98 protein-coding genes, 2 tRNA genes and 2 pseudogenes (2 of these 102 only partly in view) are annotated in these 115343 nt (G+C 56.9%); 50 read left to right on the forward strand and 52 right to left on the reverse strand.

Features of this window, described 5'->3' with window-relative positions; genetic code table 11:
- Window positions 1-1372, reverse strand: the 5' portion of a protein-coding gene (locus H6F59_RS01835) for a cation-translocating P-type ATPase (protein ID WP_190694674.1). The gene continues 1031 nt to the left of window position 1, outside the view; the window shows 1372 of its 2403 coding nt (coding positions 1-1372); the start codon lies at window positions 1370-1372; the stop codon falls past the left edge of the window.
- A 449-nt stretch (window positions 1373-1821) separates the two neighbouring features.
- Between H6F59_RS01835 and H6F59_RS01840 the strand changes: the two genes are divergently transcribed.
- On the forward strand, window positions 1822-3489 hold the full coding sequence (locus H6F59_RS01840; protein WP_190694902.1) for a glycerol-3-phosphate dehydrogenase/oxidase: 1668 nt from the start codon (window positions 1822-1824) through the stop codon (window positions 3487-3489).
- A gap of 107 nt (window positions 3490-3596) precedes the next feature.
- Window positions 3597-4586, forward strand: a complete 990-nt coding sequence (locus H6F59_RS01845) for an NAD(P)H-dependent glycerol-3-phosphate dehydrogenase (RefSeq protein ID WP_190694676.1) — start codon at window positions 3597-3599, stop codon at window positions 4584-4586.
- A 165-nt stretch (window positions 4587-4751) separates the two neighbouring features.
- Here the strand turns inward: H6F59_RS01845 and H6F59_RS01850 are convergent, their stop codons facing one another.
- Window positions 4752-5774 (reverse strand): hypothetical protein, encoded by a 1023-nt coding sequence (locus H6F59_RS01850; RefSeq protein ID WP_190694678.1) that lies wholly within the window; start codon window positions 5772-5774, stop codon window positions 4752-4754.
- Window positions 5775-6757: 983 nt separating this feature from the next.
- Here H6F59_RS01850 and H6F59_RS26200 point away from each other — a divergent pair.
- A complete protein-coding gene (locus H6F59_RS26200; RefSeq protein ID WP_242021212.1) occupies window positions 6758-7315 on the forward strand; it encodes a rhodanese-like domain-containing protein in 558 nt (185 codons plus the stop codon).
- A 326-nt stretch (window positions 7316-7641) separates the two neighbouring features.
- Entirely contained in the window at window positions 7642-8286 is a 645-nt protein-coding gene (locus H6F59_RS01860) for an HAD family hydrolase (protein WP_190694680.1), read from the forward strand.
- A gap of 106 nt (window positions 8287-8392) precedes the next feature.
- On the opposite strand, the gene H6F59_RS01865 is transcribed toward H6F59_RS01860, so the two are convergent.
- Complete coding sequence (locus H6F59_RS01865) at window positions 8393-8950, reverse strand: DUF2267 domain-containing protein (RefSeq protein WP_190694682.1); 558 nt, start codon at window positions 8948-8950, stop codon at window positions 8393-8395.
- Window positions 8951-9333: 383 nt separating this feature from the next.
- Here H6F59_RS01865 and H6F59_RS01870 point away from each other — a divergent pair, with 383 nt between their 5' ends.
- A complete protein-coding gene (locus H6F59_RS01870) occupies window positions 9334-10680 on the forward strand; it encodes a hypothetical protein (RefSeq protein WP_242021213.1) in 1347 nt (448 codons plus the stop codon).
- Here H6F59_RS01870 and prmC read toward each other — a convergent pair.
- Both prmC and H6F59_RS01880 read right to left on the reverse strand, forming a co-directional pair.
- Complete coding sequence (prmC, locus tag H6F59_RS01875) at window positions 10677-11597, reverse strand: peptide chain release factor N(5)-glutamine methyltransferase (RefSeq protein WP_397192715.1); 921 nt, start codon at window positions 11595-11597, stop codon at window positions 10677-10679. The genes H6F59_RS01870 and prmC overlap by 4 nt on opposite strands.
- A 170-nt stretch (window positions 11598-11767) precedes the next feature.
- On the reverse strand, window positions 11768-13429 hold the full coding sequence (locus H6F59_RS01880) for a D-Ala-D-Ala carboxypeptidase family metallohydrolase (RefSeq protein WP_190694685.1): 1662 nt from the start codon (window positions 13427-13429) through the stop codon (window positions 11768-11770).
- A gap of 54 nt (window positions 13430-13483) precedes the next feature.
- Here H6F59_RS01880 and H6F59_RS01885 point away from each other — a divergent pair, with 54 nt between their 5' ends.
- The 7 genes from H6F59_RS01885 (at window position 13484) to H6F59_RS01915 (ending at window position 20509) form a co-directional block, all read left to right on the forward strand.
- Entirely contained in the window at window positions 13484-14251 is a 768-nt protein-coding gene (locus H6F59_RS01885; protein ID WP_190694687.1) for an HAD family hydrolase, read from the forward strand.
- A gap of 601 nt (window positions 14252-14852) precedes the next feature.
- Complete coding sequence (gene pntA / locus H6F59_RS01890) at window positions 14853-16466, forward strand: Re/Si-specific NAD(P)(+) transhydrogenase subunit alpha (RefSeq protein ID WP_190694689.1); 1614 nt, start codon at window positions 14853-14855, stop codon at window positions 16464-16466.
- 72 nt (window positions 16467-16538) lie between these two features.
- Window positions 16539-17963, forward strand: coding sequence for an NAD(P)(+) transhydrogenase (Re/Si-specific) subunit beta (locus H6F59_RS01895; protein WP_190694692.1), 1425 nt, complete (start codon window positions 16539-16541; stop codon window positions 17961-17963).
- Between the two features lie 154 nt (window positions 17964-18117).
- A complete protein-coding gene (locus tag H6F59_RS01900) occupies window positions 18118-18864 on the forward strand; it encodes a hypothetical protein (protein ID WP_190694694.1) in 747 nt (248 codons plus the stop codon).
- A gap of 195 nt (window positions 18865-19059) precedes the next feature.
- Window positions 19060-19914: a formyltetrahydrofolate deformylase gene (gene purU / locus H6F59_RS01905; RefSeq protein ID WP_190694696.1), complete on the forward strand. Its 855-nt coding sequence runs from the start codon at window positions 19060-19062 to the stop codon at window positions 19912-19914.
- An 81-nt stretch (window positions 19915-19995) separates the two neighbouring features.
- Window positions 19996-20232, forward strand: a complete 237-nt coding sequence (locus tag H6F59_RS01910; RefSeq protein WP_190694698.1) for a DUF4160 domain-containing protein — start codon at window positions 19996-19998, stop codon at window positions 20230-20232.
- Window positions 20213-20509, forward strand: a complete 297-nt coding sequence (locus H6F59_RS01915; protein WP_190694700.1) for a DUF2442 domain-containing protein — start codon at window positions 20213-20215, stop codon at window positions 20507-20509. The genes H6F59_RS01910 and H6F59_RS01915 overlap by 20 nt, the downstream gene beginning before the upstream one ends.
- Before the next feature lie 22 nt (window positions 20510-20531).
- On the opposite strand, the gene H6F59_RS01920 is transcribed toward H6F59_RS01915, so the two are convergent.
- Window positions 20532-20729, reverse strand: a complete 198-nt coding sequence (locus H6F59_RS01920) for a hypothetical protein (protein ID WP_190694702.1) — start codon at window positions 20727-20729, stop codon at window positions 20532-20534.
- A 10-nt stretch (window positions 20730-20739) separates the two neighbouring features.
- Window positions 20740-21933, reverse strand: coding sequence for a 1-deoxy-D-xylulose-5-phosphate reductoisomerase (gene dxr, locus H6F59_RS01925; RefSeq protein WP_190694704.1), 1194 nt, complete (start codon window positions 21931-21933; stop codon window positions 20740-20742).
- Window positions 21934-22162: 229 nt separating this feature from the next.
- Here dxr and H6F59_RS01930 point away from each other — a divergent pair, with 229 nt between their 5' ends.
- The gene (locus tag H6F59_RS01930) at window positions 22163-22516 is read left to right on the forward strand and encodes a helix-turn-helix transcriptional regulator (RefSeq protein ID WP_190515292.1); all 354 of its coding nucleotides are present in this window, start codon (window positions 22163-22165) and stop codon (window positions 22514-22516) included.
- Here the strand turns inward: H6F59_RS01930 and mrdA are convergent.
- Complete coding sequence (gene mrdA / locus H6F59_RS01935; protein ID WP_190694706.1) at window positions 22513-24312, reverse strand: penicillin-binding protein 2; 1800 nt, start codon at window positions 24310-24312, stop codon at window positions 22513-22515. The two genes, H6F59_RS01930 and mrdA, sit on opposite strands and share 4 nt — an antisense overlap.
- 130 nt (window positions 24313-24442) lie before the next feature.
- Here mrdA and H6F59_RS01940 point away from each other — a divergent pair, with 130 nt between their 5' ends.
- On the forward strand, window positions 24443-25681 hold the full coding sequence (locus tag H6F59_RS01940; protein ID WP_190694708.1) for a TAXI family TRAP transporter solute-binding subunit: 1239 nt from the start codon (window positions 24443-24445) through the stop codon (window positions 25679-25681).
- Here the strand turns inward: H6F59_RS01940 and H6F59_RS01945 are convergent.
- From H6F59_RS01945 to H6F59_RS01960, 4 genes are all read right to left on the reverse strand, one after another.
- Window positions 25678-27897, reverse strand: a complete 2220-nt coding sequence (locus tag H6F59_RS01945) for a hypothetical protein (protein ID WP_190694710.1) — start codon at window positions 27895-27897, stop codon at window positions 25678-25680. The genes H6F59_RS01940 and H6F59_RS01945 overlap by 4 nt on opposite strands.
- A gap of 203 nt (window positions 27898-28100) precedes the next feature.
- Window positions 28101-28316, reverse strand: coding sequence for a DUF2839 domain-containing protein (locus tag H6F59_RS01950; protein WP_190515303.1), 216 nt, complete (start codon window positions 28314-28316; stop codon window positions 28101-28103).
- Window positions 28317-28415: 99 nt separating this feature from the next.
- A complete protein-coding gene (locus H6F59_RS01955) occupies window positions 28416-28958 on the reverse strand; it encodes a GNAT family N-acetyltransferase (RefSeq protein WP_190694713.1) in 543 nt (180 codons plus the stop codon).
- A 120-nt stretch (window positions 28959-29078) separates the two neighbouring features.
- On the reverse strand, window positions 29079-30611 hold the full coding sequence (locus tag H6F59_RS01960; protein ID WP_190694716.1) for an ATP-dependent DNA helicase: 1533 nt from the start codon (window positions 30609-30611) through the stop codon (window positions 29079-29081).
- Between the two features lie 178 nt (window positions 30612-30789).
- On the opposite strand from H6F59_RS01960, the gene H6F59_RS01965 reads away from it, so the two are divergent.
- Entirely contained in the window at window positions 30790-31644 is an 855-nt protein-coding gene (locus H6F59_RS01965) for a prephenate/arogenate dehydrogenase (protein WP_190694718.1), read from the forward strand.
- A gap of 87 nt (window positions 31645-31731) precedes the next feature.
- Here H6F59_RS01965 and H6F59_RS01970 read toward each other — a convergent pair whose 3' ends face one another.
- Window positions 31732-33570, reverse strand: a complete 1839-nt coding sequence (locus H6F59_RS01970; RefSeq protein ID WP_242021214.1) for an ATP-binding protein — start codon at window positions 33568-33570, stop codon at window positions 31732-31734.
- A gap of 130 nt (window positions 33571-33700) precedes the next feature.
- Window positions 33701-33934 (reverse strand): hypothetical protein, encoded by a 234-nt coding sequence (locus tag H6F59_RS01975; RefSeq protein WP_190694720.1) that lies wholly within the window; start codon window positions 33932-33934, stop codon window positions 33701-33703.
- Between the two features lie 271 nt (window positions 33935-34205).
- On the opposite strand from H6F59_RS01975, the gene lepA reads away from it, so the two are divergent.
- From lepA to H6F59_RS01995, 4 genes are all read left to right on the forward strand, one after another.
- Window positions 34206-36011, forward strand: a complete 1806-nt coding sequence (gene lepA / locus H6F59_RS01980) for a translation elongation factor 4 (protein ID WP_190694723.1) — start codon at window positions 34206-34208, stop codon at window positions 36009-36011.
- Between the two features lie 1049 nt (window positions 36012-37060).
- Window positions 37061-38107 (forward strand): hemerythrin domain-containing protein, encoded by a 1047-nt coding sequence (locus tag H6F59_RS01985; RefSeq protein WP_190694724.1) that lies wholly within the window; start codon window positions 37061-37063, stop codon window positions 38105-38107.
- Window positions 38108-38440: 333 nt separating this feature from the next.
- Window positions 38441-39382, forward strand: a complete 942-nt coding sequence (locus tag H6F59_RS01990) for a glycosyltransferase family 2 protein (protein ID WP_190694725.1) — start codon at window positions 38441-38443, stop codon at window positions 39380-39382.
- Between the two features lie 84 nt (window positions 39383-39466).
- On the forward strand, window positions 39467-39757 hold the full coding sequence (locus H6F59_RS01995) for a hypothetical protein (protein WP_199325512.1): 291 nt from the start codon (window positions 39467-39469) through the stop codon (window positions 39755-39757).
- Between the two features lie 25 nt (window positions 39758-39782).
- Here H6F59_RS01995 and H6F59_RS02000 read toward each other — a convergent pair whose 3' ends face one another.
- Window positions 39783-42923 carry an alpha-mannosidase gene (locus tag H6F59_RS02000; RefSeq protein WP_190694726.1) on the reverse strand — a complete coding sequence of 1047 codons (3141 nt, stop codon included), beginning with the start codon at window positions 42921-42923 and terminating at the stop codon, window positions 39783-39785.
- 45 nt (window positions 42924-42968) lie between these two features.
- Here H6F59_RS02000 and H6F59_RS02005 point away from each other — a divergent pair, with 45 nt between their 5' ends.
- The 6 genes from H6F59_RS02005 (at window position 42969) to H6F59_RS02030 (ending at window position 49609) form a co-directional block, all read left to right on the forward strand.
- On the forward strand, window positions 42969-44234 hold the full coding sequence (locus H6F59_RS02005; RefSeq protein ID WP_190694727.1) for a hypothetical protein: 1266 nt from the start codon (window positions 42969-42971) through the stop codon (window positions 44232-44234).
- Between the two features lie 148 nt (window positions 44235-44382).
- Window positions 44383-44499 carry a photosystem II reaction center protein I gene (locus tag H6F59_RS02010; protein WP_073607192.1) on the forward strand — a complete coding sequence of 39 codons (117 nt, stop codon included), beginning with the start codon at window positions 44383-44385 and terminating at the stop codon, window positions 44497-44499.
- Window positions 44500-44742: 243 nt separating this feature from the next.
- On the forward strand, window positions 44743-46998 hold the full coding sequence (locus H6F59_RS02015; RefSeq protein ID WP_190694728.1) for a DUF3769 domain-containing protein: 2256 nt from the start codon (window positions 44743-44745) through the stop codon (window positions 46996-46998).
- A gap of 127 nt (window positions 46999-47125) precedes the next feature.
- Window positions 47126-47818 (forward strand): hypothetical protein, encoded by a 693-nt coding sequence (locus tag H6F59_RS02020; RefSeq protein WP_190694729.1) that lies wholly within the window; start codon window positions 47126-47128, stop codon window positions 47816-47818.
- A 58-nt stretch (window positions 47819-47876) separates the two neighbouring features.
- Entirely contained in the window at window positions 47877-48353 is a 477-nt protein-coding gene (locus H6F59_RS02025) for a hypothetical protein (protein ID WP_190694732.1), read from the forward strand.
- Window positions 48354-48562: 209 nt separating this feature from the next.
- A complete protein-coding gene (locus tag H6F59_RS02030; RefSeq protein ID WP_190694734.1) occupies window positions 48563-49609 on the forward strand; it encodes a PEP-CTERM sorting domain-containing protein in 1047 nt (348 codons plus the stop codon).
- Between the two features lie 25 nt (window positions 49610-49634).
- Here H6F59_RS02030 and H6F59_RS02035 read toward each other — a convergent pair whose 3' ends face one another.
- Both H6F59_RS02035 and H6F59_RS02040 read right to left on the reverse strand, forming a co-directional pair.
- Window positions 49635-50963, reverse strand: a complete 1329-nt coding sequence (locus H6F59_RS02035) for a glutamate-5-semialdehyde dehydrogenase (RefSeq protein WP_190694736.1) — start codon at window positions 50961-50963, stop codon at window positions 49635-49637.
- Between the two features lie 126 nt (window positions 50964-51089).
- On the reverse strand, window positions 51090-51494 hold the full coding sequence (locus H6F59_RS02040) for a helix-turn-helix transcriptional regulator (RefSeq protein ID WP_242021215.1): 405 nt from the start codon (window positions 51492-51494) through the stop codon (window positions 51090-51092).
- Between the two features lie 136 nt (window positions 51495-51630).
- Here H6F59_RS02040 and H6F59_RS02045 point away from each other — a divergent pair, with 136 nt between their 5' ends.
- Both H6F59_RS02045 and H6F59_RS02050 read left to right on the forward strand, forming a co-directional pair.
- Window positions 51631-51801 (forward strand): metallothionein, encoded by a 171-nt coding sequence (locus H6F59_RS02045; protein WP_190515347.1) that lies wholly within the window; start codon window positions 51631-51633, stop codon window positions 51799-51801.
- Window positions 51802-51921: 120 nt separating this feature from the next.
- Entirely contained in the window at window positions 51922-52602 is a 681-nt protein-coding gene (locus H6F59_RS02050; RefSeq protein ID WP_190694741.1) for a cofactor assembly of complex C subunit B, read from the forward strand.
- 25 nt (window positions 52603-52627) lie between these two features.
- Here the strand turns inward: H6F59_RS02050 and H6F59_RS02055 are convergent, their stop codons facing one another.
- On the reverse strand, window positions 52628-53101 hold the full coding sequence (locus H6F59_RS02055; RefSeq protein WP_190694743.1) for a hypothetical protein: 474 nt from the start codon (window positions 53099-53101) through the stop codon (window positions 52628-52630).
- A 186-nt stretch (window positions 53102-53287) separates the two neighbouring features.
- Window positions 53288-54412 carry a class I SAM-dependent RNA methyltransferase gene (locus H6F59_RS02060; protein WP_190694745.1) on the reverse strand — a complete coding sequence of 375 codons (1125 nt, stop codon included), beginning with the start codon at window positions 54410-54412 and terminating at the stop codon, window positions 53288-53290.
- 274 nt (window positions 54413-54686) lie between these two features.
- On the opposite strand from H6F59_RS02060, the gene infC reads away from it, so the two are divergent.
- A complete protein-coding gene (gene infC / locus H6F59_RS02065; RefSeq protein ID WP_073607200.1) occupies window positions 54687-55157 on the forward strand; it encodes a translation initiation factor IF-3 in 471 nt (156 codons plus the stop codon).
- A gap of 80 nt (window positions 55158-55237) precedes the next feature.
- Here the strand turns inward: infC and H6F59_RS02070 are convergent, their stop codons facing one another.
- The 4 genes and pseudogenes from H6F59_RS02070 to H6F59_RS02090 form a co-directional block, all read right to left on the reverse strand.
- Window positions 55238-55615: a response regulator gene (locus tag H6F59_RS02070; RefSeq protein WP_190694746.1), complete on the reverse strand. Its 378-nt coding sequence runs from the start codon at window positions 55613-55615 to the stop codon at window positions 55238-55240.
- Window positions 55612-58433: pseudogene (locus tag H6F59_RS25915) on the reverse strand (ATP-binding protein). The gene H6F59_RS02070 and the pseudogene H6F59_RS25915 overlap by 4 nt, the downstream one beginning before the upstream one ends.
- 17 nt (window positions 58434-58450) lie before the next feature.
- Complete coding sequence (locus H6F59_RS02085; protein WP_190694749.1) at window positions 58451-60937, reverse strand: response regulator; 2487 nt, start codon at window positions 60935-60937, stop codon at window positions 58451-58453.
- A gap of 238 nt (window positions 60938-61175) precedes the next feature.
- Window positions 61176-62351 (reverse strand): site-specific integrase, encoded by a 1176-nt coding sequence (locus H6F59_RS02090; RefSeq protein WP_190694750.1) that lies wholly within the window; start codon window positions 62349-62351, stop codon window positions 61176-61178.
- 75 nt (window positions 62352-62426) lie between these two features.
- Between H6F59_RS02090 and hemH the strand changes: the two genes are divergently transcribed.
- Entirely contained in the window at window positions 62427-63590 is a 1164-nt protein-coding gene (hemH, locus tag H6F59_RS02095; protein ID WP_190694751.1) for a ferrochelatase, read from the forward strand.
- Here the strand turns inward: hemH and H6F59_RS02100 are convergent.
- From H6F59_RS02100 to H6F59_RS02115, 4 genes are all read right to left on the reverse strand, one after another.
- Entirely contained in the window at window positions 63587-64144 is a 558-nt protein-coding gene (locus tag H6F59_RS02100; protein ID WP_190694752.1) for a DUF4126 domain-containing protein, read from the reverse strand. The two genes, hemH and H6F59_RS02100, sit on opposite strands and share 4 nt — an antisense overlap.
- Before the next feature lie 39 nt (window positions 64145-64183).
- Window positions 64184-65281, reverse strand: coding sequence for a heat-inducible transcriptional repressor HrcA (gene hrcA, locus H6F59_RS02105; protein WP_190694753.1), 1098 nt, complete (start codon window positions 65279-65281; stop codon window positions 64184-64186).
- Between the two features lie 93 nt (window positions 65282-65374).
- The gene (locus tag H6F59_RS02110; RefSeq protein ID WP_190694754.1) at window positions 65375-65860 is read right to left on the reverse strand and encodes a 2Fe-2S iron-sulfur cluster-binding protein; all 486 of its coding nucleotides are present in this window, start codon (window positions 65858-65860) and stop codon (window positions 65375-65377) included.
- A 93-nt stretch (window positions 65861-65953) separates the two neighbouring features.
- Window positions 65954-66742 carry a hypothetical protein gene (locus H6F59_RS02115; RefSeq protein WP_190694756.1) on the reverse strand — a complete coding sequence of 263 codons (789 nt, stop codon included), beginning with the start codon at window positions 66740-66742 and terminating at the stop codon, window positions 65954-65956.
- 213 nt (window positions 66743-66955) lie between these two features.
- Here H6F59_RS02115 and H6F59_RS02120 point away from each other — a divergent pair, with 213 nt between their 5' ends.
- Entirely contained in the window at window positions 66956-67978 is a 1023-nt protein-coding gene (locus H6F59_RS02120) for a LysR family transcriptional regulator (RefSeq protein ID WP_190515377.1), read from the forward strand.
- 30 nt (window positions 67979-68008) lie between these two features.
- Here H6F59_RS02120 and H6F59_RS02125 read toward each other — a convergent pair whose 3' ends face one another.
- From H6F59_RS02125 to H6F59_RS02140, 4 genes are all read right to left on the reverse strand, one after another.
- On the reverse strand, window positions 68009-68827 hold the full coding sequence (locus tag H6F59_RS02125; RefSeq protein ID WP_397192718.1) for a Crp/Fnr family transcriptional regulator: 819 nt from the start codon (window positions 68825-68827) through the stop codon (window positions 68009-68011).
- A 583-nt stretch (window positions 68828-69410) separates the two neighbouring features.
- On the reverse strand, window positions 69411-70355 hold the full coding sequence (locus H6F59_RS02130) for an alpha/beta fold hydrolase (protein ID WP_190694760.1): 945 nt from the start codon (window positions 70353-70355) through the stop codon (window positions 69411-69413).
- Between the two features lie 40 nt (window positions 70356-70395).
- A complete protein-coding gene (locus tag H6F59_RS02135) occupies window positions 70396-71112 on the reverse strand; it encodes a hypothetical protein (protein WP_190515384.1) in 717 nt (238 codons plus the stop codon).
- Window positions 71113-71197: 85 nt separating this feature from the next.
- Window positions 71198-71374, reverse strand: coding sequence for a hypothetical protein (locus tag H6F59_RS02140; protein WP_190694762.1), 177 nt, complete (start codon window positions 71372-71374; stop codon window positions 71198-71200).
- A gap of 143 nt (window positions 71375-71517) precedes the next feature.
- Between H6F59_RS02140 and H6F59_RS02145 the strand changes: the two genes are divergently transcribed.
- Window positions 71518-72039 carry a GNAT family N-acetyltransferase gene (locus H6F59_RS02145; protein ID WP_190515386.1) on the forward strand — a complete coding sequence of 174 codons (522 nt, stop codon included), beginning with the start codon at window positions 71518-71520 and terminating at the stop codon, window positions 72037-72039.
- A 111-nt stretch (window positions 72040-72150) separates the two neighbouring features.
- Here H6F59_RS02145 and H6F59_RS02150 read toward each other — a convergent pair whose 3' ends face one another.
- Entirely contained in the window at window positions 72151-72564 is a 414-nt protein-coding gene (locus H6F59_RS02150; RefSeq protein WP_190694764.1) for a DUF4332 domain-containing protein, read from the reverse strand.
- 94 nt (window positions 72565-72658) lie between these two features.
- On the opposite strand from H6F59_RS02150, the gene H6F59_RS02155 reads away from it, so the two are divergent.
- Together H6F59_RS02155 and H6F59_RS02160 are read left to right on the forward strand one after the other, a co-directional pair.
- Window positions 72659-72732 (forward strand) — tRNA-Pro (locus H6F59_RS02155).
- A gap of 146 nt (window positions 72733-72878) precedes the next feature.
- Window positions 72879-73634 (forward strand): Tic22 family protein, encoded by a 756-nt coding sequence (locus H6F59_RS02160; protein ID WP_190694766.1) that lies wholly within the window; start codon window positions 72879-72881, stop codon window positions 73632-73634.
- A 214-nt stretch (window positions 73635-73848) separates the two neighbouring features.
- Here H6F59_RS02160 and H6F59_RS02165 read toward each other — a convergent pair whose 3' ends face one another.
- The 3 genes from H6F59_RS02165 to H6F59_RS02175 all read right to left on the reverse strand — a co-directional run bounded on the left by H6F59_RS02165 (window position 73849) and on the right by H6F59_RS02175 (window position 77172).
- A complete protein-coding gene (locus H6F59_RS02165) occupies window positions 73849-76053 on the reverse strand; it encodes a phosphoketolase (RefSeq protein WP_190694768.1) in 2205 nt (734 codons plus the stop codon).
- A gap of 220 nt (window positions 76054-76273) precedes the next feature.
- Window positions 76274-76813: a hypothetical protein gene (locus H6F59_RS02170; protein WP_190694770.1), complete on the reverse strand. Its 540-nt coding sequence runs from the start codon at window positions 76811-76813 to the stop codon at window positions 76274-76276.
- Window positions 76768-77172 carry an NIL domain-containing protein gene (locus H6F59_RS02175; protein ID WP_073607218.1) on the reverse strand — a complete coding sequence of 135 codons (405 nt, stop codon included), beginning with the start codon at window positions 77170-77172 and terminating at the stop codon, window positions 76768-76770. The genes H6F59_RS02170 and H6F59_RS02175 overlap by 46 nt, the downstream gene beginning before the upstream one ends.
- A 112-nt stretch (window positions 77173-77284) precedes the next feature.
- Between H6F59_RS02175 and H6F59_RS02180 the strand changes: the two genes are divergently transcribed.
- Window positions 77285-77866: a thioredoxin family protein gene (locus tag H6F59_RS02180; protein WP_190694772.1), complete on the forward strand. Its 582-nt coding sequence runs from the start codon at window positions 77285-77287 to the stop codon at window positions 77864-77866.
- Window positions 77867-77874: 8 nt separating this feature from the next.
- On the opposite strand, the gene ald is transcribed toward H6F59_RS02180, so the two are convergent.
- From ald to H6F59_RS25920, 4 genes are all read right to left on the reverse strand, one after another.
- A complete protein-coding gene (gene ald, locus H6F59_RS02185) occupies window positions 77875-78990 on the reverse strand; it encodes an alanine dehydrogenase (protein ID WP_190694774.1) in 1116 nt (371 codons plus the stop codon).
- Between the two features lie 86 nt (window positions 78991-79076).
- The gene (locus H6F59_RS02190) at window positions 79077-80315 is read right to left on the reverse strand and encodes a hybrid sensor histidine kinase/response regulator (RefSeq protein ID WP_190694775.1); all 1239 of its coding nucleotides are present in this window, start codon (window positions 80313-80315) and stop codon (window positions 79077-79079) included.
- A gap of 192 nt (window positions 80316-80507) precedes the next feature.
- Window positions 80508-81749 (reverse strand): adenylate/guanylate cyclase domain-containing protein, encoded by a 1242-nt coding sequence (locus H6F59_RS02195; protein ID WP_190694776.1) that lies wholly within the window; start codon window positions 81747-81749, stop codon window positions 80508-80510.
- A gap of 255 nt (window positions 81750-82004) precedes the next feature.
- A complete protein-coding gene (locus H6F59_RS25920) occupies window positions 82005-82538 on the reverse strand; it encodes a peptidoglycan-binding protein (protein WP_199325516.1) in 534 nt (177 codons plus the stop codon).
- A gap of 364 nt (window positions 82539-82902) precedes the next feature.
- Between H6F59_RS25920 and H6F59_RS02205 the strand changes: the two genes are divergently transcribed.
- Both H6F59_RS02205 and H6F59_RS02210 read left to right on the forward strand, forming a co-directional pair.
- Window positions 82903-83562, forward strand: a complete 660-nt coding sequence (locus H6F59_RS02205) for an RNA polymerase sigma factor (RefSeq protein ID WP_190515408.1) — start codon at window positions 82903-82905, stop codon at window positions 83560-83562.
- Between the two features lie 82 nt (window positions 83563-83644).
- Window positions 83645-84367 carry a thioredoxin domain-containing protein gene (locus H6F59_RS02210; protein WP_242021216.1) on the forward strand — a complete coding sequence of 241 codons (723 nt, stop codon included), beginning with the start codon at window positions 83645-83647 and terminating at the stop codon, window positions 84365-84367.
- A 74-nt stretch (window positions 84368-84441) separates the two neighbouring features.
- Here H6F59_RS02210 and H6F59_RS02215 read toward each other — a convergent pair whose 3' ends face one another.
- Window positions 84442-88188, reverse strand: coding sequence for an EAL domain-containing protein (locus tag H6F59_RS02215; RefSeq protein WP_190694777.1), 3747 nt, complete (start codon window positions 88186-88188; stop codon window positions 84442-84444).
- Window positions 88189-89138: 950 nt separating this feature from the next.
- Here H6F59_RS02215 and H6F59_RS02220 point away from each other — a divergent pair.
- On the forward strand, window positions 89139-89618 hold the full coding sequence (locus H6F59_RS02220; RefSeq protein ID WP_242021217.1) for a hypothetical protein: 480 nt from the start codon (window positions 89139-89141) through the stop codon (window positions 89616-89618).
- A 316-nt stretch (window positions 89619-89934) separates the two neighbouring features.
- Here the strand turns inward: H6F59_RS02220 and H6F59_RS02225 are convergent, their stop codons facing one another.
- Together H6F59_RS02225 and H6F59_RS02230 are read right to left on the reverse strand one after the other, a co-directional pair.
- Window positions 89935-90978: an S-layer homology domain-containing protein gene (locus H6F59_RS02225; RefSeq protein ID WP_190694779.1), complete on the reverse strand. Its 1044-nt coding sequence runs from the start codon at window positions 90976-90978 to the stop codon at window positions 89935-89937.
- Between the two features lie 428 nt (window positions 90979-91406).
- Window positions 91407-91479: transfer RNA gene (locus H6F59_RS02230), tRNA-Ala, on the reverse strand.
- Window positions 91480-91639: 160 nt separating this feature from the next.
- Here H6F59_RS02230 and H6F59_RS02235 point away from each other — a divergent pair.
- The 5 genes and pseudogenes from H6F59_RS02235 to H6F59_RS02255 all read left to right on the forward strand — a co-directional run bounded on the left by H6F59_RS02235 (window position 91640) and on the right by H6F59_RS02255 (window position 97763).
- Entirely contained in the window at window positions 91640-92716 is a 1077-nt protein-coding gene (locus H6F59_RS02235; RefSeq protein ID WP_190694912.1) for a RuBisCO accumulation factor 1, read from the forward strand.
- A 9-nt stretch (window positions 92717-92725) separates the two neighbouring features.
- Window positions 92726-92935: a hypothetical protein gene (locus tag H6F59_RS02240; RefSeq protein ID WP_190694781.1), complete on the forward strand. Its 210-nt coding sequence runs from the start codon at window positions 92726-92728 to the stop codon at window positions 92933-92935.
- 217 nt (window positions 92936-93152) lie between these two features.
- Window positions 93153-94881: pseudogene (locus H6F59_RS02245) on the forward strand (potassium channel family protein).
- Window positions 94882-95066: 185 nt separating this feature from the next.
- Window positions 95067-96560: a DEAD/DEAH box helicase gene (locus H6F59_RS02250; protein WP_190694783.1), complete on the forward strand. Its 1494-nt coding sequence runs from the start codon at window positions 95067-95069 to the stop codon at window positions 96558-96560.
- Window positions 96561-97022: 462 nt separating this feature from the next.
- The gene (locus H6F59_RS02255) at window positions 97023-97763 is read left to right on the forward strand and encodes a hypothetical protein (RefSeq protein WP_190694786.1); all 741 of its coding nucleotides are present in this window, start codon (window positions 97023-97025) and stop codon (window positions 97761-97763) included.
- 235 nt (window positions 97764-97998) lie between these two features.
- Here the strand turns inward: H6F59_RS02255 and secG are convergent, their stop codons facing one another.
- The 4 genes from secG to H6F59_RS02275 all read right to left on the reverse strand — a co-directional run bounded on the left by secG (window position 97999) and on the right by H6F59_RS02275 (window position 102573).
- Complete coding sequence (gene secG, locus H6F59_RS02260; RefSeq protein WP_190515466.1) at window positions 97999-98253, reverse strand: preprotein translocase subunit SecG; 255 nt, start codon at window positions 98251-98253, stop codon at window positions 97999-98001.
- A gap of 90 nt (window positions 98254-98343) precedes the next feature.
- A complete protein-coding gene (gene gpmI, locus H6F59_RS02265) occupies window positions 98344-99942 on the reverse strand; it encodes a 2,3-bisphosphoglycerate-independent phosphoglycerate mutase (RefSeq protein WP_190694788.1) in 1599 nt (532 codons plus the stop codon).
- Window positions 99943-100230: 288 nt separating this feature from the next.
- Window positions 100231-101940, reverse strand: a complete 1710-nt coding sequence (locus tag H6F59_RS02270) for an ABC-F family ATP-binding cassette domain-containing protein (protein WP_190694790.1) — start codon at window positions 101938-101940, stop codon at window positions 100231-100233.
- 210 nt (window positions 101941-102150) lie between these two features.
- Window positions 102151-102573 carry a hypothetical protein gene (locus H6F59_RS02275; protein ID WP_190694792.1) on the reverse strand — a complete coding sequence of 141 codons (423 nt, stop codon included), beginning with the start codon at window positions 102571-102573 and terminating at the stop codon, window positions 102151-102153.
- Window positions 102574-102870: 297 nt separating this feature from the next.
- Here H6F59_RS02275 and hisIE point away from each other — a divergent pair, with 297 nt between their 5' ends.
- Window positions 102871-103521, forward strand: a complete 651-nt coding sequence (gene hisIE / locus H6F59_RS02280) for a bifunctional phosphoribosyl-AMP cyclohydrolase/phosphoribosyl-ATP diphosphatase HisIE (RefSeq protein WP_190694794.1) — start codon at window positions 102871-102873, stop codon at window positions 103519-103521.
- A 107-nt stretch (window positions 103522-103628) separates the two neighbouring features.
- Here hisIE and rsmG read toward each other — a convergent pair whose 3' ends face one another.
- Together rsmG and H6F59_RS02290 are read right to left on the reverse strand one after the other, a co-directional pair.
- Entirely contained in the window at window positions 103629-104363 is a 735-nt protein-coding gene (gene rsmG / locus H6F59_RS02285; protein ID WP_190694796.1) for a 16S rRNA (guanine(527)-N(7))-methyltransferase RsmG, read from the reverse strand.
- 15 nt (window positions 104364-104378) lie between these two features.
- Entirely contained in the window at window positions 104379-105035 is a 657-nt protein-coding gene (locus H6F59_RS02290; protein WP_190515480.1) for an ABC transporter ATP-binding protein, read from the reverse strand.
- A gap of 300 nt (window positions 105036-105335) precedes the next feature.
- On the opposite strand from H6F59_RS02290, the gene H6F59_RS02295 reads away from it, so the two are divergent.
- Together H6F59_RS02295 and H6F59_RS02300 are read left to right on the forward strand one after the other, a co-directional pair.
- The gene (locus H6F59_RS02295) at window positions 105336-106271 is read left to right on the forward strand and encodes a Sll0314/Alr1548 family TPR repeat-containing protein (RefSeq protein WP_242021220.1); all 936 of its coding nucleotides are present in this window, start codon (window positions 105336-105338) and stop codon (window positions 106269-106271) included.
- A 59-nt stretch (window positions 106272-106330) separates the two neighbouring features.
- Entirely contained in the window at window positions 106331-106783 is a 453-nt protein-coding gene (locus H6F59_RS02300; RefSeq protein WP_073607252.1) for a DUF3531 family protein, read from the forward strand.
- A gap of 174 nt (window positions 106784-106957) precedes the next feature.
- Here the strand turns inward: H6F59_RS02300 and H6F59_RS02305 are convergent, their stop codons facing one another.
- Complete coding sequence (locus H6F59_RS02305; protein ID WP_171972968.1) at window positions 106958-107929, reverse strand: ribose-phosphate pyrophosphokinase; 972 nt, start codon at window positions 107927-107929, stop codon at window positions 106958-106960.
- Between the two features lie 204 nt (window positions 107930-108133).
- On the opposite strand from H6F59_RS02305, the gene H6F59_RS02310 reads away from it, so the two are divergent.
- Window positions 108134-108523 carry a VOC family protein gene (locus H6F59_RS02310; RefSeq protein WP_190694798.1) on the forward strand — a complete coding sequence of 130 codons (390 nt, stop codon included), beginning with the start codon at window positions 108134-108136 and terminating at the stop codon, window positions 108521-108523.
- Here the strand turns inward: H6F59_RS02310 and H6F59_RS02315 are convergent, their stop codons facing one another.
- Together H6F59_RS02315 and H6F59_RS02320 are read right to left on the reverse strand one after the other, a co-directional pair.
- A complete protein-coding gene (locus tag H6F59_RS02315; RefSeq protein WP_190694800.1) occupies window positions 108524-108841 on the reverse strand; it encodes a DUF3067 family protein in 318 nt (105 codons plus the stop codon).
- An 89-nt stretch (window positions 108842-108930) separates the two neighbouring features.
- Window positions 108931-109164 carry a hypothetical protein gene (locus tag H6F59_RS02320; protein ID WP_190694802.1) on the reverse strand — a complete coding sequence of 78 codons (234 nt, stop codon included), beginning with the start codon at window positions 109162-109164 and terminating at the stop codon, window positions 108931-108933.
- Between the two features lie 141 nt (window positions 109165-109305).
- Between H6F59_RS02320 and petC the strand changes: the two genes are divergently transcribed.
- The 4 genes from petC (at window position 109306) to H6F59_RS02340 (ending at window position 114371) form a co-directional block, all read left to right on the forward strand.
- The gene (petC, locus tag H6F59_RS02325; RefSeq protein WP_190694804.1) at window positions 109306-109848 is read left to right on the forward strand and encodes a cytochrome b6-f complex iron-sulfur subunit; all 543 of its coding nucleotides are present in this window, start codon (window positions 109306-109308) and stop codon (window positions 109846-109848) included.
- 74 nt (window positions 109849-109922) lie between these two features.
- On the forward strand, window positions 109923-110888 hold the full coding sequence (gene petA / locus H6F59_RS02330) for a cytochrome f (RefSeq protein ID WP_190694806.1): 966 nt from the start codon (window positions 109923-109925) through the stop codon (window positions 110886-110888).
- Between the two features lie 241 nt (window positions 110889-111129).
- Window positions 111130-112920: a translational GTPase TypA gene (gene typA / locus H6F59_RS02335; protein ID WP_190694807.1), complete on the forward strand. Its 1791-nt coding sequence runs from the start codon at window positions 111130-111132 to the stop codon at window positions 112918-112920.
- Window positions 112921-113156: 236 nt separating this feature from the next.
- Window positions 113157-114371, forward strand: coding sequence for a DUF58 domain-containing protein (locus tag H6F59_RS02340; protein ID WP_199325518.1), 1215 nt, complete (start codon window positions 113157-113159; stop codon window positions 114369-114371).
- A 161-nt stretch (window positions 114372-114532) separates the two neighbouring features.
- Here H6F59_RS02340 and gatB read toward each other — a convergent pair whose 3' ends face one another.
- A protein-coding gene (gatB, locus tag H6F59_RS02345; RefSeq protein WP_190515500.1) for an Asp-tRNA(Asn)/Glu-tRNA(Gln) amidotransferase subunit GatB crosses the window boundary here: on the reverse strand, window positions 114533-115343 show its 3' portion. Its footprint extends 692 nt past the window's final position; 811 of the gene's 1503 nt are visible here — the last part of the coding sequence; the start codon falls outside the window, past its right edge — the gene reads right to left on this strand; it ends in the stop codon at window positions 114533-114535.

Here is a 115343-nt window from a genome sequence, read left to right on the forward strand (position 1 = left end):
CGCGAATTAGCAGACCGCGCTCAGCCCCCAGGCCAGAGCCGACCAGAATGGCGGTAGGGGTGGCCAGGCCCAGGGCGCAGGGGCAGGCGACGACCATAACCGCGATCGCCAGCTTCAGACTCACCAGCAGGGTCGAGGAGGTGTAGGTCATGGTATGACCCATGTGGGCCATGCCCAGGGCCGAGTGCATCACCTGGGGCCAGTGGTGCAGGCCGATGAAGTACCAAAACAGGAACGTGAGCGTAGCCAGAGACATCACCCCGTAGGTGAAGTAGCCCGAGATCAGGTCGGCCAGCCGCTGAATTGGGGCCTTGCGGCTCTGGGCCGTTTCTACCAGGCGAATCATTTGGGCCAGCACGGTGTCTTGACCGGTGCTGGTGACCTGGAGGGCGATCGCGCCGCTTTGGTTCACCGTGCCCGCCGTTACTCCATCGCCGGGCTGCTTCAGCACCGGCATCGATTCGCCGGTCAGCATTGCCTCATCCACGGTGGTTTGGCCTGAGACTACCGTGCCATCGGCGGAGATCTTTTCGCCGGGCAGCACCTGCACCCACTCGCCTACCTGCACGCAGCGGGCGGGCACCTCGACGCCGGTTTGGGCGACGCCAGCGGTGGCGGGGTTGGAGATCAGCCGGGCCACAGCGGGCTGGAGTTCGACCAGCGATCGCAGCGCATCTGCCGCCCGATATCTGGCCCGCTGCTCAAGGGTGCGGCCCAGCAAAATAAACGCCAGCAGCATCACCGGCTCTTCAAAAAAGCACTCCCAGCCCAAGCCAGGGAACACCAACGCCACCACGCTAGCTAGGTAGGCGCTCACGCTGCCCAAGGCCACCAGCGTATTCATGTTGGGAGCCAGCCGCCGCAGCCCAGCCCAGCCGTCCACAAGAATTTCCCGCGCCGGAAACGCCAGCGTCACCGTAGCCAAGATCGCGTGAAACCACAGGTCGCTGAGCACAGGAATAGTCAGCCAGCCGAAGTGATTGAGGTGGCCAATGGTGGAGAGAATGAGCAGGGCGATCGCTACCCCCAGCCGCTGCCCCTGCTGCTGTTGCTCTGCTCGCTTGGCTTCTACCCAAGCGGTGAGGTCGTCACCGTCACCATCGGTGGTGCGAGGCGTCGCCGCAAAGCCCGCCTGTGTCACCTGGTCTGCCAGCTGGTCGGCACTCACTACGCCAGCGTCAGTTTCGACCACCGCTACCTCGGTCACCAGGTTCACCGTGGCCGATCGCACCCCATCCACCTGAGCCAAGCGATTCTCAACGGCCCGCACACACCCGGCGCATTTCATGCCGCTGACGTTGAGCACCACGGTCTGCCGAGATGGCTCTAAACCCGGTTCCGAGGCAGAGGTCTGAGGAGAAAGAACTTGCATGGGCGAAAAGCTAGGAGCGGTAGTGGATCTAGCCTACCAAGCCCCTTCTCTTCTGCGTATCTCCCCGCTTGGCGAAAAATCGCATCTTTGCTCTCCATCTGCTCAAGCTTTGGGAGGGCCAGAACCCCGCTAGCCCCTATTCGATAGGGGTTAAGGGAATTAATTGACCAAGGGTGCTAATCCGTAAGCCGCTGCTGATTGACCAATTGGCGTCTTCAAACGTCAGAGCAATACTCACAAAGATCATAGAATCCCACCCTGCATCTTTCCCTAGATATAGGCCTATGCCCCTGGGCAGTTGTTGGCTTATGGCCAAATATCTAGACTGGCTACATTCACAGCCGGCCGGCCTGAGTGGCTGTATAGCCGATGCAGAAATCCTTTACCGCCAAAAGCTCAAGCTAGAAAAACAGTCAGCCGCGATCGCAAACCCCACCGCCCCAGAGTTCATGCGCGACCTGCAAACCCTCACCAATCAGCCCTTCGACTTAATCGTGATTGGCGGCGGCATCAACGGTGCAGCCACGGCACGCGATGCTTCCCTGCGCGGGTTGCGCACCATCCTGCTTGAGAAAGGCGACTTTGGCGGCGGCACCACTAGCTGGTCGAGCCGCCTCATCCACGGCGGGCTGCGATATTTGGAATACTTTGAGTTCAACCTGGTACGTGAGTCGCTCCACGAGCGCGAGGTGCTGCTGCGCAATGCCCCTCACCTGGTCAAACCGTTGCCGTTGACGATTCCCATTTATCGCAGCGGCTCGCGCAGCTACCGCATTGTTCAAGCAGGGATGGTGTTCTACGACCTGCTCAGCTACGACAAGTCGCTGCCCAACCACCGCATGCTGTCGCGCAGCAGCACCCAGCAGCTCTTTCGCGCCATCGATGCAGATGGGCTGGCGGGGGCGGCCCAGTATTACGACGGCCAGGCCGAGCATGCTGAGCGGCTGTGCTTAGAAAATATTCTCGACGCCGAGCAGGCCGGAGCCACGGTGCTCAACTATGCCCAGGTCGAAGACATTCACCTCAGCAAGCAGCGGATTACCAGTCTGACCTGCCGCGATCTGCTCAGCGGTCAACCCTTTGAGGTAACGACCCACGATCGCACGGTGGTCATCAACACCTCTGGCCCCTGGGTGGACGAGGTGTGCGGCCTCAGCCAGTCGCCGGTCAGTCAGAATCGCAAGATTGGCGGCACCAAGGGTAGCCACATTATTGTCGATGCCTTCCCCGGCGCGCCCGATGCGGCCCTTTATGTAGAAGCCAAGTCTGACGGACGGCCCTTTTTCATTCTGCCCTGGCTGGGCCAGTACCTGATTGGCACCACCGATGAGCACTATGCGGGCTCCCTCAACCAGGTCAAGGCCGACGATGCCGAGATCGACTACCTGCTAAAGGAAACTAACGCCGTGCTGCCCGCCGCCCACCTAACTCGGGAAGATGTGCGCTTTACCTACGCCGGGGTACGGCCTTTACCCTACGCCGAGGGCAAAAAGACCGGCAGCATTACCCGCGCCCACATTTTGCATGACCATGGCCAGGAGGGGGCGAAGAACCTAATTTCGCTGATTGGCGGCAAGCTCACCACCCATCGCCAGGTGGGCGAAGAGCTAGTGGATGCCGCCTTTCGCCAACGAGGTGAGACGCGGCCCGCCTGCCCGACCCACGATCGCCCCTTACCCGGAGCTATGCAGCTCGACGACCCCAGGTTGGGCGAGTGGCGCGATCGCTACCACCACCGCATCCCCAACCTCAACCACCTGATCAACATCTACGGCGCTCGCACGGGTGACCTGCTCGCTCTAGTCGATCGCCACCCGACCCTAGCCCAGCCCATCGTCGACTACTCCTCCGACATTCAAGCTCAGATTGTGTTTGCGGTACAGGCCGAGATGGCCCACACCTTCATGGATATTTTGCGCCGCCGCACCACCGTGGCCATGCACCACAACTATGGCTTTGCGGCGTTGCCCGTGGTGGCCCAGGTGCTACAGGAGTATTGTGGGTGGAGCGAAGACCTGTGCGATCGCGACATTCGCGCCTACCACCAGTTCATGGCCGCCAACTGCATTCCCGACTATGCGCTGGGTGAGGAGAGGGCGTCGCTGCAAACCGCATAATCAGAGTTGGGGAGTGATGGGCTAGGGGAGCGAGGGAGTGAATCTATTCCACCCATCCCATTACTCCACCACTCCATCACCCCACCACTCCATCACCCCCACTCCCCATGCTCGTCGCCCCAGCCTCCCAGCAAATTATTGCTACCTACAAAAACCGCCCGGTCACCCTCGCCATTTTGGGATCCGGCGCCTGGGGCAGTGCGCTGGCTCACATTGCCGCCACCAACCACCACACCGTGCGCCTTTGGTCGCGATCGGGCAGCGTTTCTCTAAGAAATGCCGTCGTTGGGGCAGATGTAATTTTGTCGGCCATCTCCATGAAGGGAGTGCTAGACCTGGTCACTCAGCTCAAATCGCTGGCTATTCCTGAAACCACAGTGCTGATGACGGCTACCAAGGGCTTTGACCCGGAAACTACCTTGACGCCATCGGTAATTTTTCAGCAGGCGTTTCCCAACCACGCGGTGGCCGTGCTCTCTGGTCCTAACCTTTCTAAGGAGATTGAGGCCGGGCTGCCTGCTGCCACGGTGATTGCCTGTGTCAACGAAACCGCCGCCGAGGCCGTACAGCATGTGTTTGCCTCAGACCACTTTCGCACCTACACCAGCACCGACCCTCTGGGAGCTGAATTGGGCGGCACGCTAAAGAATGTGGTGGCGATCGCAGTCGGTGTCTGCGAAGGGCTCAATCTGGGCTCTAACGCGCGATCGGCCCTGATCACCCGCGCCCTGCCCGAGGTCATGCGCATTGGCACCCACCTGGGCGGACATCCCGAAACCTTTTTGGGTCTCTCGGGCTTGGGGGACATGCTGGCCACCTGCACCAGCGCCCTCAGCCGCAACTACCGGGTGGGCTACGGCCTCGCCCAGGGGAAATCTTTAGAGCAAGTTTTAGAAGAGTTGGGCAGCACCGCCGAGGGCGTCAACACCGCCTACGTGCTCCACGACATTGCCCAGCGAGAACAGCTCTCAGCGCCGATTTCCCAGCAGGTGTACTTGCTGCTCAAGGGTGACATCTCAGCCACAGAGGCCGTCGCCGCCCTGATGGAACGCAAGCTCAAAGCCGAGGACTACCAAGAGGTCTTGCAGTGCGAATGACTTGCAGGCATTACTGAAGGACAGTATGAATCCTGTAGGAACGCACGCTGTACGCCCCTACAGGGTCATCCCCCAGCAGGTGGGATCTAGGTTAGGCGGCTCAAAACGCCAGATCCAGTCCGGCCTTCTATCTTTGTTCTTTAGCCGTATTTCCGCTGCGTTCCCCTAGGCGGGTTCTGGAAAGGTTGAGGGCGAAAACATCTTGAGCATGGCGGTGTAGTGGGGCTCATAGTATTTGACATTGATCGACCCCACACAGGCCGAAAGCTCTTGGTCAAGCAGGTTGACCATCAGCCGCACCAGGCCCCAATTTACCTTTAGCCTGGGATACAGCATGACGCAGAGCGGGAACAGCTCTTGGGCGATCGCTGAGATGTTGTTCTCTAGCATGCAGGTCCAGAGATAAATCTGAAACATCTCCACATCGCGAATGCTGGAGGTGCGCACTGCGGCCGCACTGAGGGGGCCGGTATAGGTCGCATAATCAGGGCACAGCGTAATCACTTGATTCACAATGCTCTTGGCAATGCGGTTGGTGGCCGGCAGCGCCAGCCGCACCGTCTCTAAACGCGGGTGATGGTAGTCGTAGTTGGCGGCAGCGGCGTAGGCCCGGTGCAGCGGCATATACAACAGATCGTCAACCACTTTGAAGTAGCTTTGCAGGGTCGACTGCTCGGCCTCGGGGGCTTCCGCCGAAAGCATTTGACCGCAGTAGTGAAACTGCATGCTGACAAACCCAATCACCCTAGGGTCTACCGCCGTATGGGTTTGGCGAATAGCGCCCAACTGCTTAGAGGCCGCAACCGAAAATCGCTGGGGCGTCACGCCCTTGGCGTAGGCCGCCAGAGCCTCTTCGTAGACCGAATGCACATCTTTGGAAATGGTCCAGGGGTCAATTAAGCTAGGGCTAATTTGGTGGCGACGAACTTCGCGAGACAGCAGCGTTTCCGTTTTGTTCCAGGCTCGGGCACTGACAGAGCGCAGGATATCGACGAGTTTTTGAGCGACATCCGGTCTAGATTGGGACTTATCTAAGTTCAGGAGCACCTGATCCTGACGATGCAGGTCTTTGACATACTTCTTTGCCCAAACCTCAGACAGGGAGAGCACTTCGGCCTTATCGGGAGCGCCAATTTTGTCTAGACGGCCAACTTTCAGGCTGGTCGATACCGAGCAGTCTGTCACCATAGGAACACAACCACGCTTTAGGGAAACTGGAACGACGGAAAGAAAGATTTAAAAGCCATAGTAAGCCCAGGCTGGTCAGCAGAGTTAAGAAGATCCCGGAAAGCGGTAAGCCAAATTTATTAAACTTTATTCTTCGCAATGGTTCGCAAAGATAAATAATTTTTCGATGGATTTTACAGGATTTTGGCGGCTTTAAAGGTTGCGGCAACTTCGACTGGGCAACAATTTACCGGAATGTGAGGACACCCAGTTCACGAAATAGCGACGCAGACCGTGGATCCTCTCGCATCCCTGCGCCCTTCCAAGGGAGGTAGGAAAGAGCGCTTGAGAACATCCCTGTGTGGCTCGCTTTTCGGCAAATTGGTATAGACGGGCTGAACCTCGTCCGCTTAAAGCTGGAGTTCCCCTCGCTCTCTGGCGATCCTACAAGTAGTCTACGAAGGGTTCAAGGAAGTGACTAGTCTCTTGGATACCTACCTTGGGCGATGGCGATCGCCTTAGCGCGTCATTAAAACAATGGCATAGCCTGCAATCAATCCTTGGAGAGCACCTACCCTTTGCTCCCAACCTCTAGGAAACAGCAGGCCCATAAAGCGGCACCAGACGTTACTCGTTCGTTCTAGAAAACAACCTCTTCCACAGTTTAAGATCACAGCCCTATGGCGCTTCAAAACTCTCTCCTAGGCAAGATATCGAAGCAAGTCTTCTACTTCGTTAGGCACAGAAAATTCACTAACGTCTAGAGCAAGAGCACAAGCAATTTTAGATTTATTGTGGTAGTTGGAACATAGACAACAGCCTCTCTGACAACGAATCCAAGAGAGCTATTCCGACCATAATTTCGCCTTGATCTGATTTTTTATTTAGAAAAGAATAGACATCTGTCGGTAGTTATGGCCCTTTGCTGGATTATGCCCGCTGATGGATGAGATTTTGATGCCCAGCTAGTAAATTAAGGCCATTGATGCTGATAGAGGTAATCTATGACTAATTTTCCTGAGCAAGTCGATAATGTCACTAATCAGGCCGCCGAGCAGGCTCAAAACTTGACTGAGCCAGCAGGGAATGTCGTTAGCCAAGTTCCTGAGCGAACCGAAGAATTTGCTCGCAAAGCTGATGATGCGTCCCACCAAGTTTCTGACCAAGTTGAATCGGCAAAGGCTACAGTGACCAAGCCTTTGCCCAAGCCCCCCGCTATGTCGGCCAACCAAGCACCTGCCGAAGAACTGCTCAAGCGTCTACAGTGGGGCGAGCCAGCGCTGACTATTATTGACGTGCGCAGTCGCGAAGACTTCAACAACGAGCGGATTACTGGCGCTGTGCCCATGCCCATCGACCATGTTTTAGATAATGCTGAGAATGCCCTAGAGCATAAGCGCGATATCTATGTCTATGGCGATAGCGCTGACGATGCTGCTAGCCAGCTCCGTCAGGCAGGCTACGCCAGTGTAGCTGTGCTACAGGGTGGACTTTCGGCATGGAAGGCCGTTGGTGGCCCTACCGAAGGCGTCTATGCTTTTTCATCACCGCTCAAGGATTAAGCGCCTTTAGCATCAACATTGAACAGTAGAAACCTGATTTAAGAAAGCTGAAAGGGTGCTCTTAGGAGACTCCGCGATCGCCCTCACACTCAAGCCTACAAATCAGGAATGTTCAAATCAGTTCTGATACAGAACAAAGATAGGCTAGCCAATAGCCTTAGTTAATCGGTTCCCCTCGTACTTTCCTTAATGGATAAAAGTATGGGGGGAAATCGGTGTTTGTCTAAGGCAGTTTAAGTTTAGCTAATGCCAAGATGCGTTCCCTCGACCACCCAAGGCTTAACTTTGGAAAACTACAATGGCCATAGCGTTTATGCCACCCAACGATGGACTTTCTCTGCCAGGCGATTATCTTTGACGTCGATGGGGTGCTGATTAACTCAGACCCAGTAGCAGAGCGCCACTGGCAGGCCTGGGCCGATCGCCACGGGGTTGATTTTGAGGCGATCCTCCGCATTCACCACGGTCGCCCTACGATAGCAACTATTCGCCAGGTTGCGCCCCATGTGGATGCTGCTAAGGAAGCCCACATTAAGGAAACCGCTGAGGCGGACGACACCAATGGGCTGATCCTCTACCCAGGCGCAAAAGAGCTTTTAGCTGAGCTGCCGCGCGATCGCTGGGGAGTCGCCACCAGCGGCACCCGCCGCACCGTATCCCTGCGCTTTCCCTATCTGGGCCTGCCAGAGCCCTCGGTAATGGTAACCGCCGACGATGTACAGCGGGGAAAGCCTGCACCCGATCCCTATTTATTAGCGGCTGAGCGATTGGGCGTTGCCCCAACAAATTGCCTGGTGATTGAAGATGCCCCCGCTGGGGTAGAGGCGGCCAGAGCGGCCGGGATTAGAGTAATTGCGGTGACGACAACAAACCGAGCCGAAGATTTGGGGTTGGCCGATGCGATCGCTCCCGCCCTAGCTGCTATTCAGATTAACGTTGTCTCTGATGGTCTAGTGGTGCGAATCGACTAGGAAAGATGACAGCCTTGGCTAGGCTGTGTGTTAAGGGGACGATCGCAAGAAAGGTGCGCCATTGCCTCTGCAACACCGCACCTCAAGGTCATATTTCGGATAATTTTTACGCTTGCTCCCAGAGTTCTCTAACGCCATTTTCAGGTAGCCAGGTGGCAATTTCCTGAATGCGCTCTTCGGATAGCTCTCTCTTAGTGGCGGTAAAAACGGCTTTCACAGCCTTCTTACGCTCGGCGTCTTTGTTAGTAGGGTCGCGTCGCAAACCACCTTCATTCGCTACCCGGAAGAAGAAGCGATCGGAGTCAATTTTGAAAATTCCTGGCCCCTGCCAAGGCGGACGCACCCGGCTCAAAAATCCGACGAGGGGGTTGCTGTCTTTCCAGAGGTCAGTTACCTCCATTTGCAACGCTTTTTCAGCGGTTGGCATGGCTTCTTCATGCAGTTCGTCGGCAACCCGATCGGCTGATTCGGTAGTCATTAGATCGCGCATGACGCGAAAAACAACTTCAGTAAAGTCTCTAGCATCGTAGGGCTCAGCAAAGCCCCCTTCAACCATCACATACTCTAAAAAAGACCGATCTTTATCGGCGATCGCCAACCTAGAATCTTCTGTTTCAGTCGGGTCAAGCCCTTGAATTTCTCTCTCTGTAGTTTTATCTACCATGCTTACTTCCTCTATTGATTTACATCAATCTTTCTTTCAGTAAAGGTTAAGCAACTTAAAACTATTGCACTTCCCTCAGGGGTTCAAGTTTGATTAGGTCATCAGATAGATATCGTGAGCAATGTTGGGCGATCGCCACGGGAGTCTCCCTGTTGGGAGACAAAGGGAGGACAGTAGGATGGTTGGAGAAAGATCCTCGCGCTTTGGAATAGCGTTTGGCGAGGGTGAATGAGTTGCAGCAGGCGGCAGTTTCAGTTTTTGTAACCATCCTGAGCTAGCCACCGCCGTCGCGTAGGTTAGGGGCATAGCTTTGCGAGGGCCTGAGGATGGAACACCGCTGGAATGTTTGGTTACTGGGCGCAATTGCGGCAGGAGCTTTGCCCATGGCCCTTGCCGACCCAACTCAGGCCTGGGATCCGATTGCCCCCAACCCCAATGCCAATTCCGACGCCAGCCCCAACGCCACCCCTACAGAAAGTTCTATGCCACCGATCGTGCAGCGCCAGGCCTATGACCGCTACCTCCAGGTAATCGAGCGCACTCAGGCGATGGTAAGCGACCCCGTCGCTCGCCAGCTGGCCGAAGCGCTCAACCTAAACGTTCTCAATGTCACCTGGGAAGACACCGGGCGCTTTTACGGCTCCTCCGTTGGCCCCAATATCAGCGACATGACCATTCAGGTGCAGCAGGATCCCGTTAGCGGGCAGCACCAGCTGCACCTGATGCCGGTGATTCGCCATCCCAACTTTGCAGATATCAGCGCCGACATTCCCCTAGAGAGCTTCTTTCTACAGGTGGGCAACGAGAACGGCGAAGACCTGCGTCGGGTGGCACTGAGCGAGGTACTCGGCGATCTGCGGAGCTATCTCAGCACTCCAGATTCTTGGAGCGGGCGAGGGCGATCGCTCCTTGCCCCTAGGCGTGATAGCCATGTGCTGGTCAGTGCCCAGGCCTGTTTTTTGCCGATTCCCCAAGAGGGTATGGCCACATTTAACCCGGTGCTGTTTAACTATCAGTCGCGCCCCGGCGACCCGGCGGTGCTAACCATTCTCGCCACCCGCGAAGGCACCAGCGTCACCGTGATCGACAACCAGCGCGATGGCTTTGAGGCTGGGCAGACGTGGGGTCAGCGCCTCTTTTTCAACAAAAATGGCGAACGGGCTAGCTTTACGGGGCAACGCCTGAGCGATTTTCAAGCAGTGGAGAATCCAGACGGGCGACCTGGAGAAGTCGCTGAGGATGATACCGAGGGGCTAAATATGGTGCTGCTGATTCAGGTACCACTCAAACAGCGGGCACCAATGAGGCAATCATCCTTTGACAGTATGGCCCCCGCCCCTATGGCCGCCGCCCCCCTGATGGAATCCCGTGGCCCCAGCGATGTAGAAGCCGCCGTCATCGGCCATGGCGCGGTGGAAGGGCCGTTTACCGAGATTGACAACCTCGCCATTGAGCGCGACCCAGACTACCCGATTCGGGTCACGGTGCAGTTCTACAAAGCCACCAGCAACGGCGTGGTGTCGGAGGCTGACATGGCCGAAATTCGCGAGCAGATCGACCGCGTCTATGCCGAAGCCGACTACGTAGGCAGTCTGGTGGTGGATGGCCCCAGCGATGGTCAAGGACCGGCCAGAGGCCAACGCCCCACCGAGCACGACGGCCCCAAAGATGAGCCTGCCGACTGGTGGCAGCGCTTCTGGGAATACCAGCGCAACTTCCTCAATCGCTAGAGTTTGGGGGCGTAGATCGCCTGCACAAAGCGATCGCGCCCCGCCAAATCCAGACATATTTGAATGTCGCGGTAGCCTCCCTGCGCTTCTAGCAAGGAGGCTACAGCCTCTCCCTGCCCCGTCATCATTTCTACTAGCCAAAGCCCCCCCGGCACCAAATATTTGGGAGCCTGGGCGGCAAGCAGGCGGAGATCATCCAGGCCATCATCGCCGCCATCCAAGGCACTGGCGGGTTCGTGGTTGATCACCTCGGGTTGAAGCGTCGGCAGCAGCGCCGAGGGAATATAGGGCGGGTTAGACACAATAGCGCTGAGCTGGCCTCGGTAGGACGTTAACGGTTCAAACCAAGATCCGTTGTAGAACGCGATGCAATTCTGTAAGCCTGCGCGGTCTGCGTTGCCCTGAGCGATCGCCAGCGCTTCAGCACTAAAATCTACCGCCAAGATGCGAGCCGACGGAAAGGTTTGGGCGAGACCCAAAGCAATCGCACCACTGCCGGTTCCCATATCGACCCAAATGCCTTGGGCCAGCTGATCTCTGAGGGGGCTACGGGCAATCGCAGCCTCGGCCAGATCAATTATTAGCTCGGTCTCAGGGCGAGGGATAAGCACCGCCGGAGACACGGTCAACATTAGGTCGCGCCAGGGAGTTTCGCCCACCAGGTATTGCACGGGGGTTCGCTCCGTAAGGCGCTGCTGCCAGCGACGCTCCAATTCGGCTAGAGAATAGCGGAGAGTGATCTGCGATCGCTGGTGCACCGTGCCCAACCGCAGCGACAGCCGCTCCACATCCGCCACCGCCATCAGCAGCCAGTCCACTTCGTCAGCGTCAACTCCCGCCGCCTGAGCCTCTGCCAACGCCTTTTCGCGCCAGGCCCACAATTCCGCTCCCGTCGCAGCGCGATCGCTAGCTGTCATAGCCGCCATCTTCCCTAAACCGTGGGTCACACAAATCTCCTTGCACTAGCCCAGGTAAATTTTGAAGCCCCACGCTACCTTGCCAAAATCGCCGATCTAAAATTCTTGAAAGCAAAGCGAGTCTGCCCCTACAACCCATCCACCCCCTACCCCCTCACCCATCCACTCCCCTAACGCGTCCACCGCACCTTAGACCCGCGCGCATCCAAATGCACCAGCGCCGGGAACTGGCTGTAACGCCCCAGCCCCCCTGGCCACCAAGGATCCAGCGCCCAATAGATCTGGTTGCCCGTGAGCCCCATGCAATAGAAGTCGATGGCGTCGCCCACGATGTGGCGACTGTCGGAGGCACCACCTACCCGACTGTCGATCTCAGCGGGGCGATACCAGCTGGTAATTAAGAAGGGGCGGCCAATGCGATCGCGGGCCTGCTGGGCCAGAACGGCGATACGCACGATGGCCTCTACCGTGGCCTGGTTAGAAGGCATGCGGACACCGCCACGGGTGGCTTCCGACCAGGTAAAGTTGCCGTTAGGCACAATGCTGGCGTCCAGCTGAATATTGTTGGGCGTCCACTGAGCAGGGCGCGGTGGCGGCGGGGCAGGCACCGGGGCGGGCATGGCCTCGGGTGACGAGGGGGCGGCGCGCTCCAGCCGCCGCAGATCCTCAAACAGCGACTGAATCGCGGGAATCCGCCCCTCTAGCCGCCGCCACAGCTGTACTAGACGAATTAACGCCTCCCGCTGGTCTTCGGTGGGGGTGTAGGTGGTGGGGATATTGGCCGCAAAGTCGAGCAGGGCGCGATCGAGGGTGCGGGCGGTCGTGACCAGGGCCGCTGGGTTGTCGGTGTTTTGCGCCAGGTCATCGGGATTGACTCCCAGCTGCTGAATAGCGGTGGTACGTGAGTCGAGGTTAAACCAGCGGCGATAGCCGTCGGTTAGCGCAAAACGCAGATCGCCTTGACCGTTGTAGAGACTGGGTATTTTTTGCACAAAGGCGAGCAGCGCTGAGTCAAGGGTCTCTAGGTTCGTTTCATGGGCAAAGGGATCGTTGGTGAGCAGCCAGGCGATCGCCTCTTCCCGCGCATCCATCGCCCGCCACAGCTGCACCAGGCGAATCAGTGCCTCGCGCTGGTTGGGATAGCCCGCGTAGTAGCGGCCCACCGACTGCATAAAGGCCACCAGCGCATTGTCCAAAGCCGCTTCATCGGGCACCTGGCCAACTACCGGCACGTTCAACACGTCGTACACCGCCGCCGCCGTGTTGAGCTGTCGCCACAGCCGCACCGCCTCAACCATGGCCTGCCGCTGAAAGTCGAGCCGTCCATAGTTGGGCGGCACCCGTTCAGCAAAGGCCAGCAGGGCCGAGTCGAGCTGGCTCACATTCTGGGGCAGCTGCGCCCCGCTGTAGCCGGTGCTGATGTCTTCGAGGTAAGCCTGGAGCAGGGCGGCGGCATCGCTGGGCTCAAGCTGGGCGGCATCGCGATCGCCCTCTGCTGGCGTAAAGCCGTTCGCTACCGCTTGCAGAAAGCGATCGCTGTAGCGCCCCACGCTGACATCCCAAATGTCGGCCCCGCTCCAGCCCTGCTCAATGAGGCCGTTGGTAAGACTGCGCAAGGTATTGGCCGCGTAATGGACCTGGGCTGCGAAGGTATCGACCTCACCCATGTCCACCTGGTTCACCGGAGCAATGCCCAGGCCGGTTTCGCCGTCGGTGAGCTGGGGCTGATTGTGCACGGCGTAGAGGGCAGCCAAAATGGGCTTGTGCACCCCCGCTCGCTCCCCTTCCAATAGATAGTAATAGTTGCGCTGATCGGGTGCTAACGTGCTCATAGCGTGCATTAAGCCACAATGACCTGTCCACAGTAACCACAAAGTGTAAACTCGATGGGCGAAGTTCAACCATTACCCAGCCACGGGTTTTCACCCCGACCCCAGCTGCTAGCCACCGACATGGATGGCACCCTCACCCGCCAGGGCAAGTTTACCCCCGCCCTACTACAAGGGCTAGAACAGCTCCAGGGTTTAGGTCTGCCGGTGATGATTGTCACCGGGCGATCGGCAGGATGGGTGAATGGCCTCGCCCACTATCTCCCCGTAGTTGGGGCCATGGCCGAAAACGGCGGCATCTACTTTCCTCACAACGGTCCGCCAGAGCCATTAGTTGAAATTCCCAACCTGGTTGCCCACCGCCAGCTGCTGCAAAAGGCCTTTACTCAACTGCAGTGGCGGTGGCCTAAGCTGCGCGAGTCAGACGACAATCGCTTTCGTCTCACCGACTGGACGTTTGACATTGAGGGCCTAACCCAGGCCGATTTAGATGAAATGGCAGAGCTGTGCCAATCGCTGGCCTGGGGGTTTACCTACAGCACCGTGCAGTGCCACCTGTTTACGCTGGGCCAGTCTAAGGCGGCGGGCTTGCAACGGGTGCTTGAGCGCTACTTCGCACCGATCGCCGCCGCTGAGGTCTTGACCGTGGGCGACAGTCCCAACGACGAGAGCATGTTTAACCCAGCCCTGTTTCCCCAGTCGGTGGGGGTGGCCAATGTGGTCGAATACTGGCCTCGGCTTACCTATCACCCCGCCTACGTCACCCAAGCCACCGAGGTGGCCGGGTTTTTAGAACTCGTAGAAGCTTTAGTGCAGAATTTTTAGAATTGGTTTGGAACGACCAGTTTTGTAACAAAAAAAGACGTTGTTTTCTATTGCTGACAACCAGCTCCCATAACATTGTCAGACATAAAATATTTTTGAAGTTTTAACCCTAAGGGCAGGCAGTACTTTTACCATGCCAGACAATGGGCCGAGTATTCTGCCAGCTACTCTGCTCTACTTAGCCAAGGCACTCTGCCCTAAAGTGTTTCATTTTGTTGAAATCAAAAAACAATCTGAATATCTAGACCATCTAGGACAGTAGGGGAGATTGTAGTAGTCGGCAGGATAGGGCAATTTTGTAGAAAATATAGGTAGAACCAGGCCGTTTAGACTAAATTGACGCTCCTTGTAATTCCTTTGAAGCTGGGGGTTATGTCACGGAACTGCCCCTTTGCTACTACCTAGAGCCTGTTTACATCGACTGCGCGCTTGCCCCTCCGAGGAACAACTTCATCGCCTCGCGCTCTCTGAGCCTGACGCAAAATTTGACTACCTCTGATCCCGTTTCACTAGCGCTAGGGTTGGGATCTTTTTTTATCGTCATTCTCCCGTTTCCTGCCTGCGTTTTTGTTGTTTAAGGCCATTCCCCTCGTAACTCCCTATGACCATTGCAGCACCCAAAGACAATTCTGTAGCCGCTCCCTTAGATGCTGCCCCTCTAGGGCTTAAGGTAGGCATTCCGAAGGAGGTGTTTGCGGGCGAACAGCGGGTCGCCGCCACCCCCGAAACCGCTAAAAAACTGCAAAAGCTAGGCTTTGAGGTCTTGGTTGAAACCCAGGCCGGAGCCGGGGCCAGCTTTACTGACAGCGCCTACGAAGCCGCTGGCTGCACGGTAGTGGCCGATGCCATCAGCCTGTGGGAAGCCGCCGATGTCGTGCTGAAGGTGCGATCGCCCCAGCACCATCCCGCCCTCGATCGCCACGAGGCCACCCTGCTCAAGCCCGAGCAAACCCTAGTCAGCTTTATCTGGCCCGCCCAAAACCCCGAGCTGCTGACCCAGCTAGCCGACCAGGGCGGCACTGTCCTAGCGATGGATTCGGTCCCCCGCATTTCTCGAGCCCAAAAGCTCGATGCCCTCAGCTCGATGGCCAACATCGGCGGCTACCGAGCGGTGATCGAGGCCGCCAGCCACTTTGGCCGCTGCTTTACCGGCCAGATCACCGCCGCGGGCAAAATGCCCCCGGCCAAGGTGATGGTGATTGGGGTTGGCGTGGCTGGGCTGGCCGCGATCGGGGCTGCCAAGAGTTTGGGGGCGATCGTTAAAGCCTTTGACACCCGCCTGGTGGTCAAAGAGCAGGTGCAAAGCCTGGGCGCAGAGTTTCTCGAGCTGCACTTCGAAGAAGACGGCAGCGGCGAGGGCGGCTACGCCAAGGTGATGAGCCCAGCCTTTATCGCCGCCGAAATGGCCCTGTTTGCTCAACAGGCCAAAGATGTCGACATCATCATCACCACGGCGCTGATCCCCGGCAAACCAGCGCCGCTGCTGATCACCCAGGAGATGGTCGAGAGCATGAAGCCCGGCTCGGTAGTCGTAGACCTAGCTGCCGAGCAGGGGGGCAACTGCGAAGTCACCGAGCCCGGCCAGGTGATTACCCACAACGGCGTCACCATCATTGGCCTGACCGACCTGCCCAGCCGCATGGCCTCCCAGGCCAGCCAGCTCTACGGCAATAACCTGGTGCACCTGCTCAGCGACTTGGGCGGAGCCGAAAATTTCACCGTCAACATGGAAGACCAGGTGATTCGCGCCACCACCGTGATTCACAACGGCCAAGTGACCTGGCCCCCTCCCAAGGTAGAAGCCCCCGCTCCCAGCGTCTCCCCCACCTCCCCGACCTCCCCCACCGCTGAGGAAATTCCCGCTGCTAAGTCCTGGTTTAGTCAGCTGCTCTGGCCCGTGCTAATTGGCCTGGCCTGTGTGGCTATCGGCCTTTGGGCTCCCGCCTCGTTTATGACCCACCTGACGGTCTTTGTCCTCGCCAGCTTCCTTGGGTGGAAAGTGATTTGGGACGTGTCGCCCAGCCTACATACTCCCCTGATGAGCGTCACCAACGCCATCAGCGGCATCATCATCATCGGCGGCATGCTGCAAATTTCTAATAACATCGCCTCACCAATGACGATATTAGGGGCGATCGCCCTCTTCCTTGGCACCGTTAACATCGCCGGGGGCTTTATGGTGTCGCAGCGCATGCTGAACATGTTTCACAAGTAATTCTTTTTGAACTTTGCTTTTGAACTTTGAATTCAAAAGGCAAAATTGCCTACCCACGCATTCCCAAAGGATATGGAAAACAACCTCGTAACCACTGCTTACATCGTCGCCAGCGCTCTCTTCATCCTCAGTCTGGCGGGGCTGTCGCAGCCAGAAACCGCTAAGCGGGGCAACCTGCTGGGCATTCTCGGCATGGCGATCGCCTTTGGGGCCACGGCGCTGATTTGCCAGGGCTACCCCGTCCAGATTGGCTCCATCGGCCTCGGTGTGCTGGTGGGTGTGCTAGCCGCTGCCCGCGTAGCGATGACCGATATGCCCGAAATGGTGGCGCTGCTCAACAGCTTTGTGGGCCTGGCCGCTGTTCTAGTCGGCTTTGCCGAATACCTCCAGCCCAGTGCCGCGCTCACGGGCACGGATATTACCGTTCACCGGGTGGAAATCTATATTGGCGTGTTCATTGGCATCGTCACCTTTACCGGGTCGATGATTGCGGTGGCTAAGCTGCGAGGCTGGGTGCCCAGCCGGGCGGTGCTGCTGCCCGCGCGCCACGTATTCACGCTGGGAATGCTGGGGGCGATCGCAGTCCTCGTCGCACCCTTTCTCACCGCTACCGGCAGCCCAGGAATGTGGATTTTAGCGGCGATGACGGCGATTGCAGGCATCTTTGGCATCGTAATCGTGATGGCGATCGGCGGGGCCGATATGGCGGTAGTGATTTCACTGCTCAACAGCTATTCGGGTCTGGCCTCAGCGGCAGCGGGCTTTATGCTCAACAATGACCTGCTGATCATTACTGGGGCGCTGGTCGGCAGCAGCGGCGCCATTCTCAGCTACATCATGTGCAAAGGCATGAACCGCTCCTTCGTCAACGTGCTGCTGGGCGGCTTTGGAGAAACCGCTAGCTCCGGCAAGGCGGCTGCCCTAGAGGGCAGTGCCACTAGCACCACCACCGGCGAAGTCGTCGAACTGCTGGCCAACGCCCAGAGCGTAGTCATTGTCCCCGGCTACGGCATGGCCGTGGCCCAAGCCCAGCACCCCGTGGCGGAGATCACCCGCCTGCTCCGCGCCCAGGGCAAACAGGTGCGGTTCGGCATCCACCCCGTGGCGGGCCGCATGCCCGGCCACATGAACGTACTACTGGCCGAGGCCAACGTGCCCTACGATATCGTGCTGGAGATGGACGAAATCAATGACGACTTGTCCCACACCGATGTGGTGCTGGTGGTCGGTGCCAACGACACCGTTAACCCCAGCGCCAAAAATGACCCCAATAGCCCGATCGCCGGCATGCCCGTGATGGAAGTTTGGGAAGCCGATACCGTAGTAGTGCTCAAGCGCGGCATGTCGTCGGGCTATGCCGGAGTCGAGAATCCGCTGTTCTTTAACGACAACACGCTGATGCTGTTTGGCGATGCCAAAACCAACGTCAACGGCATTTTGGCTCAGCTCTCCACCTCAACAGCTCCCGCCCCGGCCCCTGCCCTCGCCGCAGCCTAAATCATGTTGGATGTGCTCGGTTTGCAGAGCGCGCATCCAATATGAACAACGTGGGCTAGTGACAGATAACCTCAATACAACCAGCACCCCAGGTCGTAGGATGGATCAGCACAGCAGGATCTATCCTATGACCTGGGAGTTTTGGTGAGTGGGTATGAAGTTTAAGCGCAGTACGGTAATACTGGTAGGGGTGGCCTTTCTGCTGGGGGCAGGGGTGCTGATTGCTGAGTCCCAGCGATCGCAGTCCCCCGACTCCACAGCCCAAACCGAGTCCACCGCGCCCATTCTCACCTTTGAAGAAGCCGACGTCGCCACCCTCACCGTCGATCGCGGCAATGAAACCCTGGTCTTTGAGCAGGGCGACGACGAGACCTGGCAGATGACAGCGCCCGACCAGGCTCTGGCTGAACCGGGGGCGATCGCTTTCCTCCTCAGCCGCCTGAATACCGACTCGCCCCTGCAAACCGTTACTATGCGAGCCGACCAGGCCACCGACTTTGGCTTTAACGCTCCCCTAGGCGTCGTCACCGTCACTCTCAAAGACGGCACCGAGCACGAGCTGATTTTGGGTGGCCCAGACTTCAGTGGCAGCGCCAACTATGCAGTAGTAGACCCCGATCCCTGGCCCCCCGCCGGGGAGTCAGAATACTCCGTGCTCGTCGTCACTCGCGATGTGGCCAACGGCATCAATCGCCCCCTGGCGGAGTGGAAGATGCCGGGAGAAACCCCAACTCCAAATCCGGGGGCCAGTTCAACCCCAGAGAGCAGCACACCAGCGGCAGCCCCGGCGCCCGCTCCAGCCCCCACTCCGACACCTGCGCCAACCCCCACTCCAGCACCCTCGACAAACGAGACTGCGCCTGCGCCAACTGGCAGCCCTGCGCCTGAAGCTACTAACTGATTGGCATTACGGGTGCTAGGCTAAGCCCACCGTTGCTTTCGCGCGGTCGATCAAGCGTTGAATCGCGTTGACTTAATGCTGCTGGGCAGTGCCCACGCTACGCCTGCCCCACAAACTTCCCAAAGCAACACACCCACTGACCTTGGGCTTCCATAACCTAACTACCCATCCACCCGCCCACTCATCCACCCCTCAATGTCTTCTCCCACCGCTATTTTGCTGTTTTCTTGCCCAGACCAAAAGGGTTTAGTGGCTAAGATTGCTAACTTCATCTACGCCAATGGCGGCAACATTCTCCACGCCGACCAGCACCGCGACCCTGAGGCGGGGTTGTTTTTGTCGCGCCTAGAGTGGGAGCTAGAGGGGTTTAATCTGCCGAGGGAAATCATTGGGGCAGCGTTTGGGGCGATCGCCCAACCCCTCGGCGCTACTTGGCAGCTCCACTTCTCCGACGCCGTGCCCCGTCTGTCGATTTGGGTCAGCCACCAAGATCACTGCCTGCTCGACCTGCTCTGGCGACACAAAGCTGGCGAGTTCAAGGCCGAAATTCCGCTGATCGTCAGCAATCATCCCCACCTCAAACCCGTCGCCGACCAGTTTGGCATTGCCTTTGAGCACTTGCCCATGACCAAAGACACCAAGGCTGAGCAAGAACAGCGCCAGCTAGAACTGCTCAAGGAATACAACATTGACCTAGTGGTGCTGGCCAAATACATGCAGGTGCTCAGCTCCGATTTCCTCAACCAGTACGATCGCGTCATCAACATTCACCACTCGTTTTTGCCCGCCTTTATGGGAGCCAACCCTTACCAACGCGCCTTTCGGCGGGGGGTGAAAATCATCGGAGCCACTGCCCACTACGTCACCTCCGACCTCGACGAAGGCCCGATCATCGAGCAAGATGTGGTGCGCATCAGCCACCGCGACGATGTGAAGGAGCTAATTCGCAAGGGCAAAGATGTGGAGCGCATTGTGCTGGCCCGCGCCGTGCGGCTGCACCTGCAAAACCGCACTCTGGTCTACGGCAACCGCACTGTAGTGTTTGCTTAATCGCGCCCTGTTGACTACTTAGGCTTCCTAAACTAGGGTTTTGCCTAGCTTTAGAAATCTCTCTCAGCCAAAGTATTGCCGATGCCTACCGTGCTTCAGGTCGGGCCTTACAGCTTTATCTTCTTCAGTTCCGATCGAGGTGAACCTGCTCACATCCACGTTAAGCGCGATCGCCAAATCGCCAAGTTTTGGCTAAGCCCAGTTACATTAGAGAAAAATCGTGGTTTCAAAGACTACGAACTCAACAAGATTGCCGAAATTGTCGAGGAAAACCAAGACATTCTTCTAGAGGCATGGCATGACTACTTTAGTTCTTGAAACTGAACCACTGGCTACTGCCGTAGTCATAGACCATGAAAAACTGGTGGTTGAGTTGGCCGATGGTCGCAGCCTAGCGATTCCCCTAGACTGGTACCCTCGGTTGCTGCATGGGTCTTCCCAAGAAAGAAACGACTGGCAACTGCTAGGTGATGGCTATGCCATTGAATGGCCGCAGCTAGATGAACATATTGGTACCGAGGGATTGCTGGCTGGAAGGCGCAGTAGCGAAAGTCAGCGATCGCTAGCCCGGTGGTTAGCAGCTCGCCAAGCTTGAATTGCTTGACTGGCCTGTCCTATCAATCTCGGCCGCCACTGAGCCAGAGTTGAATCTGATTCCAAATGGCATCGGGGCCGATGCCAAACAGGAAGTAGAGAGCCAGCAGCAAAAAGGCCACCAGCAGCACTGTTTGAATGGTGTTTTTGATCAGCTTAAACACCCAGCCAAACACCACGATCGCAATTACGATCGCCCCCAGTACAATCAGCAGCTCCACGGGTGCCCTCCTATCCCATCGAAACGACAGTGGCTGAGGTCAACGACTCGCTGACGCTGGTGGCCTCGGCCCTGGCCCACTGGTCGGCGGCGAGAATGTCGGCCAGCACCGGCTGAGTCACATTGTGAGAACGGTGGCGATCGCACACCCCCTCGATCACCTTGGGAATTTCTAAGAAGTGAATCTTCTCGTCTAAAAATAGCGCCACCGCCTGCTCGTTGGCGGCGTTGAGCACAGCGGTCATCGTCCCGCCCGCGCGCCCAGCGGCGTAGGCCAAATCCATACAGGGGTATTTGGCGTGGTCAGGCTCACGGAAGGTGAGGTCGCCCGCTTTGACTAGATCAAGCGGTTCCCAGTCGGTGTAGATGCGATCGGGCCAGGAGAGGGCATAGAGCAGCGGCAGACGCATATCGGGCCAGCCCAGCTGAGCCAGCACCGACGTATCTTGCAGCTCAATCAGCGAGTGAATAATGCTTTGGGGATGGATGACGATGTCGATGCGATCGTAGTCCATACCGAACAAATAGTGGGCCTCGATCACCTCTAAACCCTTGTTCATCAGCGTGGCAGAATCCACCGTGATCTTGCGGCCCATCGACCAGTTGGGGTGCTTGAGGGCATCGGCCACCGTCACCTGGGCCAGCTTCTCCACTGGCCAGTCGCGAAAGGCACCACCAGAAGCCGTGAGCAAGATCCGCCGCAGGCCATCCTTGGGCACCCCCTGAAGGCATTGGAAAATCGCAGAGTGCTCGGAGTCGGCGGGTAACAGCTTGACGCCATGCTTTTCCACCAGGGGCAACACAGCGGGGCCACCGGCAATCAGGGTTTCTTTGTTGGCCAGGGCGATGTCTTTGCCCGCCTCGATCGCCGCCAGGGTCGGCAGCAGCCCGGCACAGCCAACAATGCCAGTCACTACAGCCTCCGCGTCACCGTAGCGGGCCACTTCCACAATGCCGTCATCGCCCGCAAGCAGCTGAGGCATAGGATCGAGACCAGCTAGGGCGTCGCGCAGTTCACCCAGCTTGTCGGGATTGCAGATGGCGACGATCTCGGGCTTAAACTGGCGCACCTGTTGGGCCAGCAGCTCCACATTGTTCCCTGCGGCAATACCCACTAGGCGGAACTGGTCGGGGTGGTGCTCCAAAATATCGAGGGTCTGGGTACCGATAGACCCAGTTGATCCAAGCAGGGTGATGGCTTTCACAGCAATCCTCAGGGTGGGTGAACGCTATCTTTAAGAATCCCACGACGGGGGCCATGGCCCAAGGTCTTAGCAGAATCTCGTTTTCTAAGATTTAATTAAACCCCACGGGGATCATGGCTAAGCAATTGACAAGATTTGATGACTGTATCGCTATGGATAACTGTAAAAATACAATAGTTGTTAAAATTACTGGGAATCGTTCGCGCACACCCGAGCCTACCCCTAAACCATGGACTCTGTAGAACCGGTTTCAGTTGAAGTTGTGCAGCAAGTAGCGGATTATTTCAGCGTACTCAGTGAGCCGATGCGGCTACGAATTCTTAACTTCCTGCGTGAGGGTGAAAAATGCGTGCAGGAGCTAGTCGAGGCCACCCAAACCAGCCAGGCTAACGTCTCCAAGCACCTTAAGGTGATGCTCCAGGCGGGCATTCTCAGCCGCCGCACCGAAGGCACCTCCGCCTACTACAGTGTTACCGACGAGCTCATTTTTGACCTGTGCGGATTGGTGTGCGATCGCCTCGCCTGCCGCATTGAGGCCCAGGCCCAGCACTTTCGCAACTTTAGCCTGGCCAGCCGCAGCTAGGGAGCGGCCGCCGCTGCATTTTGATCGGCTTTAAAGTAGGCCTCTAAAACCTTCAACACCATGGGGGCAGCCACCTTGCCGCCGCCGCCGCCCGAGTGTTCGGCAAAAGCCACCACCACCACCTCGGGTTTTTCCATGGGGGCATAGGCCCCAAACCAGGCGTGGGAAAGGCCAGGCGGCGCCTCAGCGGTGCCACTTTTACCCGAGAGGGGAGGTAAGTGGGGCACGTTGAGGCTCTGGCCCGTGCCGCCTGTAATTACCCGTCGCAGCCCCTGGTGTAAGACGTCAATCGTCGCATCGCTCAGCTCTAGAGACTCTTTCCAGTTGCGATGCTCCTCGTTGTCTTTAAGCAAGTGGGGGGTAACTCGGTAACCATTGTTGGCGGGCACCGCAAACATGTTGGCCACTTGAAGCGGCGTCGCTTGCATAAAGCCCTGACCAATAGACATGTTGATCGAGTCGCCAATCACCCAATCTTCGTCTAGATTTTTTTGCTTCCAGGCTTCGTCGGGCACTAAGCCCGCGCTCTCTTCGGCACCTAGCTCAATGCCGGTCTTGCGGCCAAAACCATAACGGCGGGTCATCTCAATCAGAGTAGGGCCGCCAATGCGCATTGCCACCTGGTAAAAGAAGGTGTCACTACTCCAGGCCATCGCGCCAGGGAAACTAAGGGGGCCAAAGCCCGCCCGGTTCCAGTCGCCAAACTGAATGCCCCCCACCTGGATGTAGGGATAGGTGGGCAGCACTGTACCCGGATCGTACTTGCCCGACTCTATGGCCGCCGATGTGGTGACAATTTTAAAGGTACTGGCCGGTGGAAACGCTTGCAGCGATCGGTTGAGAAAGGGGTGGTCAGCCCCTTGAAGCTGCCGCCACTGGGCCTCAGTAATGCGGGTAGTAAAAATATTGGGGTCGTAGGTAGGCCAGCTGGCCATGGCCAGCACAGCGCCACTGCGCGGGTCAATGGCGACGATCGCTCCCTCGCGGTTGCCCAGAGCCGCCTCCGCCGCTCGCTGCAGCTCAATATCGATGGTGAGCTGGATGTCTTTCCCAGCAATAGCCGGCTTATCGCCCAAAATGCTAATAATCCGTCCAGCGCTATCCACCTCTACCTGCTGGCCACCCCAGGTGCCGTGCAGCGTGCTTTCAAAGGCCGACTCGGCCCCCATCTGCCCCACCACATCTCCCAGGCGATAGCCCTGCTCGCGGCGGGCCTTGAGCTGCTCGTCGGTGAGTTCGCCCGTGTAGCCAATCACGTGGGCAGCGAGGTCCCCGTTGGGGTAGTTGCGCACCGCCTCAGCCTCCAAACGCACCCCGGGCAGCTCGTTGGTATATTCGGCTAGGGCTGTGGCCTGGGCTGGGCTAATGCCGCGGGCAATGGTAATCGACTCAATCGACTCGTAGCCCGCCTGCTCTAGGCGCTTTTGAATCTCGTCGGGGGGCACATTGAGCACCTTAGACAGGCGGTTGATCACCATAGGCCACTTGTCGCGGGGTAGCGCGATCGGCCAAATTGACACGGTGTGCGACAGGCGGCTACCGGCGAGAATTTTGCCGTTGCGATCAAAAATCGTGCCGCGGGCCGGGCGTTTGGGCACCAGGCGAATGCGGTTGGTGTCGGCCAGCTGGCGATTGCGATCGCCCTCCACCACCTGGAGCTGAAATAGCCGCAGCCCAAAGGCTCCCACCAGCAGCACCGACACCAGCACCATCAAGAACACGGCCTGAAAGCTGCGCCCGACAGTGCGACCGCGCACAGTATCGGGTACGTAGGGTAAATTTTGGAGTAGAGCCATATATGTAAACCCAATCCAATTCCAGAGATGGAGTTTTGCGGCGGAAAGGCTACCAATCCTAAGCTGGACTTGAATTAGCACCCCACGGCAAAATCGGCCAGTCACCATTTTATATCGGCCCAGGAGATCTATGCAGGGAAAGGTTGTCTTGCCGGTGGTGGTGCTGAGTTTGGTGGGGGTTGTGGCCTCGGCCTTTTTTGTGGTGCGTGAGCACACCCGCACCTACCGCCTAGTGCTGGCCTCAGGTGGCAGCACGGGTGAATATTACGCCTTTAGTCAGGCCTTTGCCGAGGTGGTGGCCCGCAATCATCCCACCATTGCCATTGAGGTGCTAGAAACCGACGGCTCTCTGCAAAACATGGATTTGCTCAAAACCAACGCGGCCCAGCTGGCCCTGGTGCAGAGCGATACACCAGTACAGCCGCCGGTGCGGGCGGTGGCCTTACTATTTCCTGAACTGTTTCATCTGCTGGCTCGCACCGACACCAACATCAACGGCGTAGCCGATCTGCGGGGCAAGCGGGTTGCCCTTATGCCCAAGGGCAGCGGCTCCTACGCCCTGTTCTGGCCGCTGGTGCAGCACTACGGCCTGAGCGCAGACACGATGACGGTGCTGCCTATGCCCGTCGACCAAGCCCACGCCGCCTTGGCCACGGGAGAGGTGGACGCCCTGTTTCGCGTCATTACCATAGGCAACCCAGCCGTGGGGGAGCTGCTGCAAACCGGCACCACTCGCCTAATTCCCATCGATCAGGCCGATGCCCTCCAGCTGTCGCTGCCCTACCTCGAAGCCCAGGTGATTCCCAAGGGAACTTATAACGGCGGGCGACCCGTGCCCCCAGCCGACCTACCAGCGGTGGCGGTAAACGCTTTGCTGTTGGCCCACGAGAGTCTGCCCCCCAAGGTGGTAAATGCCCTCACCCAGACCCTGCACCAAAACCGCAACGAGCTAGTGGCTCTGTACCCACGCGCGGCCAGAATTCGCCTCGACACCTCGGGGGATTTAGGCCTGCCGCTGCACCCTGGAGCTGAAGCCTTTTATAATCAGGGCGAGCCTGAGTTTTTGGTGGAGTATGCCGAACCCATCGGGCTACTGCTGTCGGTGGGTGTGCTGGGGATTTCAAGCCTGTGGCAGCTGCAATCGTGGCTGTTGGGCAAGCAGAAAAATCGGGCCGACACCTACAACCTAGAAATTTTGGCGCTGATCGATGCGATCGATCGGGCTCAATCACTGGAGGAATTGGCAGCCCTGAGGGAAACCCTGTTTGACATTCTCAAATCGCCACCAGGAGATGGTGCTACGCAGCAGTGCTGGCGGGGCCGATCAGAGGAGGTAGGGACGTTGATCAGCTTTGAGTCAGTTGGTTAATGCCCGGCGTAGAGCGCGCCCGAAAACAACACTTCGGTATTCTGGCTGGCAGCCTGGGGTGACTCCATCGGCGCACGGGCAAGGTATTCGGGCTGAGGCTGAACCGATATGACGGGGGCCACAGGCTGCGTTACCTGGGGTTCTCCAGCAGGAGCCGCCGCCGGACCGGGCACTAGTTCGAGGGGCTGAGGGGCTGGGACCGACGGCGCCATCAGCGGCTGGGGCGGAATCGCCGCCGGTAGGGGAGCCGGGGCAAGATCCACCGGGGCGGGTACTACCGCAGGAGCACTGGGCGGTTGAGGCGATTGCGGCGGCACTGGGGCTTCTGCCTCAGCTGGAGCCGCTGGGCCAGGGACGGTATCAATGCGATCGGGTAGGGGAGACTGCGGCCAGCCCAGGTTAGAGTTGACTGGTGCGGGGGCCATTGGTAGGCCCTCTGGCAGTGGCGAGGTTGTCGCATTCTCAAGGGATGGTTCAGCAGGAGTCTCCACTGTGGCAGCCTCTTCGGAATCTTGCACCTCGGCCCGACGGGCGGCAGCCCGTTCGATGGCGCGCAGGCGCGCCCGTTCGGCGGCCGCAATCTCTCCCTGCCAGCCGGCGATCGCGTCGGTGGCCTCATCGTAGAGGGCGCGGCCGGGCTTGACCCCACTGGCCTCGACAATGGCTTGAGACAGCTGACCGCGCTGGGCTAGCGATCGCGCCCGGTTGAGTAAAGGCCGATCTTCCATCACCTGGATTTCGCTAGTCCAGATATAGACCCAGCTTTGGGCCTCGCCGCGCAGCGCTCGGTGGAGGGCGATGCCGCTGGCGGTCTGAATTGCCTCCCGTAGGCCGTCAAAGGTTTTGGCTCTAGCCAGCTCGTGGGCTTTGACTAGCTGGGGGCGATCTTCCAATCGCTCAATCTCCTGCCGCCAGTGGGCCACCATGGTTTGGGCTTGCACCCGCCGGGGGTGCCCCTGGGGCACCTGGGCAGCCTGGCTAGCAGCTGCATTGAGGGTATCTTTGGTGCGCACCTGCCCGATGGCCTGGGCGGTTTGCAGGCGGGCCAGCTCGCCCATGTGATTGCGCCAGCTCATCACGCTCGACTGGGCTTGGGGATAGTAGGGGCTGTCGGCGGGCAGGCGATTGGCCAGCAGCATGGCCTGGTAGAGCGTCACCAGCTGGTCGGGGGAGGTACGCCAGGTAGTCAGGCTTTTCTGAGCCATCTGGCGGGCCTGGCTAATCCAGATCAGCTCTTGGGCAACTTTGGCACGGCTAGGGTTGAGGGCGGCACTGCGACCCAGGGCGATCGCCGCATCGAGTTCTGAGGCATACCACTTGTCTTGACCTAGCTTGAGCAGCAGGTCGCTCCAGCGATCGAGGTAGGGCTGCACCTGCTGGCGAGCGTAGGTGCTCTCGTTGATCTGGCTGGCGGTGCGCAGGGCGGCTTCGAGGCGATCGCTGCCGCCGGGGACAGCAGTGGCCACCGCCTCACCCAGCAGCTCTTGAGCCCGACGCTCTAAGCGAATCTGGCGTGACAGGGCCTGTACCTGCTCGACCCGCCAGTGAGAATTATTCAGCTCGGCCAGGGCCAACACCTGCTGCGAGGCCGTGGCCCAATCTTTTTGCTTTAGGGCCGTTTGGGCCGTGGCCATGATCGCTTCGCCCTGATCCCACTCGCCCTGCCAGGTCTGCATGGTCTCTTGGGCGGTGGCAAATACCGGGCTATCGGCCGGAATGTGGCTCACCAGCGCCTGGGCCTGCTCCATGCTGCCGTTGCTGCGTAGCTCCTGCTCAGCGGCCTTGAGTACGACCCAAGACCACTGCTCAATCAGAGGCTGCACTTCGTAGTAGAGCGGGTGTCCAGCCGTCCAGCTGCCCGCTAGGTCAAGGGCAGTCAGCACATCGGGCAGTGCGCCCGACTCAGCCGCCACCTGGGCACAAAATAGCTGAGCGCGATCGGTCGTTACCGAGGCTGGGTTGTCACAGTTGGCGGTGGGGGGCAGATTAATCAGCCAGAAGAATGCCCCTAGCGCCGCGCCGCTGGCGGCAAAACAGCTCAACAGAGTAATCAGCAGCAGCCGCCAAGACTGGTTGCCGCTCTGGGGCACTGGCACCATCACCTCAGACAGCCCCAGGGCCGAGTCGGCCTCATCGATCACTAGACTGAAATCCTTAGCAACCCCTTCTGTCAGAGGCTCTCCCCGCTGGGGGCCAGACTGCTGTTGACTCAGCATATACCCGTAAGCTCCCGCGCAACCACCTTCCCCCACTCTACCCAGAATCAAAGGAAGACGGGAAGCATCAGTTACGATTTCTTAGCGCTGGCGGGAAATTTGCCTCGGTTTTGTCTTCAAACCTTGAAATGCAGCGCTGGCCAAGTCATTGTAGGACATGGACAGCTAGACGAAGCCAAAACCGAAACGTTATCTGGCTTGCCCTAGTCCGCCAGCGTCCACCAGCCTAAGCTGGGGCCAATAAACCGCAGCGTAATCCAAAAAGCGATGATCAGCACAATGGCACCCCAGGTACCCCGGGCAGTCCACTTCATGAACTGCTGCGACTGATCTTTGGTAATTGGCAGCCAGGGTAAAATTGGCTCTGACTGACCGTACTTTTCGCCTAGCTGCTCTTTGCGTCGTTTTGATTCGCCCATGGGTCTACGCCGCTACATGCTCTACTCATCATCAGATTAAATGATTTGATGTCATTCGGGCCCTCAATTTACGCCGGGCCTTAACTGATCGCGAGATTGTCATACCGGCTCTCGGACTTTGGCGAAGATAAATGTGTCTCGTGGTGTGGGCGAAAGGTTAGGGCGAATCATAAACCGAGGCAATATGCCCTCACGCCGTAGACCTGCCTTTCCCAAAACTCGTGCTGAGGCAAGATTTTCTGTGTCGCACGTTGCCCAGATGCGATCGATCTCAGGCAGACTCATCAACCATGACACAACCGCCCTAGCTGCTTCTGTCGCCAACCCTTGCCCCCAATAGCGGCGGTTTAGAACATAACCAAAATCTGCCCTAGGGCTCTCTATCCGGCACGCAATCGTCCCAATTGCTGTGTTCTCGGTCTTGGTAGCGATCGCCCAACAAAACTCACTACCAGACTCCCATTGAGCAGCAAAGCTTTCGAGCGCGTCGACCGTATCCTGAATGCCGGTGTGCCTTGGCCAGTCCATGTAGCGGACTACTTCAGGATCGCAACCGTACTCGTAAACAGCCGCCGCATCAGTCAGAGATGGACGCCGTAAAATCAGTCGGTCTGTAATCAGTTGGGTAGGGGCTTGGTACATGCCACAACGCCTCAGGAGTACGGTTCAAGGCTGTGACCAAAGTGTTTTGGTTGCGTTACCCACTGATCGCCCTCCATGCATACAGCCGTTCGCACTTTCTAGAGTTTTACAGCTCTCGCCCTAAGGCCCCCATTGGGTGGGTAGCGATCGCGTGCAGGCTGCTGGACTTAGCGCCTCCAAGATTTGCGCTCCATAGCTGCGGTAGTGAACGCGGGTGTCGAGCAGAGCCACGGTGCCACCGTGCAGCCGCGAGGGGGCCACGGCCCGCTGCAACTCCGTCACCGCCGTGGGAAAGAGGTACAGCCGAAACCAGTCCTGCCGCCGCCGCTTGTGATAGGCCACACGCCCCGCCACCATCGGATTTTCCAAGGAAGGCAGGGGCAGGGTCACAATAATCAGCAGTGCCGGGGGCGGCAGCAGAGCCTGGTGCTGCCGCCAAAATGCCCAGCCGCTGACGAGAATGCCGTTGGTGTCGATGGCGGCATTCTCCACCTGCACCCGCGAGCCAAATTCTCCAGCCAGCATTGCCCCTAGCTGCCCCTTCAGGGGCAAATCATCCAGCAAAATCACTGTAGGGCCAGAGACCTGAGGACGTGCAACGTTCAGCAGACGGCGAATTTCTTGGTGCAGCACCCCCTGAAACTGGGGAGTGTTGGGCAGGGACAGATGGGTGGGCAGGTAGAGCTGAATAGCGTCGTTTTGCCGATTAGGGGTGAACTGGAGGCAGGTGAGATCGCCCAGTCCCAACCGCTGGCGAAAGTTGTCGGCTGCTTCATCCGGGTCAAGGGCGGCGCCAATTAGCACCACCGGCTGGCGAGGCCACACGGAAGTCATAGCGGTGGCGAGTTCTACCGGGGCGCAGTGCAGCGTCATGTGGCCGCGATCGCGATCGACCGAAAACCAGAGCAGATGGTCGGGCGGGTTAAACCGCTGCCAGAACTTCACCCACTGAGGCGGCATTGGCCCCTCGGTCTGGGGGGTGCTGGCGCGGCTGGCGGTCAGCACCTGGTGCAAGCGCTGGAGCTGCTGGCTATCGCCTTCTTCGAGCAGGTAGCGGTGGTAGGGGTTGGCCGGACGCTGAAAGGCCGCGTGGGTCAGGGCCACGTGGGTGTTTTGAATGAGACTCTGGTGGTCGGGGTAGGCCAGCGCCAGGTGGGTCCAGTCGAGGGTGCCCAGGTCAACGGTGAGCTGCTGGTGTAGCCAGAGTTCGAGGTTGTCGGCATCGTCAATCAGCGTAGGAATGCCGTCAGGGAACTGGTGGCCCCCCTCCAAGCGATCGCCTAGCCAGGCCTCGGGCGTAGTGATCAGCAGCCCATCGAAACCGTCGCCAGGCCAGCGATCGCCCATCTGCACCGGCTTCCGCAGCCGCAGCTTTTCTTGCAGCCGAGGAATATCAACCATCAGCACCCGCTGGGCCGTGGAGTCAGGAGCCACCACCACCGCAGGGCCAGGCCACATCATCAGTGCGATCAGGTAGCTGAGGCGATACTCGCCTTGGTAGGCCGACAGGCCACCCACTTGCATTAATGCACTGCGCCCCAGCCGCAGTGCCCGCGCCACTAACCGCGCCAACGTCAGATGGTGGGGCCAGCTCGGCTCTCCCCATTCCCGCAGCAGCGCGCGCAGTTGTTGGTGTACTTGGGCCTCAATCACGGGGGGAAACGCCGCAGCGCCACGAAAGAATGAATTGGAACGGTTGACGACTGAAGTAGGTGGCGGGTTGCCCGCTCAGCTACAGGCGTTCATTGTCGCATAGATGACTGGTTGGGGTCTCTAGGTATCCCCCCACCGATATGCTGATAGGGTTTGCTGTGGATACGGGATTACAGCCATGGAACGCATTGCCATCATTGGTTTGGGCCTAATCGGCGGATCGCTGGGGCTTGATTTGACCCGGTACGGTCATCCCGTCGTGGGCATTGCCCGTCGCGCCACCACCGCCGAGGAGGCTCTGGCGATGGGAGCCGTGACCGAGGCTGGCAACGAGCTGGCGCTGGTGTCGGGGGCCGATGTGGTATTTATCTGCACCCCGATTGATGCTGTTGTCGCCACGGCAGCGGCGATCGCTCCCTATTTGTCTGAGGGAGCGGTGGTTACCGATGTGGCGTCGGTGAAAGGAGAGCTTGTGCCCAGCCTAGAGTCTCTGTGGCCGGACTTTGTGGGTGGCCACCCAATGGCGGGCAAGGCCGAGGCTGGGCTGGCGGTCGCGGAGGCAGGGTTGTTTCAGGGCCGCCCCTACGTGCTTACCCCCACCGAGGCAACAAACCCAGAGGCTTTGGAGCGGGTACGGGCGATCGCCACTTCCCTAGGGGCGAATCTTTGCCAATGCCACCCCGACCAGCACGATCGCGCCGTCGCTTGGATCTCGCACCTGCCGGTGATGGTCAGCAGCAGTCTGATTCTCGCCTGCCAAGGAGAATCAGACCCGGACATCCTCGCGCTATCCCAAACCTTAGCTAGCTCCGGCTTTCAAGACACCAGCCGCGTCGGCGGTGGCGTGCCCGACCTTGGCACCCTGATGGCTCGCCACAATCGCGCGGCCCTATTGAATGCCTTGACTCAGTATCAGGACCAGCTCGACCAGCTCAAAACCTTGATTCAAGCTGAAGAGTGGGATGCCCTATACAACACCCTGACCCGATCCCAAAGCGCCCGCCCCGCATTTCTGGGTCAGCGAGGAGGTTAAAAAGCGGCATTTTGACCCAATGGCTTGAGTTAAAGAACTTTCCAAAAACTCAGCTTCTGTGGTCTCAAGAATGCTCCTCAGGAAGGTCTATTTAGGCGGATAAACCGGCTCTTTGTCGATCACCACCGGCTTTTGGTACAGCAGGGCTGTAAAGGTCACCGTTGAGCCCAGCCCTTCGCCCATGCTGATGAACTGCACCACGCCGCCCATGGCTTCCACCAGACGCTGGGAGATCGCCAGACCCAGGCCGGTGCCGCCGTACTGGCGGGTGCGATCGCCATCCACCTGGCTAAAGCTTTGAAATAGGCGATCTTGCTTTTCGAGGGAAACGCCAATGCCCGTGTCGGCCACGCTAATTTTGACCAGACCGGGCCAGGTTTTGCCCTGGTATTCCACCTTTTGCGGCTTCACTTCGGCGCTGATGGTGACACCGCCCTCGTGGGTGAATTTGATGGCATTGCTCATCAGGTTCATGAGCACCTGAAGCAGGCGCTGGTAGTTGCCATTAACGGTGATGTCATCGCGGGTGGCGGGCAGCAAAATCTCCAGGTACAAATCCTTTTGATCAGAGAGCGGACGCATGAAGTTTTCTGCGTTGGCTAGCAGCTCTTTAAGGCTAATCGGCCCCATATCGATCTGCATTTTGCCCGCTTCGATCTTGGCGATGTCGAGCACATCGTTGATCAGCTGCAAAAGGTGAAGTGCTGACTTATGAGCCTCAGCCAAAAATTCTTCTTGCTCGGCGGGGTCGTCGGCCATACCGTCGAGCACCAGCTTGAGAAAGCCAATCATGCCGTTGAGCGGAGTGCGTAGCTCGTGGGAGGTGTTGGCCAAGAACTCGCTTTTTAGGCGCGAGGCTTCTTCTGCCTGCTGGCGGGCTTCCTCGGCCTGGCGGCGGGCCTCTTGAAACTCAAGCTGCTTTTCCATCAGGCTGGCGTTGGCCTGCTGGAGCTTGATCGCTAGGGCGTGGCTTTCGCCAAACAGGGTGGCGTGAGCGATCGCTGTACCCACCTGATCGGCCAAGTCAGTGAGCAAAGTTAGCTCAACGTCTGACCAGGGGCGATCGGGGCGGTCGTGGAGCACGATAAAGCCATTAATGGTGTTTTGGTAACGGGTGGCCACCGCCACAATGGATGGGTCAGCGGGCTGCCGCTGCGGCACTACCGCCACTGACGACTGGGCCGCAGCACTGAGGCAAGGCGTTTCGGCCAGCGTCCACACCTGCCCCTGCCAACTGGGTAGATCGCCCAACCGCGTATACTCAGCAGTCACTGTAGCAGTCTGAGGAGCCACGTTGGGGATAGCTTCGCAGCTGCACACCAGGCAGCGGTTCACCCCAAACAAGTCGCCCAGTCCCTCCACCGTCTGTTGACGAATAATTTCTAGATCCAGCGTCCAGCGAACGTTGCGGGTGATTTGGGTGAGCCGGGGCGAGTAGGTTTGCAGCTGGGCGCAGGCAGCAGGCAAGCTCTCTTGAACCACAGCGGGAACTTCTGCGGTTCGCAGCCAAGGAATATTAGCCAACCCGTGCGGGTCAATCAGGTAGCCTGTGGCGGCAATGCGAAATAACTGGCCGTCTAGTCCAATTAGGGGTTGAAGCACCCACTGCACATCGATGCTGTGGGATCCCAACGGGCAGCGCCCCGGCAGCTGTACCAGTTCCCGGTGGGTGGCTAAGCTTTCGAGGGCCTGACTCAGAGCATGGGGGGCAGCAAAGGAAACGATTTCGGCCAGCGATCGCCCCACCCAGTTAGCCGTTAGCGTCTCCGGCAGAGCTTTGACCCCCACGGTCTGAATTGACTCCACCACCGCCGTAGGGCTGAGCACCATAATCCAGGCGGAGATAGCATCCGCTGGGCTGGCCGCGGCCAAGGTCGGGAAAGAAGGTCGCGATCGCATAGGGGTACGAGGCCGGAACGCTCCCATGGTAACTAACCGATCGCACCGATGGCTCTAGTTGAGAAGGAATTAGGAAGGTTTTGGGTGTCAGGTACAGGGTCAAGGGGCAGCCCTAGACCCTACACCCCACACCTTGAGTCCTGATTCTGCGTCCTAATCAGTCATTCCACTCACCCTTGGGGGGCACCGTCGGGTTGCGGGGCAGGTGGCGCACTAGGTCATCTTCGTAGCGGCGATCGCCCCGCAGCCACTGGCGTAGGGCGACATCGATCACCTTGCTAGGGTCGGAGGAAAGGTGGGTAACCTGGTCGAGCAGGTCCTTATCGATTTGTACCGAAAGATCGACTTTTTCCGCCGACCGCTCGCCGGAAGAAGAGGCTGAGTGTTGCATAGTGAGTGGCCTAACTACCGGGTATGGGGTGGATTTAGAATCTATCATCCAGTCTAAGCCCTGGCATAGGTGGGTTTGACGCCAAGGCCCACAACCCTTGCAGGATTAGGTCTGAAGATCTTGACATAACAAGTTCCATCCCTCCGCCTTCCCTGTCTCCTTACCCCCGCCCCCCTCTACCCATCCACTCCCCCACCCTCCGCCGAGCATTCGCTAAACGAGGGATTACAATATTAAAGTCTGTAAACTATATGCCGCTGGTAAGCCTTGTATGACAGAGGTTCCCGTCTCTCAGATTCGCAATTTCTCGATTATTGCCCACATTGACCACGGCAAATCGACCCTGGCCGACCGGTTGCTCCAGCGCACTGGCACCGTCAGCGATCGCGAAATGAAGGCCCAGTTCCTCGACAATATGGATCTCGAGCGGGAGCGGGGCATTACCATCAAGCTCCAGGCCGCCCGCATGAACTACAAGGCCAAGGACGGCAAAGACTACGTTCTCAACTTGATCGACACGCCCGGGCACGTCGATTTTTCCTACGAGGTGTCCCGCTCTCTCATCGCCTGTGAAGGGGCACTGCTGGTGGTCGATGCCTCCCAGGGGGTCGAGGCCCAAACCCTGGCCAACGTCTATCTAGCCCTAGAGAACAACCTCGAAATCATCCCCGTTCTCAACAAAATTGACCTGCCCGGTGCCGAACCCGAGCGCATCCGGCAAGAAATTGAGGACATCATCGGCCTCGATTGTAGCGGTGCCATTCTTGCCTCAGCCAAAGAGGGGGTCGGCATTGACGAAATTCTAGAATCGATCGTTTACCTGGTGCCGCCCCCGGCTGACACCGTCGATCAGCCTCTGCGGGCGCTGATCTTTGACAGCTACTACGACACCTACCGGGGCGTGATCGTCTACTTCCGCGTCATGGATGGCAGCATTCGTCGCAAAGACAAAGTGCGGCTGATGGCCTCAGGCAAAGAGTACGAAATTGACGAACTGGGCGTGCTTGCCCCCACCCAGATTCAAGTGGACGAGCTCCATGCGGGAGAAGTGGGTTACTTTGCCGCCTCGATTAAGGCCGTAGAAGATGCCCGCGTGGGCGACACCATTACCCTGGTACAAAACCCCGCTACGGAAGCCTTGCCTGGCTACGCCGAGGCCAAGCCGATGGTGTTTTGTGGTCTCTTCCCCACCGTCTCAGACCAGTTTGAGGAATTGCGCGAGGCCCTCGAAAAGCTCCGCCTCAGTGACGCCGCCCTTCAGTATGAGCCAGAAACCTCAAGCGCCATGGGTTTTGGCTTTCGCTGCGGCTTTTTGGGCCTGCTCCACATGGAAATTGTGCAGGAGCGCCTAGAGCGCGAGTACAACCTGGATTTAATCACCACCGCACCCTCGGTAATCTATCGGGTCACCACCCTTAAGGGTGAGGTGCTCGAAATTGACAACCCTAGCACCCTGCCCGACCCACAAGCCCGCGAAAAAATTGAAGAGCCCTACGTGCAGCTCGACATGATCACCCCCGAAGAATATGTGGGGGCTCTGATGGAGTTATGCCAGAACCGTCGGGGCGAATTTAAAGACATGAGGTACCTGGCCCAGGGCCGTACCACCTTGATCTACGAGGTGCCCCTGGCAGAGGTCGTGACCGACTTTTTCGACCAGATGAAGTCTCGCAGCAAGGGCTACGCCAGCATGGAGTACCACCTGATCGGTTACCGAGAAAACCACCTGTCGCGGCTCGACGTGTTGATCAATGGCGACCCGGTCGATTCCCTAGCGTCCATCGTCCACCGCGACAAGGCCTACTACGTGGGCAAAGCCCTAGTCGAAAAGCTCAAGGAGCTAATCCCACGCCACCAGTTCAAGATTCCGATTCAAGCGGCGATCGGCAGTCGGGTGGTGGCCAGTGAGAGCATTCCAGCCCTGCGCAAAGACGTACTGGCCAAATGCTACGGCGGCGACATCTCCCGCAAGAAAAAGCTGCTGCAAAAGCAGGCCAAGGGTAAGAAGCGTCTAAAGGCGATCGGTACAGTAGACGTGCCCCAAGAAGCCTTCATGGCGGTGCTGAAGCTGTCGTAATCGAGAGAGTGCAAGGGTTAGCTAGATCTAGAGTAACTGCAAGTGTGTTTGGCCTTAGCGATGGTAGCTTAGAGCCTTTTGCTTTTAGGCCTAAGTCTAAAAGCAAAAGGCCTTCGAAGGAGCCTGGATTTGCGGCCTTAACGCGGCTTGCGGCGTCGCTGGATATAGGCATGGATCAAAAATACAACGTCTCTCGTAAGGGCAAACGGCTGTTTGCCCTTGCACAAGTTCCATGCTTCAATCCAGCAACACCTAGCTTCCTATAGGAAGGTGAGTGTTAATCCAATAAATCTTCTGTTGGTAGGAGGTTGGGAAGATCCTAATGCTGCCAAGGCCAGCGGAGAACCCCGAATTTTCATACAATCTCTGCAATGCTGCTTTTGATGTGTTTGAACGCTGTTTTAGCCACACGTATCAAAACTAAAACCAAACATTTACAGTTGAAGCAGCCGAACCGCTCTGCTATGTCTAATTAAAAACCAGGGACGCTTGCAAGCTGCCGGGTGTTCGCGAGTATCCCCAGCTGAGGAACCCAGCATCGGTAGGCTTTGTTTAAATCCGCTAGTTAACGCTCCAATCACCTACAAAGTCCAAACTTTTCCTTTGTGATTGATTCTTTAGGAATACCTACCATCACGCGGCAGGCTCAAAACCTATGACTCAGGTTAGGTAGACGATGAAGATCTATCTATTTAAAGTCTAAAAATAAGTTATTCAAGCTTTTTTGCCCCATAAACCATGGCATGGGACGACTTATACAGGTTTTCTCTAATGCCTTTTTGACGTTGACTAATAGGCATATTTTCTATAGACCGATAGAGAGATTAGTCGTTCAACGTTTCCAAGCGGAATATAGACGTAATTCCATGGTTCTATAGCACCTTTGTAATCCAATAAAGTTTCAGGATAGGCATCTTACCTTAGAGGTAAGATGCCTATCCTGAAGCCAAGAGTTGTTTAGACTGCTGTAGATTCGGCTGGGGCACCTAGGTTTTTCTAAACCTGGTAATTAAGCTTGAATTAAGTTGTTTTGCAGAGGAAAATTAATCATGGTTACAACGCTAGACGATACAAAGCGCCAGTTAATTGGTGAGAAGTTGGCAGATTTAAAAGCTTTTCAAAATTTGATAATCTCGAATGATCAAAAGCTCATGGAGGCCTGCCCCTACCAAGATATTCGCGAACGTCTCCAGAACTTTCTGGAGGACGACCAGAAAAACCTTGGCATTATTGAAACTGTAATTGTTCAATATGGTGTTCCAGCCGATCCTAGCACTGCAACTGAAAAATTCATTTCACAGTCTGAGCAGATGATGTCTGGCGATGAGTTTACATTTTATCAAAAACTCATACACCATGAATTGATGAAGCATAGTCAAGCGATGAGCGGCATCGTAATTCATAAGGCAGCCCAGAAGGTAGGAGCAGACATCGAAATAGCCATTGGGCCTTTGAATACGGTCAATTTTGAAGGGCGTGCCCATCAAGAACAGCTTAAGGGGATGCTCGAACAGGTGGGTGTTCGTGAGATGACTGGTCAAGACGCCGATCAAGGAATTTGGGCACGGGTGCAAGACTCGATCGCCGCATTATCCGGAGTATTTGGTAGTGTGGTGACCCAAAATACCGACAAGCAGGATATGAATATTCAGACCCTGATTCGGCTGGACCATAGCAAGGCAAACACTATCTTTACCGAAATCGGCGGTACTCAAGATCCTCAAAAGCTCCAAGAGTATTTTGGGCAGCTCTATAAAGATTTGCTGGCCCACGCTGAGGCGGAAGAAGAAGTTGTTTATCCGAATGTACGCTCATTCTACGGCAACGAGAATGTTCAAGAGCTGTACGATGAGCAAGCTGAAATGAAGCGCATGCTAGATGAGATCAAAGCCATTGACCCTGCTTTGACTGATGAGTTCAAATCAAAGGTTAAACAGTTAATGGATGCCGTTGGCGATCATATGCGCCAGGAGGAATCTACGATGTTTGCCGCTATTGATAAGAATTGCAGCACTAGTCAAAAGGAACAAATGGCAACTGACTTTAAAGCTGCCAAGGGTAAGCTACAGCGGGAAATGGCATCTGCTATTAGCTAATAGCGCTTTGTCTCGCTATAGCATCGCTACTCGGTACAGCCAACTTGCATAAACTTGTTTTACCTTATGGGAAGCAAGCTATAACCTTGAACCCCCTCTCTCAAAACGAGAGAGGGGGTTCAAGGTTACTTCTAGGATGATTAATCTGAGAGTGTAAATAAGCCTATTGTTGATGGGTTGATCTGACGCAACTTTAATCATCTCTTTGCCCGTGGTAGAAGCCTCTACGAGGGCTTGAACTCCTTGGTAATCTGTTCTGCTGGTAGGGCATGCTAAGGCCGTAATCAATATCCTAATTAGGAATGCTGGGCCTACTGGCCTGGGGAGGCGGCCATGAAATTTAGCTTGGTGATTACTACCTACAATCGGCTGGAGCTGCTGAAGCGGGCGATCGCCTGCGGTCTCAACCAAACCGTGCCTTGCGAAGTCGTGGTCGCTGACGATGCCTCTACCGACGGCACTGAGGAGTATATGCGCAGTCTGGGTAGCCAGGTTGTCTATCACCGCAATGCCCAAAACCTTAACCATGCCGCTACGGTCAACAATGGCGTGGCCGCCGCCAGCGGCGAGTGGGTTAAGTTTTTGGATGATGACGACTATCTAGCACCAGACTGCATTGAGAAGATGGCAGCGGCGATCGCCCAGCATCCTCAAGCCGTGCTCTGCTCCTGCCAGGCAATTCAGGTTGACGAGTATGGTGCTGAGATTCGCCGCACCCCGGCTACCGGACCCGGCCAGGTGTTCTACATTCCTCAAAGCGCCATCCACTACGGCATGTTGATGGATCAGGTGCCCTTTGGCACCCCAGCCCAGGTAGCGGCCCGCCGCGATGCCTTTTTGCGGGCGGGCGGCTGGGATACCACCATGACCACCAACTACGATGACATCGACGCCTGGGTAAAACTGGCTGACTTTGGCGATGCGCTGTTTATCAACGAATGCCTGGCATACCGCACGATCTGGGCCGGGGGCTACGAGCAAAAAATGTCGCTCAGCCGTCGCATGGCGCTGAATTTGACTATTAAAGAACGAATCTATGGGCGGGTGAATGAAGGGTACCGCGATCGCATTCCTACCCTTGCCGCCATTGGTCAATACCTGCACCTGCACTGGGGCCTAGTTGCCCTGCGCCAGCGCCAGGTCGCAGCTGGGCTATCTCTATTGGCCCCCGGTGCTCTGTCGCCCGAGGCATGGCAACTGCTGGCTCAAGCTCGGAAGCTGCGATCGCAGCCAGGAGCGAATAGCTTAGTCCCCCGCACCGTCCTGGTTCCTTAGGGCGTTAGGTATGATGGAAACACCGACTCACTGGATCAGGTGATGCAGGCCAGCGAAACACCCGAAGGATTTTAGCCGCAGATCTTGTCAGAGCTGCGGCAAATCAACCAGCGGCTCGACCGAGTAGAGACTGATATCAGCAACGTGAAGACCGATATCAGCAATGTCAAGACTGACATCGGCAGAGTAGAAACTGATGTCGAAAAGCTTAACTTCAAATTTGACACCTACCAAAACGCCTTTGACCAAGTCACGCGGCTGGCGACAACCATTGTGATCGCAGCAGCATCGGTGGTAATTTTGTCCCCCGTTTTGCAAGCTATTACCCCAGCTATTAGTGCTCTAGTGACTGGTATAGCTCCTGGCAATAGCTAGGACGCAACCTGCAATGTTTGGGTATCTATAGGGCCGGACTAATGGATACCGCCAGACTGACAATTTGCCAGGGATCTACCCCATGCCATCCCTTCGCTTCGTAGGGTTCTTCTAGCAAATTTACTCGCCCCGTCACCTCCACTGGGATAGAGCCCTGGAGCTTCAGAGATGTTTCTAAGCCGTTACTTTCATAGCCGCGCAGAATATATTGATCTGCCGCTTCCTCTGCCTGTTTGAAGGCTGACAGCACAAACCCAGTGTCTCCTAAATTAAGGAAGCTGGCGGAGGATTGAGCGCCTGTAGACATGGCCGAGGATAGCAACACCCAGGGTCGAATAGGCAGGTTGAAGTTGTAGGCGGCCTGTACGGTCTTGGCCTGCTGCCAGCCATGGGCGTGGGGATAAATGGCGTAGCTGAAGGTTTGGAGGCCGCGATCGCACCCCGGATCTGGCCAGACAGGAGCCTTGAGCAGCGTCAGCCGCAGTTGGTTGGGTTTGGCATCAAACCCGTGCTTGTAGTCGGTGAGAATGCTGACGCCGCGATCGCCATCGCTGAGGTCGGCCCAGCGCAGGGCGGGCACTTCCCACTTGGCCTGGTCTTGGGGAGTGGTGGGAGTGGTTGAGCGGGCGATCGCCCCGAAGGGAATTTCATAGGTCGCCTCAGCTGCCGACACCGTCAGCGGAAACGCTGCCTTCAGCACCACTTGGGTTTCGTGCCAATCCACCTTGGTATGAACAGCAAGCACGGGAGCATTTGCCTCTAAACGGTAGTCTTGAGCGATAGTGGACTGATTGAAGCCATGCACTACCCGGAGGGTCTGCCGCGCTGGGCCATACTCAATCCAGCTAATACTCTTAAGTACAAAGGCATCTAGGGGATGATCTTGGTAATCAGGGGCAATATTCCACGCGTCCCAATATTGGCCCTCGTCTTTGAAAGCCTGGATCTGGTTTCCATAGCCCTGGAAGGTTTCGGTGCCCGTAGCTTTGTGAATCAGGCTGGCGATGCCGCCAATGGTAGGGTCAATGATGGCTTTCAGGTGGGCGTTCTCTAAAACCCACTCCGCAGGCGGTGAACTAGATGGGGCCGCCTCGGCAGGAATCAACCAAATCAGGCGGTAGCCCACAGAAGGAATAGCGGGAACGTAGACTAGCAGCGATGGAGAGTCAGCCTGTTCAAGCTGGGTGGGTAGCGTTTGGCCCTCCGCATCCTGCGCTTGCCAGAAAGCTTGAGGCAGGGAAGACAAAGAAACGTTCACCACCTCACTGCGCTCCCAGTTCAACGGGTTAAACAGCACCACGGGCACAGCGTCAGGATGCAGAGGCGCGGGAAAGAGACACCGCTCGGCGAGAGCCTGAAGAGAGGTTTGCAAAATGCGATCGCCCATCTCCAGCGCCGCCTGCCATTCTGCATTCGCCTGCTCAAACACTTCGGGGATCGACGACCCCGGCAAAATATCGTGGAACTGGTTAAAGAGAACGTGCTTCCAGGCAGCCTCTAGCTCCGCATGGGGATAGGGCTGAAGCTCATAGATCGCGGCGATGGAGGCAAATAGTTCGGCCTGAAACAGCATGTCTTCGCAGCGGCGGTTGTACTGTTTTTGGTCGCCGTGGGTGGTGTAGCAGCCTCGATGGAGTTCGAGGTAGAGTTCGTCGTTCCAGGTGGGAAGTGAGGGGGCAGGTGGATGGGTCGATGGGTCGATGGGTCGATGGGTGAGTTGGTCAAACAAGGGGGCAGCGTGGCCGAAGGTGAGGGTGGGTAAGAAGGGGGAGTTGGCCCAGCGCTGGGCCTTGAGCAGCATGTCGCGGGTGGGGCCACCGCCGTGATCACCGACGCCGGGAAGCCATAGGGCATCGACAAAACCCGTATTGACTTCCCATTGGCAGGCATATTGGGCCATGTCAACCGGGGTAATGTCGGTGCCGATGGGGGGCAGGGTAACGCCCGTAATCTCGGTGCCGTCTAACCCCTGCCAGCTAAACAGGTCGTGCGGGAAGAGGTTGGTGTCGTTCCAGCGGAGTTTTTGGGTGGCGAAGTAGCGAATGCCGCCCTGGGTAAGCAGCTGGGGCAGTTGCCAGGAGAAGCCAAAGGTGTCGGGCAGCCAGGCTATCGCGCTCACCCCACCAAATTTCTCGACACAGTATCGCTGGCCATAGAGAATCTGTCGGGCGATCGCCTCTCCCCCCGGCAAGTTTAGATCAGGCTCAACCCACAGCCCCGCATCAATCGCCCAGCGCCCCGCTTTCACCTGCTGCTGAATAGTGGCAAATAACTCGGGGCGGTGCTGCTCTAACCAGGCAAATAGCGCTGGGGAGGAATGGCTAAAAGTGAGTTCGGGAAACTCTTGCTGCAACGCCAGCACCGAGCGAAACGTATTCTCGGCCGCTTCCCAAGTTTCGGGGACGGGCCAGAGCCAGGCTAGATCTAAATGCGCGTGGCCCAGGCAATGAAGGGTGCGCTGCTTAAGCCAGGGCGAAAACTGCTTCAAAGCATCCCGCACGCGCAGAAGTGAGGCGTGGAAGCGATCGCGATCGCCCACCCCATCCCAATCAATTCCCTCAAGAGCCTGAGTGAGAATGTCGAGCTTGTTGGGGTCAAACTGAGCCAGATAAGTAGCCAAGACCGCCAGTTCGTCGGCTACAAAGCCAGGTTCGGGGCAGTTTCCCTCCAAGGCTTCAAATACCAGTTCGGCCTGCACCAGCGCCCCCTCGTCGTGGCCCGGACTTAGCAGCTTCAGCGAAACATCTACCGATTCTCCCGGCACAACCCTGTCCGTCAGCACAATCCGCGTCCAGCAGTCGAAGATATCTCCCGTCTGCACCGGCTCGCCATTGACGAAGATGTCCGCTTGGTCGGCCCACCAGCGCAGCGCCAGCCTCGCCGTCAGCCCCTGAAGAGGATAACCGTTGAGATCGGTAGGCCAAGTAAAGCGCTGGTGCAGCCCCAGGGAGACTTTGCCCTTAGGCCAGGCAATGTGATGGCGATCGTTTAGCCTTGCTAAAGGCCAGGTTTTCCAGGCATTGCTAGAGGAACGATCCAGACTCTCCACAGCCTCAGGACAGCGGTGCCAGGTACCCTGCACATCCAGTTGGCTCAGATGACGAAGGCGATCGAGGGTCGCTAAAATCTGCGGCGGGAGTACAGGAAGAACGATGGCAGGGGGCATGGCTCCGGTATGATCAAAGGCAGTCTCCCCAGTGTAGGCAGAGTTATGGCGACTTCGTCGCGCTCGTTTCAAAGCCAAACCGTGGCCCGCTTAATGGCGGGATATCGGCAGGTGGCCCACAGCACCGGGCAGTGGCTGCGGCAGGGACGCACCGCAGCGGTTTGGGGTCTGCAAGTGGCCGTTTACCCTCTCTACGCAGCGGTGCAGGGGCTAAGAATGGGCGCTCGGCAGTTGCAAGCTACCCGTCCCTGGCGGCCGGTTTGGGCCAAACTCACCGGAGCACTCCCTGCAGAACTGGTAGCAGCAGACACACCGATTCGCGCCTTGCTGTCGGTCATTCAACCACCGGTAGTCCACAGTCAAATGGTTCGGCCTGGTGGGCTACAGCTAGTCAACGTCCATGGGCCATGGCTTAAGCAGTCGAAGGCTGGCGCAGTGCTAACCCCTGGACAGTGGCATCTAGTGCCGCTCAATCAACCCATTCGCGGTATCGCCTCAGACTTAGCGACTCAGCAGCTAGTGCTAGTGACCGTCGACAACGGGATTTTTGCCGACCTGACCGACGATCAGCAGCAGCGACTTCAGCAGGCCCTGGTGCTCATGCTGGCAGAATATGCGCGAGTGCAGCGCCGCCATAGTCTTAACTCTCGACTCCAGCAGCCTGGGCTGCCTCTACCCCAGACTAATCCAGCAGTGTTGCCGCCCATGCGATGGCTGCCTGCTGCGCTGCGCTGGTTGCAAACTAGCCCCCTGGCAGCGGCCACTAACCTGTTTGGCGAAGCTAGCCAGCAAGCAATGACCGCAGCGATCACCCTGCACAGACGCACCACGCATCGCGCCATTGGCCAAAGGCCTCAAATCGAGGCCGCAGCCACAGAGCCTAAAAACCCCTACGGCCACTATCCGCCTCGTATTTGGGGTCGACCTACGTTGAGAACTCTGCCAGCGACGGCTTCGGTTGAGCAAGCCGCTGAGTTGGTGGTAACGATGGCCGGGGCGGTGTACGCGGTCCCTAAGGGATCCAATTCCTCTGTCCTAGAAACCCAGCAGGGGCAAAATGGTGCGATCGCCCCAGGCAGCCAGCGTTTACCCATCGAAACTGTCACCGCTGACCGTTCGCCCAGCTCAACTACACTCACGGGCACAAACCAGTATCAGCTCGATTCCCCGAGCGCCCTAGATGTCAAAGTTACCCAAATCAACTACGTCGACCCGCCGCTAGTCACTGTGCTGCGGGGTTTAGACTGGGTGCTCTACGTGCTCGAAACCTGGCTGCGAATGGCCTGGGCCTGGCTGCGATCGCTTTGGTAGATTAATCAGGGCCGGCAGATAGGCGAACGTTTGGCGATATGATAGACCCAGCTTAGTCCTGCACCGGGGCCGTTTCCGTCAGCGGAATTTGGCTACTGCTTGGGGCAGGTCTTGGGCCTACTCTGCTACCGGTTTGGAGACCTAACTCATGCTCACCCTTAAGATTGTGGTTTACCTCGTAGTCGCCTTCTTTGTGTCCCTGTTCGTGTTTGGCTTTTTGAGCGGCGACCCCTCCCGCAACCCCGGCCGTCAAGACATGGACTAGGTTTGGCCTGGGTGACAGGTTGATATCTACTAAATGGCAAATGCCCCAGGAGTCGCTCCGGGGCTTGCCATCTAGCCTGCCCTGCGGAACCTGCACCGCTAAAAGTAGTCTGGGAATTGGCGGCCCTGCCATGGGTTGCCCGTCTGTGCCCTAAAGCTGCTACATCAAGGTTAATAGCCTGGTGACAGTGGCCTGCTTGAGCCCGCTTGCCGGGCTTTGTTTTTGCTTTGGTGATGCCAGCCCATGCCTTTGCCGCCTATGTTGCCCGCTGTGCCCCCACCCCCAGAATCAGCCGAAGTCGTGCTGGTTTCAGCGGTAGTGGCCTCCCAGTCAGGGCCGGGGGGAATGGCAGCGATCGCTTCAACCGATAGTGTTGTAGCTAGCCCCTTGTCTTTGAGCGGAGTTAGCCTGCTCTCACCGCTGTTAGCGATCGATGACGGCTCAGAGCCTCTGATACCTGAACCCACCGATAGCGAGCCTCTAGTGCCCGTTGAACCAGCGATCGAGGACACCGAAGCACCGGTTGAAGTCGATTCAGAACCTCTTAATCCTGGGCCTGAAAGCCCTCAACCCGAAAATTCTGAGGCTGAACCGCCTGAGCCTGAATCACCCGACACCCCCGTCGAAGATGCCCCCGTCGAAACAGAACTGCCGGCTGAGGGGGTAGGCTCCATATTACTGCGGGCCGATCGCCAAGAGTTTGAGCCCGTTCGCCAGGTTGTCACTGCTACAGGCGATGTGCTGGTGCAGTTTGGCACGGGACAGCTAGCCGCCGATCGCCTCTGGGCTAACTTAGTCAATCGCCATCTGCGAGCCGAAGGCAACGTTTTCTTTAACCGCAACAATCAAATTATTGAGGGCGCAACAGCTACCTACAACCTATTGCAGGGTGCAGGCACGATTACCGAGAGCCGAGGTGAGCTAGAGCTGCCCGCCCTAGAAGACGATTTCTCCACCGATTCGGCTGGTCTAGGGCAGGGTTCTAACGTTCCTCTCGACTATCGGCTACAAAATCAGAGGTCCATTTCCCAAGTCACCAGCCCAGGCGGGATTGCCCTGGCGACGGGCGATCCCCAAGTGCTGCTGGGGGGTGAACAGCGCCCAATTGAGCGGGTACGGTTTGAGGCCGAGCAAATTTCCTTTGATGCTGACGGCTGGTATGGCGAGCAAGTTCGGCTGACAAACGATCCCTTCTCGCCCCCAGACTTGGAGTTTAGGGCCAATAGTGTGCGGCTTACACCCATCAATGAGTTAGAAGACGAGCTGGTGTTTGAAAACCCCCGGCTGGTATTTAACCAGGGCCTTTCCATTCCGTTGTTTAGAAATCGCTTTGTGCTTACCCGAGGGCAGCTGCCTCCAGAAGCCCTAAATCCGTTGCCAGCGGGCATTGGCATTGATGGGCGTGATCGCGGTGGCCTGTACGTCGAAGCCCCGCTGCCGATCAATAGGGTAGGGCCTTTAAACGTTACGATCGCGCCTCAGTTTTTCATCTCCCGCTGGTTGGGCGCCTCAAACTACAATATCGGTGACCCCGCCAACTTTGGTTTGGCAGCCCAGGTTGAGGGTTCTTTGGGGCCGCGCACCCAAGTGTTGGGCTCTGCGAGCTTAGCGGGGTTTGACTTGGCAAACTTTAGCGAGCGATTTCGGGCCAGCTTTCGGGCTCGGCAGTTGCTTGGCACCCACCGCCTTACTTTGGAGTATAGCTACCGCGATCGCCTTTTCAACGGCTCCCTCGGGTATCAGGATGTGCAAAACACCATTGGTGCCCTGCTTGAGTCTCCCGTAGTGGCTCTGGGTAACAGCGGTATTGATCTCACCTATCAGGTGTCTGGGCAATACATTACGGCCAACACCGACCGGCCTGATCTCTTAGACCCTGGGGAAGGTATAGGCTTAGCCAGCCTGTTTCGTTTTCAGGGTAGTGCTGACCTCACCCGCAACTTCTTGCTGTGGCAGGGGCAACCGCTACCTGCTACCGCCACCGAAGGGTTGCGCTATTCTCCCCGACCGCTGGTACCCAACCTGGCGCTAGGGGTCGGGCTACGAAGTGGAGCTACCTACTACACCAGCAGCGACTTCCAAGAGTCGTTAGAAACCAGAGTTATTTTGTCGGGTCAGCTGGGCCACTTACAGCGTAAAACCTTCGACTACACCCAGTTCAATATTGGCTTTAGACACACTCTCGTCGGTGGCGATACATCTCCCTTTCTGTTCGATCGAGCGGTCGATCGAAACGTGCTGTCTGGGGGCATTATTCAGCAGATTTATGGTCCTTTTCTAGCCGGTTTTCAGGCCTCGATTAACGTGGATAGCGGGCGCACCATTGATAGCAACCTCATTTTTGAATACCGTCGCCGAGCCTACGGGCTACTGGTAACCTATAGCCCCACTCAAGAAACCGGTTTCCTAGGATTTCGGCTTAGCGGCTTTGATTGGGTGGGGCGCACTGCTCCCTTTGATTCACCACCAGATACCCCTAGTGATGTGGTGGTGCAGTAGCTCTGCCTTCCATAGACGGTAATAAACCTTACGATGGTAGTCTTTACGCAGGCTTAAGATTAAGCTGAAAGGTAATGACTACCTAAAATGCCCCATTCAGTGGGGATTAACGCGTAGGCAAACCATCATGACTTACCTCAGCAACACTCCAGATGTTGAGCCCATCTACCAGTTGCTCACCAGCTACAGCTTTGAGGCTGAGGACTATCCTACCAAAGCTGTCATTGCCGGTTGGTTGGAAGAGTTTGGCTCAGTTTGGGTAAGCCACGCTATTACCGAAGCCCTTTATCAAGGGCGCTACAAAGTTATTTCTATCGACCAAATTCTCAAGCTATGGCAGCGGCGAGGTCAGCCCATTCGCCACTTCAATCGCGAGTTTGAATCCATTATTTTAGGCCAATCGCTGCTCTGCCCTACCGGCTATGGTGATGGCACAGAGTCCTCACCCGTTCGTCGGGCTCTGCCGTCGATCGCTCCGGCCAGCTTAAATTTAGAGATTGATGCTCCACTAGAAACTGACGCACCGCTCTCCAGCGCTGCGTCTACCGACTTTACACCTGCCTCGATCGCAACCAATTCAGAAGTAGAGGCAACGACTGGTTCCTTGGACGACGGTGAGCCAGGAGCTGAGGCGACAAGCGAACCGGCGATCGCCTCAGCCCCAGACACTCCCGATATTCCCAACTTTCGCCCGCTGCCTGCAGAGGCTGCATCCCCCTGGCACCAGGCCGACATGATTCAGCCCTTTGTACCCCGGCGTGATGGGTCAGAGCTGCACGAGCGGCTGCGATCGGTGGTACAAGGGGGCATGCGAGAATAAATGCCTGCCCTGGAGACTTGGTAGCGTATACTGACATAGTACGCACGATCTACACTAAATGGTTCAATATACTCTGGCCCAGAGCCCAGATGTCGTTTTGACAGTATCGGGCAAAGATTCCCGCAAAGCTCGCGATAAGGCGATGGATCAGCTCATGGCTATGCTTGACGATGGCGAACTGCCCACCGCTTTGGCTGATGGCTTTAGCGTCGAGCAACTTGTAGAAGTGCAGCCCCCTACCTCCTCAGCCGCCGTGCAGCAGCAAGAAGACGCCGTCGTAGAAGCCATTCAGGTTTTGAACCAGTTGGCCACGCTCAAGGTAAAAGTACAGTCATCTCGCGATGAAGCTCTTCAGGTGCGTAACCTTGTAGATCTGCTGTTTACCGATGACCCGATGACCGACGACCAAGTGACTGAATTGAAGGATGGCTTTAAAATTTTGAAATCGTTTGCTCAGAGCAACCTGCGATTCAAAGAAGCCAAAGCCCAGGCAGAATCAGCGCGCCAGGTGCTGGACGAGGCATTAGGGAATTAGGCCGTCAAGAAAAATTGCTCAGGAGCAGCAGTAGGTGATGCTTCGCTCTACCAGGACGCTAGGGAAACGCGCGAATGCAATAGTGGGCTTCCTATAAAGATTTGATGAAATCAAAGCAAATGTCGGAGTAGGCACAGTTCCCTTGTCAAATTCAACAGAGAATTTGGATGAGCATCTCAGTGTTTACACGCAGTTTCTCCGGCAGCGCCATGAAATATTTGACCCAATTTGGTCTTCCGTTGCTGAGCACCCTTGGCGTCGCAACGTTTTCTATGGCGGCGAATGCAGCCCTGCTGGTAGGGAACACTTCGGGCAATAACATCGTTATTTTTGATGAAATTACCGGTGATTTTCGCGGAGAACTAATTCCAGATAACGGTCTGCTAGATAGCCCCGATACCTTTGTGTATGGGCCTGATGGCAATTTATATATCAGCAGCGGCACTACCCCAGAAAACTCTGCCATTTTGCGGTTTACCCCCGAGGGTGAGTTCATCGACGTGTTTGCTTCGGGGAATGGCCTGTTTCGTCCCTATGGTGTGGCTTTTGGCCCCGACGGCAACCTGTACGTCAGCAGCTTTTTGTCCGACGAGATCCTGCGCTACGACGGCACCACCGGGGAGTTTGTTGACGTTTTCGCCCAACGTCAGGGGATCGTCCCCAACGGCCTCAATGGCCCCAACGGCCTGCTCTTTGACCCCGATGGTCGGCTCTATGTGACGACTCAGGGCAGCGTTGCAGTGGAAGGCATGCCCGTCTTTGGCCAGCCCAGCATTATTCTCAGCTATGACATTGCCACTAAAGCCAGGATGGTGTTTGCTGAGCAGCCCGAGCCTTCGCCCGACAGCAGAGGATTTGTGAGCTTCTTGGGCATGGCGATGGATCCTCTCAGCGGTGAACTGCTGGTCAGCGATTTTGCCAATGGCATTCGTCGCTACGACTCTCTCACAGGGACGCTGTTGGGAGAACTATCGACCAACTATACCGGCTCTGTGCCGAGCAGTAGCTTTATCGGCAGCTTAGCCTTTGCCCCCAATGGCGATCTGTTTACCGTGGGGTTTGACATCGTTTCGGAAATTGGCTCCATCCTCAAATACGATGGGCCGACCAAAGAGCGATCGCTGCTAGCCGACGCCAACCCTAAGCTACAGCGCCCCATTGGTATTCTCTATGCCGCGCAGCCAGTGCCAGAGCCCTTTGCTTTGGGAGGGCTGGCGATCGCCGCTGGTGGCCTCATGCTCTCTCGCCGCCGCTAACCAGTATTTGTTTATCCTGCCGTAGCTACTGTAAGTCCAAATCTCTGTGAGTGAAGGGTTTGGCGTCACTGCCGCTGTAAGTCACAGAAACGTGACCGTCACCTACTAGCTGATATTTATAGGTAACCAACCCCTCTAATCCCACCGGGCCGCGAGGGGGCATCTTTTGGGTGCTGATGCCGACTTCGGCCCCAAAGCCATAGCGAAAGCCGTCGGCAAAGCGGGTCGAACAGTTATGGTAGACCCCTGCGGCATCGACACGATCCATAAAGTGGGCAGCGGTGGCAGGGTTTTGAGTGGCAATGGCTTCCGTATGGCGCGACCCGTAGGTATTGATGTGGGCGATCGCCTCCTCCACCGACGCCACAACTTTAATGGCCAAAATCAGGTCGCTGTACTCCGTCGCCCAGTCTTCCTCTGTGGCGGGGGCTAAATCGGGCAAAATCTGCTGCGCCTGCTGATCGCCACGCAGCTCTACTTGGGCAGCCCGTAGCGCCGCCGCCAGAGGTGGCAATCCTTGAACAGCAGCATCTTGGTGAATTAGCAGGGTTTCGATCGCATTGCAGGCCGAGGGATAGGCGGTTTTGGCATCGACGGCGATCGCGATCGCCTGAGCCAGATTTACTTCGCTGTCGATGTACAAATGGCAGATGCCATCGGCGTGGCCCAGCACCGGAATGCGCGTATTCTCTTGCACAAACCGCACAAACGCGTTGGAGCCGCGTGGAATGATCAGATCCACGTAACCTTCTAGAGCCAGCAGGGCACGGGTTTCTTCGCGGGTAGTCAAGAGCTGCACTGCCGCTGGGTCTACTCCAGCATTCTCAAGCCCCTCTTTGATCGCCTCCACTAAAGCGGTGCACGATCGCACCGCCTCCTTGCCCCCCTTAAGAATCACTCCGTTGCCCGACTTAATCGCCAGGGCCGAAATTTGCATCACTGCGTCGGGGCGCGACTCAAAGATCACCCCCAGCACCCCCAAGGGCACCGCCAGCCGCTTGAGCACTAATCCCTCGTCTAGCTCGCGGTGAATTTGCACCGTTCCTACCGGGTCGGGCAGGCGGGCTACGTCGCGCACACCAGCAATCGCCCCCGCCAGCTTCACCCCGTCGAGCTTGAGCCGTCCGTACAGCGGCTTGGCCAGGTTGTCAGCTATGGCAGCCTCGCAATCTGCTTGGTTGGCCGCCACAATGCGATCGGCATTGGTTTCAAGGGCGGCTGCCGCCGCCTCGATCGCTTGATTCTTGGCTTCAGCAGACAGGCTAGCTAAAGTTTGAGCCGCTTGGCGAGTGGCCTGGGCGATCGCCAACAACGGCTGAATGGCAGCATCCTGGGCAAGGGGAGAAACGGTCATAGCAATACGACAACCCGGCAATACTCCAGTCTACCGTTTCCCTAGAGACAGGTTTACGGTCTCAGGTTTATTGTCTGAGGTCTAGAAATACTTCACCTCCCTTAACCCATCCACCCATCCACCCACCTACTCCTCCGACGGTTCATCCAAGTGATCCGACGCTTCCCGATAAAGATTGAAAACGTGATCATCCTTGAGGCAGTAGAGTACGTTGCGCCCCTGCTTGCGGTAGCTGACCAGGCGAGTGGCACGCAAAATGCGCAGCTGATGGGACACCGCCGACTCGCTCATGGCCACGGCAGTTGCTAGCTCACCTACCCGCATTTCGCTCAAAGCCAGAGCCGAGAGAATGCGCCAGCGATTGGGATCGCCCAGCACGCCGAAAAATTCGGCCATGCGCTGGGCCTTTTCTATGCTCAAAATCTCGTCCACAGGCGATGAACCAGCGTGATGGCAGGAAGGGTCATCGAGAGGGGGGCGATCGCCAGCCATACCAGTCATCTCTGAAGAATAGCCAGGGCTTAGAGGCATATCCCAATTATCACAGCAAACAATAGTGAACCATTCAACCCATGAACACTTGTTCACATGTTATAGTCAATTCATGAACAGGTGTTCAAGCATTTGAGCATCAGTTTAGTTCACTTAACCTAAGAGGAAACTTGCCATGACTACCGTTACCCAAATGAAATGCGCTTGCGACTCGTGCCTGTGCATTGTTGACACCAGCCAGGCTTTAGAAAAAGACGGCCAGTATTTTTGCAGTGATGCCTGTGCCGACGGCCACCCCGAGGGGTCTTCGGGCTGTGGTCACACCGGCTGCGGCTGTAATAGCTAACCCGTTGCGACAGCAAGGTGCAGGGGATTCAGTTGCCTGCACCCTGCTGTTCCCATTCACCGCTAGCAGCCTAAACCCCATTAAAATCAAGGAAGAGGCGAATCAAGGGATAGGCTAAAAATGGCGCAAAATGACCCAAACCGGGTGCTGCGGCTGCTGCCGCTGGTAACAGGAGGCTTGGGCGGCACCCTGCTGCTGCTCAACCGAGTGCTGACTCCAGCTCTGACCGAATCTCAGGCGCGATCGGATGTGATGGGTGTGATTCTCAGCGCTCTGCTGATTTTGACGGGCTTGCTATGGCAGCGGGTGCAGCCTACCCTGCCTGAAGCCGTTACCTTGATGGGAAAAGAAGGGTTGGAGCTAGATAATGCCCTGCCCGATGCTGCTAAAACTGAACTGGCCTGGGCTTCTCACCTGCTATTGACCAACACCGTTACGCGCTCCGTCGTCGTCTACCGCCAGGGCAAAACCCTGCTGCGGCGCGGAATCTTAGCTCCTAATGCTGAGGTCACCCCTGGCCCAATCTTGAAACGAGTGTTGGAGACTGGCAAAGCAGTGTATCTGGTCAAACTCAGCATTTACCCAGGCCGTGTAGAGTTCGACTATTTGCCTGAAAATACTCAGGGCGTGATCTGTCAGCCCATGGGCCAGGGCGGCGCGCTGATTTTGGCGGCCAATGCCCCCCGCAGCTATACCCGCCAAGACGAAGCCTGGATTGAAGGCATCGCCGACAAGCTTGGCCATACCCTAGATACATCAACAGTTGCCCCAGATGTCCAAGTAGAGATTTCCCAGGCGTGATAAGAAGCAATTATTAGATAACTTTTTATCGAAGAAGAGCTAATAGAACACACACCCCACCAATTAAGCAAACCATAATGTGCAGGGCGGACCAAAGATATAAAGTAGGAAACTTGCTAAAGAAAGGATCTCGACTAGCACTTTCGTCTAGCGCTTCGCATTCAATTTCTCGCAACTGTGCCTGTGGACAAAGTTGAGCGATGCGCTTGCTGATTAATTTGGCTACTCGATAGTTTTTTAAGTAATGCTGTGAATACTTGGCCGACATGAATAGGCCAAACAGGCCAAGAAAGATGGTCAATAACCCAACAGGAATAGTTTGCTTAGAAAATCCCTGCTGTGAAATAAAGGCAAAGGTAGCAGCCGCAATCGTAATTAGAAAATTGCTCATGGTTGCTCTTCGATCTTCAGCCTGTTTGGCAAGCACGTACCTCGTTTCATACATTTTGAGCAATACTTCGACCGTGAGCTGTTTTTCCGGTTCAGGAATCTCATGCATGCTGAAACCTCATGTTCTTCCTTGCATTAATGTGATGTGGTTGATGCCTCCCTAATCGGTTCCTGCTAAGTTTTCTGGCCAAGCGTCGATTTCAAACTTAACCATCACAGTACCCAACTGATCTTTTGAAGAGGTCAACACTAACAGCTTCGCGAGTTGCAAAGACTTCTCTCACCATGAAATTCCTCAATACAGTTCGTACTTGAGCCACTGGCAGGGGAGCGTGCCGTTATAAACCGCCACCCGCTGAGCCGATTTGAGGCCAATGTGTTGCGACAGGGCTTTGTTGCCGCTGAGCACAAAGGCCGTCCAGCCTTTGAAGCGCTGCTTCAGCACGTTCCCCAACAGTTTGTAGAAGGCTCCTAGATCTTCGTCGGCACCCAAACGTTCGCCGTAGGGTGGGTTGCACAGCAGAAAGCCGCCGTCGGCGGGGGCTTCTAGGTCGGCCAAGTCGGCAGCCCAAAAGTTAAGCTGCTCGTCCAGATCGCAGCGTTGGGCATTGAGGCGGGCCTGGTGAATGATGTCGGGATCGCGATCGCACCCCCCCACCCAAGTGCCTAAATTCTCTTTACGCGCTGCCTCCGCCTCTTGCCACAGGCGATCCCACAGGTCGCCATCAAAGTCAGGCCAGGTCTGAAAGCCAAACTCTTCGCGAAAAATGCCTGGGGCGATATTGAGCGCCGCCATGCTGGCTTCCAGGGGCAGCGTGCCCGATCCACAGAGAGGATCCAGCAGCGGCACATCGCCGGGCCAGTCGGTCAGCTTCACCAGCGCTGCCGCCAGGGATTCTTTCAGCGGGGCGGCTCCCACGGCGGGGCGGTAGCCACGGCGGTGCAGGCTGCTGCCCGAGCTGTCGAGGCTGACGGTGGCAGTGTCGTCTTGAATGTGGACGTTGAGCCGCACCTCGGGGTGTTGGGTGTCGATGGTGGAGCGATCGCCCCAGTGCTGCCGCTGCTGATCGACCACGGCATTTTTCACCTGAAGGGCAGTGAAATGGGTGTGGTTGAGGGTGCGGTTTTTGCCGGTGGCATCGACTGCGAAGGTAAGCTCAGGGGTGAGGTAAGGCCGCCAGTCAATGCTCTGAATGCCCTGGTAGAGATCTTCAGCGTCGCGGCAGGGGCATTCGCCCAGCTTGACCAGCACCCGAAAGACCAGCCGCGACCAAAGGTTGACCCGATACAGCAGGGCCAGGTCGCCCTCAAAGGCAACCCCGCAAAAGCCCGGCTCAACCTGCTGAGCACCTAAATCTTCGAGTTCGGCGGCGGCCAAGGCCTCGAGCCCACGGGCAACGGTGGCGAAATATGCGGCCATGGGGCCTCCCTATGAGTTCTTTTGTACGCCCCAGCATAGCGGGATCAAAGCCCGACTTTATAAGGCATCTACCGTTTTGTTAAGACCGGATATTTCGACACAGCTCTGGCTTAAAAGCTAAGCTATTCTATGGATAACATGATGGATAATACCCTTCTAGGTGTATTAGGTGTATGGTTGCTAGGCCAAGCAGCCCTAGGGTCACTTCTGTCCTTAGCCATCGCACTGGCCAACTGTCGAATTTTGAGAGGAACGACTTATTTCTAAGACGCAACTGGTAAACCGGCAAATTCGCTCACCTCAGGTGTTCTTAATCGACCAGGAGAACCAAAATCGGGGTCTCATGGAAACTCGCGAAGCGCTTACGCTGGCCGAGGATGCAGGACTTGACCTGGTGGTGGTCTCTAACGGCAAAGATGCCCCTGTGGCCAAAATTCTGGACTACGGCAAGCTTCAGTACCAGCAGAGTAAGCGGCAGAAGCAAAGCTCTAAGCCGTCTTTGAAAGAGGTCAAGCTGCGCCCCAACGTGGGTGAGTCTGACTACCAGCTCCGGATTCGCCGCTCGGTCGAGTGGCTGTCGAAGGGAGACTCGGTTAAGTTTTTGGTGCGCCTGCGTGGGCGTGAGCACCAGCACCGCGATCGCGCTGGAGAGCTGCTCGATAGAATCGTGAAGGATATTGGCGATGCGGGCAAAGTGCAGGCCCTCGACAAGAAGGCCTTGGTACTGATGATTACCCCCGCCTAAGGGGTAAGCCGATCGTTTTCCCTGCTGCATTCTGGCGACTGCTTGGTCGTCCCTGGTAGCTTTGCTCCTGAGTTCTACGGTTAGGTGGCCCAGTCTAAGAGCTGGGCCACCTGTTGCCATACCTTCACCGGATTAAAGGGTTTAGCAATTACTCCAGCCACGCCTAGGGCACAGAAGCGATCGCGATCGCTGGTCAACACCTTAGCCGTGAGCAAAATTATCGGTATGGCCTGGGTCTTGGGGTTAGCCTGAAGTTGCTCGTAGACCGCAAAGCCATCCATCTCGGGCATTGAGACATCTAGCAAGATGGCGTCCCAAGGGGTGGCCAAGGCTTTGTCTAAGCCCTCCTGCCCTGACCCAGCACTGTCGGTTTGCCACCCGCCAAACTCTTCAAGCGAGAGGCAAACTACTTCGCGAATGTCCAGTTCGTCGTCGATCACTAAAATCCGCTTGCTCATGATTTCTTCAGCGGCAGCGTAAAGAAAAATGTGCTGCCATAGCCGACCTGGCTCTCTACCCAGATTTCCCCGCCGTGCTGCTCCACAATCTGTTTGCAGATGGCCAGCCCCAGCCCGGTCCCCCGCGCTGCCGCGAATCCGACACATCCACCTGCTGAAAACGCTCAAAAATCATCTCCAGACGATCGGCTGGAATGCCTCGCCCCTGGTCTTTGACTGCGACTCGCGCCCAAACCGGCTGATCCCCAAGGGTAGTGTCAGGGGCCGCAATCGCTTTGGGAGTGAAGACCAGAGCCGCTGTCAGCCAAATTTTGCTCCCCGCCTCAGAAAATTTGATCGCGTTGCCCAGCAGGTTGGTGAGGGTTTGCACTACCGCATCGGGGGCGGCTAGCACCGTAGCGGCGGCGGGAGTGACCCCAATGGTGACCTTGGCTTCCAAGGCGATCGCCTCTACCCCGTTAACCGCCAGCGCCATCAGCTCATCCAGGCGGCAGGGCTCCAGATTGAGCTCAATGCGGCCCGACGTTAAACGCTCCAGGTCAAGAATATCGTTGACCAGCCGAATCAGCCTTTCAGTATTGTTAAGGGCCATACCCAGCATTTGCTGAGCTTTCTGGGGCCGGTTGTGCAGCACCCCCGACTCTAGAATGCCTAGAGCTCCCCGAATAGCCATTAGGGGCGTCCGCAACTCGTGGCTGATGATGGAAATGAACTCATCCTTGAGGCGGTCGATCCGGTAGCGATCGCTGATGTCGCGCACCACCACCAACACCTCGTCCTGGGTCACCGGAATAATTCGCGCCTCTTCGTAGATAGTCTCCCCCCCCACGACAAACTCGTACTCCTGGCGCTGAATGCTACCTGTCTCTAGGGCCAGTTCGACGCAGCGCTGACGCTCCTGGGCAATGGGGCTAGGCAGGTTGTCATAGACGCTGTTCTTGTAGAGCTGGCTGCGATCGCCTAGCCAAGTCACCGCCTCTGGGTTATAGATTTCTAGAGGACGACCTTCCCGTCCCAAGCGCATCAGCAGGTCAGGAATCGCGTTAATCAAGGCCTTTTGGGTAGCCTCGCTAGCCGCCAGAGAAGCCATTTGCTGCGCCACCTGATGCTCTAGCTCACGCTGGTAGTCGACCCGAAACCGCTCGACCTGCCGCCGCTCAGTAATGTCTTGGAACGTGTTGATGCTGTAGAGCACCTGCTCCAGGCTGTTGAACACCGGGATCGTGTGCACCTCTAAGGGAATGCGGCGATCGCCAGTGTCTACCTCAATGTCGTCGGTATAGGCGGTTTCACCCCGCAGCCCGCGCACCACCGGTAGCTCGTCGGTAGGGTACAACTCGTTGCTGCCGGCTCGGTAGAGCTGATAGGTTTCTGCCAACTGTCCAGAGTCGGCGGTCGTAACCCCGTTGACTAACAGTTCTTTACCCTTGGCATTGAGAAACAGCATTTGCCCCGCTTGGTCGTGCACGCTCAGGGCGACTGGCACCCCGTTCAGGAAAGTAGCTAGCGCATTCTCGCGGTCCTCAAGGGCACGAAACGACGACACCAGCTGGCCCACCATGCGGTCAAACCCCTGGCGCAGAGCTTCAACTTCTTGAATGGTGCTGGGCTGAGTGGGCGGCACAATCGCCAGGCCGTTGGTCAAAGCCTGGGTCGCCCGTTGGAGCGACAGAATCGGCTTGGCAATGTATTCAGCCGTCCAAATGCCCAGGCCGATCGACCCAATCAGGGCCAAGGCGCACAGCAGGGCTGTCCGGGCCGTGTTGGCATCGATGTCAGCCATAAATTCAGAGGCCGGCACCACGGTGACCAGCAGCCAGTTCAGTTCGCCCTGGAGCGGCGTTGTCTGCACAAAATACTGCTTTTGGTCAAACTGGAGGTGAGAAAAGCGCGGCGATCGCACGTTCTCAAGGCTGCCATAATCGGCAATCAGGCTGGCCGCTACTGTCCGGGTGAGTGGATTGCGGCTTTGACTCACCGCTAGTCGGCGAGACTGTAGCGCCACATTCTGCGCTGGATCAGAGCGCGGCTGTTGGTCAAACGGCAGCTCCCCAGTTGAGGTCGCCACCAGGTGACCGTCGGGCTCAATTAAGAAAATCTGACCCTCGCCGCTCGGGATCAGCTGCTGTAAAAACTCCCCCAGCTGGGTAAGCAAAATGCCAGTGCTAAAGACGCCGCCAAAGTCTCCCTTGGGGGTCTGAAAGGGGACAAACCGCACCATCACCAGCTGGGGCTGATCGTCTCCTCGCTCTAGGGTCACTACTAGCCGCCATAGCCCTTCTGGGTTAGCCTGGGCTGCCGCATACCACGGGTTGTCAGGGGGATCGCGGTGGGGGTCGTAGCCCTGTCGAATTGGCGGCAGCAGCGTCTTAGATTGGTCAGCGACATCTAGCTGATAACGGTAGAGCCGGTTGTCGACCACGGTCACGTTGCGCTGCCGCACTGAGAAAAATCCTGGGGATGCGTGACGAGCTACGTTTAGAAACGCACCGGCCTCATTGGCAATGACAATACCCGTCAGCTCTGGAAATAACTGGAGCTGCTCTACCAGGTGACTTTCCAATTCGACTAGGTCGGTGCTGCTAAACGTTCCGATTTCGAGCAGATAAGCATTGGTCTGAGCCACAAATCGGGACGTTTGCAGATAGGCATTAAGGTTTTCCCTCGCCCGCTGGCCCGTGCTCGTCATCATCTGACGGGCTATATCCTGCACGGCCTGCTGCCCACTGCGGTACGACAGGTAGCCCACCAACCCCGTAATGCCAATCACCTGTAGCAAGAACGGCACGATGAGCAAATTGCGCAGAGAAAACTTCATGGCTAGATCGAGTTCACTCAGCACATCGGATACAGGCAAAAGGTGTTGCCGCCGCGCCCTTTGGCGTCTTTGAGAGCCTGGTCAGCGGTTTTTAGCAGCAGATCGATGGAGAGGCTACCGGTGGGGGTGGTGCCGCCGATGCCTAAGCTCAAGGTAATGTAGTCGCCCTCATCAGAGGCGGGCTGAGGAATTTTGAGGTCGGTGACGGCCTGCTGCATGCGCGCGACCACCCGCAGCGCCCCATCCAGGTTGGTGTTAGGCAGCACAATTGCAAACTCATCGTCGCCGCAGCGGGCCACCAGATCAATGTTGGGGTTAATGGTGCAGTGTAGGGTGCGAGCAATGCGGCGCAGGGCAGCATCGCCCGCCTGCTGCCCGTAGATCTGATAGTAGGTGCGCAGGCTGTCGGGGCTGCACAAAATCAGCGAGAGCGGGGCCTGGTCCTGGCAGTGGCGCTCCCACTGCTGCTGCAAAAAGGCATCGAAGTGTAGGCCGTTGGCCACCTGAGTCAGGGGGTCGGTGGTCTCTTGCTGGGTCCAGTAGAGGGCTTGGCGACGGCGCATCTGCTCGATTTTCTGACGCAGTCGCGATCGCTCAATTCGGCTCAGCACTCGCGTTACCAGCTCTGGGCCCACGATAGGCTTACCGATTAGGTCATCAGCCCCCATCTCAAACACCTGGCGCACGGTCACAGTGTCAGGATGGGCTGCCACCATTAGAATGGGCAAGTTGCCAAACCGCGAGTCTTGGCGCACCACTTGGCATAGGTCAATGCCGCTAAAGGTAGGCATTTCTAAAGCCAGCAGCAGCAAGTCGGGCTGCACCTGGCGCAGCATCTCCCAAAACTGGCTGGAGTCGCCCAGCTCAGTCACCTGTAAACCCCAGGGAGTGAGCAGTTCTGTAATGGCACCCCGAGTGACGGGGTCATTGTCGACTACCATCACCCGTGCCTCGGGCGCTTGGGTTTCCGGCAAGAGGTGGCTTAAGGTATCAAAAATTTGGCTGGGGGTAGCCGGTGCCACTAGGTAGCGATCGCCCTGGAGACGAGCCACCTGCACCCGTTCCTCTAGACTGTCGCGGCAGGTCAAGACCAGCACCGGCAGCTGTGGAAACCGCTGCTTAACCTCCCGCAGGGGCGCTAATTTTCCGGCTAGAGGAGCGCTCTGGTCGAGGGTGAGCACCACCGCCTCCGCTCGGCCCTGGGCCAAGGTCTGCAAAAGCTCGCCTAGGTCGGTGGCCCGATCGAGGTGCCAACCGTGGCTGACAGCATCGTCCTGTAATTGGTTGATCAATTCGAGCTCCACCGACAGAATCACCCCAAGGTGGCAAGCCTGGCCAATCTCAGCTGATAGCGGTTTAGGGGTTAAGGCCAATGTCTGCTTGAGGTCGAGCAAGTGGCGAGAAAGCTGGTCAACTTCTGTGGTTTGCAGAGGGCGATCGCCCAGCAACTGCTCGATCTGGCGAGCGTAGGTCGAGCCTTCGTCATAGCCAAAGGTACCCAGCCCACCGGCCAGTCGATGGGCCTCATCCTGGGCAACGGTCCGCTGCTGGGGGGGCAAGTTGCCCGCCTGAAGCGATCGCACCGCCGCTTCTACCACCGCCAGCCGCTGCTGAATTGACGCCTGAAACCGAGCTGCGATCGCCTCTAAAGTCTTGCCCTTGGGCGCGGTAACCAGTACGGGCTCTTGAGTCTCTGCCTGAGCACCGCCGCTAGGCTCATGGAAACCATTATTGGCTGTTCCTAGAACCAAACTCGGCGGCAAATCGCGGAGGCGATAGCCCAGCCCGTACACCGTCTGAATCACACTTTCGACCACGCCGCTGCGCTTGAGGCGGTTGCGCAGATCCTTCACCAGGTTGGTCACGGCCCCTTCGGTGGGCGAATCGTCAATAGTCCACAGGTGGTCGAGAATGGCACTGCGGCTAAACACCCGCTGGGGATGGTGCAAAAACAGCTCCAGCAGGCTGTATTCCTTCGGCGTTAGGGGCACGGCCTGGCCGCTGTAGGTAACCTGAGCCAGGGTTGGGTTAAGGCACAGATGCCCCCACACCAGCGATGGAATGGTTGCCGCCCGCGCCCCCCGCCGCAGCAGAGCGCGAATGCGGGCTAGCACCTGAGACACCTCAAAGGGCTTGGTTACATAATCATCGGCCCCGGCGTCCAGCCCGGTAATCACATCCGCATCGCCGGCCTGGGCTGTCAGCATTAAGATCGGAGTAGACACTTCCTGCTCCCGCAGGTGACGGCATAAGCTAAGGCCATCCAGCCGGGGAACATTGATGTCTAGCAAAATTAGGTCGTAACTCCACAGGGCCGCTAGCTCTTGAGCAATGATGCCGTCAGCCGCCTGCTCCACGGTGTAGCGCGCCGCAGTCAAGTGAAAAACCAACAGTTCTCGGGTAGAGGGGTCATCCTCAACGAGCAAAATTTTCATCGGTGGGGCATAGCCAGAGTAGTAGATGCTGCCAATGCCGAGAGATAGTAGCCGGGCTGAAGCCAGCATAAGGCCAAGCCGATTACTGTCTGTCTATGGAACTCCACAAGCCAATCGTTTCGGTAAATTTACGATGGGCAAGAAAGTTAAGCACACCCTTTTTGTAATGACAATTGCGACCCTGCACAGGCTCTTGGCGACTCGCCTGACAGCATTTGCCCAGTAGCGCTAAGAGTAAAGGACCTATCTAGCCGAGCTAAATATTTCTTAGCATATCGTTAAGGATTTATTTTCTCTACCGCCTCAGCTACAAAGGGGGCTGCCAGGTGCCTCGCTGCAGAGCTGCCTGCACGGCCGTCCGTTGATCACGGTGGGTAATCCAGCGGTGGTAGGTGCGATTGTGAATGGCCACCGAGTGCCCCATCATACGGGCCGCTACAGTGTCGGGCAGGCCAAAGTGAATGGTGCGTACTGCCCAGGCGTGGCGCAGGTCGTAGGGCGAGAACGGCACCCCATAGCGCCTAAACTGAATCGCTACCTGCTGACCAATCCGCTGAAGGGTAGTCTGAGCTAGATCGGTGTTGATGGGCGGTAGGGCGCCCTGGCGCAGGTCGAAGCGCTCGATCCACTCTGGATAAAAGGGCCACACATCGTGCAGACCTGTCTTGGTCGTTTCGAGCACCGTAATCCGCCCCTCAGGGTCGCCCTGGAGGAGGTCTTGGTAGTCACAGAAAAAGACTTCGTGATTGCGCAGGCCATAGGTGGCCATCACCCCATACACATAGCGCCAGGCCGGATTTGGGATGCGATCGCACCATTCCACAATTACCTCGTCGGAAGGTAAGAGCCGTCGCTGGGCCTTGCTGTTGCCGTAGGTGCCGGCCAGCTGCTCAAAATTCTCGGGCAGGGCCAGACCCTGAAAGTCAGCAAAGGCTTTTAGGGCCGTACAGGCTACCTGACGGCTGCGAGACTGGGGCGATAAGGTTTCTAGGGTAGCTACAATAGCCGCCTCAAGCGGCTGGCGGGGCTGCTGCTCAGCCTGCACCAGCAGCTTTTTAAGGTAGGGGGCATAGGCTTTATCCCAAGTGGTTTTGCGCGAGGCCATGGCAGCGACATCAGCGCAGGGTTGCGCCATCAGGTGGGCCTCAAACTGGGCAACCCGGTCAGCTAGGGGCATCGTCTCCTGCTGACAATCTGCCGCTGGAGCCAGATAGTTGGCCCAGCTAAAACGGCGCTCGATCAGCTGGGCAGCGATCACTTTGGCCTCGCGCTCGATCTGCTTGAGCCCGGCGGGGGTGGCGGGCAGCTTGAGGGGAATGCGCTGCTGATGGGGCCGAGTTTTGGCGCTGTCGGGGCGAGGCGGTAGGGTGCCTCGCAGGCTGAGGCGATCGCCCCGGCGCTCGATCTGGAGCCCCAGGCGGGCGGCTTTGAGGCGGGTGTTGAGCGCTGCGATCGCGTCATCTAAAGCGGCGGGGGAAGCCATCAACGTCGGAAACCGTTCATTCAGCTTGTAGAATAATTGGGGTATGAGTACTTACTTTAGAGCTACTACAGTGCCATGGGTCGTGTTGGGGTCTTATTACTAAATCTGGGGGGGCCAGAGCAGCCCGACGACGTTCGCCCCTTTTTGTTTAACCTGTTTGCCGATCCAGAAATTATTCGCTTGCCCTTCCCCTGGCTTCAGCGGCCCCTGGCCTGGTTAATTTCGAGCTCGCGCGCCAAACAGTCGCAGGCCAACTACCAGCAGATTGGCGGTGGCTCGCCCCTGCGCCGCATTACCGAAGAGCAGGCCGACGCCCTCAAGCAGGTGCTAGCCGACAAGGGCACCGAGGCCAACATCTACATCGGCATGCGCTATTGGTACCCCTTCACCGAAGAGGCCGTGGCTCAAATTAAGCGCGACGGGGTCGAAAAGCTGGTGGTGCTGCCCCTCTATCCCCAGTTTTCGATCAGCACCAGCGGCTCCAGCTTTCGTCTGTTGGAGCGGCTGTGGCTCGAAGACCCGGCTCTTCAACGCATTGTCTACACCGCTATCCCCTCTTGGTACGAGCGCCCTGGCTATAGCGAGGCCATGGCCGAACTAATTGTCCAGGAGCTCGACAAACTCGAAAACCCCGACCAGGCCCACATTTTCTTCAGCGCCCACGGGGTGCCCGTCAGCTACGTCGAAGAAGCTGGCGATCCCTACCAGCGCGAGATCGAGCACTGCACCGAGCTAATCATGCGATCGCTCAACCGCTCCAACCCCCACACCCTGGCCTACCAGAGTCGGGTAGGGCCAGTTGAGTGGCTCCAGCCCTACACCGAAGATGCGATCGAGCAGCTCGCCCAGCAGGGTGTAAAAGACCTGGTAGTAGTCCCCATTAGCTTTGTCTCCGAGCATATTGAGACCCTGCAAGAGATCGACATTGAGTATCGCGAAATTGCCGAAGAAGCGGGTATTCACGGGTTTCACCGCGTGCCCGCCCTCAACACCCATCCCCGCTTTATTGCCGACATGGCCGACATGGTCACCGAGGCTCTAGAGGCCCCACGCCAGCTCTTCTCCGACGTGGTGCAGCCTGACAAAAAAGTCAAAATTTACCCCCAGGAACGATCGGCCTGGGGGCTCACCCCCGTCGCCGAGGTGTGGAATGGGCGATTGGCTATGGTGGGCTTTTTGGCTCTGCTGCTAGAGCTAGTCAGCGGGCGCGGCCCCCTGCACTTTGTAGGCATTCTCTAGGGCCGCGATCGCCGCGGCCAATGCTGCCACAGGTATGAGGTGCGAATCACCAGCCACAGCAGCAGCAGCGCAATAATGCCCCCCTGGTTGGGGGCATCAAAAGCCAATATGGCGAGCACTATGCACAGCCCATCAACTACAAAAAAGCTCCACAGGGGTGGGCGACGAGGCCGAAAAAAGAGACCCATCTGCAACAGCTGAATCACTAGGGCCAGCAGGGCGCTGATCAGGCCAATCAGGGGGTAGATCCAGCCCTCTACGCCAAAGGTTCGAGCCACCCCTAGCCCTGCCAGAGCGCCAACACCAGGGCTCAATATCAGCTCTAAACCCTGAAAAAACCGCTGGCTGTCACTGCTCTTCGACAACATCAGCTCGGCCATTGACCAGCTCACCAGCACCCCCAATACCAAAGCTGGGGGCAACCGTGATAGCAGGGGCACATTGGACCAGAGTTGGGGGCCAGACAACAGGCCGATGAGCAGCAGCGGCAGCGCCAGCCGCAGCCCCGTCGCCGCCGCGATCGACAAAATAGCCAGTAATTCTGTAATAATCACGGTCTTCCCTTTTCGGCTCGGGCTGTTTTCAGGGATACCCTATTCGCTCAGGGCAGTAGATAGGTAGTCGGCCGCCGCTTTAACCACCGCCACCGCATTTTCGTACACCATACGGGTTGGTCCTAATACCCCCACACTGCCAACAGAGGTATCGTGTCGGGTGTAGTTAGACACTACCAGGGCACAGCCCTGCATGGGCTCTAAAGGATTTTCAGCGCCAATCCACACTTTGACGTCTACGCCCTTTAGCGTCTGAGTTGCCACGGGCGGGGTGGCAAAAAACAACGGCCACAGCTGCGACTGGTCTTCTTCTAGCAAACGCACGATCGACTGAATGCGCTGGGCATCGGAGAACTCGGGCTGGCGCAGCACCTCAGCCAGGCCGCTAATCACCAGCTGAGGGGTTTCGGCGGCCTGCGATCGCTGCGCTAAATCCCCCAGTGCCTGACATAACAGTACTCCGTAGTGCTCAAATTCGGCGTCGAGATCGCCCCAGTTGAGAGTAGTTACATCGGCCAAAGGCCGACCCCGCAGGTGGTGGGTCAAAAAGTTAGACAAAATTTCTAGCTCCCGCCGACCGGGTTCTCCGACCGCCCCCGACGTAGCCGAACCTAGAACTGCTGGCAACTGCACCACCACCGACTGGGTCGCCAACGAGTCGAGCACCACCACCATCAGCACCTGCCCCCCATCTACTACCACCAGCTGAATATGGCGAATGAGTACGGTGTTGGCTTGGGGCACGGTTACCAGAGCCAGATAGCCACTGATCTGAGCCAAAATCTGGGTTGCCTCCTTCAGCAGCGACTCCAGGCTGCGGCCCATCCAGCGCAACTCTTCTGACAATGCCGCATCCACCCGGCGACCCACCCGGGCCGACGGCGACATCAGCCGGTCTACGTAGAGTCGATAGCCAAAATCAGAGGGCACTCGCCCTGATGAGGTATGGGGCTGATATAGCAGCCCATATTTCTCGAGCAAGCCCATGGTGTTGCGCACCGTAGCTGGGCTAACCCGCAAGTTATATTCCTGGGCTAAGGCCCGTGACCCGACCGGCTCTGCTGTGGCAATGTAGTGACGAATGGTGGCCTGAAGCACCTGCTCATGGCGAGCACTCAGGGGAGGGGCAGGGTCCATAGGGGGTTGGTATAAAACTCAACTACGGCATTGCCTTACCATAACAGATGTTTTCTGAGGTTCGGCATTGCCCCTCAGCCTACAGGCCCGAGCCTACAAATCTTTGCTCTGGCTGAAGAATTCGCCCACCTTGAAACTAGCGGTGCTCTCGAGCTGGGCCATCGTCGATCGCGTAATCAGCTTGCCCTGCTCCACCAGCACCTCACCGGTGATGGGGTGCAGCAGATCCTGGTCAGCTCGACGGCCAATCAGCGCCTCAATGTCCTGGAGAGAATTAACGTACATCCCCGGTGGTAGCTCAACGATGACGCCGTTGTTCACTACTCGGGCTTGGCAGGCCAACCGCGAATTGGGCTTGCAAGAAGTAATTACCTCCAGGGTGCGCTGCTCACGGCGGTTGATCGGAGTCAGGGCCTCCATACCCGACTGCACGTAGATATGGCAAGTGGCACACATACCTCGGCCACCGCACTCCTTGAGTACATCTAAATCTTTGTTTAAAAGTACAGAAAGCAGGTTGCCGTTGGTTTCAACGGAGGTTTCTTGGGCAATAGGCTCTAGGCGAACAGTTTTGGCCATGGGTACTACGGGGGTAAAAATATAGAAGAAAGAGCCTGGTTATCAGCTAAGAGCATAGCGGCAGCCATGGGGACCTGCTCAAGCCCCGCTTAGCTAGCTACTAGACGAGAGCTCTAGCAAAAGACCCTTCTCCTGAGGGGTAAGGGTCTGGCCAGTAGCCAGAGTTTGAAAATTGCGGATAGTTCTGCCGCCGCGACCCAAAAAGGCTGTCACCCAGTCTTTTATCCACTGCTGTTGTTCTGCTGTCAAAGGCGCTTTACCATCGGCGGCAACAGTAAAGTGGGCATCCTTTTGAATCTCAAACTGCTCTAGCCAGGGGTGAGCTGGGCGCGATTGCTTCCAAGTGTTGATCACCATGGTTTTTCCCAGGTATTGGATAGCCCCGTCACTGAGGTGGTTGAGGGCCGCAATTACCTCCTGGCAGCTTGGAGTTAGGGTACCCCGTTTAGGGGCCGTAGGCTCCAGCGGAGGGGCTGCAGCCCCAGAAATCGTGCTAGCACCGCCGAGGGTGACGCAGCCAGCCAGCAGGCGAAAGGTAGACACTGCATTGTGGGGAGCTTCTACCAGAGTGGCCTTGAGCTGACCAATCGCCGTGCGATAGTCGGCCAGGGGCATTTGGTCGGTAATGAGCACCAGCAAAATCAGGCCCTGATCGAGCTTGTAGATATGGGCCAGCTGATTGGCAAAGCGAAAGGTAAAGGTGTCGAAATGGGCGGGAGTGGTTTCGACCACCTGCTGAATACCTTGGGCGAGGGCATCCTGCTGATGGGAGTTGAGGCTGATGTCTGGCCCAAAGAAGAAGGGGCGGTTGCGTCCGTCAATGAGCGCCATCCCAGAGATGCCGGGCAAATTCAGGACATTCTGGATCACCTGACGTTTCATAAATCCTTAGGGTCTCGCTCTAAATTTTGGTGTTGAGTGTCCCGAACCAAGTAATCTAGGGATGGCAGACTTAATTCAGCACCGGCCTTAAAAGGCATGAGCTTGGGTCATTAGTTTACCCAGAGGTGGTGCGGTGGCACCACGGGGAGCAGCCTGTATTACTATCATGGTTTGTTGGCAGCCCAGGATTATCGTACGTTAGGGTTAATGCCCATGTCTGACCTTCCCTTTACCCTCGATCAGCTGCGTATTCTCAAAGCTATTGCAGCGGAGGGCAGCTTCAAACGAGCGGCAGACAGCCTATACGTGTCTCAGCCAGCGGTTAGCCTTCAGGTGCAAAACCTAGAGCGCCAGCTAGATGTGCCGCTGTTTGACCGGGGTGGGCGACGGGCACAGCTCACCGAGGCAGGGCATTTGCTGCTGAGCTATGGCGATCGCATTCTTAGCTTGTGTCAAGAGACCTGCCGCGCCATTGAGGATCTGCAAAACTTGCAGGGGGGCACCTTGATTATCGGCGCCAGCCAAACCACCGGCACTTACTTGCTACCCCGCATGATTGGCCTATTTCGCCAAAAGTACGCCGATGTGGCGGTGCAGCTGCATGTGCACTCCACCCGCCGCACCGCCTGGAGTGTGGCCAATGGCCAGGTTGACCTGGCGATCATCGGTGGCGAGCTGCCTCCCGAACTACAGGACTCTTTAGAAAGAGTGCCCTACGCCGAGGATGAACTCGCACTGATCATGCCAATGTATCATCCGCTAGCCAGTCAAGCGGTAATTCAGCGGGAAGACCTCTACAAGCTGCACTTCATCGCGCTTGATTCGCAGTCGACCATTCGCAAGGTGATCGACCAAGTACTGACCCGCTGCGGTATCGAAACCCGCCGTCTAAAAATTGAGATGGAGCTCAACTCCATTGAGGCGATTAAAACCGCTGTGCAGTCAGGGTTGGGAGTGGCTTTTGTGTCTAACTCAGCGATCGAGAAAGAGTTGCAGATGGGTGTTCTGCATCGGGCTAAGATCGATTCAGTGGTTGTCAACCGCACCCTGTCAGTCATCTTTAACCCTAACCGTTATCGATCTAAGGCCGCCGCCGCTTTTACCGCTGAGATTTTGCCCCAGTTCACCAATCTACCTTTGAACTTCAAGCCCATAGGTGCGGAGAAAAACGGGGCTGACAAGAACGGCACTAAGCCTACTGCTCCACCGCCAGAGCCCCTTAACCTCAGCCCTTAGAAGCTTTCTGTCTGTACGAGGCCAACCTGCCTACGCCTCCCGGACTGCTGCTGGGTCGCCTGGAATCGCAATCAAACCATCTTTGTGAATGTGAATCAGCTTGCGCTGGCGCAGTTTGCCCATCAGACGTGTCACCGTTACCCGCGTGGAGCCAATGGCGCTGCCAATCTGGGCATGGGTCAGGGACCAGGGCAGGTAGTAGCCAGACTCATAGGGCTCGCCAAATTCTTCGATCAGCAGGGTGAGAAAGCCAAGCAGGCGATCAATAGTGCGCCGCTGGCCCAGGGTGCTCAGCCACAGCAGCTTGCGCTGGTGCTGGTAGCGGAAGGCATCGAGCACCTCTCGCCGAAAGTGGGGCCAATTGTCGAGATCACTCCAGTACAACCAGATCACGGTGGTCTGATCGACGTGGGCAAAGCTCTGCAGCAAGAAGGGCGACTGAGCCACAATTTCAAAGGGCTGACCGGCCCCGACAAATCCTAAAAATGCCTCTTCACTCAACCCAACCGCTAACCCGTCGGCGGCGATGTCATCGCTGGCTTCATCTAACTCTGGGCCAGCTAACTCCGAAGCTATCTCAGTACCCTGGGCGCTGCCCACCAAGCGCACAGAGCCCCGCTCAACCAGGTACAGCAGCCCAGAGCGGGCGGGGATGCGCTCGTCTTTATTGAAGGTTCTGGCCCTATAGTGGGCATGGGCCCAGTCGGTAATGCGCTGCCAGGTCAAGAACGGTCGGGCATTGTCGGAGCGAGGGGATGATTGCATAGCAATAGCTGGGCTAAACGGTACAGACCGTGACCATGGGGCAAAGGGTAGGTGCGATCGCTCAGGACGAGTGAGTAATGTCAGCAGCACTCACTGGGTTAGACTACCACTCCGTTGGGGACAGGCGGGTTGTCAGCCGCTATTGACTGGCCTCACCACAACGGGCATGGAGTCTCAAATTTAAGCACTTCCTCCAGTTCAGACAGTCCTGCGGCAGCAGCAAACCTGACTTGTTTCAGATTCTTGTAAATTTGTCATCGTGAAGGTTACGTAAACCATCCAATACTAATACAGAGATCCCGTAATTTCCCGTAGCGCCTTTAGCTAATCGGCGACATTCTGTGGATCCTTTCCCTTAATCTTTCTATTAGACAGCTTAGCCAGTTGAGCCCGGTTTGCTATCTCTCTAAAGCCCTGTAGCCGTCTAATAAGTTGCATGATAAGGCGATCGCCTACCGAGTAGCTTTACTCCTAAATTCCTATAAGAAAAACTGTTCGTTTGACTGGGTTTTAGGGGGTGACATTTCCCCAAAGTCAGCCTATATTATAAATGTGTGAGGAGCGAACCAGAAGAGATGCCGAGACGAAACACGGCCAGTCGTCGGCATCTCTTTTGTTTTGTATGTAACCAAAAATGTCTATGGGTTCTGGCAAATCGCTTCATGCGCTAGCCCTGACAAAATTGAAAATCTTTTTCCCCATTGTGCTCAGCTCTTTTGGGACTAAAACAATGGATTTTGAGAATACTTCGCAGTGCTTGGGTGACCATCTGAGGCTGTTCTAGCATGGCCAAATGGCCGCAGTTTTCAATCTCAATCACCGGAAGTTCTCCTGGGTGGCCACCTTGGAGATAGCCTGCTAGATGGTGCACGTAGCGCAGATTCATCACCTGGTCTTGGCGACCCGCAATAAAGTAGACCGGCTGCTCGAGCGTAGCCACCAGCCGGGGGAGCAGGTGCACTTCGGCTTCGGTGGTTGATTCTAGCAGGGTGCCCAGGGCAGCGGCGGGGTCCGCCTGGAGCAGATCGAGGCAGCGATCGCGGCCCCAGCGGTAGGCCAACGGCTGGTGCACCATCATGCGAGTGAGCAGCAGCGGCAGCAGCGGCAATCGACCCAACCAAGGCCGTCGCCAGCTCACGATGTACTGCCCCGCCTGGCGAAACTGCTGGAACTCTCGGTCTAGATAAAGGCCGCCGCCCGCATTCAGACAAACCACTCCCTGCACAAGCTGAGGGTAGCAATGGGCCATCCACAGCGCCACGCTGCCCCCAAGAGAATGGCCCACTAGCCACACCGGGCCCAGGTTAAGCTGCTCTAGCAGTGCCGCTAAGTCACGGGCATAGGCCCCCAAACCGTAGGGCGATGGCGAAGCTTCCCAGCGTTGGGCAGCGTCAGGAATGCCTGGACTGTGGCGCTCAAGGCCGTAGCGAGATTCGCCAAATCCCCGCAGGTCGTAGGCAAGGCAAGGGTGATCGATACTCAGCCCGTCAATTAGTGGCTGCCAATACCGATGGCTGAGCAACCAGCCGTGAATAAAAACTAGAGGCGGGGCGTCACCCTCGTTGGTGAGCTGGTAGTAGTGGGGTACACCAAAGACTGTGGTAGTGGCCATAGGGTCATGGCCTCAAAGGCTGGGCTACGACCATCGTACCCTAGCTCATTAAGCGGTAGCGCATGCCCTCAGCAATTTTCTGCCCCAAGTAGTCTGGAATCAGGTTCTCATTGGGCCCAAGCAAGTAAAGAATGAGTCGAGTACGCCCCCGCCACACCAGTAGGTTAGCGTTGACCACCAGCAGATCCTCCTGCCAAATGGCGTACATCACCTTATAAAAGAGTCCTGGCTGGTTGTCGGCTTCAATTAGCAGCGCTGGCAGATGAAAAACCGGATCCACATAAAACTCCGTTTCTACCCGTTCGAGCCCGGCATTGAGGTTAAACTCCACCGTTAGCATTTCTTCTACTTCAAAATGTCCCGCCAGAGTTTCTTGAATAGCGCGGCAGACATTGTCAGTAGTCTTAGGGGTAAGGGCCTTGCCCCCTCGAGACACCACCAACTTAATAAACACCAGCATGGGCGGATAAATCTGCCCATAGAGGCTGAGATTGTGAATGGTCAGCCCATAGGCCGCTAGCACACCAAAAATATCGCTCAGCAAAAACGACTGGTTGCGATAGACAAAGTGCAGCGCGCTTTTGTTGCCCTCGGGCTTGATGTCGAGCACAGCCTTGCGCTGCTTGTAGAGCTGGTAGGCCAAGCGCAAGTTTTGCAGCTGAATCTCACTGCTGACAAACTGCTCATAAAACTGAGGGAAAGCTCGGTTGAAGCGCTTCAACAGCTCAACCGTTGAGGGGTTTAAGCCAGCGGCCATGGTGGGAAGGATGGAACTCCATGGAGGTAACGTTAGCATTTGCCGCATCAGGAAACCCTAGCAAAAGCAAGAATCTATCCCCGTCCTAACGCTTTTGGCCACCGTTGTCGTCGGGGGAACCTCCTAAGTACTGAGGCAGAGGCATCAGACACCCAAAGGAACCACAGTGGGCCTCGAAGGCTCGGGCTGCGATCGCCCACACGCTCCTCAAGACAGAGCCTCTCCAGTAGCCCACATAAATCTCCAGTGTTGCCAGAAGCATAGGGATTTTATGGGGATATACTATGAGAAACGGTCGTCAGGCTTTTAAGTCTAACCCTTAGCCGTAGCCAATGTGCCGCGCTATTGAGGTGCTTAACTTATACTGCTGAACGTTGTGCCACTTCATTATCAGACAGGGCCTGCATGGGTTTTTGGAAAAGTCTTTTTGTCGGATCTGATGGCGCTGCGTCCGGAGAAACCAAGTCGGCAGGTAGCGTCTTAGAAGCTCTGCCTGAGCAGGGTGAAGGGTCAACCATTGTATTTAGCACCGATCGCGACCTTGACCTCTATGAACTCGAAGAGTTGTGCAACGCCGTGGGCTGGGCTCGCCGGCCCATTCGCAAAGTTAAAAAAGCCATTCAGCACAGCTATTTAGTTGTCACCATGTGGGAGCAGCGCGGCGCCCGCCGCCGCCTAGTCGGCTTTTCTCGCGCTACCTCTGACCATGCCTTTAACGCCACAATCTGGGATGTAGTTGTGCATCCCGACTTTCAGGGGCGTGGTTTGGGCAAAGAGCTCATGCGTCAGCTGATCAAGAAACTGCGCAGCGAAGACATCAGCAACGTAACGTTATTTGCTGACCCGCAAGTGGTTGAGTTTTATAAGGGCCTAGGTTTTATGCCCGATCCAGAAGGCATTAAGGGCATGTTTTGGTACCCAGATTAGGCGCAGCATAGGGCGCAGGGTTATCAGCACAGCGCTGACCGGCCGGTGGGTAACGCCCAGACCACATCAAAAGTTTTAACCAGTACCGAAAGTGCCGTCCGTCTTCCGGGCTTAGGCTGAACGCGCCAGGGCCTTAGCCTGTTGAATCCAGAGGCTGACCTGGTCAGGGGTGGGGCACAGGTCGTTGCGCTGCAGAGTGGCCACATGCAGCCGACGCAATCGGGTGTAAAGCCCTTGGGCCGTGGCTTCAGCCAGCTGCGCCACCGAAATAATGCCAGCGTGCAGCAGCAGCCCATTAAACTCACAACCCACAGCTGGCACCCGAGCCAGTTCTGCCAAAATAACCCATTTAGTAACGTAGCGTAGGGGCACCTGCATCTTCTTGGCCAGGGTTTGGCGATGGTCTACTGTGGCGCCATAGCGACGGAGTTGGTCGGTGCTGGTTAAGCCCAGCTGCGCCATCCCCTGGGCATGGGTGGCGCTCAAACCAGGCAGTTGCTCAAGAGGATAGGCTGGGCTAGCCATAGAAGACCTATATCGATAAAGGATGGCGTTCATTCAAGCATGAACCAGCTGTACCAGCAGAAAAGCAGGCTATACTGGTGGGCATGTTGGTCTACGGGATGTAGCGCAGCTTGGTAGCGCGCCTGCTTTGGGAGCAGGATGTCGCAGGTTCAAATCCTGTCATCCCGATTTTGAGTATAGTGGCTTGCCTTAGGCAGATAGTAAGACTGTCACAGGGAGCCGTAGAACATACTGTTGGTTTGTAGTATTTATAGTCAGGATATTGACGATTATTCGCCCGCTTCTTTGCCGTTACGCTACGAAGAAACACCCCTATGAAACACCTCTTTTCCTCCCTTCTACGGCCTCTTCCCCTGATGACCCTGGTGAGCGGCAGCTTGCTGGGAGGTAGTTTGGCGATGCCTCTACCCGCCTCCGCTTTAGGTGAAGAGGCTATTGTCGACAAACTTGAGCAGGTGCCGGTTTTTGTAATTTTGAACTCTGACGGTCAGCCTCTCACTGCTGCGGCCGAGGTCGACGACCAAGAGGTCAAGGTGCCCGTAGTCTTTATTGATGGCGAGGCTGCTGAAGAATTTTTGACCCGCGCCCAAGAAGAAGATCCTAGCGCTGAGGTGGCTCTGGTGGATCTCGGTACTTTGTACCAAGAGACAGTCCTTGGCGATGAAGAGAAGGTGCCGCTGCTGTATCTTCCCATTGGCGATGAGTTGGATACAGCGATCGCGCTTCAGTCGAATTTTCAAGGGGTGCCGTTGTTTATAGCCCGTCAGGGTGCAGACGGTCCTTACCTAACCATCAATCAGGATGGTCAGGCATCGCTGCCGATGTTTTTCTCGCGCAACGATCTGCAAACACTGCTCGATCGCTACAGTGAGTCTGACGCCGCAGCCGCTAACGATATCGTGGTACAAGTGCTTTCGCTCGAGTGGTTGCTCGCTACCATGACCAGCAACAGCGACCCTGAACTTGACGCTCAACTTCAACAGGTGCGGCTCTTCCCCTCCACGGAAGTGCTCAACTACATTCGGGCTCAAGAAGAGGCAGCGCCTGCCGCTGCGCCTGCTGCTGAGTAAGCCTCTAACTGTCTTAGATGTACCCGTCAAGAGCAGGCATTAGCAGAGCTACGCCGGTTCTACTTTGTGCAGCAGATCTGCTCACCCAGAGTTAGGATGCTGGCCTGAGGACACCGAGGACAGATTTTCTCAAATAGCCGATGGCTTCGACTTTCCTCAGCCATCGGCTATTTTTGTCTTTGGGTTGCTGTGGCCACAGAGACAGTGGCGAACCTTAGCCCAGCAGCGCCGTGGCCCTGGCGACAAAATCGTCGGCAGTGAGCCCGTTAAGCGCCATAATCTGGCCAGCGCTGGCGGTGGTTTCGCCCCGTCTCCAGCAGAAGGTGTCGCGGAGGGCGATACTGCGCAGCATGATGGGTTCGAGCATGGCGCTCGAGCCCCCCGTCACCCCGATCAGCACATCGCCACCAAAGAGCCGCTCGAACCCAGCGTCGTCTAAGAAATTGCTGTCGGGTTCAGAGCACATATCCCAAGCCACATCGGTAGGGCGATAGAGCTGGCGGGGGTTGACCACTGACACAATGCGGCTGCCGATGCCCTTAACGGCTAACTGTTCGGCGGCCTCAAAGACAGGTATCAGGGTCATATCGCCAATTACGGCAAACACAACGGTTTTATCGCCCGCGATGCTGGCCAAGGTTACCGCTCCCTCGGCCAGAGCGCGGCGAGTCTGCTCAAAGGTGGTGCGAACGGGCAGCGGCGACTTGCTAGCCGTGATTGTGATGCCTTTGTTGCGGGTAGCCAGAGCCCAGTCGTAGCACACCTGAATGCTGTTGGCGTCGGTGGGAAAGAGCGCGTACACGTTGCCGTTGCGCAGCATGCCCGCGAAGTAATTCTCAACCTCGGGGCGCTGGTGGGTCCAGCCGTTGCGGCCCTGTTCTAGAGCCCCAGCGGTAAATAGGGCGATCGTAGACGGGGTAGGGCGGCGCAGCTCAGCCATCGCCTGGGTGACAGTCTGCCAGATCGGCAGGCCGTTGATGGCAAAGGATTCGTAGGAGCACCAGAGGGTGCGAGCGCCAAACAGGGCCTGGGCAGCAGCGAGTCCAGCGCAGGCATCTTCGCTGAGGGGTTCGTACACCTGACCCTGGGGCTGCTGGAAATAGGTGGCGTCGGTGGTAGGGTGAATGATTTTGAGCGCCTGGTTGATGTTGTTGATGCCAGAGGCGGCATTGCCATCGGCGTTGGTGACCACAAACTGCGCATCTTGCTGGCCCACATAGCCAACCAGGGCACCCATGGCCGTGGTGGCCACCTGCTTGTCGCCCCCAACGGAGAATTCGTTCAGGGGCAGAGTACCCAGGTCGGCCAGGGGCAGCACCGATTCTGTCACCGCTGTTTTAGCACCAGGGCCGCCCATGGAGCGCTCATAGTTAGTGCGCACCAGAGCCCAAGCGTCGGGATGCAGGGCGCGGGTGGTGAGAGCGCTGACAATGTAATCGCGCTGGAGGGAGTCGCCGGGGTAGAGGTTGTGGGACTGGGCACCGCGCTTGTGGACGCCTGCCCCCTTGAGCTGCTTGACGATTAGCACGGTGAGAGTGCCGCCCAGGGCGAGCTTGGCCGCTTTGTCGGTAGCTTCGAGCACGGCTTGGGTAAAGGCAAACCGCTGAGGGAAGGAGAAGGCGGTGCTGTCTACGTAATCGCCAGGCTGGTTAGCATCGTCGAAATCTTTGGCATCGACCAGCACTACTTCCTGGAAGCCGTTGCCGCGCCAGTAGTCGATCATGGCCCGGTTAGACTTGGTAGAGACCATGCTGTGGTGCTCTTGGCTATAGCCATTCCATACCAGGATAGGCAGGAAGTTGGTGACGGTGGGGTAGGCGGTGTTGAAGTGGCCAAAACTGCTCATGATGTAGGGTTCGCCCAGCCCGCCATCGCCGATGGTGACGGGGAACAGTACGCCCGGGTGCAGCTTGGCTCCAACCATGGCAAAGTGCTGGCCTTGACCCAACGGGCCAGCGGGGTTGAGCAGGCCGGGGATTTGGCCAGACAGGTGGCCGAGCAGACCGTGAGTTTCACGGAAGCGATCGCACAGCTGCTGCACGGTCTCAATTCCCATGTCTTCTAGGGATCGATCTAAAAACACATTGCTGTAGAAGCCGGGGGCGTGGTGGCCGACCTCGGTAATGATGTTTTTGTGGCCCAGCATGACCAGAGATGCGATCGCCTCAGCAATGCTGGCAAATCCGCCGGGGTGGCCCGACTCTTTGCTGGCGGTGACTTGCAGGGTGAGGTAGCGCAGCGCATCGGCAGCCAGCAGAGTCTGGTAGACGGCCACCGGATCGCTGGGAGAAGACACAGCGGTTTGCTCGGGGGCGATCGCCGCAGACTGACCATAGGCCGCAAACTCGGGAGGCAGCTCCCCAAAGTGCTGAATGCCTTCGCAAAAAGCCGGAATCGATTGTGTGGTGGCCACTGTCATACCCTAACCCCCTAACTAGCGTCAAAAGAACGATGGCTCCCCAGCCTTGCTTGCGTGCTTGGTTGATCGAAAGTCATCTAGCTAGCAGGCGCAGTTTTATACAGTTGGCAAGGAGCTGTTAACCATCCTACACAGCGATGGGGCACCGACGCGGTGGACACTATTACGATTCTGGAGGGCTGAGGTTGGGGTGAGCCGACACATTTATATGGTTGAGAGCTTAGAGGTGCGCACCATGGATTGTGGCCGATCGCAGCAGGACGGGTAGCCAGCTCAGGGCTAGCCCCAGGAGCGCCAGGACTGACAGCCAAACAAAGGCCACCATGTCTTTGTATCCAGCGATTAAATTGTCGACTCGGGCCAGCAGCGACACGGCAATGAGCATGACAAAGTAGGCAAACCGCTGAAATTGGCTGACCGCAGCCACGGCCAGCGAGGCGGTGGTGAGCGCCATGATGAAATAGCCCAGATCAGACTGAAAGCCCAGCAGCAGGAGCTGCCGCATTTTGGGCCAGCCCAGGGTAATCGCCCAGGCCCCCCAAATCGCCAGCAGAGCACTCACAGCCCAGCCCCCAGGAGATGTCTCGCCGTGGTGCAAAAAACCACCGTAGGTAGCGTAGGCCATGATCAAAAGCGTCCATGAGAGCCAGTGGCTCTGGAGCACGTTAGACAGGGAGCGGCTGGGTCTCATGGCGATCGCCTCGCGGGGAACGGCTAAAGATTGGTAGAAATGGCCTGCACCGGGCAGGTGGGCACGCACTGCTCGCAGACAATGCAGCGCGATCGCGCAAAGGTTAGCCGGTAAGTCTCTGGGTCGAGGGTAAGGGCGCGGGTGGGGCAAACTCCGGTACACAGACCACAGTGGACGCAGAGGTCTTCGTCCACGACAATTTCGCCGCTGGCGCTCGACACCTCAATGCCCTGCACCTCTAACCAGTCGATGGCGTCGTTGAGTTGGTCGATGTCGCCCGACAGTTCAACCACCAGGGTGCCCACCTGGTTAGGGGCCACCTGGGCACGAATAATGTTGGCAGCAATGTTGAAGTCTTTGGCCAGTCGGTAAGTAATCGGCATGTGCACCGACCGCTTGGGGAAAATTAGCTTGACCCGTTTTTTCATGGCCGCCTCTACACCCCGATTCTTTTACACTAAATACTAGCGGGCTGCTTCTATCCTAACCGGAGAGCCAGCGTGTCCCACCTTCATCGAATGCTGAGATTGCCATCGTCCTATGCCAGACAATTCTCCCAGCCCCACGGAACTTCCTTCAAGCCGCGCCCGCAATCTAGTGGTCGCGGTCGCAGCCATTGGGCTGGCGATCGCCATGGTCTTAGGGATTCGCACCCAGTCGACCACGCCCTCGCTGAGCGAACTAGCTAACAGCGCCGTGCCCTACGAGGTAGCCCAAACCAACGGCAAGCCCACGCTGCTAGAGTTTTATGCCAACTGGTGCACCAGCTGCCAGGCCATGGCGGGCGACATGGCCGAGCTGCGGGACGGGTACGGCGATCGCGTCAATTTTGTCATGCTCAACATCGACAACAACAAGTGGCTGCCCGAAATGCTGGCCTACCGCGTTGAGGGCATTCCCCACTTTGTCTATATGGGAGCTGACGCCCATCCCATTGCCACCGCCGTTGGCGAACAGCCCCGGCAAATTCTCAGCGACAACCTAGATGCGCTGATCGCCCAGGCTCCCCTGCCCCACCGGCAAACCTTTGGCCGAGCTTCAGAGGTAGAGGGTGACTTTCTGTCTCGGCAGAGCGCCGTCAATGACGATCCTCGTGCCCACGGCAGCTCAGTGGTGAATTAACTCACGTCCTACACCCCGACCAACGTTCCGCCGGTCTGCCCTGCCAAATCGGGAAACACCTCTCGCACAGCAGGATGGACGATCTGCCCCGCCGACACATTTAGCCCTGCAGCCAAACCGCTGTCGGTGGCCAGCGCATCTAAACCCTTGCTGGCCAACTTGAGCACGTAGGGCAGAGTAGCGTTGTTTAACGCCTGGGTGGCCGTCCAGGGCACAGCACCGGGCATGTTGGGGACGCCAAAGTGCACCACCCCCTGCTCGACGTAGGTGGGCTGGCTATGGGAGGTGGGGCGCAGGGTTTCAATGCAGCCTCCTTGGTCCACAGCAACATCAATAATGACTGAGCCGGGACGCATGGTGCCCACCAGCGCCTTCGAGACCAAAGTAGGGGCCTTGCGTCCGGGCACCAGCACCGCGCCGATCAGCAGATCGGCCTGGGGCACGGAGGCGGCAATTTGGGCGGGGCCGCTGTAGAGCAGCTCAACGCGAGAACCAAACAGAGTTTCGAGATAGGCGAGGCGATCGACGTTGAGGTCGATAATCTGCACCCTAGCTCCTAGCCCCACAGCCATCTTGGCGGCCTCGGTACCAACTACGCCGCCGCCCAAAATTACCACGGTGCCAGGGGCCACGCCGGGCATGCCGCCCAGCAGCACCCCCCGCCCACCCTGCTGGCGCTCTAGATAGCGGGCCCCAAACTGGACTGAGAGCCGTCCGGCAATCACACTCATGGGGGTGAGCAAGGGCAGCCTACCATCGGCGGCGGTAACGGTTTCGTAGGCGATCGCCTCAATGCCGCTGGCCATCAGCGCTGCGGTGAGCGATCGCTCGGCGGCCAGATGCAGGTAGGTAAATAAAATCAGGTCGCGGCGAAAAAAGTCGTACTCCGAGGGCTGGGGCTCTTTAACCTTCACCACCATATCCTGGCTCCAGGCGGTAGCCGCATCAGCCACCAGCGTCGCCCCAGCCGCGTGATAGTCACTATCCTCAAAGCCCGACCCGGTCCCAGCCCCGGTTTGTACCACCACCGAGTGCCCCTGCTGAGCGAGGCTTTGCACCGCCGCCGGGGTCAACCCCACGCGAAATTCCTGGTCTTTGATTTCCTTGGGTAGCCCGATGCGCATAGTGTCGCTGTCAATAGGTGGAAGGGTACTTCCATCCTAGCTAAACCCATAGGTGAGGCCATCCCCTAGTAGGCCGATGGCTCCCCTTACCCTGCGCTTCCGAGCTGGGGCAAATAAAGTGTGAAGCAGCTGCCCTGGCCAGCTTCAGACTTGAGAGAAATGGTCCCGTTGTGAAGCTTTGCAATCCGCTGGGATAGGTGCAGGCCCAAACCATGGCCTGCCCGAGCATGGTTGCCCTGACGAAACCATTCAAAGACCGCAGACTGCTCGGCGGCGGGAATGCCGATGCCGGTATCGGTCACAGACAGCCAAACCCAGGGGCGATCGCGAGGGTAGCCAGTCGCCTCAACCTCAGGCGGCAGGTACGGCTCACTGCCTACCGTAACGCTGACTTGGCCAGCGTCAGTAAATTTAATAGCATTGCCGATCAGGTTGGTGATTACCCGGCGCAGCTCTAGGTGGTCGCCCTCGACGATAAAAGCATCGTCGTTCAACAGGCCGTTCCCGCGAGTAAACCCATCTGCAGTAGCAGCACCATTGACGGCAGCTGCGGAGACGGCGTGAGGAGTATCTACCCGGTCAGCCCGACACAGCATAGCCGTGAGCGATTTCTCGGCGGCTATCGGGGCCAACTCAGTCACTACGGTTTCAGCCAGGGTGAAGAGATTGACGGGCGACAGGGTCAGCGCCTTGTGCCCAGCCTCATGGCGATACACCTCCAGCAGCGTGTTGACCATACTGAGCAGGTGGCGGTTGCTGTCGATAATGGTAGCGATCGCCTCTTTACCGTCGTCGGGCATGGGGCCAAAGGCGTCGCCCTGGCACAGCTTAAGCATGCGGTTGGCGGCCACCAAAGGCGTGCGCAGGTCGTGGGTAAGGCGGGCCACAAAGTCATCCCGCTGGCGAATCATGTTGGCCTGGGCATCCATGCTGCGCTTGAGGCGAAGCAGCGATCGCACCCTAGCTCGCAGCTCATTGACATCCACCGGCTTGCGGATGAAATCATCTGCCCCAGCATCAAGTCCCTGCACCAGGCTCGACTGATCGTGGGCCGTGATCAGCAAAATTGGAATATAGGGTAGGGACGTATCGTCGCGAATCTTTTGAGTCACCGCATAGCCATCTAGGCCAGGCATCATGACATCGAGCAAAATTAGGTCGGGGGGAGGCACCTGCCGTACCACATCCAAAGCCGCCTGACCGCTCTCCACACAGGTCATGCGGTAGTCAGGATCATCCAGAATCGACTCGATCAGGAACAAGTTGTCTGGAGAATCGTCTACAGCCAGGATAGCGAAGGAATCATCGGGGAAATCCGGAGGCATTACGGGTTCAACACTGTTGGCGGGGCACTTATTATAAGGTTGCTGCGGAGGTTGCTGCGGCGTTCTGCAAAGCGTCACCAGGACAGTAACAATACCTAATACTCTGCTCTTCAAGTTGCCACAGTATTATGCCAGCAACCTCTATCTGAGGGTATACGCTTTTCTGTTGGAGCGGCTGTTCAAGCAAGGCTCCTAAGCGAGGGTAAACAGCTCCAGCTCTTGGGCCCGACCGCGAATGGGGTGTACCCCCACAGACTGCAAAGGCCAGGCGCCAGCCCGCTGTTGAGTGGCAGCGCTCACCAACACCCCATGCCCCAAAGTTTTCGTTAAAGCTTCGAGCCGGGCGGCCACGTTGACCGTATCACCAATCACCGTAAACTCAAGGCGACCACTGGGGCCTAAGCAGCCCGCGACTACGGGGCCAGAGTGCACTCCGACACCCATGGCTAGGGGCGAAATTTGCGTTACCTCCCGCACCATGGCGGAGGCGGCGGTGAGGGCGCTGCGGGCGTGGTTCTCCAACGGGTCGGGAGCACCAAAAACCGCCAGCATGCCGTCGCCCATAAACTTATCTACCCAGCCCCCGTGGTGCTCCACAATAGTGGCCAATAACCCCTGATAGCGATTGAGAAAATCGAAAGCCGTCTGGGGTTCTAGGGCTTCAGCAAAGTGGGTAAACTCGCGCAGATCGGTCACCACCACCGTAACATCGCGCTTTTGGGATTGTTGAAGCAGCTCCAAGGGCGCCTCAAAGGCGGCTTCGACAATGGTTTTGGGCAAAAACTGCGCCATCAGCAGGCGGCCCGACTCGTTTTTGACGTGGCGGCGCACAATGACCGCCATGCGCATGCCTAAATAGCCAGTGCCGAATACCGTAATGCCCGCAAACAGGGCAAGGGCCAGGTTGAGCTTAAACAGCACCGCCGCATAGCCAAAGTTAACCAGAGCCAGCAAGGAGGTGAGCAGTGCAGCGCGGCGACTCAGACGCAGCCCTCCCGACACCGCCACCAGGCTGCAAAAGGCCACCACGTTGGTCAAAATCAGCGGTTGGGTAGCCCCTAGCACCCGCCAAATATTGGTAATGAAAGCCCACAGCAGCAGATTGTCGAAGATGGGAATGATCACCTGCCAGCGGCGCAGGGCCTCCATCGACAAGCCCTGGCGCAAAATGACCACCAGCCCCAGGGCAAACAGGTTGGCGCAAAGGCTAATGATCAGCACCGTAGGCGGTACGTGGTCTTTGCCCAACAGCACCTGAGGAAACAAAAACACGGCCACGTCGAGCAGCAGGGAGATCAGCAGCACCCCCATGCGCACGTAGGACAGCTGGAGTTCGTTGCGGTGAGCCTCTCGGGATACTACCTGGTCGAGGACGGCCTGGATGCTGAGGCGACGGGAGAGAGCAGTTGCGCCCGAAGGGGTTTGGAAGGTCATCTCCGCTGGTAGTTGAGGGGGAACACAGAAGCGATGTCCCTGATGAGGCAGACGGCGATGGTCAAGGACCGGCCCCCTAAGGCCATCGCGCCGCAACCTAACGGCTTAGTTCATTAAAGCACGGCCCTTTCCATGGTTCTGGGCTTGTAAGCGAAGGTTAACCCTAGAAAGGTTGCTCTGGTTTCAGAACGACCTCAAGCTGCCCTAACCATGCCCGCTTCGGCATGGCCCGCGATTGCCCCCAGCATCTCGGTCCTATAGATATCCCAGGGGAAGCCCGTCGGGGTATGCCGTCTTGAAGGATTCTATGGCGCGCTGGGTGGTAGGCCCCATGATGCCGTCGATCGCACCGCTGTAGACCCCCACCCGCTTGAGGTAGGCCTGAAGGGCTTTGGTCCTGTGCTGTAAATCATTCCATAATGTATCGACCCAGTTTTGCCCCAAAATGCGCTGGAGCCGATGCTGCTGCTGTCGCAGCACGTCGGCGGGCATGAGGTTGAGCTGTTCGCCCACCCAGCCATCGGCCTCGTCGAGCCAAAAGCTGAGCAGAGGATCATCGACGGCCTGGTCTAAGATAGCGCTCAAGCGAGCCTCGTCAGCGGCAGACAGCCGGGGCTGAAGGGCCAGGGTGCAGTAGTCAGCCAGCGTCTGGCGGTGCTGCTCTAGCCCCCGCCCAAGCGCGTCAATTGGGGCATGGTCTCGGGCAGTGAGTAGATCGACTACGGTGGAGCCGGAAGCCCCTGCCATAGAAGGATCGCCTAGGGGTGCCGTCGCGTGTTCCGTGTTCATGACTCCTCGCGTGCCTCCGGAGGGAAAGCAAAATAGACAACCGAGATTGGCTAACCGCCCGCTGCTGTGATGCCGCTGCGATCGCAGCGGCATTACAGGCTTACATCAGCCAGCTGCCAAGCAGTCAAAACCCAGGCAAAGCTCCAAACTAACCCGGTTGAAGCCGAAGCCGACAGGGTTTGGAGATTGCCGCACTAGTGTATTAGTGACTTCAGGCTGACGTTTGTGACAGGCCAAGCCAGACTTTTTTGCCAGAATTCTCTAGAAGTTTTTGAGCGCTAGTTTCCGCAATTTGAAATGTCACAGTGGAGCCATCTACATCACTTAGAAAGTGAGTGATGCTGCACCTAAGGCCCTAGGGAATATGAGCCAACCTGACGACACCAGTGGTTTTAATGAGTTCCGCCCACCCGCCGATGCTCCAGCCCAAGATGTGTTCGATCAAGCGCTGAGTGAGATTCTCAGCAAAGACAACACCCATGCTCACACCCTGCTCAGTGTCATTCAAAGAACTCTCAAGCAGTACCATCTAGACGCCCAGTTTGAGGCCCACGAGATTCTCCATGAGGCCTATCTGCGGGGCAAAAAGAAGCTCCAGACCGGAGAAGTGATCCGCAACCCCTATGCTTGGCTCAAGGCTACGGCCGTTCACGTAGTCTACGAACGCAAGCGCCAGCATCGCACCAGCGCCACCGACCCCCAGGTGATGGAGGCGATCTTGCCTGACTATCGCCTCAACCTGATGCAGCAGCAGATGCTGCTCGAAGAGCTAGACCTGCTCTATCAGGCCTTGCACCTGCTCTACCAAGAAGACCCCACCGCCACCTGCCTGCTCTATCTACGCACCGTGCGCGGCTGGTCTTGGGATCAAATTTGCCAGTGGCTAGTCGCTGAGGGACAGCCGCTGGCCAGTGAAGTCGCGCTGCGCCAGCGGGCTTCTCGGGCGAAGCGCCGCCTGCAAAACATCGTCTGGCGACGCATCGATCAAGGCGCTCCACCCACTGGGCCAATGTCCTACCGATGAGCAACGTTTGCTGAGAAAAAGCTGGCTAGGCTACCCCCAGAACGGCATGATGGGGATAGCCCTAGCACCGAAAAGGAAGCCCATGGATAAGGTCTTGGCGCGGCTGCGCGAATCCAAACTGCTGCTGTGGGGCATTGTTGTCGCTCTGCTGGTGGGAGTAGCGATTCCAATGCTGATTTTCTTACCCCGACGCAATCAGGCCAGCCCGCCCCCTAACCCCGAGGCTCACCAGGAAATTGTCACTGAGGTAATCACCTCGACCGGTCGCGCCAGTTTAATCGGCTCCTCGCCCACCAAGGGCAACCCCAACGCGCCGATTGTGCTGTTTAAGTTCTCCGACTTTGAGTGCCCCTACTGTGCTGTGGCGGCGGGCAATATGAATGAGTTTGTGGGGAAGCACGAAGCCGATATTCTCTACGTCTATAAACATTTTCCCCTCACCCAAATTCACCCTGAGGCAATGCCGTCGGCAAAGGCGGCCTGGGCAGCGGGGCAGCAGGGGCAGTTTTGGCTTTACCACGACGGTCTGTTTGTCAACCAAAATCGCCTCGGCGAAGACCTCTATGTTGAACTGGCCGAGGCCATGCAGCTCGATCTGGAGCAGTTCAACCGCGATCGCGCCAGTGCCGAGGCCGAAGCCGCCATTCAGCAAGATCTGGCCCTAGCCCAGCAGCTTCAGCTCCAGGGTACGCCCTCCTTCATCATGAATGACCTGCTGATTCCGGGCGGCGCGCCCCCTGAGCTGTTTGAGAAAATCTTTAACCAAATCAATGCGGCCATTAAAAGCCAGAGCGAGCCTCAGTAGGCTGCTAAGCAAAGGTGATAGGTGGTGGGGTTCAAGGTTTAAGGTCTGCCCTGAACCCTACACCCTAAACCCTTCTACCCCTGGGCTTGGGCCGCCTGAACCTCAGTTAGCTCAGCCACGAGGGTTTCCGCTACTGCCGACGTAACCGGGGCATTAAACAAGTATCCCTGGCCCAGCTGGCAGCCCAGCGATTTGAGCTGCTGGAGCTGTTCTGGGGTTTCAATGCCTTCGGCAATGGTAGTTAGGCCGAGCTGCTGAGACAGATTAATAATCGTTCTCGCCATGCTGAGGTTGCGATGACTCTCAGACAGGTTGTTGACAAACGACCGATCGATTTTGAGGTTGTTGACCGAGAGCCGGTGCAAATAGCTGAGGGAAGAGAACCCGGTACCAAAGTCGTCAATGCTGATCTGGATATCCCGCTGGTTGAGCTGCTGTAGCCGCTGGTTGATGACTTCGATATCTTCCATAAACATGCTCTCGGTAATTTCGAGGGCGAGGCAATGCCCCGGCAACCCGGTTTCAGCTAAAACCTGTTCCACTAGAGCCACCAGGTTGGACTCTTTGAGTTGAACCACTGAGAGGTTGACGCTCATTTTGAGCGCTGCTGACGCAGGAAACTGCGCCTGCCAGGTGGCCAACTGCTGACAGGCGGTTTTTAACACCCAGGTGCCAAGGGGCACTATGAGCCCCGTATCTTCAGCAATGGGAATGAAATCGACGGGGGAGATCATGCCCTGGACCGGATGTTGCCAGCGGACTAGAGCCTCAAAGCCAACTAGACTGCCAGTGGCCAAATCGACAATGGGCTGGTAGCGCAGGGTCAACTCCTGCTGAGCAATAGCCAGACGCAGGGCATTTTCCAGCTCTAGGCGCTGCAACGCCTTCTGGTGCATGGTTTGGTTGAAAATCGTATAGCCTAGCTGGCCCGTTTGCTTGGCTGAGTACATGGCAATTTCGGCATCGCGCAAAATATTGATGCCTTCGCTATAGCTGCGATCGCCCAGCACAATGCCAATGCTGGCTCCGATGACGACATCTTGGCTAGCCAGAGGTATAGCCGTTTGAAAACTGCCTAATACCCGCTCGGCGGTGCGCACCGCCGCCGCCAAGTTGTCGATGTCTTCGATCAGCAGCACAAATTCGTCGCCGCCCAGGCGGGCCGCCAGATCAACACCGCCAATGGCAGCCTGAAGTCGTTTGGCAATCAGCTGTAGCAGGCGATCGCCCACCTGGTGTCCCAGACTATCGTTAATCACCTTGAAGCGATCGAGATCAATTAGCAGCACCGCAAACTGGGCGTCATCGTGTTGATGAATCCGCTTGATCGCCAGGTTTAACCGCTCAAGCAGCAGACTGCGATTGGGCAACCCGGTTAGGCTGTCATGGGTGGCGTCGTGCTCCATCTGCTCAAGCATGCGCACTTGATCGGTTACATCTCGCGAGCTGGTTTGCAGATAGGTGGGCACTCCCTCGTCTGAGCAAATCACCTTGATCAGAGTTTCAAGCCAGATGTAGCGCCTGTTTTTGCATCGCACCCGATAGGTGATTGGGCCCGCAGAGGGATCGTGAAGTGCCTGCTGAAACTGAGGCTGCATCAGGGGGCGGTCTTCTGGATGGCACTGGCGGTAGGGATCGCTGCCCACCAATTCTTCGGGCTCAAAACCCAGCAGCGCGGTGCAAGAGGGGCTCAGGTAGAGAAACTTACCCGACAGATCGTGTAGACAGACCAAGTCTTTAACATTCTCAGCCAGCAGTCGAAAGCGGGCCTCACTCTGTTGTAAGGCCGCTTCAGCCTGCTGACGCTCTAGCTCAGCAGCAGCCCGGTTGGCAAAAATTTGCAGAATGGTGGCGTAGTCAATGCGATCGCGCAGGGGCCGTTTACTCATCACGCAGAGCAGACCCAGGACATCGCCCCCGGCGCTAGTCATCGTTACCCCTACGTAGCCCTTTAGCTTCAAACGCTGCAGAAAGGGGTTGGTGGAGAACGACTCGGCAACCTGGTCAACGCAGCGATGAAACCCTTGATTTAGCACCAGGGCACAGGGCATCTCCGTAGCCGCGATCGTGATATTGGGCTGTAACTCTCCCTCACACCAAAAGGCTAGGGTGTGCATCCCGTCGGTTTGGCGTTCTGCTACATAGACGCAGTCGGCATCTAGGGCCGAGGCTAAATGCCTCACCAGCTGTTGAAAAAACGCCTCCCCAGTGACAGCTGCCGTGCCAGCCATTAGCTGTTGCAAGGCGTCGGTAGCTTGCTTAATCTCTGTAATATCGCGCTCAATGACCACGTAGCGGTAAACTTCGCCCTGCTCATCTCGAATCGGGAACGAGCGATTCCAAATCCAGCGGGTGTGGCCGTCAGCGCCAATGAACCGATATTCATCATTGAAGAAGTCTTTGCCCTGCAGCTCGTCTGCAAATTTCTCAGAAACCCAAGGGCGATCGTCAGGATGAACATACTGGAGCCAGGCCCCAGGGGAAGAGTTGTCGGCCACGACATCTTGGTAGAGATCCGCAAACCGATTATTAGAGTAAATCAGCTTGCCAGTGCTAACCTCTCGCAGCAGCAACGAATCTTCGATGCCATCGACAATCTGCCGCAGCTGCTCGTGGCCCCGCTTCAGCGATCGCCCCATCAGCCTTTTGGCCTGAAGCTGCTGCCTGAGCTGCGAGTTGCTCGTGCGCAACGCCGTTTCCTGGGCGAACAAGTTAGCAATCAGCTGGGTAAATGCCTCCGTTAGCCGAGAGACCTCATTGCGGCCCTTGATCCGAGGCAGCAGCACATCGCGGTTGCCGTCACGAATTTGGTCGGCGGCGGCGGCAATTTGCAGCAGGGGCTTGGTGATGCGGTAGGCCGCGAGCCAACCCACAACCACAAACCCACTGCCGAGGCTCAGCCCGCCCAGCAAGATTTTCCAAAACAGGGCGCGGGCTGGGCTAAAAGCTGTAGACACCGGCTCGTGCACTAAAATCGTCCAGCCCAAGCCGGGGTAGCTGCTATGCCCTTGGCTGCTAAAAAACCCTACCAAGTAGTGTTCACCATCGGGCCAGCGCTCCACAGTAAAACCCTTTGACTCGGTCTGAGCCAGACGCAAGCTGTTTAAGTTCAGCTGCTGCCCCTGCCAAGCCTCAGGGCCAAGAATAACCTTGCCTGCAGCATCAACAATAAAAACAGCTTGATTGCTGGCAGCAGGATCCTGCATCAGCGAGGTTGCTACCTCTTCTACCCATTCCCAGGTGATGTGAGCGCCCAAAACACCTTGCAGTTCTCCGCGATCGCTATACACAGGAGCGGCCACATCTAGCAGACGCAGAGGGGCTCCATCGGCCTTGGGCGGCAAAAGCTTACTCAGCAACTTGGCATCGTGCACATCTCCCACGAAGGGTTCATTTTTGGCTGCAATAAACCAGTCTCGCTCAGCTACGCTCACCCCCTCCAGCAAATCCTGGGTGCTGACTTGAACGACACCTTGGGTGTCGGCAAAGCCAATCCAGGTGTAGTCAGGGTAGGTGCTCTGGAGACGTTCAAGTAAGGATTGCCGCTCAACCATAGCCTGGGAAAACGTTCCTACCAGCTTGAACTCGGCAATAATTTGAATCTCACGGTAGCGTTCAAACAGACTCCGGTCTAATTCTTCTGTAAGCTGGCCCGCCATCAGCTCCAGCCTGTAGCCCATGTCGCGCTCGATCTGATCCTCTGCCTGTCTACCGGCCACACCGCCTAAAACAGCCGACAACAAAAGCGTGATGCCGCTAAAGGCAACTCCCAAACGGATACCTAGGCTGGTGTTGACCCAGGACGGAAAAAATCGCTGCATAAGCTCAAATTTGAGGGAGCTAGAAACTTTAAGGGGTCATACAGCTTGAATGTTGCTGTATATCAGTACATGGACAAGGCAGATGGAGCTGCATAGGTGTGTACAACTACGACTAAATAGTCAGAGCACTATGGGTGAATCTAACTATGTTGTGGTGGTAGAGTTTGCCACAGAAAGATAACGAAGAGATATGTCTGCTGTGCCCTCAAAGCTTGAGATCTAACTGACAGGAGACATCTACTTCGTGGCTGATATCCTAGAAAATACCTACGTGGGTATCTGAAACGAGTTGTGAAATTTTAGTTTTCAAGGATTTTGATCCGTATTTTTAGTGGTTAAAAACACAACACTGCGTTTTTTGAGTATGCCCACTTCACTGATTTTTCATCCCGTGACGAAACCCTGCAATCTTTAAGTCAATCTAAAGGCAAGCACCTATAGATAGTCTGCCTTTTAACAGCCGATTTTGGCCTTACTTCAAAGCAACGAAACCCGTGATTAACCGATTAGAACTATATAGATCTATCTATATATAAAACTGTGTGAGCGGCGAGCTGGGTTATCGGCGCTCCAGTTGCCCAGGAAGACTATGCCAGTTGAGTGTGCCAGTTTAGCTGTCTGCCTCCCCTACCTTCTCAATTGGAACAAGCAGGTCAAAGGCTTGGTCGCACATTTTTGCTGGTTCTAAAGCTGCAAACGTCTGTGGATACTGGGTTTTGCTAATTTATGCTGTCTCCTCGACTGTTGGGCCACTGTCACCCACTACACAAAGTGTCATGGCCTCGCTAAGGGATACACAGGCCGTAGCGCTACAACAGTGTCATGGCGAAAGCGAAGACAACTGCTTCCCCGCCAGACCCATCCCGACCTAATGGCATTGCTCAAACCGTTTCGGGTGGGCTTCTAACAAAGACAGTCAACAACACACAGTTTGCATTTGGAGAATGATCATGAAAACCCGCTCTATCGCTGCGATCGCCTTGGGTCTTACCGCTGCTTCTATGGCTGCCCTTCCCATGGCTGCTAACGCCCAAGACGCCAGCACTGACCTCAACTACATCGGCGCAGGCGTCGGCATCAGTGACGACATTGGCCTCTCGATCAACAGCAAGGTTACCGTAGCCGACAACATCTCAGTGCGCCCCGGCGTCATTAGCGACCTCGACTTCAATGGCGACGATGGCGAAACCGTCTTCCTGCTGCCCGTGACCTACGACTTCAACGCCATCACCGACAACGGTCGTATACTACCCTACGTTGGCGCTGGCCTGTCGGTCTCTACCGAAGGCTCTACAGAGGTCGGCCCTATGCTTACCGGTGGGGTTGACTACCGCATCACCGAGCGCATCGTAGCCAATGGTGGTGTCAACGTATCGTTCTATGACAACACCCAAGTCAATGGCTCTGTCGGCTTAGGCTACGCGTTCTAGGTTCCTGGACCTCCTGCTCTGAACCAGTAAACTAGCAAAAAAGAGATCGGTGGAAGTTCCACCGATCTCTTTTCTTTTGATTGAGTTGCAGCGCTGAGTTGCGAATGTCGTCATTAGTCAAATTGACCAAGCCACTGTAGGTCAGCCCCGTACTGCGGCCAATTTAAACGCTCATCTCAGAGCCTTACTCGGCCGATTCAAACTTTCATTGGTGTAGTGCAGCGAGCGCCCTACCTCTACTTGCCAGATTTGCTTAGCTCCTAGAGGTTATTGCCAGACTGACTTTACCCACGATCGCCCCCTAGAATCCTCAACCTTACTGGCCAGACTGAGATGGATTCACGATGTAATTGGCTGCTGGGTTATCAGCTAGTGGAGCCAACCTGCCTTGGTGAACCAGAGCCTGATGAATAAACGCTGCAATTTCAGCACGGGTAGCCGGCCGATCAGGGTTGAGTAGTTGGCGGTCGGGATAGTTAACCACTAAGCCTGCCTGAGTTGCAGTGGCGATCGGATCTACTGCATAGACCGGAATTTTTTGGGCATCGGTATAGTAGTTGCTCACGACCTCTGAAGGCAGAGCCTCAAACTCAGGATTGTCTCCTGCTGCACGATCGGTGCGATTTGGAGTTTCAGCTGTATTTGCCGGAGCCGACGAATTAGGAGCAGCGGCAGTGTTGGCAGAATCTGGGGTTTGAGCAGGGCGATTAGCCGCAGGGGGAACGTTTCTAGCTCTAGCGGGAGCCACAAGGGGCTGCATCAAAGTTGTTAGCGCCATCGGCATGAGAAAGGTGTTTCTGCGGGGTCGCTGGGTGGCACGGGAGGATTGGTTTGCTGCTGTTGATTTGGCGGCTTGATTATTGGTAGCTGCTTGATCGGTCGCAGATTGCTCTGAAGCGGTTGAATTATTGACTGCGGGAGTCGCGGCACCTGAAGCATTCAGGTTGGGCGGAGCTTCCAGGTTGAGGTTTTGAGATAGGGAGACTAGGGCTTCGGTTCTTGAAATGTCTCGATCAGGTGCAAACAAGCCACCAGGGTAGCCAGACATAAAGCCGGATTCGTGAGCTTCTTCAATGGCATCTTTAGCCCAATGATCGTCTGGAACATCGTTATAAACGCTGCCATCGGCGATCGGGTCTTCTTGGACTTGATTAAAGCTTTGGCTGAGGATGGCAGCAAACTCGTCACGCCGCACTGGCTGATCGGGTCTAAACGTCCCATCTGGATAGCCTTTGAGCAAATTTTGAGCGGTCAGACTTTGAATAAAAGGCTGTGCCCAATGCCCTTCAGTATCTGGTAAATAGCCGGCTTGTCCGCTAGTCTGCTCGGGAGATGCGATCGCTGACGTGGGTTGCAGCATCAGTAAAGGGACAAACGTGCCGATTGAGAGTCCTAGAACTGCAACTGTTGCACCTGCAATGGTCCAATGAGAGCGATTCAGCATTTGTCTTTTCCCTGGGATGTGGCGGATTTCTTGGTATTCAGACTATGAAATTCTTAAGCTGAACCTGTCTATCTTTAGGCCGGTACACCAGGTATAGGTTGAGTAAGCTAGTACTGTGAGAATCTAAAGAGCCCGTCTCTATCGGAATTCTCAAGCCTGGCTTGTTAGCAAATCATTATCCTGAGCCAGTTCCATCATTGCCCCTTTGGCTTAGAAACTGCTTCGCCAAATGTAATGCAGGGCTCTTGGCGACCTCAATTGAGACACGGCCTCTAGGGTCACCTACGGGCAAAGCTCGACTCTGTAAGTTGGTAACGTTGTGGATGGACTGAGGATCGGAAATATGGAGCTAAGCGGATTCGAACCGCTGACCCCTTGCATGCCATGCAAGTGCTCTACCAACTGAGCTATAGCCCCTCATGCGCCAACTTCTTCGCTGAGCGCATCAACAATAGTGACTTAAGGGGGGTACCGTCGTCAACCCCAAATTTTCTCTGAGTTTTATCCGATGGTAGCGATGAAGGGCAACCATCCGCGATAGAGTCAGGGAGATTATAGTGTTCACGTGGCAATGGCAATGGTTTATCCTGGTTCTTCGTCTCCCCCCGATGCCGATGCGGTGCAGGATGTTCTGCTGCGGCTACGGCGCAAAGAGGGCACCTGGGTCAACTGGGCCCAAGGCTGCCAAGAGCTGCAAAAGGCGCGATTCACCCCCCAGCAAATTTTTGAAGAGACCGGCTTTGAGCCCATCCACCAAAACCAGATCATGGTGGCGGAGCAGGTCTATCAGTCCATTCTCAAGGTGGGGGTGGCGGAGGCGACCGTAGCCCACTTTACCGAACGGGGCAGCGATGCGCTCTACGAACTGCGGGTGCTCTCCCAGGGCGATCGCGCCGCCACTGCCGATTTTATCTTCCAGCACGGCATCGACTCTGAGGAGGTGCGCGATCTGGTGAAGCCGATCAAAGAATATGCCTACCGCAAAGACAAACCCGAGGGCTTTGCCGATGGGCCGGGAGATGCGATCGCCTACCATTTCTGGAAGCTGGCCCGTCAAAAAGACGATCTGCAAGACCGATCGCGCCTGATTGCCCAAGGTCTGCGCTTTGCCCAAAGCCCCACCGCCCGCCAGCACATCGAGAAGCTGCTGACCGACTTCACGGTAGTTAAAGATCGCCCCGCCCCCCGGCTGCCCGTCTACCGCCTCGAAACCGAGAGCGAGCTACCGCGCATGATCCCCGTGGTGGGGCAGATGCCGCTGACGGTGGATGACCTCAAAGCCGTGCCCGTGGTGGTGGCGGAAGAGCCCTTCAGCATGGTCAGCGCCAACGGGGCCAGCGCCTGGATTGCGGTACCCGGCTGGCAGGTGATCTTTCGAGCCGAAGACCCGGTGGGAATTCTCACCCAGTCCCGGCTGTTGCCCAACTACCCTAGCGATGGTGCCGATGAGACGGTGCTGGTGGTGGTCGATCGCAGCGATCGCACCTGGGACGATGATGGCTACTTTCTCACCACCGATGGCGATCAGCTCGCCCTATCTTGGTCACCGAGCCCGATAGAAACCCCCGTCTTAGGCAAAATGATTCTCATTCTGCGGCCGAAGCGCATTTTGGATGAGAACTACAACCGCGAACTCTGGCAGCTAGACGAATAGGAGACAACCATGGGCCTCGAACGACGCTTATCTCGCACCATGTTCTTAAATACCGAGATCGTGGAGCTACGGCAGATGTGCTTCACCCCCGGTCGCGTGTTTGAACCGGGCAAATATATCGCCGGCGACCTGCCCGATACGGCTTTTGAGATGGGTCTGGTAGACAAACTGCCGCCGGTACGGGGGAAGAGTGAGAAGATTGGGGACGGGCTGGAGTGATGGGGAAGGTGAGGGTGATGGGGTAGAAAGTTTTAAGTACACAGTTTTGAGTTTTGAGTGAATAGTTGAAGGCATAAATTCAACGCTCAAAACTCGAAATTCAAAATTTTCCTCACTCACTCGCTCTCGTCCAAACTTTTGAGACAACGTGCCCCAGACTACAGCGGCTACCGCCTTCAGCCTCGACAACAGATCGTAGTATCTGTGGTTGATGGCCATGGTCGTGACATCCTTAACGCCTCAGGAATTGCCACCGCTGCCACGGTCCCAGATTATTGTCTGCGGTCTGGGGCGCACGGGGTTGCGGATTTTTAGGCTGCTGCGGCAGCAGGGGGCGCAGGTGGTGGGCATTAGTTACCATCCCCTGCCAGAGGTGGTGGGCGAGATTGTGGTGGGGGAGCTGCGATCGCCCACCACCCTCACCCAAGCCGGCATTCACCAAGCCCACACCCTGGTGCTGGCCACCTCCGACGACGCCCTGAATTTGGCAATTCTGACCCAGGCGCGTATTCTTAACCCCAGCATTCACATCATCAACCGGCTGTTCAACATCAGCCTGGGGGAGCGGCTCGACCACACCCTGCCCCACCACATCAGTTTCAGTTCGGCGGCGCTGGCGGCACCGCTATTTGCCTTTGCGGCACGGGGCAACCGGGCGATCGGGCAGCTGCGCCTGTTTGACCTTACCTGGCCAATGTACGAGGAGGTGATCGACGCCACTCACCCCTGGCACGGCAAGCCGCTGAAAACCCTCTGGGACAATCGATCTCAGCTCTTGATTCACTACCACTCGGCCCACCACCCGATCGAGCTGGTGACAGCGGTAGTGACGGGGGAGGTGTTGCAAGTGGGCGATCGCATCGTGGTGGCCACCCAGCCCCAGCAGCCTACCCTCAAGGCCCGCCACATACCTCAGTTTTGGCAGCGACTGCTGGTCACCCTCGACCACGGCCGCCGCCGCGCCCGCGCCACGCTGCTGGTGATTTTGGCCCTGCTGATTACCATTGGTTTAGCTACGTTCACATATCTTTGGCACGACCTTAACACCAGCTGGGTCTACACCCTGTACTTCTCGGTAGGCATGATTACCGGAGCCGGGGGCCAAGAACAGGTGGCAAAAAACTCCTCAGCCAGCATCAAAGTTTTCACCGCTGCGATGATGTTGGTGGGGGCGGGGGTGATCGGCATCTGTTACGCCCTGCTCAACGACTTTATTTTGGGCTCCCACTTTCAAAGCCTGTGGAGCGTTGCCCGCATGCCCCGGCAGCACCACTACATCATTTGCGGTCTGGGGGGCGTGGGCTATCGCACAGCCATTCACCTGCACAAAGCCGGCTATCGGGTAGCCGTAATCGAGCAAGATGCCCACAACCGCTTTTTGTTCTCGGTTAAGGCGCTCAAAATTCCGGTCATCATCGCCGATGCCAACCTGACCTCCACTCTAGAAACCGTGAACTTGGCCTCGGCCCAGGCCTTGCTAGTCGTGACCAGCGACGACACAGTGAATTTAGAAATTGCCCTGACGGCCCGCAGCATTAGCCCCCAGGTGCCCAGCGTCGTGCGCATCTTCGATGCCGAGTTTGCTCAGCAGGTGCAGCAGGTGTTTAAGTTTGACCAGGTACTCAGCCCGATGGATTTGGCTGCGCCCACTTTTGCTGCTGCGGCCCTCGGAGGCAGAATTCTCGGCAACGGCATGTCTGGGGATCTGCTATGGGTGGCGATCGCAACGCTGATCACCCCTCACCATCCCTTCTACAACCAATCCATCCAGACCATAGCGCAGACAGCGCAGCTATATTGAGTCAGCCCATCGCACGCTCCACGGCTACAGCCTGCTCAACGTGACCTTGACCGACGGCGACGTGCTCTACCTGACCATGCCTGCCAATCGACTGGACTGCCTCCAATACACTCCTACCGCAGTTACAGAGGAGATGAGAGGGTGAAATCGAGGGAGAAGCGATCGCCCACTACATGGAATCTCAACGATAACTGCTTTAGAGTCAACCGTTGAGGTAAGGCAAAAGTCATGACGATGGCCCTCGCTAACCGTCAACTGCCTGAATTGTAGCTTTCTAGAATCCTCACGTTTAGCTGCCCGCTACAATATCCCCAGTAACTATGAACCACCATGGGGCGCACACCCACCCTCACCTACGATCGCGGCACCCTAATCCTGCATCCACCGCCGCGAGGCAGAAGCTGGGTAGACTTTGCCCACTGGGACGATCGCATTGAGAAATTTCGCATTCCCGCTCAGCAGTACCGCGCTCTGGTCGAAACCCTGCGAGCCGAGCAAGTGCCCTTCAACGATCAGGCCCACACCTTTAAGCCGCTAGAGCTTGATCCCCGACTGAGCCTGGAACCCTATCCCCATCAAACAGAGGCCTTACAGGCCTGGATCGATCAGCGCTGGCGCGGTGTGGTGGTGCTGCCCACCGCTAGCGGCAAAACCTTCCTGGCCCAAATGGCTATGCAGGCCACGCCTCGGCCCACACTGATTACCGTGCCGACGCTGGACCTGATGCACCAATGGTATGCCCATCTAGAGGCGGCCTTCCCCGATGTAGAAGTAGGGCTTTTAGGCGGGGGATCAAAGGATCGCACGCCGATTTTAGTGGCCACCTACGACAGTGCCGCCATCCACGCCGAAAGCCTGGGGAACCAGTACGCCCTACTGATCTGCGACGAGTGTCATCACTTACCCAGCGACTTCAACCGGGTGATCGCTGAATATTCCATCGCGCCCTACCGGCTGGGGCTGACCGCCACCCCCGATCGTGCCGATGGCCGCCATGAGGATTTGACCCATCTACTGGGGCCAGTGGTTTATGCCAAGTCGGCGGCGGACCTGTCGGGGGATGCCTTGGCCCCGTTTCAGATTGTGCCGATTAGGGTAAAGCTGTCGAACCAGGAGCGATCGCGCTACGATCAGCTGATTGCCCAGCGCAACCGCTTTTTGCAGGAGGCCAATATTTGGCTCAGCTCAGCTCAGGGGTGGCAGCGATTCGTTCGAGCTAGCGCCCAATCCCCAGGGGGGCGGCGAGCGATGCTGGCCCATCGGGAGGCGCGGGCGATCGCCTTGGGTACCGAAGGCAAGCTGCGAGTGCTCGCCGACCTGCTAGCCCAGCATCACCCCGATCGCACGATCATATTCACCAACGACAATGCCACTGTCTACCACATCTCTGAGACCTTCTTGATCCCCGCCATTACCCACCAAACTCCAGTCAAAGAGCGCCACGCTATCCTCCAGGATTTTCGCAATGGCCAGTACCCCACCCTGGTGGTTAGCCACGTACTCAACGAGGGAGTCGATGTGCCCGAGGCGCGGGTGGCCATCTTGCTCTCCGGCAGCGGCTCCACGCGCGAGTATGTGCAACGGCTGGGGCGCATTTTACGCAAGGGCAGCGGCAACAAGCAGGCCATGCTCTACGAGGTTGTGGCCGAAGAAACTACCGAAGAAGCCATTTCTAGCCGTCGCCGCCAGGGAGTGCAACCGTCGCCGGCTAGTCCTCACCAGCTAGAGCTAGTACCGGTAAAACCGGTCTATAGTGCTGATCCCCTACCGGCCGTGCCGCGAGCAGCAGAAGCGCCACCCTTACCTCTTTCTGACCCAGAGTGAGCACTCACCCGTGCCACAAAAATAATCCCAAAGATAGTGGACATGGGTGTGCTCAGAAAGCTCCTCAAACGCTATCTTAGTAGTAAGCTAAAGTCTTGCTAGAAGAGGGTTACCGGCGATCGCGCCTAAACCTTATATCGGAGCTTTGCCCACGGCTTAATGCCGCGTTTATTGATCTAGGCTTTCCCCCACAGCCCTACGTGTCGGGTTTTGCCCTAGTTGACGAGAGTTAAGTAACGAGCTAGGTAAGCCTGGTGGTCTAGTTCTTTGGCCTGCTGTAATTGTAGAGCTGGCCAGCGACCCGCCTTTTACTGCCAGATTTGAGCCTTAACTTCCATTAACTTGGGAACCAGTTCGCTTGGGTTCTCGGACTCTTACGAGCGCGGGTGCCTCTGTCTCATAGCTTTGGCGATTGCCCCAGCGCCAAGCATTCCTGCTTTCCCAATCCCCACCTATCCTTCGATGAGTCACCTGTTTGCTACGGCTTTGCTTCTTACCCTTGGTGTTGGTTCAGCGGGACTGTTGACAGTTTCTGCCCAGCCGACCCAGGCTCAGTCTTTTAACCCCCTCAGCCCCTTGCAGCCGGGGCTAATGGGCACTAGTTCTGCGGTGCCAGCTCTCGAGAACTACCTCGCTCAAGTAGAAATGCCCCTGGCACCAGAAGCGGGGATCGCAGAGGCCGGGGCATCCTCTGCTGGGGAGCAAGACCAGTCTATAGATGCGATCGCCGCCACGATTTGTGCTCACCTACCGGAGTGGGAGCGCCCGTCGGCGATCGCTCAGACTAAGCAGCTAGAAGCCATGCCCTATTACGGTGAAGTACTCGATACCGATCCTATGGCTGAGCTGGCCAAAGCCTGGTGGAGTCACGAAGTCTTTGTGTTCACTACCTACGGCCTCAGCGCCCGCACCGATCCCCTTTATCTCTCTGGGGTGTGGACAGCAATGGATGACATCTGGGACTGCTACAGCGGCGATCAGCCCGAGAAAATTAATCAAGGGGAGCTGGCAGAAATGTGGCTGCTGCACCACCGCTTGGTCAACCTAGAATGGCAAGACAATCAGTACCTAGTCACCGTTGAGCCCGTGGACGCTGGCCTACAACTGGTGCAATTTCCCCGCCGCGAGAATGGTCAAACTTTACCCCTGAGCATTGTCTCCACTACAGGGCAGGCCCTAGCGGTAATGTCTGGCGATTGGTGATCCCCACCGACGCGATTCAAAAGAGAAAGCCTCCGATTCAGGCGAGTCGGAGGCTTTCTCTTATCTCTTTAAACCCTAGTTCTTTACCAGCTTTAGCCAAACCCGTTAGTTTCCAGACCCTTTATTCAAATAGGGTAAACGGTATTGACTCTTACAAGCTGGAACGTTTTTGAGTCAAGGGTATTGAATCGAGCACGGAATGAGGATAGTTTCTAGAGCCGAAAATTCAAAGGTTTTAGAGGGCAGGGGGAGTGGCGGCCACGTCGAGCCAGCCAGCACTCAGCACTACCGTCAGGCCCATAAACAGCACGGTTAAGGTCCAAGTAACGCGGTTGAGAGTGGTTTCAGCGCTTTTGGTGCTGGTAAATAGCTGGGCCTGACCACCTAGGCCGCCCAAACCATCGCCCTTAGGGCTGTGCAGCAGCACCAGGGCCGTTAGACCCACAGCAGCAACCATCCAGATAACCTTCAAAATTGTGATAACTATCATCGCGTTTTTAAACTAACCTGCTCAAAATAACGGCCCAATCTTCACTATACCCCAAGCCTCTCAGCCATTCCAGCATCGCCTTAGGTAGGGCTAGAGGGAGAGTTTGACTGGGGTACGGTTGTTGCGAATTTCTACATCGGCGGGGAGAAACATGGAGCGCCCGGTCATCTCTTGGGGCTGGGGCAGACCCAGAATTTGCAGAATGGTAGGGGCAATATCAGACAGCCGCCCGTCTTCGCGCAGATTAACGTCGCCACCGTAGGCAGGCACCTTGAGCTTCTCACCCTCAACCAGAATAAAGGGCACCGGGTTGGTGGTGTGGGCTGTCCAGGGCTTGTGGTTTTCGTCCCACATCAGCTCGGCGTTGCCGTGGTCAGCAATGATAATGGCGGTGCCGCCAGCCTTGCCAATACCGTCAATTAAGCGGCCCAGCTCGTGGTCAACGGCCTGGAGAGCCGTGATCGTGGACTCCATCTTGCCGGTGTGACCCACCATGTCGGGGTTGGCGTAGTTGATCACCACCAGCGAATAAATCCCTTTTTTGATGGCAGCTAGGGCGGTGTTGGTCACCGCCGCCGCCGACATGGCCGGAGCCTTATCGTAGGTCGCGACCATCGGGCTAGATACCAGCTCTCGGTCTTCGCCCTTTAGGGGTTCTTCCAGACCGCCGTTAAAGAAGTAGGTGACATGGGCGTACTTTTCGGTTTCGGCGGTGCGAAATTGCTTAAGCCCATGGTTGGCTACTACTTCGCCCAAAATGTTGCTCAGGTTTTGAGGCTGAAAGGCTACCCTGACCGGCATGTCCGGGTCGTACTGGGTCATAGTGACGAAGCTTAGGGGTGCCACTAAATTCCGCTCAAAACCCTTGAAGTTGGGATCAACTAAAGCCTGGGTCAACTGGCGAGCGCGATCGGGACGGAAATTGAAGAAGATTACCCCATCCTCTGGGGCGATCGCACCGGGGGCCAGCCGCACTGGCTCTACAAATTCATCGTTGATCTCCTGGTCATAGGATTCTAGCAGCGCTTCGATAGCGGTTTTGCCGCTGCCCTCGCCGGGGTCGGTCATCACTCGGTAGGCCTTCTCGACGCGATCCCAGCGGTTGTCGCGATCCATGGCGTAGTAGCGGCCGCTGAGAGTGACCAGGCGGCCCAGGCCTAGCCGGTCAACGTAGTCCTGAATTTTTTGAACCGACACCCTGCCTTCGGTGGGCTTGGTGTCGCGGCCATCGGTAATGACGTGAATGCAAACTTCATCAACGTCTTGGGCTTTGGCCATCTCTAGCAGGCCAAACAGGTGAGAGAGGTGAGAGTGCACGCCCCCCTCAGAGCACAGCCCCACTAGGTGCAGCTTACTGTTGCGGTAGCGCACCGCCTGACACACCTCTAGAAAAGCCTCGTTTTCTTGCAGGGTGCCGTCTTCTACGGCGTCAGAAATACGCACCAGTTCTTGGGGCACAATGCGCCCTGCACCAATGTTGAGGTGACCAACTTCGGAGTTGCCCATCTGACCGTCGGGCAGCCCCACATCCTTGCCTGATGTACGAATCAAAGTGCGGGGATAAGCGGCCCACAGACTATCCATAACCGGAGTCTTTGCGGCGGCGACAGCGTTACCGTCGGTGTTTTCCCGATATCCCCAGCCGTCAAGAATGATTAAAACCATCGGCGGGACTGACGCTTGACTCATAGGTAAGAATCCTTGGGAGTTGGACTAACGTCTCAGCAATCATACTATCCAGAAATTTGGCCCCAATCTGAGCTGGGACGGAGCTGGAATAGCCGTTTAAAGACTCACTTACACGCGATCGCGCCAGGCAGATACGTTTAGTTCAATGCTGCGAGGGCATAACCCACAGCACGAAAAGCTAGCAACTGTACTCTGAACCCAGCCTAAACGCGCTATACAGGCATGTGACCAGGTTAAAGCGCAATTTAAGAGAAATTTTTATAAAGTGCATATTACTCTACATCGGCATCATTTTGTAGCGCCTGCTTTGCGTTTGGCCTGCTGCTGCTGGCGCTTGGCGTCAGCCTTTGCCTTTTTCTCAGCCTCTAGGGCAGCTCGCTTTGCGGCCTCGGCCTCTTCTGCCACCTTGTCGAGGTAATAGTGGTAGTCACCCCGGTACAGCCGCAGCTCGCCATCGCGAATTTCGACAATTTTGGTAGCCACGCGGGAAATAAAGTAGCGATCGTGGGAGACCAACAGCACCGTACCGTCGTAGTGCTGCAGGGCCTCCTCCAGCATCTCTTTGGCGGGGATATCGAGGTGGTTGGTGGGCTCGTCGAGCATCATCAGGTTGGCGGGTCGCAGCAGCATTTTGGCCAGGGCCAGGCGAGCTTTTTCGCCACCGCTGAGAGCTTTGACCTGCTTAAAGGCCATGTCGCCTGTGAAGAGAAATCGCCCCAGCAGGGTGCGGACTTCTTCGTTGGTCCAATCGGGCACTTCGTCGTGAATAGTAGCGATCACGGTTTTCTCTAGATCGAGAGCCTCAGCCTGGTTTTGCTCAAAGTAGCTGGGGATCACGTTGTGGTTGCCCACTTCTACCTGACCGTCGGTGGGAGTTTCTAGCCCGGCAATCAGGCGCAGCAGGGTCGATTTGCCCGAGCCGTTGTGGCCGAGGAAAGCAATGCGATCGCCCCGCTCAATCAACAGGTTGGCCCCCAGAAACAAGATCTTCTCATCGTAGCTGTGGGTGAGATCGGCAACCGTCACTACTTCGCGCCCGCTGCGGGGAGCCGGGGGAAAGCGAAAGTGCAGCGTGCGCACGCTGCCGGTGGGGGCCTCAATGCGCTCCACCTTATCTAGCTGCTTTTCGCGGCTTTTGGCCTGGGTACTGCGGGTGGCGCTGGCCCGAAAGCGATCGACAAAGGCCTGCTGTTTGGCGATTTCTTTTTGCTGACGCTCAAAGGTGCTGAGCTGGGCGGCCAGACTTTCTTCTTTTTGGGTGAGGTAGGCGGTGTAGTTGCCCAGGTAGGTGGTGGAGACGCCGCGCTCGGTTTCAACAATCTGGGTGCAGAGGCGATCGAGAAATTCTCGGTCGTGGGAGACGATCACCATGGGGGTGGTGAGCTTTTTGAGGTAGCCCTCTAGCCACTCGATAGTATCGAGGTCGAGGTGGTTGGTAGGCTCGTCGAGCAGCAGCACGTCGGGGGCTTGCAGCAAGATTTTGCCTAAGCCCATGCGCATCTGCCAGCCGCCGCTAAACTCGCTGACGTAGCGATCGCCGTCGCTGGCCTCAAAACCCATTTCGGGCAAGATTTTCTCAATTTGCGACTCTAGCCCATAGCCGCCCAGGGCATCAAAGCGCCGCTGCAGCTTGTCGAGTTCGTTGATCAGGCGATCGAGTTCAGTGGGATCGGCGGTCTCCATCAGCGTGGGAATGTGGTGCAGCTTCGACTGCACCTCGTTGGCCTCTTTAAATACCGTCCAAAATTCGTCGCGCACCGTATGGCTGGGGTCGACCTCAAACTCCTGGGAGAGGTAGGCGATTTTGAGGTCGGCAGGGCGAATGATGGTGCCCGTGGTGGGCTCAATCTTACCGGTGATAATTTTGAGCTGGGTCGATTTGCCCGCGCCGTTGACGCCGACGAGACCGATGCGATCGCCTGGCTTCACCTCCCAGTTCACGTCCTTGAGAACCTCCCCGGTGGGGTAAATCTTGCTGATGTGCTCTAAACGCAGCATGGGCGGCTCCAAAGGCGGGGAGTAAACGAATCTTTACCAAAGGTAACGAAAAATGGGGGCAGGTTGTTAACTCTTGCGCTATCTGGCTAATTCATCTCTGGTAGAAAAATCGATCCGCCCCTGCGCCCATAAAAAAGGACGCAGCTAGGCTACGTCCTCGTTAATTCACTGGTAAGACTTTAGCTCCAGGCATAACCTGAGAACTACTGACTACTTCTTCATGTCCTTAGCCATTTTGCGGAACATGTCGAGGCTGGTATCGACCTTGCGACGCTCGGAGCTAGCATCCTTCTTGACAGCAGGTTGAATAGAGATTTCAGACGGGGCAATCTTTTCCACAGACAGGCCCTGCTGCTCTTGCAAACGTTTAGCCTCTAGGGCTGAAATTTGCCGAACGCTTTCTTTTTCTACGGTTTCGCCGCGCTTTTTGGCAAAGGTGCGTCGCACGGTCTTAGACGAGCGCATGTACTCAATGTTGCCATAGCTCTTAGCGTCGTCCTCATTGAGAAAATAAGCCCCCCCGACCTGTTTGATGGTGGGTTGCTGGGGGGCGGGCTGCCGCCGTGCAGGGCGGTCTGACTCGCCGGGATTCTTAGCTTTGCCGCCAAACAACCCGCGAATAAATCCAGTCATGAAGCTCTCCTGCGTCTGTAAATAGTAGGGTCGAATGAACCAAGCCCGCAGGCAAAGCGCCCCTAAGCAGGGCAGATGGCCAGACTAGACTTAGCTGAAGGTTTGTTAACTACTATGTTAACTTTTGTTGGCAGAAAAGTTGGCAGCAAATTGGCCTAATCCTCGTTTTGTATCAGGTTGGGCGTTTATGAGAGCACGTCATGGAGCAAGCTGCAGCGGTCAGCGATTTCTAGAGCATAGGAGCAGGGCCAAGGCGAAGAAATACTAGAGTGGGTAAGGATGTTTTACCCCCTTGCTATGGTCACTTCTCCGTCTTCGCCCTTTGTCGCCGCTGTGCCCGTCGATCGCATTCGTTACAACGACCAGGGGCTAGTGCCTGCCATTGTGCAAGACCACCTCGACGGCACCGTGCTAATGATGGCCTGGATGAACGCCGAATCGCTTCAGCGCACTCTAGATAGCGGCGAAACCTGGTTCTGGAGCCGATCGCGCCAAGAGTTTTGGCACAAGGGCGCAACCTCGGGCCATGTGCAAAAGGTGCAGGCCATCCGCTACGACTGCGACAGTGATGCCCTACTGGTCACGGTAGAACAGCTGGGCGACATTGCCTGCCACACGGGCGAGCGTAGCTGCTTCCATCAAGTAGACGACCACAGAGTTGCCCCGCCCGCCGATACGCTGTCTCAGGTGTTTGAGGTAATCTGCGATCGCCGCGATCACCCCAACCCCGACTCCTACACCTGCAAACTGCTGGCTGGGGGCGACAACAAGATTCTCAAGAAGATTGGAGAAGAAGCCGCTGAGGTTGTGATGGCCTGCAAGGATGATGACGCCGATGCGATCGCCGGGGAAGCCGCCGACTTGATGTACCACACCCTAGTTGCCCTAGCTCACCACGGGGTTGATATTAAGGACGTGTACCGCAAGCTTCAGGAGCGGAGACGGTAATGTGAGTGGATGAGTAGGAGGGTGGATGAGTGGATGGGTAGGGAGACAGAAAAGATACTGTTTCACTCCCTCACCCATCCACCCCCCACTCCCTACCCATCCACTCCCTACGCCAGCGGCGTCTTCGACGGAATCCCCGGTAGGCGCGGAAACTTATCTGGCGTGCGCTCTACTTTGGTGAGCACGACGTTGTGGCGAACGCCTTGGGTAATGGGCGTAGTCTGCGATCGCACCTCCGATAGCTTGCCGCCCAGACGCGGCAGGATGGCCGTCAAGCCGGCTTCCTCTTCTGCCGACCACTGGCCTCGGTAGAGGATGGCCTGGCCGCCTAGGTTTAACAGAGGCAGGGCATACTCAGCGCAGGTGTTGACCGGACCGACGGCCCGCAGCAGAGCCAGGTCATAGGATTCGCGGTGAATGGGCTGGTGTGCTACCTGCTCGGCTCGCTGAGGCAAAAAGCTGACGTTAGCGATCCCCAAAGTTTCACAGACGGTTTCGAGGGCAACGAGTTTTTTGCGGGTTGCGTCGAGCAGGGCGATCGCCCAATGAGGAAACACCAGCGCCACCGGCAGGCCAGGAAAGCCGCCGCCGGTGCCAACATCAACCACCTTGAGCGCGTCGGCACTGGCTCCCTCGCTCAGCCACAGGGCCACACCCTGGAGCGAATCCCACAGGTGCTTCTCCCAAAAATCCTCAGGGGTGGTGATACGGGTCAGGTTTACCTGCTGGTTGGCCGCCAAAACGGCGTCGTAAAGCAGCTGAAAACTCTGCTGCTGGCGATCGCTGGGCTGCCAGTACAAAGTGCTCTGCCAGCGATCGCCGTAGGAAGGTAGCATGTCCATAAAATTCTAAAGTGCCTATCCGGCGGTGGTCGAAAGGGTTGTTGTCGGCACCGGAGCCAGACGGCCGTGATCGAGATGCCAGCAGCGATCGGCCAGCTGGGCCAACTCATCGGCATCGTGAGACACCACCAGCAGCGTCCAGTTTTGCTTAAGCTGCTTGAGCAGCGCAATAATCTGCTGACGCATCGACCAGTCTAATCCGGCGGTGGGTTCATCCAGCAGCAGCAGGTAGGGCTTGCGAATCAGCTGTACCGCTAGAGCCAATCGCCGCTGCTGCCCGCCGCTGAGGGCGTGGGGCGCCGCCTTGAGGGAGAGCTGCTCTAGCCCTACCGCCCGCAGCGCTTGCTCAATCTGGTCACGGGCCATTTCTGGATGGCCCAAGCGCAGTTCTTCCAACAGGCTGTGCCCGCAAAAGTGGCGTTCAGGAAATTGAAACACCAGTCCTGCCAGCTGCCGCAGCGACTCAGGGTCGAGGTCTTGCTGCCGCCACTGAATCGTGCCCTGGGTGGGTTGAGCAAACCCTGCCATTAGCTCTAGCAGCGTACTCTTGCCCGACCCGCTCGGTCCGTAGATCAACCCTAGCTGCTGAGGCGCTAGCTCGAGGGAAATATCCTGCAAAATGGCCTTAGGGCTGGCCGGGGGGTGATAGGTAAGTTGGCGAAGATAGAGCATTCCACCCGCACAGTAAAACAGAAGACAACACGACTAAATTCTGCGAAAACCGGTACAGCCACCATGACCGATAGCCGATACCTTTTCCAGTGTGCCCTACTAGGTTGCCATTGGTAGAGAGCCGAGGCCGATTTGACGAGAGCTAGGCCAGTGTAGCTTCTGTAACATTACCGCTGCAAACTCCTAGGTAATTCGCCACAATTGGGCCATCAGGTATCACGATGGCTGATTGAGCAGGCATCTCTCCCTCCAAGTCATACGTTCCGTTTTGATGTTCAGGTCGTAAGGGGTAATTTATTCATGGTTTTTCATGTTCGCCTGGCTCCACCTCGATTGAGTTCGCGCCTAAAAGCACTCTCTGCTGGTGCTCTCACCACAGCCTTTTTAGCGCTGGCTCCCCTGTCGGCCCATGCTGGGGATCCGTTCCGCCCCAACGATCCCCACGAGATTGGCGACAAGACTGAGGCTGTTTTTAACGCGCTCTTCTATGAAGGCAACTACACTGAGGCCCAGTCACTAGTTGGGCAGGCGATCGCAGCTGAGCCCGATGAGCCCATGAACTACGCCGTTGCGGCAGCGCTTGGCTACCTCAACAAAGATTTAGACAAGCTGGCCGAACAGGCCCGCCTCACCCAGCAAACTGCCACTGCTCTCAAAGAAACAGACCCCCTGCGTGGCCACCTCTACACCGCTGTGGGCATTTTCATGGAAGGTGCCCATGTTCTGCAAACCCAGGGGATCGCTCGAGGCACTCCCTCGACCCTGCGCCTGCTGCAGCGGGTCTTTAGCGAGCTGGCAGCCGCGGAGCGCATCGACGCCAACGACCCAGAACTTAGCCTGCTCAAAGGTTTTATGGATTTGCTGCTGGCGGTCAATCTGCCCTTTGCTAACCCTGATCAGGCGATCGCCCGGCTGCAAAACGGCAGCCCTGCCTATTTGGCCCACCGAGGTGTTGCCATTGGCATGCGTGACCTAGGTCGCTATGACGAGGCCTTGGCCGAGGTCGACAAGGCGCTAACGGCCGCCCCCAACAATCCTGATTTGATTTATCTCAAAGCACAAATTCTATTTCTGCAGCAGAAGTATGACGCCAGCCTGCCCCTATATCAATCGGCGCTGACCTACGCTGACCAACTGCCAACCTCGACGGTGCAGCAAATTACTCTTGAGGCCTGCCAGGCTGAGGGAATCGCTGGGGAGGTCTGCGTCGAGCGATCGCGCAATCTCGAACCCTAGCCTCCACAAGTTCAGGTAAGTTAAGCCCTATGCTGAGTAATGCAGTATGGGGCTTAACTATGCAGGTTGAATTTCGCGAGTGCGACTTCTTTAACCTTTGGATCTGGCTCAAATTCGAAACCGTGCCCTCCTCCATGGAGCAGCAGTACATCGACGAAGTCTTTTCGTCGTGGTTTTTTTTGGGGAAGCTGGGGGGCTTTAATGCCGAAAACCTTCAAGTGCAGGATACGGGCCTCGACATCAGCTATCTTCCCTACAACGAAGAGCAGCTGAGCAACAGCATGCTCTCGGTGATGCACAACATGGGTGAAGTCGAGTACGAAGGGCTTTGGGCCCGCTGCTGGCTCGACCTAGGCACCAGCGATGCCCTGGCCATCGACGTTTTAATCAACACCCTAGAGCAGTTTAGCCGTGAGTATGTGGTCATTGAAACCTGCTACATCGGGGGCGAAAACGCCGACTGGCCAATTCCAGGCAGTGGGCAGCCCGAGTTTGTTGACGAAGACGCCTAGCCTGTCCCGCTGACATTAGCAGCACCCAAGAAACCACAAAGAGGGGATGCCTGATGGCATCCCCTCTTTGTGTAAGACTACAGCTGCGATTCGCGCAGGGTAAAGCCTATAGCATCCCAAAAACGGGAACCGACTCGGAACGAGTATCCGTTCCGAAATCGCCTAGTCTAGCGGCTAGCGAAACATGCTGCTGACAGAGCTTTCTTCGTGAATGCGCCAGATAGCTTCACCCAGCAAATTTGCCATCGACAGCACTGTCAACTGCGGAAACTGCCGCGCGGCCGTCATCGGGATCGTATTGGTAACAATCACTTCTTCAAATAGACCCGCTGATAGGCGCTCCACCGCCGGGGGAGAAAACACCGCGTGGGTGGCGCAGGCATAAACCTGACGAGCCCCTTCCTGTTTGAGTAGGCGAGCTCCCTCACAGATCGTGCCAGCGGTGTCGATCATGTCATCGACCAGCACGGCAGTTTTGCCCCGCACGTCGCCCACCACGTTCATCACTTCTGCCACGTTGTGGGCCTGGCGACGCTTGTCAATGATGGCTAGAGGGGCATCGTTAAGCTTTTTGGCAAAGGCGCGAGCGCGGGCTACCCCACCCACATCGGGGGAGACCACCACCAGGTCTTCCAGCTTTTTGCTGGAGATATAGTCGATCAACACCGGGGTGCCGTAGACATGGTCGCAGGGAATATCAAAGTAGCCCTGAATCTGGGCGGAGTGGAGATCGATCGCCAACACTCGGCTGGCTCCGGCCTTGGTCATCAGGTTAGCCACAAGTTTGGCGGTGATTGACTCGCGCCCGGCTGTTTTGCGATCGGCGCGGGCATAGCCATAGTAAGGAATCACCGCGGTGATCTGCCGCGCCGAAGCCCGTCGACAGGCGTCGATCATAATCAGCAGCTCCATCAGGTGATCGTTCACCGGATAGCAGGTGGGCTGAATCAGATACACGTCACAGCCGCGAATCGACTCTTGAATCTGGATATAAACCTCACCATCAGCAAAGCGCTTGCGCACCATAGGGCCGAGGTCTAGCCCTAGGTAGCGAGCCACTTCACGCGCCAGGTCAACGTTGGCCGAGCCGGAAAAAAGTTTGAGGCGGTTGTTATCTCCGAAGTGCGACAGCGACGGAGTTTGCATCGGCAAAGTGGCGGAACGGATCACATCAGGCCCTCTGAGCATGTTCACCTAGGAAATCGTAGCATTCCAGTCTAAAAAGCTTCTGAGCAATTATCCTTAAAATGCTGTTGTGCCATGCCGCTTGGGCATGCCCTGAGGCCAGCGTTCCCCCGTAGGGCAAACCGCTATCCTGAAGCGCATGGCACTCAAATATCTTAATGAGTGATGGCATTTTGTCAGGGGATTCACCACGTTGCGATCATCTGTAGCAATTACGCTCAGTCTAAGCAGTTTTACACCCAGGTGCTGGGCTGCGCTGTGGTACGAGAGACCTATCGAGCCGAGCGCCAGTCCTACAAGCTTGATCTGCGCCTAGCCGATGGAATTCAGATTGAGCTGTTTTCGTTTCCCCACCCGCCGCCTCGTCCGTCACAGCCAGAAGCCCGAGGTCTGAGGCATTTAGCCTTAGTTGTTGAGGATCTAGAGGCGGCTATTCAGCACCTTCACGCTTGTCAGGTGACGGCAGAAGAAATTCGGCTAGATGAATTAACGGGCAAACGCTTTGTCTTTTTTCAAGACCCTGACCAACTGCCCATCGAGCTGTACGAGCGCTAGTTAAAACTCATCGGTTAGCCACTCTGAGGCGCGTTCCCCTAGGGGTAGGAGAATGCTGACCGCTTTGCCTAGCCGGGGGCGATCGCGGGTTTCAGCGATCTGCTGCTGCACGTATTCCACCTGTCCCCACTCGTACAGATAGAGTATGACCTGATTGAGGTGGGCCAAGTACTCCTCTTCACTAAGGGGAAACGACACCTGCTCCAGGTATCGCCACATCACCTGGAGAAATATTTTGCCCTGAGTACGCCGAAACTGAATGTCAAAGGAGTAGCCCCATTTGTCTATTAACAACGCTTGTAAATCTGCCCCTGTCACGCCCCTACCTCTGCTCTAGCTATCGTTGCCGCATATACATTTCTTTACGATACGCCCTAGTGGTCAACCTCCCTTACGCCGAGGCTTGACTAGCCAAAAATGGGCACATGATAGAAATAAATAGGATTTTGCGAGTTTCGAAGCCCTTTTTGATTCCTAAGGATGTCTTTTTCTCCCTCTCTCTCGCCTATACCTGATTTTTCTGTGATTTTGGGATTCTGACTATGCGATCGCTCCCATCCTTTTACTTTCAGCAGGGATTTTCTGAGAACAGCAAGGTGCAATAATACGATTGGTAAAGCTAAAGGCGTGGTCAGCGACATCGGGACTGCTCCACATTGGTGGTGCCCCGTAAAGGGTTTGCCGGGCTAGCGTAACGGGTCATGCATCCGCTTGCTGATCCCTGCTCAGCTACCGCCGTTAATAGCTGTTATTCATTTGAAACAGGTATACCAGTCTGGATTATGACTCAAGTTTCTGGAACCTCCGATGTCCCTGATTTGGGGCGCCGCCAATTTATGAACCTGCTGCTGCTGGGGGCCGCCTCTGGGGCCGTCGGGGGCATGCTCTATCCCGTTATTAAATACTTCATTCCCCCCTCTAGTGGTGGCGGTGGTGGCGGGGTAACCGCCAAAAACGAGCTGGGCAACGATGTGATTGCCAGTCAGTTTGTAGCGAGCCATAACCCCGGCGATCGCGTCTTAGTGCAAGGCCTCAAGGGCGATCCCACCTACCTGGTGATTCAGGAAAGTGGTTCCCTAGAGAGCTACGGCATCAGCTCTATCTGCACCCACCTGGGCTGTGTAGTGCCCTGGAACGCCAGCGAAAACAAGTTCATGTGTCCGTGCCACGGCTCTCAGTACGATGCCACAGGCAAAGTCGTACGAGGCCCAGCACCGCTGTCTTTGGCTTTGGCTCACGCCGACGTCACTGACGACGACAAAGTTACCCTCAGCAATTGGACTGAAACCGACTTTCGCACTGGCGACTCGCCCTGGTGGGCCTAGACGAGCCTGTGCTTTGGCCAACTGCAGCGCCATACCCCGTTGACATCACCCCAGTTGACATAACTTTTGAACGCATGAATAGACTCACTTCGTTAATCAACGGCCTGCGCCCCCTCGCCATTACCTGCGCCGCCGTTCTGACGGTGTTTGCAGGCTGGCTGGCGGTTCCCCAGACCGCCGAGGCGTATCCCTTCTGGGCCCAAGAAAACTACGCTGTTCCCCGTGAGGCCACCGGCCGGATTGTGTGCGCCAACTGCCACCTGGCGGCCAAGCCCACCAAGGTAGAAGTGCCCCAGGCCGTTCTGCCCGATTCCGTATTTAAGCTCAAGGTTGAAATTCCCTACGACCTCAGCACCCAACAGGTGTTGGGCGACGGTAGCCGCGGCGGCCTCAATGTTGGTGCTGTGGTGGTTCTCCCTGAGGGCTTCAAGATCGCTCCCCCTGATCGCATCTCTGAGGAGCTTAAGGAAGAAGTCGGCAATACCTACTTCCTGCCCTATAGCGATACTCAAGAAAACATTGTTCTGGTCGGCCCGCTACCCGGCGAACAGTATCAGGAAATTGTATTTCCCGTGCTAGCCCCCGACCCCGGTCAAGACAAGTCGGTTGCCTTTGGCAAGTATCAAATTCACGTTGGCGGCAACCGCGGTCGTGGCCAGGTCTACCCCACCGGTCAGGCCAGCAATAACACCGTCTATAACGCCACCTTGACCGGCACCGTCACAGACGTTGAGCCCCAGGCTGCCGGTGGCTATCAAGTCACTATTGAGGCAGACGCAGGCAACACCGTGACCGAGACCATTCCCGCTGGTCCTGAGCTACTCGTGGCTGAGGGTGACGTAGTGGAAGCCGGCAAGCCCCTGACCACCAACCCCAACGTGGGCGGCTTTGGCCAGATGGATGCCGAAATTGTGCTGCAAAGCCCCAACCGCATCAAAGGTCTAGTGGCCTTTTTGGCAGCGGTTATGCTCACCCAGATCATGCTGGTGCTGAAGAAGAAGCAGGTCGAGAAGGTTCAGGCTGCTGGCATGACCATGTAGGCCATTTACAGTCTAGTTGCCAAACTTCATCGAATTTCTCGACGATAGGAAAAAGGGACGTCAGTTGGCGTCCCTTTTTTACTGCCTGAATTTAGGTGGATAGCTGTCGTCAGGAGTCTGTTGAATAAGCTACAATTGTTAAGTATTTTTGCATATTCGAAACTTGTCTTGAGCTTCCTTACGTTTGGCGCTCTGGGGTAGTTTCGTCGCCCGCTTATTGTCGCCAAGGTTTTACACAGTTATGACGCTTCCCATTCGCAACGTTGCAATTATTGCCCACGTTGACCACGGCAAAACCACTCTGGTAGATGCCCTGCTAAGGCAGTCTGGCATTTTTCGCGAAGGGGAAGCCGTACCTGACTGCGTGATGGATTCTAATGACTTAGAGCGTGAGCGGGGCATTACCATTCTGTCTAAGAATACCGCCGTTCACTACGGTGAGACGTTGATCAACATCATCGACACCCCTGGCCACGCCGACTTCGGCGGCGAGGTGGAGCGGGTGCTGGGCATGGTTGACGGCTGCATTCTGATCGTGGATGCCAACGAAGGCCCCATGCCCCAGACTCGGTTTGTGCTGAAGAAAGCCTTGGAGAAAGGACTGCGCCCCATTGTGGTAGTCAATAAGATTGATCGACCCCAGGCCGATCCCCACGGTTCGGTTGATAAGGTGCTGGATCTATTTATTGAGCTAGGGGCCGACGACGATCAGTGTGAGTTTCCCTACCTGTTTGCCTCAGGGATATCGGGCTACGCCAAGAACAAGATCGAAGACGAAGGCATCGACATGAAGCCGATGTTTGAGGCCATTCTCGACCATGTGCCGCCCCCGATTGGCGATCCTGAAAAGCCTCTGCAAATTCAGGTGACAACCCTCGACTACTCCGAGTACCTGGGCCGCATTGTGATTGGCAAAATTCACAATGGGGTAATCAAAGCCGGACAGCAGGCCGCTCTGGTGACAGAAGACGGCACCTTGGTCAAATCCAAAATCTCCAAATTACTGGGTTTTGATGGCCTACGGCGCATTGAGATTGAAAGCGCCTCGGCGGGCCACATTGTGGCGGTAGCAGGCTTCGCCGATGCCAACATTGGTGAAACCATTACCTGCCCCACTAACCCCCAGGCGCTGCCGCTGATTAAGGTGGATGAGCCGACCCTACAGATGACCTTTGTGGTCAACGACTCCCCCTTTGCGGGGCAGGAGGGCACCTTTGTCACCTCCCGACAGCTACGCGATCGCCTCATGCGTGAGCTTGAGACTAACGTGGCGCTGCGAGTCGAGCCAACCGACTCCCCCGATCGCTTTTCAGTGTCGGGCCGGGGTGAGCTGCACTTGGGCATTTTGATTGAGACCATGCGCCGCGAGGGGTATGAGTTTCAGGTCACCCAGCCTCAGGTAATCTACCGCGAAGTCAACGGTCAGCCCTGCGAACCCTACGAACTCCTGGTGCTCGATGTGCCAGAAGAGGGCGTAGGCGGCTGCATGGAGCGCATTGGCCAGCGCCGGGGTGAGCTGCAAGATATGCGGGTGATGGGCGATGGCCGCGCCACGCTGGAGTTTGTGATTCCAGCGCGGGGCCTAATTGGCTTCCGCGGTGAGTTCATGCGTCTGACTCGTGGTGCAGGCATTATGAACCACAGCTTCTCAGACTATCGCCCCCTCTGTGGTGAGATTGAGGCGCGCCGCAACGGGGTGCTGATTGCCTTTGAAGAAGGGGTAGCTACCTTCTATGCTCTCAAGAATGCTGAGGACCGCGGGATATTCTTTATTACCCCCGGTACCAAGGTTTACAAGGGTATGATTGTCGGCGAACACAATCGCAACCAGGATCTCGACCTCAATATCTGCAAGAGCAAGCAGCTCACCAACCACCGAGCCGCTGGCGGCGACGAACTGGTGCAGCTGCAAACCCCTGTAGATATGAGCCTGGAGCGTGCTCTTGAGTACATTGGCCCAGACGAACTGGTGGAAATCACGCCTGAGTCTATCCGGCTGCGCAAGCTGTCCAAGAAGCTAGCGAAGCGCTAAGTCGATGGTATGACAGCTCGCCATAGAGCTGCTCAAAAGCTAAGAGGTCTGGACGGATACCTCGGCTGAACTGGGTCTCCGCTCGGCCTCTTCAATCAAAAGCGTCTACATCTCGCCTGCCCTCTCTGGCAGAGCGCTAGGATGTAGACGCTTTTGGTTTGTAAAAACGCTGGGCTGTCGAAGTGGCTGGGTACGCTGAAACGTAACGACAGCGGCACGCTATAGGGGAAACAGGTTTGAAACGGTTTACGCAGTGGCTAGAGCATCGCTGGGTTAACCCAGCCTATGTGGGTTGGATATTGCTGGGGCTGGCGCTGTTCTTTTTTGCGGCGGCCACTAATACCCTGGCGGGCTGGCTATACGTGATTAGCGGAGTGATGCTGGCGCTGCTGCTGATCGCGGCAGTGCTACCGCCTCGGAATTTGCAAGGACTTGTAGTGACGCGATCGCCCATTGCACCGGTCACCGCTGGGGCACCTTTGGATATTGAGCTGCGAGCTCGCAATACCCAGCGCCAGAGTAAAGGGCTGTTTCAGATTATCGACCCTGTGCCCTCGCGGCTGGGGGCGGTGGCGACACATGCCGTGGGCGCGCTGCCCCCAGGGCAAAGCCACACCTGGCGGTATGCAGTGCCAACCACGCGGCGGGGCGTCTACCGCTGGTCAACGATAGATCTGCGCACAGCTGCTCCCCTAGGTTTGTTCTGGTGTCGGCGCACAATGCCCGCTCCTGCCACAGCTGTGGTCTATCCCCAGGTGTTGCCCTTGAAGCGCTGCCCTCTACTAGATACTGTCGGCCAGCGCCAGGGTCAGCACTGGCGCTACAGCCCGCTAGCCAAAGCTGATACCCAGGGAGTAACGCGATCGCTGCGCCCCTACCGCTGGGGTGACCCAACCCGGCTGATCCACTGGCGCACCAGCGCCCGCTACGGCGAACTGCGGGTGCGTGAGCTAGAAAGCATAACCACCAGTCGAGAAGTTTTGATTGCCCTCAACACCACCGCGCGTTGGAATGAGGAGAGCTTTGAGCAGGCAGTAGTAGCGGCAGCGTCGCTCTATAACTACGCCTTGAAGCAGGGGTTTGCCGCAGCCTTATGGGTTCCACAAGCAGACACCCTGAGAGACTCAGCCCGAGTGATGCACGCTCTGGCTGAAGTGAATCCTGATCCAGGCCACGATCTGCGAAGCGTAAAGTCTGGGGCATCCCAGAAGCGGGAGTCGACCTGGGACGAGGATTCAGGCCAGAATCGCGCTATTGCTCTGCCTCAAGTAACAACAATTTGGCTCACCGCTGCTGGAGCCCAAACCGTCAGCCTCGCTGCTGGCAGTCGACAATTGATTTGGGGCAACGGCGATCGCAACGCTACCTCGGCGGATATACTAAGCACGCTCCAGATGGATCCAAGTCTTCCCCTGGAACCGCAGCTACAGGCCAATTTAGCGGCTAGATGAATGTGGAGTGGCTGTGGCGGCATTACGCAAAAAATTGGCAAAAAAAAGGAGAGCTCAAACGGCTCTCCCTACCATCAGGGTGCATCTAATATCATGTTAGCCCAAAAATTGCATGGGGGGTAAGACCCCTTATTGAATTTTTTCAATGTCTCTGCGAAGCATCATTGATTTAGTTTTTGGCTAAGCAGCTGATTGCTCAACTTTGGATCTACTCTGCCGCCGCTACGCTTCATCAGCTGACCCACAAAGAAGCCTTGGAGCTTTTTCTTACCGCCGCGATAGGCCTCTAGCTCTTCGGGATGGGCTGCCAACACTTCGTCGATCATGGCCTCAATCTGTGCAGGGTCAGAAATCTGGCTGAGGCCTCGCGCTTCCACTAGGGCTTTAGGAGAGCCGCCCTGGGTCAGCAGCTCAGGTAGCAAGTCTTTGCCGATTTTGTTGCTGATAGTCCCCGCTGCGATCAGCTGCACTAGCTCGGCTAGGGCAACAGGGGTCAGAGGCAGTGCATCGATGGATACTCGCTCGGTGTTGAGATAGGCGGCAATGTCTTGGGTGATCCAGTTGGCGGTGAGCTTGGGGTCGGCACCAGCCGCCATTGCCGCTTCAAAATATTCGGTGATGGCGCGCTCGTCGCTCAGCACGCGGGCATCGTAGGGAGAGAGGCCAAACTCAGACTCGTAGCGATCGCGCTTTTGAGCCGGTAGCTCGGGCAATTCCGCTAACCAGCCCTCTTTTTGCTCTGCTGACACCACAATGGGCGGCAGGTCGGGTTCAGGAAAGTAGCGGTAGTCGCTAGAGCCTTCCTTGGAGCGCATGCTCTTTGTACGCTGGCTGCTTTCATCCCACAGGCGAGTTTCTTGGATGATTTTCTCGCCGGTCTGGTTGGCTTTAATCTGCCGATCGATTTCGTACTCGATCGCCTTTTGAATAGCGCTAAAGGAGTTCATGTTTTTGATCTCCACCTTGGTGCCA

The sequence above is a fragment of the Nodosilinea sp. FACHB-141 genome (assembly GCF_014696135.1).
Taxonomy (GTDB): Bacteria; Cyanobacteriota; Cyanobacteriia; order Phormidesmidales; family Phormidesmidaceae; genus Nodosilinea.

What these genes read in the sequence shown, in the direction of transcription:
- hrcA (WP_190694753.1), bottom strand. Translation starts at nt 65,281, where the DNA reads ATGGACCCTGCCCCTCCCCTGAGTGCTCGCCATGAGCAGGTGCTTCAG.
- hemH (WP_190694751.1), top strand. Translation starts at nt 62,427, where the DNA reads ATGGGTCGTGTTGGGGTCTTATTACTAAATCTGGGGGGGCCAGAGCAG.
- H6F59_RS02115 (WP_190694756.1), bottom strand. Translation starts at nt 66,742, where the DNA reads ATGAAACGTCAGGTGATCCAGAATGTCCTGAATTTGCCCGGCATCTCT.
- H6F59_RS01955 (WP_190694713.1), bottom strand. Translation starts at nt 28,958, where the DNA reads ATGTACCAAGCCCCTACCCAACTGATTACAGACCGACTGATTTTACGG.
- pntA (WP_190694689.1), top strand. Translation starts at nt 14,853, where the DNA reads ATGACCATTGCAGCACCCAAAGACAATTCTGTAGCCGCTCCCTTAGAT.
- H6F59_RS02175 (WP_073607218.1), bottom strand. Translation starts at nt 77,172, where the DNA reads ATGAAAAAACGGGTCAAGCTAATTTTCCCCAAGCGGTCGGTGCACATG.
- H6F59_RS02255 (WP_190694786.1), top strand. Translation starts at nt 97,023, where the DNA reads ATGAGTCACCTGTTTGCTACGGCTTTGCTTCTTACCCTTGGTGTTGGT.
- lepA (WP_190694723.1), top strand. Translation starts at nt 34,206, where the DNA reads ATGACAGAGGTTCCCGTCTCTCAGATTCGCAATTTCTCGATTATTGCC.
- prmC (WP_397192715.1), bottom strand. Translation starts at nt 11,597, where the DNA reads ATGACAGCTAGCGATCGCGCTGCGACGGGAGCGGAATTGTGGGCCTGG.
- purU (WP_190694696.1), top strand. Translation starts at nt 19,060, where the DNA reads ATGTCTTCTCCCACCGCTATTTTGCTGTTTTCTTGCCCAGACCAAAAG.
- ald (WP_190694774.1), bottom strand. Translation starts at nt 78,990, where the DNA reads ATGCGCATCGGGCTACCCAAGGAAATCAAAGACCAGGAATTTCGCGTG.
- H6F59_RS02090 (WP_190694750.1), bottom strand. Translation starts at nt 62,351, where the DNA reads ATGGCTTCCCCCGCCGCTTTAGATGACGCGATCGCAGCGCTCAACACC.
- H6F59_RS01885 (WP_190694687.1), top strand. Translation starts at nt 13,484, where the DNA reads ATGGGCGAAGTTCAACCATTACCCAGCCACGGGTTTTCACCCCGACCC.
- H6F59_RS02290 (WP_190515480.1), bottom strand. Translation starts at nt 105,035, where the DNA reads ATGCTCTATCTTCGCCAACTTACCTATCACCCCCCGGCCAGCCCTAAG.
- H6F59_RS01895 (WP_190694692.1), top strand. Translation starts at nt 16,539, where the DNA reads ATGGAAAACAACCTCGTAACCACTGCTTACATCGTCGCCAGCGCTCTC.
- H6F59_RS02005 (WP_190694727.1), top strand. Translation starts at nt 42,969, where the DNA reads ATGGCGACTTCGTCGCGCTCGTTTCAAAGCCAAACCGTGGCCCGCTTA.
- secG (WP_190515466.1), bottom strand. Translation starts at nt 98,253, where the DNA reads ATGATAGTTATCACAATTTTGAAGGTTATCTGGATGGTTGCTGCTGTG.
- H6F59_RS02000 (WP_190694726.1), bottom strand. Translation starts at nt 42,923, where the DNA reads ATGCCCCCTGCCATCGTTCTTCCTGTACTCCCGCCGCAGATTTTAGCG.
- petA (WP_190694806.1), top strand. Translation starts at nt 109,923, where the DNA reads ATGAATAGACTCACTTCGTTAATCAACGGCCTGCGCCCCCTCGCCATT.
- H6F59_RS01860 (WP_190694680.1), top strand. Translation starts at nt 7,642, where the DNA reads ATGGACTTTCTCTGCCAGGCGATTATCTTTGACGTCGATGGGGTGCTG.
- H6F59_RS02085 (WP_190694749.1), bottom strand. Translation starts at nt 60,937, where the DNA reads ATGCTGGCTTCAGCCCGGCTACTATCTCTCGGCATTGGCAGCATCTAC.
- H6F59_RS02025 (WP_190694732.1), top strand. Translation starts at nt 47,877, where the DNA reads ATGGTTCAATATACTCTGGCCCAGAGCCCAGATGTCGTTTTGACAGTA.
- H6F59_RS02135 (WP_190515384.1), bottom strand. Translation starts at nt 71,112, where the DNA reads ATGGCCGCTGGCTTAAACCCCTCAACGGTTGAGCTGTTGAAGCGCTTC.
- H6F59_RS02205 (WP_190515408.1), top strand. Translation starts at nt 82,903, where the DNA reads ATGAGCCAACCTGACGACACCAGTGGTTTTAATGAGTTCCGCCCACCC.
- H6F59_RS01945 (WP_190694710.1), bottom strand. Translation starts at nt 27,897, where the DNA reads ATGCTGAGTCAACAGCAGTCTGGCCCCCAGCGGGGAGAGCCTCTGACA.
- H6F59_RS02150 (WP_190694764.1), bottom strand. Translation starts at nt 72,564, where the DNA reads ATGGCTAGCCCAGCCTATCCTCTTGAGCAACTGCCTGGTTTGAGCGCC.
- H6F59_RS02130 (WP_190694760.1), bottom strand. Translation starts at nt 70,355, where the DNA reads ATGGCCACTACCACAGTCTTTGGTGTACCCCACTACTACCAGCTCACC.
- H6F59_RS02320 (WP_190694802.1), bottom strand. Translation starts at nt 109,164, where the DNA reads ATGTCGCTGACCACGCCTTTAGCTTTACCAATCGTATTATTGCACCTT.
- typA (WP_190694807.1), top strand. Translation starts at nt 111,130, where the DNA reads ATGACGCTTCCCATTCGCAACGTTGCAATTATTGCCCACGTTGACCAC.
- H6F59_RS02020 (WP_190694729.1), top strand. Translation starts at nt 47,126, where the DNA reads ATGACTTACCTCAGCAACACTCCAGATGTTGAGCCCATCTACCAGTTG.
- H6F59_RS01915 (WP_190694700.1), top strand. Translation starts at nt 20,213, where the DNA reads ATGACTACTTTAGTTCTTGAAACTGAACCACTGGCTACTGCCGTAGTC.
- H6F59_RS02190 (WP_190694775.1), bottom strand. Translation starts at nt 80,315, where the DNA reads ATGCCTCCGGATTTCCCCGATGATTCCTTCGCTATCCTGGCTGTAGAC.
- H6F59_RS02070 (WP_190694746.1), bottom strand. Translation starts at nt 55,615, where the DNA reads ATGAGCAAGCGGATTTTAGTGATCGACGACGAACTGGACATTCGCGAA.
- H6F59_RS02035 (WP_190694736.1), bottom strand. Translation starts at nt 50,963, where the DNA reads ATGACCGTTTCTCCCCTTGCCCAGGATGCTGCCATTCAGCCGTTGTTG.
- H6F59_RS01845 (WP_190694676.1), top strand. Translation starts at nt 3,597, where the DNA reads ATGCTCGTCGCCCCAGCCTCCCAGCAAATTATTGCTACCTACAAAAAC.
- H6F59_RS02195 (WP_190694776.1), bottom strand. Translation starts at nt 81,749, where the DNA reads ATGACCTTCCAAACCCCTTCGGGCGCAACTGCTCTCTCCCGTCGCCTC.
- H6F59_RS01970 (WP_242021214.1), bottom strand. Translation starts at nt 33,570, where the DNA reads ATGGGAGCGTTCCGGCCTCGTACCCCTATGCGATCGCGACCTTCTTTC.
- H6F59_RS02295 (WP_242021220.1), top strand. Translation starts at nt 105,336, where the DNA reads ATGGTTTTTCATGTTCGCCTGGCTCCACCTCGATTGAGTTCGCGCCTA.
- H6F59_RS02055 (WP_190694743.1), bottom strand. Translation starts at nt 53,101, where the DNA reads ATGCATGAGATTCCTGAACCGGAAAAACAGCTCACGGTCGAAGTATTG.
- hisIE (WP_190694794.1), top strand. Translation starts at nt 102,871, where the DNA reads ATGGTCACTTCTCCGTCTTCGCCCTTTGTCGCCGCTGTGCCCGTCGAT.
- H6F59_RS01910 (WP_190694698.1), top strand. Translation starts at nt 19,996, where the DNA reads ATGCCTACCGTGCTTCAGGTCGGGCCTTACAGCTTTATCTTCTTCAGT.
- H6F59_RS02030 (WP_190694734.1), top strand. Translation starts at nt 48,563, where the DNA reads ATGAAATATTTGACCCAATTTGGTCTTCCGTTGCTGAGCACCCTTGGC.
- H6F59_RS01865 (WP_190694682.1), bottom strand. Translation starts at nt 8,950, where the DNA reads ATGGTAGATAAAACTACAGAGAGAGAAATTCAAGGGCTTGACCCGACT.
- H6F59_RS02015 (WP_190694728.1), top strand. Translation starts at nt 44,743, where the DNA reads ATGCCTTTGCCGCCTATGTTGCCCGCTGTGCCCCCACCCCCAGAATCA.
- H6F59_RS02140 (WP_190694762.1), bottom strand. Translation starts at nt 71,374, where the DNA reads ATGCTTCTGGCAACACTGGAGATTTATGTGGGCTACTGGAGAGGCTCT.
- H6F59_RS02120 (WP_190515377.1), top strand. Translation starts at nt 66,956, where the DNA reads ATGTCTGACCTTCCCTTTACCCTCGATCAGCTGCGTATTCTCAAAGCT.
- H6F59_RS25920 (WP_199325516.1), bottom strand. Translation starts at nt 82,538, where the DNA reads ATGAACACGGAACACGCGACGGCACCCCTAGGCGATCCTTCTATGGCA.
- H6F59_RS01880 (WP_190694685.1), bottom strand. Translation starts at nt 13,429, where the DNA reads ATGAGCACGTTAGCACCCGATCAGCGCAACTATTACTATCTATTGGAA.
- petC (WP_190694804.1), top strand. Translation starts at nt 109,306, where the DNA reads ATGACTCAAGTTTCTGGAACCTCCGATGTCCCTGATTTGGGGCGCCGC.
- H6F59_RS02250 (WP_190694783.1), top strand. Translation starts at nt 95,067, where the DNA reads ATGGGGCGCACACCCACCCTCACCTACGATCGCGGCACCCTAATCCTG.
- H6F59_RS02165 (WP_190694768.1), bottom strand. Translation starts at nt 76,053, where the DNA reads ATGACAGTGGCCACCACACAATCGATTCCGGCTTTTTGCGAAGGCATT.
- H6F59_RS02110 (WP_190694754.1), bottom strand. Translation starts at nt 65,860, where the DNA reads ATGGCCAAAACTGTTCGCCTAGAGCCTATTGCCCAAGAAACCTCCGTT.
- H6F59_RS01900 (WP_190694694.1), top strand. Translation starts at nt 18,118, where the DNA reads ATGAAGTTTAAGCGCAGTACGGTAATACTGGTAGGGGTGGCCTTTCTG.
- H6F59_RS01870 (WP_242021213.1), top strand. Translation starts at nt 9,334, where the DNA reads ATGGCCCTTGCCGACCCAACTCAGGCCTGGGATCCGATTGCCCCCAAC.
- H6F59_RS01930 (WP_190515292.1), top strand. Translation starts at nt 22,163, where the DNA reads ATGGACTCTGTAGAACCGGTTTCAGTTGAAGTTGTGCAGCAAGTAGCG.
- H6F59_RS02210 (WP_242021216.1), top strand. Translation starts at nt 83,645, where the DNA reads ATGGATAAGGTCTTGGCGCGGCTGCGCGAATCCAAACTGCTGCTGTGG.
- H6F59_RS01950 (WP_190515303.1), bottom strand. Translation starts at nt 28,316, where the DNA reads ATGGGCGAATCAAAACGACGCAAAGAGCAGCTAGGCGAAAAGTACGGT.
- H6F59_RS01985 (WP_190694724.1), top strand. Translation starts at nt 37,061, where the DNA reads ATGGTTACAACGCTAGACGATACAAAGCGCCAGTTAATTGGTGAGAAG.
- H6F59_RS02145 (WP_190515386.1), top strand. Translation starts at nt 71,518, where the DNA reads ATGGGTTTTTGGAAAAGTCTTTTTGTCGGATCTGATGGCGCTGCGTCC.
- H6F59_RS02045 (WP_190515347.1), top strand. Translation starts at nt 51,631, where the DNA reads ATGACTACCGTTACCCAAATGAAATGCGCTTGCGACTCGTGCCTGTGC.
- H6F59_RS02215 (WP_190694777.1), bottom strand. Translation starts at nt 88,188, where the DNA reads ATGCAGCGATTTTTTCCGTCCTGGGTCAACACCAGCCTAGGTATCCGT.
- H6F59_RS01840 (WP_190694902.1), top strand. Translation starts at nt 1,822, where the DNA reads ATGCGCGACCTGCAAACCCTCACCAATCAGCCCTTCGACTTAATCGTG.
- H6F59_RS02040 (WP_242021215.1), bottom strand. Translation starts at nt 51,494, where the DNA reads ATGCCTCTAAGCCCTGGCTATTCTTCAGAGATGACTGGTATGGCTGGC.
- rsmG (WP_190694796.1), bottom strand. Translation starts at nt 104,363, where the DNA reads ATGGACATGCTACCTTCCTACGGCGATCGCTGGCAGAGCACTTTGTAC.
- H6F59_RS02180 (WP_190694772.1), top strand. Translation starts at nt 77,285, where the DNA reads ATGCCAGACAATTCTCCCAGCCCCACGGAACTTCCTTCAAGCCGCGCC.
- H6F59_RS02160 (WP_190694766.1), top strand. Translation starts at nt 72,879, where the DNA reads ATGAAACACCTCTTTTCCTCCCTTCTACGGCCTCTTCCCCTGATGACC.
- H6F59_RS26200 (WP_242021212.1), top strand. Translation starts at nt 6,758, where the DNA reads ATGACTAATTTTCCTGAGCAAGTCGATAATGTCACTAATCAGGCCGCC.
- H6F59_RS02270 (WP_190694790.1), bottom strand. Translation starts at nt 101,940, where the DNA reads ATGCTGCGTTTAGAGCACATCAGCAAGATTTACCCCACCGGGGAGGTT.
- H6F59_RS02240 (WP_190694781.1), top strand. Translation starts at nt 92,726, where the DNA reads ATGGGCCTCGAACGACGCTTATCTCGCACCATGTTCTTAAATACCGAG.
- H6F59_RS01990 (WP_190694725.1), top strand. Translation starts at nt 38,441, where the DNA reads ATGAAATTTAGCTTGGTGATTACTACCTACAATCGGCTGGAGCTGCTG.
- H6F59_RS02010 (WP_073607192.1), top strand. Translation starts at nt 44,383, where the DNA reads ATGCTCACCCTTAAGATTGTGGTTTACCTCGTAGTCGCCTTCTTTGTG.
- H6F59_RS02310 (WP_190694798.1), top strand. Translation starts at nt 108,134, where the DNA reads ATGGCATTTTGTCAGGGGATTCACCACGTTGCGATCATCTGTAGCAAT.
- H6F59_RS01850 (WP_190694678.1), bottom strand. Translation starts at nt 5,774, where the DNA reads ATGGTGACAGACTGCTCGGTATCGACCAGCCTGAAAGTTGGCCGTCTA.
- H6F59_RS01940 (WP_190694708.1), top strand. Translation starts at nt 24,443, where the DNA reads ATGCAGGGAAAGGTTGTCTTGCCGGTGGTGGTGCTGAGTTTGGTGGGG.
- H6F59_RS02275 (WP_190694792.1), bottom strand. Translation starts at nt 102,573, where the DNA reads ATGACTGGATTTATTCGCGGGTTGTTTGGCGGCAAAGCTAAGAATCCC.
- H6F59_RS02235 (WP_190694912.1), top strand. Translation starts at nt 91,640, where the DNA reads ATGGTTTATCCTGGTTCTTCGTCTCCCCCCGATGCCGATGCGGTGCAG.
- H6F59_RS02300 (WP_073607252.1), top strand. Translation starts at nt 106,331, where the DNA reads ATGCAGGTTGAATTTCGCGAGTGCGACTTCTTTAACCTTTGGATCTGG.
- H6F59_RS02050 (WP_190694741.1), top strand. Translation starts at nt 51,922, where the DNA reads ATGGCGCAAAATGACCCAAACCGGGTGCTGCGGCTGCTGCCGCTGGTA.
- gpmI (WP_190694788.1), bottom strand. Translation starts at nt 99,942, where the DNA reads ATGAGTCAAGCGTCAGTCCCGCCGATGGTTTTAATCATTCTTGACGGC.
- H6F59_RS02305 (WP_171972968.1), bottom strand. Translation starts at nt 107,929, where the DNA reads ATGCAAACTCCGTCGCTGTCGCACTTCGGAGATAACAACCGCCTCAAA.
- H6F59_RS01975 (WP_190694720.1), bottom strand. Translation starts at nt 33,934, where the DNA reads ATGCAACACTCAGCCTCTTCTTCCGGCGAGCGGTCGGCGGAAAAAGTC.
- H6F59_RS02225 (WP_190694779.1), bottom strand. Translation starts at nt 90,978, where the DNA reads ATGCTGCAACCCACGTCAGCGATCGCATCTCCCGAGCAGACTAGCGGA.
- H6F59_RS01965 (WP_190694718.1), top strand. Translation starts at nt 30,790, where the DNA reads ATGGAACGCATTGCCATCATTGGTTTGGGCCTAATCGGCGGATCGCTG.
- mrdA (WP_190694706.1), bottom strand. Translation starts at nt 24,312, where the DNA reads ATGGCTCTACTCCAAAATTTACCCTACGTACCCGATACTGTGCGCGGT.
- H6F59_RS02060 (WP_190694745.1), bottom strand. Translation starts at nt 54,412, where the DNA reads ATGGCCGCATATTTCGCCACCGTTGCCCGTGGGCTCGAGGCCTTGGCC.
- H6F59_RS02220 (WP_242021217.1), top strand. Translation starts at nt 89,139, where the DNA reads ATGAAAACCCGCTCTATCGCTGCGATCGCCTTGGGTCTTACCGCTGCT.